This is a genomic window from Pseudomonas peli, from assembly GCF_050563605.1.
GTDB lineage: Bacteria > Pseudomonadota > Gammaproteobacteria > Pseudomonadales > Pseudomonadaceae > Aquipseudomonas > Aquipseudomonas peli_A.
The window spans coordinates 120-113,406 of the sequence record NZ_JBNXUH010000006.1 but is presented as its reverse complement, the minus strand read 5'-3'; the positions used below and the strand labels follow the sequence as shown (position 1 = coordinate 113,406).

Annotated in this window: 103 protein-coding genes (1 of these 103 running past the window's edge); 59 read left to right on the top strand and 44 right to left on the bottom strand. The window is 60.6% G+C overall.

The window, feature by feature from the left end; translation table 11 throughout:
- Positions 1–721, top strand: the final stretch of a protein-coding gene (gene metE, locus ACQ4LH_RS09040; RefSeq protein WP_430696863.1) for a 5-methyltetrahydropteroyltriglutamate--homocysteine S-methyltransferase. 1,583 nt of this gene lie to the left of the window's left edge; only the last 721 of its 2,304 coding nucleotides appear in the window; its start codon lies beyond the left edge, outside the window; its stop codon occupies positions 719–721.
- 136 nt (positions 722–857) lie between these two features.
- The gene (locus ACQ4LH_RS09035) at positions 858–1,877 is read left to right on the top strand and encodes an alpha/beta fold hydrolase (RefSeq protein WP_430696862.1); all 1,020 of its coding nucleotides are present in this window, start codon (positions 858–860) and stop codon (positions 1,875–1,877) included.
- An 821-nt stretch (positions 1,878–2,698) separates the two neighbouring features.
- On the opposite strand, the gene ACQ4LH_RS09030 is transcribed toward ACQ4LH_RS09035, so the two are convergent.
- The 5 genes from ACQ4LH_RS09030 to ACQ4LH_RS09010 all read right to left on the bottom strand — a co-directional run bounded on the left by ACQ4LH_RS09030 (position 2,699) and on the right by ACQ4LH_RS09010 (position 8,629).
- Positions 2,699–5,449, bottom strand: a complete 2,751-nt coding sequence (locus ACQ4LH_RS09030) for an autotransporter outer membrane beta-barrel domain-containing protein (RefSeq protein ID WP_430696860.1) — start codon at positions 5,447–5,449, stop codon at positions 2,699–2,701.
- Positions 5,450–5,736: 287 nt separating this feature from the next.
- Positions 5,737–6,243, bottom strand: a complete 507-nt coding sequence (locus ACQ4LH_RS09025; RefSeq protein ID WP_430696859.1) for a DUF1993 domain-containing protein — start codon at positions 6,241–6,243, stop codon at positions 5,737–5,739.
- A 155-nt stretch (positions 6,244–6,398) separates the two neighbouring features.
- The gene (locus ACQ4LH_RS09020) at positions 6,399–6,869 is read right to left on the bottom strand and encodes a MaoC family dehydratase (RefSeq protein ID WP_430696858.1); all 471 of its coding nucleotides are present in this window, start codon (positions 6,867–6,869) and stop codon (positions 6,399–6,401) included.
- Positions 6,866–7,828, bottom strand: coding sequence for a lysophospholipase (locus ACQ4LH_RS09015; protein WP_430696857.1), 963 nt, complete (start codon positions 7,826–7,828; stop codon positions 6,866–6,868). The genes ACQ4LH_RS09020 and ACQ4LH_RS09015 overlap by 4 nt, the downstream gene beginning before the upstream one ends.
- A 72-nt stretch (positions 7,829–7,900) precedes the next feature.
- Complete coding sequence (locus ACQ4LH_RS09010) at positions 7,901–8,629, bottom strand: substrate-binding periplasmic protein (protein WP_430696856.1); 729 nt, start codon at positions 8,627–8,629, stop codon at positions 7,901–7,903.
- 329 nt (positions 8,630–8,958) lie between these two features.
- On the opposite strand from ACQ4LH_RS09010, the gene fadD2 reads away from it, so the two are divergent.
- Positions 8,959–10,647 carry a long-chain-fatty-acid--CoA ligase FadD2 gene (fadD2, locus tag ACQ4LH_RS09005; RefSeq protein WP_430696854.1) on the top strand — a complete coding sequence of 563 codons (1,689 nt, stop codon included), beginning with the start codon at positions 8,959–8,961 and terminating at the stop codon, positions 10,645–10,647.
- A gap of 422 nt (positions 10,648–11,069) precedes the next feature.
- The gene (gene fadD1, locus ACQ4LH_RS09000) at positions 11,070–12,758 is read left to right on the top strand and encodes a long-chain-fatty-acid--CoA ligase FadD1 (RefSeq protein WP_430696853.1); all 1,689 of its coding nucleotides are present in this window, start codon (positions 11,070–11,072) and stop codon (positions 12,756–12,758) included.
- A 101-nt stretch (positions 12,759–12,859) separates the two neighbouring features.
- On the opposite strand, the gene ACQ4LH_RS08995 is transcribed toward fadD1, so the two are convergent.
- The 4 genes from ACQ4LH_RS08995 to ACQ4LH_RS08980 all read right to left on the bottom strand — a co-directional run bounded on the left by ACQ4LH_RS08995 (position 12,860) and on the right by ACQ4LH_RS08980 (position 17,879).
- Entirely contained in the window at positions 12,860–13,231 is a 372-nt protein-coding gene (locus tag ACQ4LH_RS08995; protein ID WP_430697030.1) for a hypothetical protein, read from the bottom strand.
- A gap of 2 nt (positions 13,232–13,233) precedes the next feature.
- Positions 13,234–14,040, bottom strand: coding sequence for a putative RNA methyltransferase (locus ACQ4LH_RS08990; protein WP_430696852.1), 807 nt, complete (start codon positions 14,038–14,040; stop codon positions 13,234–13,236).
- The gene (gene dapE / locus ACQ4LH_RS08985) at positions 14,037–15,191 is read right to left on the bottom strand and encodes a succinyl-diaminopimelate desuccinylase (protein WP_430696851.1); all 1,155 of its coding nucleotides are present in this window, start codon (positions 15,189–15,191) and stop codon (positions 14,037–14,039) included. The genes ACQ4LH_RS08990 and dapE overlap by 4 nt, the downstream gene beginning before the upstream one ends.
- Before the next feature lie 93 nt (positions 15,192–15,284).
- Complete coding sequence (locus ACQ4LH_RS08980; RefSeq protein ID WP_430696850.1) at positions 15,285–17,879, bottom strand: glycosyltransferase; 2,595 nt, start codon at positions 17,877–17,879, stop codon at positions 15,285–15,287.
- A gap of 250 nt (positions 17,880–18,129) precedes the next feature.
- Here ACQ4LH_RS08980 and tcdA point away from each other — a divergent pair, with 250 nt between their 5' ends.
- Positions 18,130–18,945 carry a tRNA cyclic N6-threonylcarbamoyladenosine(37) synthase TcdA gene (tcdA, locus tag ACQ4LH_RS08975; protein WP_430696849.1) on the top strand — a complete coding sequence of 272 codons (816 nt, stop codon included), beginning with the start codon at positions 18,130–18,132 and terminating at the stop codon, positions 18,943–18,945.
- A gap of 88 nt (positions 18,946–19,033) precedes the next feature.
- Complete coding sequence (locus ACQ4LH_RS08970) at positions 19,034–19,840, top strand: substrate-binding periplasmic protein (protein WP_430696848.1); 807 nt, start codon at positions 19,034–19,036, stop codon at positions 19,838–19,840.
- Here the strand turns inward: ACQ4LH_RS08970 and ACQ4LH_RS08965 are convergent.
- The 7 genes from ACQ4LH_RS08965 to map form a co-directional block, all read right to left on the bottom strand.
- Positions 19,819–20,250: a SufE family protein gene (locus ACQ4LH_RS08965; protein ID WP_430696847.1), complete on the bottom strand. Its 432-nt coding sequence runs from the start codon at positions 20,248–20,250 to the stop codon at positions 19,819–19,821. The genes ACQ4LH_RS08970 and ACQ4LH_RS08965 overlap by 22 nt on opposite strands.
- A complete protein-coding gene (locus ACQ4LH_RS08960; RefSeq protein WP_430696846.1) occupies positions 20,247–21,452 on the bottom strand; it encodes an aminotransferase class V-fold PLP-dependent enzyme in 1,206 nt (401 codons plus the stop codon). The genes ACQ4LH_RS08965 and ACQ4LH_RS08960 overlap by 4 nt, the downstream gene beginning before the upstream one ends.
- A 166-nt stretch (positions 21,453–21,618) precedes the next feature.
- Complete coding sequence (gene dapD, locus ACQ4LH_RS08955; RefSeq protein WP_170049652.1) at positions 21,619–22,653, bottom strand: 2,3,4,5-tetrahydropyridine-2,6-dicarboxylate N-succinyltransferase; 1,035 nt, start codon at positions 22,651–22,653, stop codon at positions 21,619–21,621.
- A 39-nt stretch (positions 22,654–22,692) separates the two neighbouring features.
- Positions 22,693–23,040 (bottom strand): ArsC family reductase, encoded by a 348-nt coding sequence (locus ACQ4LH_RS08950; RefSeq protein WP_167141713.1) that lies wholly within the window; start codon positions 23,038–23,040, stop codon positions 22,693–22,695.
- Complete coding sequence (gene dapC / locus ACQ4LH_RS08945) at positions 23,040–24,236, bottom strand: succinyldiaminopimelate transaminase (protein WP_430696845.1); 1,197 nt, start codon at positions 24,234–24,236, stop codon at positions 23,040–23,042. Before dapC ends, ACQ4LH_RS08950 begins: the two co-directional genes overlap by 1 nt.
- 67 nt (positions 24,237–24,303) lie before the next feature.
- Positions 24,304–27,006 carry a [protein-PII] uridylyltransferase gene (locus tag ACQ4LH_RS08940; RefSeq protein ID WP_430696844.1) on the bottom strand — a complete coding sequence of 901 codons (2,703 nt, stop codon included), beginning with the start codon at positions 27,004–27,006 and terminating at the stop codon, positions 24,304–24,306.
- A gap of 42 nt (positions 27,007–27,048) precedes the next feature.
- Positions 27,049–27,831 carry a type I methionyl aminopeptidase gene (gene map / locus ACQ4LH_RS08935; RefSeq protein ID WP_305591944.1) on the bottom strand — a complete coding sequence of 261 codons (783 nt, stop codon included), beginning with the start codon at positions 27,829–27,831 and terminating at the stop codon, positions 27,049–27,051.
- Positions 27,832–28,117: 286 nt separating this feature from the next.
- Here map and rpsB point away from each other — a divergent pair, with 286 nt between their 5' ends.
- The 23 genes from rpsB (at position 28,118) to ispD (ending at position 53,849) form a co-directional block, all read left to right on the top strand.
- Positions 28,118–28,861, top strand: coding sequence for a 30S ribosomal protein S2 (gene rpsB, locus ACQ4LH_RS08930; RefSeq protein WP_275961183.1), 744 nt, complete (start codon positions 28,118–28,120; stop codon positions 28,859–28,861).
- Positions 28,862–29,044: 183 nt separating this feature from the next.
- Positions 29,045–29,911 (top strand): translation elongation factor Ts, encoded by an 867-nt coding sequence (gene tsf, locus ACQ4LH_RS08925; RefSeq protein ID WP_305591946.1) that lies wholly within the window; start codon positions 29,045–29,047, stop codon positions 29,909–29,911.
- Between the two features lie 190 nt (positions 29,912–30,101).
- Complete coding sequence (gene pyrH / locus ACQ4LH_RS08920; RefSeq protein WP_304865977.1) at positions 30,102–30,851, top strand: UMP kinase; 750 nt, start codon at positions 30,102–30,104, stop codon at positions 30,849–30,851.
- On the top strand, positions 30,841–31,398 hold the full coding sequence (gene frr / locus ACQ4LH_RS08915; protein WP_304865980.1) for a ribosome recycling factor: 558 nt from the start codon (positions 30,841–30,843) through the stop codon (positions 31,396–31,398). The genes pyrH and frr overlap by 11 nt, the downstream gene beginning before the upstream one ends.
- Positions 31,399–31,414: 16 nt before the next feature.
- A complete protein-coding gene (gene uppS / locus ACQ4LH_RS08910; RefSeq protein ID WP_430696843.1) occupies positions 31,415–32,170 on the top strand; it encodes a polyprenyl diphosphate synthase in 756 nt (251 codons plus the stop codon).
- On the top strand, positions 32,170–32,985 hold the full coding sequence (locus ACQ4LH_RS08905) for a phosphatidate cytidylyltransferase (protein WP_430696842.1): 816 nt from the start codon (positions 32,170–32,172) through the stop codon (positions 32,983–32,985). Before uppS ends, ACQ4LH_RS08905 begins: the two co-directional genes overlap by 1 nt.
- The gene (gene ispC, locus ACQ4LH_RS08900) at positions 32,982–34,166 is read left to right on the top strand and encodes a 1-deoxy-D-xylulose-5-phosphate reductoisomerase (RefSeq protein ID WP_430696841.1); all 1,185 of its coding nucleotides are present in this window, start codon (positions 32,982–32,984) and stop codon (positions 34,164–34,166) included. Before ACQ4LH_RS08905 ends, ispC begins: the two co-directional genes overlap by 4 nt.
- 21 nt (positions 34,167–34,187) lie before the next feature.
- The gene (gene rseP / locus ACQ4LH_RS08895) at positions 34,188–35,540 is read left to right on the top strand and encodes a sigma E protease regulator RseP (protein WP_430696840.1); all 1,353 of its coding nucleotides are present in this window, start codon (positions 34,188–34,190) and stop codon (positions 35,538–35,540) included.
- A gap of 89 nt (positions 35,541–35,629) precedes the next feature.
- A complete protein-coding gene (gene bamA, locus ACQ4LH_RS08890; RefSeq protein WP_430696839.1) occupies positions 35,630–37,978 on the top strand; it encodes an outer membrane protein assembly factor BamA in 2,349 nt (782 codons plus the stop codon).
- Between the two features lie 43 nt (positions 37,979–38,021).
- Positions 38,022–38,525, top strand: coding sequence for an OmpH family outer membrane protein (locus tag ACQ4LH_RS08885; RefSeq protein WP_090248384.1), 504 nt, complete (start codon positions 38,022–38,024; stop codon positions 38,523–38,525).
- Positions 38,525–39,586, top strand: coding sequence for a UDP-3-O-(3-hydroxymyristoyl)glucosamine N-acyltransferase (lpxD, locus tag ACQ4LH_RS08880; protein ID WP_430697029.1), 1,062 nt, complete (start codon positions 38,525–38,527; stop codon positions 39,584–39,586). The genes ACQ4LH_RS08885 and lpxD overlap by 1 nt, the downstream gene beginning before the upstream one ends.
- Positions 39,587–39,634: 48 nt before the next feature.
- Positions 39,635–40,075 (top strand): 3-hydroxyacyl-ACP dehydratase FabZ, encoded by a 441-nt coding sequence (gene fabZ / locus ACQ4LH_RS08875; RefSeq protein WP_160015687.1) that lies wholly within the window; start codon positions 39,635–39,637, stop codon positions 40,073–40,075.
- Positions 40,072–40,848, top strand: a complete 777-nt coding sequence (lpxA, locus tag ACQ4LH_RS08870) for an acyl-ACP--UDP-N-acetylglucosamine O-acyltransferase (RefSeq protein WP_090383258.1) — start codon at positions 40,072–40,074, stop codon at positions 40,846–40,848. Before fabZ ends, lpxA begins: the two co-directional genes overlap by 4 nt.
- 3 nt (positions 40,849–40,851) lie before the next feature.
- A complete protein-coding gene (lpxB, locus tag ACQ4LH_RS08865; RefSeq protein WP_430696838.1) occupies positions 40,852–41,985 on the top strand; it encodes a lipid-A-disaccharide synthase in 1,134 nt (377 codons plus the stop codon).
- Complete coding sequence (gene rnhB, locus ACQ4LH_RS08860) at positions 41,985–42,581, top strand: ribonuclease HII (protein ID WP_090248376.1); 597 nt, start codon at positions 41,985–41,987, stop codon at positions 42,579–42,581. The genes lpxB and rnhB overlap by 1 nt, the downstream gene beginning before the upstream one ends.
- 111 nt (positions 42,582–42,692) lie before the next feature.
- Positions 42,693–46,214, top strand: a complete 3,522-nt coding sequence (gene dnaE / locus ACQ4LH_RS08855; RefSeq protein WP_430696837.1) for a DNA polymerase III subunit alpha — start codon at positions 42,693–42,695, stop codon at positions 46,212–46,214.
- Positions 46,215–46,382: 168 nt separating this feature from the next.
- Positions 46,383–47,333, top strand: a complete 951-nt coding sequence (locus tag ACQ4LH_RS08850) for an acetyl-CoA carboxylase carboxyltransferase subunit alpha (RefSeq protein WP_282875328.1) — start codon at positions 46,383–46,385, stop codon at positions 47,331–47,333.
- A 60-nt stretch (positions 47,334–47,393) separates the two neighbouring features.
- Positions 47,394–48,710, top strand: coding sequence for a tRNA lysidine(34) synthetase TilS (gene tilS / locus ACQ4LH_RS08845; RefSeq protein ID WP_430696836.1), 1,317 nt, complete (start codon positions 47,394–47,396; stop codon positions 48,708–48,710).
- 168 nt (positions 48,711–48,878) lie between these two features.
- A complete protein-coding gene (locus ACQ4LH_RS08840) occupies positions 48,879–50,510 on the top strand; it encodes a CTP synthase (protein WP_430696834.1) in 1,632 nt (543 codons plus the stop codon).
- A 4-nt stretch (positions 50,511–50,514) separates the two neighbouring features.
- The gene (kdsA, locus tag ACQ4LH_RS08835; protein ID WP_430696833.1) at positions 50,515–51,360 is read left to right on the top strand and encodes a 3-deoxy-8-phosphooctulonate synthase; all 846 of its coding nucleotides are present in this window, start codon (positions 50,515–50,517) and stop codon (positions 51,358–51,360) included.
- A gap of 145 nt (positions 51,361–51,505) precedes the next feature.
- Positions 51,506–52,795, top strand: coding sequence for a phosphopyruvate hydratase (gene eno / locus ACQ4LH_RS08830; protein WP_430696832.1), 1,290 nt, complete (start codon positions 51,506–51,508; stop codon positions 52,793–52,795).
- Between the two features lie 65 nt (positions 52,796–52,860).
- On the top strand, positions 52,861–53,142 hold the full coding sequence (ftsB, locus tag ACQ4LH_RS08825; RefSeq protein ID WP_430696831.1) for a cell division protein FtsB: 282 nt from the start codon (positions 52,861–52,863) through the stop codon (positions 53,140–53,142).
- Positions 53,139–53,849, top strand: a complete 711-nt coding sequence (ispD, locus tag ACQ4LH_RS08820) for a 2-C-methyl-D-erythritol 4-phosphate cytidylyltransferase (RefSeq protein ID WP_430696830.1) — start codon at positions 53,139–53,141, stop codon at positions 53,847–53,849. The genes ftsB and ispD overlap by 4 nt, the downstream gene beginning before the upstream one ends.
- Here the strand turns inward: ispD and ACQ4LH_RS08815 are convergent.
- Entirely contained in the window at positions 53,846–54,733 is an 888-nt protein-coding gene (locus ACQ4LH_RS08815; protein ID WP_430696828.1) for a LysR family transcriptional regulator, read from the bottom strand. The genes ispD and ACQ4LH_RS08815 overlap by 4 nt on opposite strands.
- Positions 54,734–54,858: 125 nt before the next feature.
- On the opposite strand from ACQ4LH_RS08815, the gene ACQ4LH_RS08810 reads away from it, so the two are divergent.
- From ACQ4LH_RS08810 to rpoS, 9 genes are all read left to right on the top strand, one after another.
- Positions 54,859–55,971 (top strand): S-(hydroxymethyl)glutathione dehydrogenase/class III alcohol dehydrogenase, encoded by a 1,113-nt coding sequence (locus tag ACQ4LH_RS08810; protein ID WP_430696827.1) that lies wholly within the window; start codon positions 54,859–54,861, stop codon positions 55,969–55,971.
- 40 nt (positions 55,972–56,011) lie between these two features.
- A complete protein-coding gene (gene fghA / locus ACQ4LH_RS08805; RefSeq protein WP_430696826.1) occupies positions 56,012–56,857 on the top strand; it encodes an S-formylglutathione hydrolase in 846 nt (281 codons plus the stop codon).
- 100 nt (positions 56,858–56,957) lie between these two features.
- Positions 56,958–57,431, top strand: a complete 474-nt coding sequence (ispF, locus tag ACQ4LH_RS08800) for a 2-C-methyl-D-erythritol 2,4-cyclodiphosphate synthase (RefSeq protein ID WP_430696825.1) — start codon at positions 56,958–56,960, stop codon at positions 57,429–57,431.
- Positions 57,428–58,486, top strand: a complete 1,059-nt coding sequence (gene truD, locus ACQ4LH_RS08795; RefSeq protein ID WP_430696824.1) for a tRNA pseudouridine(13) synthase TruD — start codon at positions 57,428–57,430, stop codon at positions 58,484–58,486. Before ispF ends, truD begins: the two co-directional genes overlap by 4 nt.
- Complete coding sequence (surE, locus tag ACQ4LH_RS08790) at positions 58,474–59,223, top strand: 5'/3'-nucleotidase SurE (RefSeq protein ID WP_430696823.1); 750 nt, start codon at positions 58,474–58,476, stop codon at positions 59,221–59,223. Before truD ends, surE begins: the two co-directional genes overlap by 13 nt.
- A 41-nt stretch (positions 59,224–59,264) precedes the next feature.
- Positions 59,265–59,900 carry a protein-L-isoaspartate(D-aspartate) O-methyltransferase gene (locus ACQ4LH_RS08785; RefSeq protein WP_275961604.1) on the top strand — a complete coding sequence of 212 codons (636 nt, stop codon included), beginning with the start codon at positions 59,265–59,267 and terminating at the stop codon, positions 59,898–59,900.
- Positions 59,901–59,923: 23 nt separating this feature from the next.
- A complete protein-coding gene (locus ACQ4LH_RS08780) occupies positions 59,924–60,862 on the top strand; it encodes a DUF368 domain-containing protein (protein ID WP_430696822.1) in 939 nt (312 codons plus the stop codon).
- 50 nt (positions 60,863–60,912) lie between these two features.
- On the top strand, positions 60,913–61,773 hold the full coding sequence (locus tag ACQ4LH_RS08775) for a peptidoglycan DD-metalloendopeptidase family protein (RefSeq protein WP_430696821.1): 861 nt from the start codon (positions 60,913–60,915) through the stop codon (positions 61,771–61,773).
- 105 nt (positions 61,774–61,878) lie between these two features.
- On the top strand, positions 61,879–62,889 hold the full coding sequence (gene rpoS, locus ACQ4LH_RS08770) for an RNA polymerase sigma factor RpoS (protein ID WP_090248349.1): 1,011 nt from the start codon (positions 61,879–61,881) through the stop codon (positions 62,887–62,889).
- A 566-nt stretch (positions 62,890–63,455) separates the two neighbouring features.
- On the opposite strand, the gene fdxA is transcribed toward rpoS, so the two are convergent.
- Positions 63,456–63,779, bottom strand: coding sequence for a ferredoxin FdxA (fdxA, locus tag ACQ4LH_RS08765; RefSeq protein WP_090248347.1), 324 nt, complete (start codon positions 63,777–63,779; stop codon positions 63,456–63,458).
- A 138-nt stretch (positions 63,780–63,917) separates the two neighbouring features.
- Entirely contained in the window at positions 63,918–66,491 is a 2,574-nt protein-coding gene (mutS, locus tag ACQ4LH_RS08760; RefSeq protein ID WP_430696820.1) for a DNA mismatch repair protein MutS, read from the bottom strand.
- Between the two features lie 78 nt (positions 66,492–66,569).
- Between mutS and ACQ4LH_RS08755 the strand changes: the two genes are divergently transcribed.
- The 3 genes from ACQ4LH_RS08755 to recX all read left to right on the top strand — a co-directional run bounded on the left by ACQ4LH_RS08755 (position 66,570) and on the right by recX (position 68,692).
- Positions 66,570–67,082, top strand: a complete 513-nt coding sequence (locus tag ACQ4LH_RS08755) for a CinA family protein (protein ID WP_430696819.1) — start codon at positions 66,570–66,572, stop codon at positions 67,080–67,082.
- A gap of 90 nt (positions 67,083–67,172) precedes the next feature.
- Positions 67,173–68,216, top strand: coding sequence for a recombinase RecA (gene recA, locus ACQ4LH_RS08750; RefSeq protein ID WP_090248343.1), 1,044 nt, complete (start codon positions 67,173–67,175; stop codon positions 68,214–68,216).
- A gap of 11 nt (positions 68,217–68,227) precedes the next feature.
- The gene (recX, locus tag ACQ4LH_RS08745; protein WP_430696818.1) at positions 68,228–68,692 is read left to right on the top strand and encodes a recombination regulator RecX; all 465 of its coding nucleotides are present in this window, start codon (positions 68,228–68,230) and stop codon (positions 68,690–68,692) included.
- A gap of 198 nt (positions 68,693–68,890) precedes the next feature.
- Here the strand turns inward: recX and ACQ4LH_RS08740 are convergent, their stop codons facing one another.
- Together ACQ4LH_RS08740 and ACQ4LH_RS08735 are read right to left on the bottom strand one after the other, a co-directional pair.
- On the bottom strand, positions 68,891–69,970 hold the full coding sequence (locus tag ACQ4LH_RS08740) for an LOG family protein (protein ID WP_430696817.1): 1,080 nt from the start codon (positions 69,968–69,970) through the stop codon (positions 68,891–68,893).
- Positions 69,971–70,102: 132 nt separating this feature from the next.
- Positions 70,103–71,506, bottom strand: a complete 1,404-nt coding sequence (locus ACQ4LH_RS08735) for an MBL fold metallo-hydrolase RNA specificity domain-containing protein (protein WP_430696816.1) — start codon at positions 71,504–71,506, stop codon at positions 70,103–70,105.
- A 129-nt stretch (positions 71,507–71,635) separates the two neighbouring features.
- Between ACQ4LH_RS08735 and ACQ4LH_RS08730 the strand changes: the two genes are divergently transcribed.
- Complete coding sequence (locus tag ACQ4LH_RS08730) at positions 71,636–74,038, top strand: xylulose 5-phosphate 3-epimerase (RefSeq protein ID WP_430696815.1); 2,403 nt, start codon at positions 71,636–71,638, stop codon at positions 74,036–74,038.
- A gap of 36 nt (positions 74,039–74,074) precedes the next feature.
- Positions 74,075–74,275, top strand: a complete 201-nt coding sequence (locus tag ACQ4LH_RS08725) for a hypothetical protein (RefSeq protein ID WP_430696814.1) — start codon at positions 74,075–74,077, stop codon at positions 74,273–74,275.
- A 3-nt stretch (positions 74,276–74,278) separates the two neighbouring features.
- Here the strand turns inward: ACQ4LH_RS08725 and ACQ4LH_RS08720 are convergent, their stop codons facing one another.
- The gene (locus ACQ4LH_RS08720) at positions 74,279–74,677 is read right to left on the bottom strand and encodes a quorum-sensing-regulated virulence factor family protein (protein WP_305589590.1); all 399 of its coding nucleotides are present in this window, start codon (positions 74,675–74,677) and stop codon (positions 74,279–74,281) included.
- Positions 74,678–74,895: 218 nt separating this feature from the next.
- On the opposite strand from ACQ4LH_RS08720, the gene ACQ4LH_RS08715 reads away from it, so the two are divergent.
- Complete coding sequence (locus ACQ4LH_RS08715; protein ID WP_430696813.1) at positions 74,896–75,606, top strand: tRNA-uridine aminocarboxypropyltransferase; 711 nt, start codon at positions 74,896–74,898, stop codon at positions 75,604–75,606.
- A 3-nt stretch (positions 75,607–75,609) separates the two neighbouring features.
- Here ACQ4LH_RS08715 and ACQ4LH_RS08710 read toward each other — a convergent pair whose 3' ends face one another.
- On the bottom strand, positions 75,610–76,497 hold the full coding sequence (locus ACQ4LH_RS08710; RefSeq protein ID WP_430696812.1) for a DMT family transporter: 888 nt from the start codon (positions 76,495–76,497) through the stop codon (positions 75,610–75,612).
- A 199-nt stretch (positions 76,498–76,696) separates the two neighbouring features.
- On the opposite strand from ACQ4LH_RS08710, the gene erdR reads away from it, so the two are divergent.
- Positions 76,697–77,347 (top strand): response regulator transcription factor ErdR, encoded by a 651-nt coding sequence (gene erdR / locus ACQ4LH_RS08705; RefSeq protein WP_430696811.1) that lies wholly within the window; start codon positions 76,697–76,699, stop codon positions 77,345–77,347.
- Positions 77,348–77,399: 52 nt separating this feature from the next.
- On the top strand, positions 77,400–77,771 hold the full coding sequence (locus ACQ4LH_RS08700) for a diacylglycerol kinase (RefSeq protein WP_430697028.1): 372 nt from the start codon (positions 77,400–77,402) through the stop codon (positions 77,769–77,771).
- Between the two features lie 10 nt (positions 77,772–77,781).
- Here the strand turns inward: ACQ4LH_RS08700 and ACQ4LH_RS08695 are convergent, their stop codons facing one another.
- Positions 77,782–78,708: a LysR family transcriptional regulator gene (locus ACQ4LH_RS08695; RefSeq protein ID WP_275961221.1), complete on the bottom strand. Its 927-nt coding sequence runs from the start codon at positions 78,706–78,708 to the stop codon at positions 77,782–77,784.
- Between the two features lie 124 nt (positions 78,709–78,832).
- On the opposite strand from ACQ4LH_RS08695, the gene fpr reads away from it, so the two are divergent.
- The gene (fpr, locus tag ACQ4LH_RS08690) at positions 78,833–79,612 is read left to right on the top strand and encodes a ferredoxin-NADP reductase (RefSeq protein ID WP_304866098.1); all 780 of its coding nucleotides are present in this window, start codon (positions 78,833–78,835) and stop codon (positions 79,610–79,612) included.
- A 49-nt stretch (positions 79,613–79,661) separates the two neighbouring features.
- Here the strand turns inward: fpr and ACQ4LH_RS08685 are convergent, their stop codons facing one another.
- From ACQ4LH_RS08685 to ACQ4LH_RS08635, 11 genes are all read right to left on the bottom strand, one after another.
- Positions 79,662–80,996, bottom strand: a complete 1,335-nt coding sequence (locus ACQ4LH_RS08685; protein ID WP_430696810.1) for a diguanylate cyclase domain-containing protein — start codon at positions 80,994–80,996, stop codon at positions 79,662–79,664.
- Between the two features lie 207 nt (positions 80,997–81,203).
- Positions 81,204–81,617 (bottom strand): VOC family protein, encoded by a 414-nt coding sequence (locus tag ACQ4LH_RS08680; protein ID WP_430696809.1) that lies wholly within the window; start codon positions 81,615–81,617, stop codon positions 81,204–81,206.
- Positions 81,618–81,710: 93 nt separating this feature from the next.
- Positions 81,711–82,406: a tRNA (N6-threonylcarbamoyladenosine(37)-N6)-methyltransferase TrmO gene (gene tsaA / locus ACQ4LH_RS08675; protein ID WP_430696808.1), complete on the bottom strand. Its 696-nt coding sequence runs from the start codon at positions 82,404–82,406 to the stop codon at positions 81,711–81,713.
- Between the two features lie 39 nt (positions 82,407–82,445).
- On the bottom strand, positions 82,446–83,216 hold the full coding sequence (locus ACQ4LH_RS08670; RefSeq protein ID WP_430696807.1) for an SDR family oxidoreductase: 771 nt from the start codon (positions 83,214–83,216) through the stop codon (positions 82,446–82,448).
- A gap of 360 nt (positions 83,217–83,576) precedes the next feature.
- Positions 83,577–84,038, bottom strand: a complete 462-nt coding sequence (locus ACQ4LH_RS08665) for a DUF1456 family protein (RefSeq protein ID WP_430696806.1) — start codon at positions 84,036–84,038, stop codon at positions 83,577–83,579.
- A gap of 47 nt (positions 84,039–84,085) precedes the next feature.
- Positions 84,086–84,796 (bottom strand): rRNA pseudouridine synthase, encoded by a 711-nt coding sequence (locus tag ACQ4LH_RS08660; protein WP_430696805.1) that lies wholly within the window; start codon positions 84,794–84,796, stop codon positions 84,086–84,088.
- 189 nt (positions 84,797–84,985) lie between these two features.
- Entirely contained in the window at positions 84,986–85,687 is a 702-nt protein-coding gene (locus ACQ4LH_RS08655; protein WP_090248318.1) for an ABC transporter ATP-binding protein, read from the bottom strand.
- Positions 85,687–86,454, bottom strand: coding sequence for a high-affinity branched-chain amino acid ABC transporter ATP-binding protein LivG (livG, locus tag ACQ4LH_RS08650; RefSeq protein ID WP_275961228.1), 768 nt, complete (start codon positions 86,452–86,454; stop codon positions 85,687–85,689). The genes ACQ4LH_RS08655 and livG overlap by 1 nt, the downstream gene beginning before the upstream one ends.
- Complete coding sequence (locus ACQ4LH_RS08645; RefSeq protein ID WP_430696804.1) at positions 86,451–87,719, bottom strand: high-affinity branched-chain amino acid ABC transporter permease LivM; 1,269 nt, start codon at positions 87,717–87,719, stop codon at positions 86,451–86,453. The genes livG and ACQ4LH_RS08645 overlap by 4 nt, the downstream gene beginning before the upstream one ends.
- A complete protein-coding gene (livH, locus tag ACQ4LH_RS08640) occupies positions 87,716–88,639 on the bottom strand; it encodes a high-affinity branched-chain amino acid ABC transporter permease LivH (RefSeq protein ID WP_422580138.1) in 924 nt (307 codons plus the stop codon). Before livH ends, ACQ4LH_RS08645 begins: the two co-directional genes overlap by 4 nt.
- Before the next feature lie 117 nt (positions 88,640–88,756).
- On the bottom strand, positions 88,757–89,878 hold the full coding sequence (locus tag ACQ4LH_RS08635; protein ID WP_430696803.1) for a branched-chain amino acid ABC transporter substrate-binding protein: 1,122 nt from the start codon (positions 89,876–89,878) through the stop codon (positions 88,757–88,759).
- A gap of 309 nt (positions 89,879–90,187) precedes the next feature.
- On the opposite strand from ACQ4LH_RS08635, the gene ACQ4LH_RS08630 reads away from it, so the two are divergent.
- The 4 genes from ACQ4LH_RS08630 to ACQ4LH_RS08615 all read left to right on the top strand — a co-directional run bounded on the left by ACQ4LH_RS08630 (position 90,188) and on the right by ACQ4LH_RS08615 (position 92,718).
- Positions 90,188–90,505: a DUF2288 domain-containing protein gene (locus tag ACQ4LH_RS08630; RefSeq protein ID WP_430696802.1), complete on the top strand. Its 318-nt coding sequence runs from the start codon at positions 90,188–90,190 to the stop codon at positions 90,503–90,505.
- 75 nt (positions 90,506–90,580) lie between these two features.
- The gene (locus ACQ4LH_RS08625; protein WP_430696801.1) at positions 90,581–90,949 is read left to right on the top strand and encodes a DUF5064 family protein; all 369 of its coding nucleotides are present in this window, start codon (positions 90,581–90,583) and stop codon (positions 90,947–90,949) included.
- Positions 90,950–91,033: 84 nt separating this feature from the next.
- Entirely contained in the window at positions 91,034–91,939 is a 906-nt protein-coding gene (locus ACQ4LH_RS08620) for an NAD(P)-dependent oxidoreductase (RefSeq protein ID WP_430696800.1), read from the top strand.
- The gene (locus ACQ4LH_RS08615) at positions 91,936–92,718 is read left to right on the top strand and encodes a hydroxypyruvate isomerase family protein (RefSeq protein WP_430696799.1); all 783 of its coding nucleotides are present in this window, start codon (positions 91,936–91,938) and stop codon (positions 92,716–92,718) included. The genes ACQ4LH_RS08620 and ACQ4LH_RS08615 overlap by 4 nt, the downstream gene beginning before the upstream one ends.
- 48 nt (positions 92,719–92,766) lie before the next feature.
- Here the strand turns inward: ACQ4LH_RS08615 and ACQ4LH_RS08610 are convergent, their stop codons facing one another.
- Positions 92,767–94,965, bottom strand: coding sequence for a hypothetical protein (locus ACQ4LH_RS08610; protein WP_430696798.1), 2,199 nt, complete (start codon positions 94,963–94,965; stop codon positions 92,767–92,769).
- 310 nt (positions 94,966–95,275) lie between these two features.
- On the opposite strand from ACQ4LH_RS08610, the gene ACQ4LH_RS08605 reads away from it, so the two are divergent.
- The gene (locus tag ACQ4LH_RS08605) at positions 95,276–96,607 is read left to right on the top strand and encodes a spinster family MFS transporter (RefSeq protein WP_430696797.1); all 1,332 of its coding nucleotides are present in this window, start codon (positions 95,276–95,278) and stop codon (positions 96,605–96,607) included.
- Positions 96,608–96,716: 109 nt separating this feature from the next.
- Positions 96,717–98,675 carry an HD domain-containing phosphohydrolase gene (locus tag ACQ4LH_RS08600; protein WP_430696796.1) on the top strand — a complete coding sequence of 653 codons (1,959 nt, stop codon included), beginning with the start codon at positions 96,717–96,719 and terminating at the stop codon, positions 98,673–98,675.
- A gap of 20 nt (positions 98,676–98,695) precedes the next feature.
- Here the strand turns inward: ACQ4LH_RS08600 and ACQ4LH_RS08595 are convergent, their stop codons facing one another.
- The 4 genes from ACQ4LH_RS08595 to rapA form a co-directional block, all read right to left on the bottom strand.
- Positions 98,696–99,580 carry a M48 family metalloprotease gene (locus ACQ4LH_RS08595; RefSeq protein ID WP_430696795.1) on the bottom strand — a complete coding sequence of 295 codons (885 nt, stop codon included), beginning with the start codon at positions 99,578–99,580 and terminating at the stop codon, positions 98,696–98,698.
- 20 nt (positions 99,581–99,600) lie between these two features.
- Positions 99,601–100,104, bottom strand: a complete 504-nt coding sequence (locus ACQ4LH_RS08590; RefSeq protein ID WP_430696794.1) for an SH3 domain-containing protein — start codon at positions 100,102–100,104, stop codon at positions 99,601–99,603.
- Positions 100,097–101,944, bottom strand: coding sequence for a CHASE2 domain-containing protein (locus tag ACQ4LH_RS08585; RefSeq protein ID WP_430696793.1), 1,848 nt, complete (start codon positions 101,942–101,944; stop codon positions 100,097–100,099). The genes ACQ4LH_RS08590 and ACQ4LH_RS08585 overlap by 8 nt, the downstream gene beginning before the upstream one ends.
- 197 nt (positions 101,945–102,141) lie before the next feature.
- Positions 102,142–104,985 carry an RNA polymerase-associated protein RapA gene (rapA, locus tag ACQ4LH_RS08580; RefSeq protein WP_430696792.1) on the bottom strand — a complete coding sequence of 948 codons (2,844 nt, stop codon included), beginning with the start codon at positions 104,983–104,985 and terminating at the stop codon, positions 102,142–102,144.
- Between the two features lie 174 nt (positions 104,986–105,159).
- Between rapA and ACQ4LH_RS08575 the strand changes: the two genes are divergently transcribed.
- The 4 genes from ACQ4LH_RS08575 (at position 105,160) to ccoM (ending at position 106,504) form a co-directional block, all read left to right on the top strand.
- Positions 105,160–105,459: an aspartate-semialdehyde dehydrogenase gene (locus ACQ4LH_RS08575; protein ID WP_430696791.1), complete on the top strand. Its 300-nt coding sequence runs from the start codon at positions 105,160–105,162 to the stop codon at positions 105,457–105,459.
- An 11-nt stretch (positions 105,460–105,470) separates the two neighbouring features.
- Positions 105,471–106,073, top strand: a complete 603-nt coding sequence (locus ACQ4LH_RS08570) for an alpha-ketoglutarate-dependent dioxygenase AlkB family protein (RefSeq protein ID WP_430697027.1) — start codon at positions 105,471–105,473, stop codon at positions 106,071–106,073.
- Complete coding sequence (locus ACQ4LH_RS08565; protein ID WP_090248299.1) at positions 106,070–106,231, top strand: hypothetical protein; 162 nt, start codon at positions 106,070–106,072, stop codon at positions 106,229–106,231. The genes ACQ4LH_RS08570 and ACQ4LH_RS08565 overlap by 4 nt, the downstream gene beginning before the upstream one ends.
- 156 nt (positions 106,232–106,387) lie before the next feature.
- Entirely contained in the window at positions 106,388–106,504 is a 117-nt protein-coding gene (ccoM, locus tag ACQ4LH_RS08560) for a cytochrome c oxidase subunit CcoM (protein ID WP_325175658.1), read from the top strand.
- A gap of 153 nt (positions 106,505–106,657) precedes the next feature.
- Here ccoM and glpD read toward each other — a convergent pair whose 3' ends face one another.
- On the bottom strand, positions 106,658–108,199 hold the full coding sequence (glpD, locus tag ACQ4LH_RS08555; RefSeq protein WP_430696790.1) for a glycerol-3-phosphate dehydrogenase: 1,542 nt from the start codon (positions 108,197–108,199) through the stop codon (positions 106,658–106,660).
- 378 nt (positions 108,200–108,577) lie between these two features.
- Entirely contained in the window at positions 108,578–109,336 is a 759-nt protein-coding gene (locus ACQ4LH_RS08550; RefSeq protein ID WP_430696788.1) for a DeoR family transcriptional regulator, read from the bottom strand.
- 96 nt (positions 109,337–109,432) lie between these two features.
- Here ACQ4LH_RS08550 and ybaK point away from each other — a divergent pair, with 96 nt between their 5' ends.
- Positions 109,433–109,903: a Cys-tRNA(Pro) deacylase gene (gene ybaK / locus ACQ4LH_RS08545; RefSeq protein WP_430696787.1), complete on the top strand. Its 471-nt coding sequence runs from the start codon at positions 109,433–109,435 to the stop codon at positions 109,901–109,903.
- Positions 109,904–109,940: 37 nt separating this feature from the next.
- The gene (gene glpK, locus ACQ4LH_RS08540; protein ID WP_430696786.1) at positions 109,941–111,428 is read left to right on the top strand and encodes a glycerol kinase GlpK; all 1,488 of its coding nucleotides are present in this window, start codon (positions 109,941–109,943) and stop codon (positions 111,426–111,428) included.
- Between the two features lie 52 nt (positions 111,429–111,480).
- Here glpK and ACQ4LH_RS08535 read toward each other — a convergent pair whose 3' ends face one another.
- Both ACQ4LH_RS08535 and ACQ4LH_RS08530 read right to left on the bottom strand, forming a co-directional pair.
- The gene (locus ACQ4LH_RS08535; protein ID WP_430696785.1) at positions 111,481–112,263 is read right to left on the bottom strand and encodes a type IV pili methyl-accepting chemotaxis transducer N-terminal domain-containing protein; all 783 of its coding nucleotides are present in this window, start codon (positions 112,261–112,263) and stop codon (positions 111,481–111,483) included.
- Between the two features lie 73 nt (positions 112,264–112,336).
- Positions 112,337–113,287, bottom strand: a 951-nt coding sequence (locus ACQ4LH_RS08530) for an alginate export family protein (RefSeq protein ID WP_430696784.1), incomplete at its 5' end; no start/stop codon positions are given.

Genomic DNA, 113,287 nt, shown 5'->3' with positions numbered 1-113,287 from the left:
CGTCAAACCGGCAGTGATCTACGGCGACCTGAGTCGGCCCAAGGCCATGACCGTGGCCTGGATTGGTTATGCGCAAACCCTAACCAAGAAGGTGATGAAGGGCATGCTGACGGGACCTGTGACCATGCTGATGTGGTCCTTCCCGCGCGACGATATCTCCCGCGAGCAGCAGGCGCGCCAGCTGGCTCTGGCGATTCGTGACGAGGTGGTGGACCTGGAAGCAGCCGGTATCAAGATCATCCAGATCGACGAAGCGGCGTTTCGTGAAGGTCTGCCGCTGCGTCAGGCGCAGTGGCAGGGGTACCTCAATTGGGCCACCGAAGCCTTCCGCCTGTGCGCATCGGGCGTGCGCGACGAGACGCAGATCCACACCCATATGTGCTACAGCGAGTTCAATGATGTGATCGAGTCCATCGCCGCCATGGATGCCGACGTGATCACCATCGAGACCTCGCGTTCGGACATGCAATTGTTGCAGGCGTTCGAGGCCTTCGATTACCCCAACGATATCGGTCCAGGGGTCTACGACATCCACTCGCCACGGGTGCCGGACAGCGCCGAGATGCTCAAGCTGCTGCGCAATGCGGCGCAGCGCATCCCCGCCGCGCGCCTGTGGGTCAACCCGGACTGCGGCCTGAAAACCCGCGCCTGGCCGGAGACCGAAGCGGCGTTGATCAATATGGTGTCGGCCGCCCGTCAGCTGCGCAGCGAACTGGCCTGAAACCCAGCCGGCAGACAACCGCTCGGCAGGTTTCATCAAACTGTCACGGTTGTGTGGCAGCGCGCTCGCACAAACATCACCACACTCGCGTCTTAATGGGGTGCTGCGTTCTGCTGTCCCGGGTCTGGGTGATGTTATGCGTGGGTTGATTCTTCTCGCTGCACTGTTGTGCGGCCTGCCGGTTTTTGCGGCGCAGCGTTGTGATGTAGATGTGCCGACGCATACAGCGGCTGTGGGCGAGGTGCGTCTGGCGTACCAGAGCATTGGCCGCGACAGTGATCCGGCGCTGCTACTGGTAATGGGCCTGGGTGGGCAGTTGATCCACTGGCCGGATGAAGTGGTGGCGCGCCTGTGTCAGCAGGGCTTTCGGGTAATCCGCTTCGATAACCGCGATGTCGGCCTGAGCACTTGGGCCAGCACGGCGCCGGCAATCAATCTGACCTACGAAGCGCTGCGTTACCGGCTCGGCCTGTCGGTGGCTGCGCCCTATGGCCTGCGTGATATGGCCAAGGATGCCCTGGGCTTGTTGGATGCATTGGCCGTGCGTGAGGTTCACGTGCTTGGCGCGAGCATGGGCGGGATGATCGCCCAGCATATGGCGGACCTTGCACCTGAACGGGTGCAGAGCCTGACCCTGGTGATGACCAGCTCCAGCGCTCAGGGCTTGCCGGCGCCAAGCAGCGCGCTGCTGACGTTGCTGGCCAAGCGCGAAGCCCCCAATCGCGCGGTGGCGCTGGAACAGCAGGCCGATCTGCTGGCGGCCTTGGGCAGCCCAACGGTAAGCGATGACCGTGAGCTACTGCTGCAGCAGGCGCAACTTGCCTACGACCGGGCGTTTAATCCGGAAGGAGTGCAGCGTCAGTTGTTGGCGATTCTGGCTGAACCGAGTCGGGTCGAACTGCTCAACCGCCTGCAGGTGCCGACTCTGGTGGTGCACGGCACCGCCGATCCCTTGCTACCGGCCATGCACGGTGTGCATGTGGCGGCGCATATCAAGGGCAGTGAGCTAAAGCTGATACCGGGCCTGGCCCATCGCTTTCAGGAAGCGTTTAAGGAGCCGCTGTTGGCTGCAGTGTTGCCGTACCTGCGGGCCCATCAATTGGCCGGTTCTCAACTGGCTCATTTACCTGGTGCTGAGCGCTCTTACAGGCAATAGGCTGGTCACGCCAATGTTGCCATTGTTCGAGCCAGCCGACTGAGTGGTGAACACCTTCAAGGCGTTGCAATTCCAGGCAGGTGGCTGAATTCAATTGTTCCGCGTACTCGTATAGCAGGTTAGATGGCATCACTTTGTCCTCGTTTCCGCCTAGGTGACGCTGGGGTAATTTCCGTAGGCGATCAGCAAAGTCCAGCGGCTCCAGTGAGCCGTTTAGAGGGGCCAATCCGAGCAGTTCTGCCCAGCGCCGAGGGCTTAGGTTGCCAGCTAGCGTCTGCACCTGGGCGATGTCGTTTCGCCGGGCAGCCAGTAGTAGGGCTAGGGTGCCACCGCCCGAGTAACCGATAAGCTCGAAGTCGCGGTTTTCATAGTGCTGTCTGAGTTGGTCAAGGGCTTGCTCCAGGCTGTCGAGCACTTCGCTGGAGAAGCGTGCGTCAGTCCAATAGCGCGGCGCGCAGGCAGGTGAGGCCAGGTACTGGCAGGGGCGGGCGAGGTAGATGCTGGGTTGTGGATCTGCCATGGCCAGCCGTGCAAGCAATGGATCGTGTGGCGTTGGGTCTAGGCTGGGTTGGATTGACGTAATCCAGGCTCGGCCGTCGCCTTCCAGATAGACCCGAAGTCGAGTGGATGGCTGCGACGCATTCGGCAGGGCAGCCAGCAAATCGAACCGGCTTGTATGCAGGGTAACCAGTTGGTGGTTTTGCTGACGAGCCAGCTCTTCCAAACGAGCACTGGGAGAGGCGCAGCCAGCCAGGACTGCGGCTGAGCTAAGCAGGAAAAGAAAGGCCCGCATAAGCGGGCCTGGCGGTGGGCAGGTCATATTAGAAATCGTAGCGAACCTTGGCTTGCACCGTATCAGCGGAGTAGTCGGCCTTGGTCAGGTAGTCGTAGCTGACGCCCAGGTTGACTGCGCCGAGACGATAGGTCAGACCCAGGCTGGCTTCGTAACTGTCGCGCGCAGGTTTCGCGCCGTGGGTGACGAAGGGCGTACCGCCGACCACGAAGGCGCTGGTGCTGCTGGCTTGATCGGCGATGAAGTCGTGGTAGGCCATCAGCTTGGCTTCCGGTTCCAGGTTGCCCTGGCCGACTGCGAAGTTCCCAGCCAGGCGTACGCCGGCACCCAATTCGGCGATTTCGGCGCGTTGTGTGTCAACGGTGAGGGCGGCGGATGAGCCCTTTTCGCGGTAGCTGTCGATCTGCACATTGCTGTAACGAGCGGCTACACGTGGCTCAAGTAGCATGCCTTGGCCCAGATCGAAGCCATAACCGCCGAGCAGATTGAGGCCCCACAGCGAACTGTCGTAGTCGCCCTTGGCGCGAGTGCCAGCGATATAACGCTTGCTCTGGTTGTCGCTCAAGCCGTAGCTCAGGCTGGCGTCGGCGAACCAGGCATCCTGTTCGTAGCCGCTATAGAGGGTCAGCGTGTGCCCGTCGATATCGGTCTTGTTGCCGCTCTGGCTACGTACGTCGCTGCTCAGATAGCTATACGCCAGGCCCAGGGTGGTTTGCGCATTCAACTTGCCGTCGGCACCCACGGCGATGCCCTGGCTGTCGGCGTCGTAGCCGGGAATGCCATTGCGGCTGCCCTGATCGGCATCGCTGTCCAGCACCTGCAGCCAAACACCTGTCTGGCTCAGCCCATCGCCGGACGACAGCCCTCTGCGTAGGGTTGCGCTACGGTTTTGCAGTGTGTTGCCGAGCAGATTGTGATGGCTGGCGACGACTTGGCTCGTAGCGCCGTTGACCTCGGGGGCAAGCTGCTGGGCCAGGCGCACCAACTCAGCATCATTGCTACTGATTACGCTCTGAAACAGCGGGTCGGCGTCGCTCAAATTGCCCAGGGTCTCGCCATAGAAACTGGTAAAAGCGGGCAGCAGATAAGACGGGGCACCATGTTTGCGCAGGTAATCGCTGACTTGTGTCTCCGACAGGCTTTTAACTACGGCAGTGACATGGGTGTCGGTTACTTCGAAGCTTTCAATCTGTAGCAGATCAGACAGGCTGGTGACTTGAAGGCTGATACCGAAAGGACTTCCCTGATCTGCGATGCTGCTGGCTGAGATCAGCACATATTCACGCAGAGGCAAACCACGGAAGTCTTCCGTGGCTGGCTTCAGACGAATTTGGCTTTGGCCGAACAAGCCAAACACTGCATCGCCACTGACATCCAAAATCGCCCTGTTTGGATTTGTCTGGTTATGCAGGTTGAGGTCAAGGTTGCTGTCGCCGAGATTCAAATTACCATCAAGACGTGTATGGGGCTGTCCTAGTTCAAGTGATGATACCCATAGGTCTTGGCTCTGGATCAGTTGGCCATTGAACAGCGACGAGCCTGAGGTATATATAGTCTGGAGACCCAGTAAATCACCTCGGATTTCTCCGCCAGAGAAGTTCAGCAAAATATTGTCAGCGCCTTTGATGGCGGCTTCGCCACCCGAAATCAATCCTGCCCACATATCAACCTGAAGCCAGGCAGCGGAGCCTTCAAAGTTGGTCGGGCTGGATGTTGTTTCGATAGCAATGCCGTCGGCTTGGAGTATGCCGGTATTAATCAGCCAGAGACTTTCAGTTGAGGCAGGGGCTCCTGGATAGTCATTGTTGAGAGCGATGGCTCGGCTACCGATACCTCGTGAGGTTATTTGTCCCTCGTTGATCAAGGTGGATAAGTTTCTCGGGTGATCGATGTATACGCCGACACTTTCGCGGCCATCGGTCTGGATAAATCCACGATTAACTAGCGATGTGGGTGGAAAAATTAGGGTGTTCGGCGTGACCGATATTGCACGACTGTAATCCCCTGTGGCACTTATCCATCCAGTCTCCGTATTGTCTATCGCTAAAACGGAACTGCTATTTTCAAGTGAGATGGCGATACCCGAGTCGCCATTGACTTCGATCTTGCCGCTATTTTGCAGATACTCCTGAACCCAGGTTTCAGACAGCTCTATCCCCTTGGCTGCTGTACCATTTACCCGAATGTTCCCGCTATTATTTAGGTTCCCCGTCAAAACGCTGTTTGACTCAAGACTGATTCCGGATGATCCAGCGCCATTGACGTTAATATTTCCAACGTTGTTCATATCGCCACTGGCAATAGTAGCTAGGTTGCTAAGCCGAATGCCGGCGGAGTTGGTGCCGTCGCTGGTGATATTTCCTGAGTTATTCAAGTCGCCGAAAAATATGGCTGCCGCGTTGCCGAGAAAAATCCCGCTGGAGCTGTCTCCGTTTGCATTGATCTGCCCTTCATTATTCAGATCGCCTGCTATTACATCCATCCCCAAGAAGGGGTTGGGGGTGTCTGAGCCGCTCAGGGATAAAGTTTTCGTTTCTTCGCCGAAGGAATTTAGATTGGCTTGGTTGGTGATGCTAGGAAAGAAATAAGTAAGCCATGAGTTCACATCTAACGCGTATCCCTCTCCAGATGCCTGACCGGTAATAGTCAGAGGGGTCAGGTAATCGCTGGAGTAGAGTGTGACCTGCGACCCAGTCAGATCGAGGGTGTTTGCCAGCAGCTGCTGGGGGCTGGCAATCGCCAGAGCAAGAAAGGTCTTACGCAAATATGGGCGGGCCATGGTCTACTCCTTGTCGGCCTTTAAAGGGGCATAAGACGCTTTCAGGCGACCCAGAAGATGGTCGCCAGCTTCCTTGCTGAGCGCATCTTAATGGCTAATAGGCATCATGCAACTGTTAAGTTGCCTGACAAGATAGCGTTGTGGATAACAATCGCAGGATTGCCTGCAAGAAGGGGCGAAGCCCCCTATTCTGCTTAGTCGCGCAGCCGCCCTGAGGCGGTTAGCCTCTTTGTGGCCGGGGGGGCGCACTACCGTGGTTAACCCTGGATTGGCGCAAGCTAGGGTGCTCAGCGGGTGCCGAGGAAATCGCGTTTACCAATGGCCACGCCGTTGTGGCGAAGGATGGCGTAGGCGGTGGTGAGGTGGAAGTAGAAGTTCGGCAGCACGTGATCGAGCAGGAAGGCTTGGCCCTGGAAGTGGGTTTCCTTGTCGCGGCGCTTGAGGGTTACGGTGCGTGTTTCGCTGCCGTCGATCTGCGCAGCGCTCAGGCCTTGCAGAAAACTCAGGGTTTTGGCGATGCGCGCTTGCAGTTCGGCGAAGCTGGTTTCGTCGTCGGCATGGCTCGGTGCTTCTACTTCAGCCAGCAGTGCAGCGCCTGCCTTGGCGCCGTCGCAGGCGATCTGCACCTGGCGGCTCAGCGGGAACATATCGGGTGCCAGGCGCGCGTTGAGAAATACGCTCTGCTCGATCTTCTTCTCTTCGGCGTGGGCGGCAGCGATGCCGAGGATGGTCGACAGGTTGTTCAGCTGACGGGTAAAGACCGGGATGGACGCTTGGTACATGGACAGGGACATGAATATCTCCAGAAGCGCCGAAGCGGATTGCCCGAGCGCGATTGTGTAGAAGGGTGGTGCACCGCCGCAGTCGGCGGCGGTGACTTGGGCTATCAAGCTTAGAAGCTGTTGACGATCTTGCCGCAGAGCAACGCGCAGACAATCGTGAGCAGTTTTTAGCCGACTGTGATTGGCGGCAGCTTAGTCAGTTCAACGGTCTGTGCTTTGCGCGGGGCGAGGATTTCCGCTTCGCCATCGACTACCAGCTCATCGTTCTGGTTGAACACGCGGGTAGCCACGCGCACGCGGAACTTCGGCAGCTTTTCCAGGATTTCCAGACGCACGGTGAGGGTGTCACCGAGTTTTACCGGTGCGGTAAAGCGCATGCTCTGGCCGAGGTAGATGGTGCCCGGGCCAGGCAGCTCGCAGGCCACGGCGGCGCTGATCAACGCACCGCTGAACATGCCATGGGCGATACGCTCCTTGAACATGGTGGTGGCAGCGTATTCGGCATCCAGGTGCACCGGGTTGTGGTCGCCGGAGACTTCGGCAAACAGCTGGATATCGCGTTCGCTGACGGTTTTGCTGTAGCTGGCGGTTTGGCCGACTTCAAGAACGTCGTAGGGCGTGTTGCTGCTCTGGGTCATGGATGACTCTCTTGGCTCTGTAGGTGGCGCTGGCGCGGTTGGCTGAGGGCCTGTTGCAACCAGTCGATGATGTAGGCGGTCACTTCGTCGCGGTTGCTTTCGTTGAGCAACTCGTGACGGGCGTCCGGATAGATTTTTATCTGCACATGTGGGTTGCCGGCGGCTTGCAGGGCATTGCCCAGGTCTTGCTGACGATGGCCGTCGCTGACTGGGTCACAGGCGCCGCCAATCACCAGCAGCGGCAGGCTGTTGTCGATCTGCGCGAGGTTCTGCAATGGGGTGATCTGTTGCAGGCCGCCGAGCAAGTCGACCCACAGCTGGTTGCTGCAGCGGAAACCGCACAGCGGGTCGTTGACGTACTTGTCGACTTCCAGCGGGTCGCGGCTCAGCCAGTCGAAGGCAGTACGGTTGGGCTTGAAGGCTTTATTGAATGAGCCGAATGAGGCGAATTCGAGCAGGGCGCTGTAAGCCTGCGGGCCTTGCCGCCAGCGCTCGAAGCGTGCCAGCAACTGGCCGACGCGGTACAGCGCCACGGGCTGGTAGTTGGAGCCGGATAGAATCGCGCCCTGCAGGCTGCAACTGTGCTGCATCAGGTAGGCCTGGCCGATGTAGCTGCCCATGCTGTGGCCGAGCAGGAAAATCGGCGTTTGCGGGTGGGTTTGGCGTATATGGTGGTTGAGCTGGGCCAGGTCATTGACCACCAGTTCCCAACCTTTGCTGTCGGCATAGTGGCCGAGCAGGCCGTGTTCGGCGGTTTTGCCATGCCCGCGCTGGTCATGCGCATACACCTCGAAGCCTTGCGCCACCAGCGCTTCAGCCAGGCGTGCATAGCGCCCGCTGTGTTCGGCCATGCCGTGGGCCACCATCAGCAACGCCTTGGGCGGCTGTTCGGCATACCAACGGTTTACGTAGAGGGGCGCTGCATCGGTGCTGTTGAGCCAGAACGCTTGGTGGAGCATGGCGAATCCCTTAAGCCTGCAGAAGCTGCGCATTGTGCACCCCGCGCGGCGCGGCGCAAAGTCCGTGCAGGTTCAAGGGTTATGGTTGCGCAATATCTGCATATATTCGCCGCTGCTGTGCAGGTCGCGCAGGCCCTGTTCAAACACGGCGCTCCAGTCCGGCTCGCCGGGCTTGGCGGGAACAAAGCCGACCAGCAGGGGGATGCGCTCCAGCACATTGCCGTGCCAGCTGAGCTTGCCGCGCAGCTGCTCATCGTTGGCGATCAGGTAATTACCGACGGTGCGCTCCAGCAGCACCATGTCGAAGCGTCGGGCATTGAGCTTGCGCAGGTTGCTGATGTCGTCCACGGCGTCTTCAAGTGTCAGCCCGGCATCGAGAATATGCTGCGGGTAGCCGTAGCCGCGCACGATGCCCAGGGTGTGCCCGCGCAGTTCCTGCAGGCTGCTGAACTGCAGCGGGTAGCCATGACGGATAAACAGGCCCAGTTCGCTGTAAAACAAGGGGCGCGAGGGCTGCAGTCCTTCCTCTTTGACCTCCTTGGGCCATAGCGCCAGCGCGCCCTGGTAATTGCCGTTGCCCAGCTCCATGCGTACCCGCGCCCAGGGCAGAAAATCAATCTGCACCGGGTAGCCGCGCACGGCAAAGGCGCGGCGGGTCAGGGCGACGATGCTGCCGCCATCCGGCAGGTGTTCAGAGCTGTAGGGCGGGTATTCCAGGGTGGCCATACGCAGCTGTGGTTCGGCCTGCGCCGATTGCGCGAGGAGAAACAGCAGTGTTGCAGCGAATAGAACGATAGGCATGGTGAGCCGCAAGTGCAGGGTGCAGATTGGTTATAGGTGGCGCGGCAGGATAGTTCCACACGGAGCGGCAAGATTCAGTGCGTCAATGACGCTGCCCGGCTATTTGCCTGTTTGGCGTTAGCTGTTAACTTCCAGCCAACTCCGCTAGAGGGTGCTTACAAAATACTGCGCTCGCCCATGCTGCGTTGAGCCCAGCCTCAAAATGCTCATGTACAACTCGTACACTCCGCTTTTTCGGCTGATCTCGCCTTGCCTGGCCATCGCTCGCTACTTTTGTAAGCACCCTCTTTCGCGGATTAGGATCATTTCAGGGCAAGAGGATAAAAATAATGCAGCCTGATTTCTGGAGCGACAAACGTCCGGCCGGCGTACCCAATGACATCGACCTGGGGGCTTACAAGTCGGTGATTGAGGTATTTGAGCGTTCGTGCAAGAAGTTCGCTGACCGGCCTGCCTTCAGCAACCTGGGCGTGACCCTGACTTATGCCGAGCTTGATCGGCTCTCGGCGGCCTTTGCCGCCTACCTGCAAAAACACACCGATCTGCAGCCGGGCGAGCGCATCGCCGTGCAGATGCCCAACGTGCTGCAGTACCCGATTGCCGTGTTCGGCGCCATGCGCGCCGGGCTGATTGTGGTCAACACCAACCCGCTGTACACCGCCCGCGAGATGCGCCATCAGTTCAAGGATGCCGGCGTGCGCGCGCTGGTGTACCTGAACATGTTCGGCAAGCTGGTGCAGGACGTGCTGCCGGATACCGAGATCGACTACCTGATCGAAGCCAAGATGGGTGACATGCTGCCGAGCCTGAAAGGCTGGCTGGTCAACACCGTGGTGAAGAAGGTCAAGAAGATGGTCCCTGATTACCACCTGCCGCAGGCGGTGGCTTTCAAGGATGCGCTCAAGCAGGGCCATGGCCACGCGCTGAAGCCGGTCAAGGTCGGCCAGGAAGACATCGCGGTGCTGCAATACACTGGCGGCACCACCGGTGTGGCCAAGGGCGCGATGCTCACTCACGGCAACCTGGTGGCCAATATGCTGCAGGTCGATGCCTGCCTGTCGCAGCTGGGCAACGATGGCACCCCGCTGATGAAGCAGGGCCAGGAAATCATGATCGCGCCGCTGCCGCTCTACCATATCTATGCCTTCACCGCGAACTGCATGTGCATGATGGTCAACGGCAACCACAACGTGCTGATCACCAACCCGCGCGACATCCCAGGCTTCGTCAAGGAGCTGGGCAAGTGGCAGTTCTCCGCACTGCTGGGCCTCAACACGCTGTTTGTCGCGCTGATGGATAACCCCGAATTCCAGAAACTAGATTTCTCCAAGCTCAAAGTCACCAATTCCGGCGGCACGGCCCTGGTCAAGGCCACGGCCGAGCGCTGGCAGGCGATGACCGGCTGCACCGTGGTCGAAGGCTATGGCCTGACCGAAACCTCGCCAGTGGCCAGCACCAATCCCTACGGCGACAAGGCGCGGCTAGGCACTGTGGGCATTCCGGTGCCGGGCACGGCGTTCAAGGTCATCGATGATGATGGCGTCGAGCAGCCGCTGGGCGAGCGTGGAGAGCTGTGCATCAAGGGTCCGCAGGTGATGAAGGGCTACTGGAACCGCGAGGAAGCCACCGCCGAGGTGCTGGACGCCGAGGGCTGGTTCAAGAGCGGTGACGTGGCGGTGATCGACCCGGATGGCTTCGTGCGCATCGTCGACCGCAAGAAGGACATGATCATCGTCTCGGGCTTCAACGTGTACCCCAACGAGATCGAGGATGTGGTTATGGCCCACCCGAAAGTCGCCAGCTGCGCGGCCATCGGTGTGCCGGACGAAAGGTCCGGGGAAGCGGTCAAGCTATTCGTTGTGGCCCGCGACAGCAGCCTCAACGCCGATGAGCTAAAGGCCTACTGCAAGGAAAACTTCACCGGTTACAAGGTGCCCAAGCAGATCGTCTTCCGTGACTCGCTGCCGATGACCCCAGTCGGCAAGATACTTCGTCGCGAGCTGCGCGATATCGCCTGAGAACCTCCTTACGATCTGCTGCGCGTCGGCCCTGCGGCGTTAAAAACAGGCTCGGAATGCTCATGTACAAAAGTACACTCCGCTTCCTCGCCTGTTTTTGCCTTGCAGGGCTCTAGCTCGCACGATCGTAAACAGGTTCTTGGCAAGTAACAGGAGTGACCAAATGGCGTCCGCTGGTCGATTTTATGACCGCTGCGGCGCTTATTGGTGCTAGTCGCTGTTTGGCAAAGCTGCTACTCTCGGGCGGCTTTTTTGTGATCCGCCATCCATGGCGACCACCCTTTCTGGGCCGTTGCTGTGCGACGTCAAAAATTGCTCCCGGCAATTTTTTTGCCGTTCAAATCGCAGAAAACACGCAAATCTACAATAAACAACCGTCTATGCACGGTGAAGATCAAGCTGTTGCTGAGGAGTGGGCTTCCATGACCGAAAACTTTTGGAAGGATAAGTATCCCGTTGGGATTGCTGCCGAAATCAATCCTGACCAGTACCCGAACATCCAGGCGGTACTGAAAGAGTCCTGCCAACGCTTCGCCGACAAGCCAGCTTTCAGCAATATGGGTAAAACCATTACCTATGGTGAGCTGTACGAGTTGTCCGGCATCTTTGCCGCCTACCTACAGCAGAACACCGACCTGCAGCCCGGCGACCGTATCGCCGTGCAACTGCCCAACGTGCTGCAGTACCCGGTTGTAGTCTTCGGTGCCCTGCGTGCCGGTCTGGTGGTGGTCAACACCAACCCGCTGTACACCGCGCGCGAACTGGAACACCAATTCAACGATTCCGGCGCTAAGGCCCTGGTCAGCCTGGCCAACATGGCCCATTTGGTTGAGCAAGTACTGCCGAAAACCGGGATCAAGACGGTCATCATCACCGAAGTCGGTGACATGCTCTCGCCGCTCAAGCGCCTGCTGGTCAATACAGTCGTCAAGCACGTGAAGAAGATGGTGCCGGCCTATAACCTGCCGCAAGCCGTCAAATTCACCGCTGCCATGGCCAAAGGCCGTGGCCAGTCGGTCAAGGAAGCCGCGCCGAGCAATGGCGATATCGCCGTGCTGCAATACACCGGCGGCACCACTGGCGTGGCCAAGGGCGCGATGCTGACTCACCGCAACCTGATCGCCAACATGCTGCAGGTCAAGGCGCTGATGGGCTCGGAAATGAGCGAAGGCAACGAAGTGCTGATCGCGCCGTTGCCGCTGTACCACATCTACGCCTTCACCTTTCATTGCATGGCAATGATGCTGATTGGTGGGCACAACGTGCTGATCACCAACCCGCGTGATCTGCCGGCGATGACCAAGGACCTGGCCAAGTACAAGTTCACCGGTTTTGTCGGCCTCAATACGCTGTTCGTTGCCCTGTGCAACAACGAGGACTTCCGCAAGCTGGACTTCTCCACCCTGAAGGCCACCTTCTCCGGCGGTATGGCGCTGCAACTGGCGACCGCCGAGCGTTGGAAGCAGGTCACCGGCTGCTCGATCTGCGAAGGCTTCGGCATGACCGAAACCAGCCCGGTGGCCTCGGTCAACCCGTTCAGCAATATCCAGATCGGCACCATCGGTATTCCGGTTCCATCGACAGTGTGCAAGGTGATCGACGATGAAGGCGTCGAGCAGCCGCTGGGTTCGATTGGCGAGCTGTGCGTCAAAGGTCCGCAGGTGATGAAAGGCTACTGGCAGCGCCAGGAAGCCACCGACGAAATCCTCGACGCCGAAGGCTGGTTGAAGACCGGTGACATCGCGGTGATCCAGGAAGACGGTTACATGCGCATCGTCGACCGCAAGAAGGACATGATTCTGGTGTCCGGCTTCAACGTCTACCCGAACGAACTGGAAGACGTGCTCGCCACTCTGCCAGGTGTGCTGCAGTGCGCGGCCATCGGTGTGCCGGATGAGAAATCGGGCGAAGCGATCAAGATCTTCGTGGTGGTCAAGCCGGGTGAAACCCTGACCAAAGAGCAGGTCATGGAGCACATGCGCGCCAACGTCACCGGCTACAAGGTGCCGAAAGCCGTCGAGTTCCGCGACGTACTGCCGACCACCAACGTCGGCAAGATCCTACGCCGCGAACTGCGTGACGAAGAGCTGAAGAAACTGGGCAAGAAGTAACCGCCCGGTTAAACAAAACCCCGCCTAGGCGGGGTTTTTTGTATCTGCTTTAACAGCGGTCGTTGAAAACGTAGCCGAGCGCAGTAGTTTTCAGCGAGCGGTCAGCCGGTGCGCCAAGTGATTTCTTCTACCCCATCGGCGCTGATGCGCATCCAGCGGTCGGCTTGCTCGTCGCTTTCTTCTTCCTGCCAGCCGCCGGGGGCGCAGCGTACTTCGACATTCAGTGCGGCGAAGGCGGCCTGGGCGCAGGCCAGGTCGTCAGCCCAGGGTGTGGCGTCGCTTTCCAGGAACAGGCTGTTCCATTTGCCGACGGCCTTGGGCAGCCAGGTGACGGGTACTTCACCGGCCACGCATTTGTAGGTCTGGCCTTTCTGCTGCCAGGGCGTGCAGCTGCCCAGTGCGCTGTTAAGCCACTCGCCGATGGCGGTGTGGTCGGCGTCTTTCAGGTATATCTCGATATCCGGTTGGCGCATGGTCATAGTCTCTCGATCCAGTCGTAGCGGATGGCAACAGTCACGTCGCAGGGTTCGGCAATCACTGCCGCGCGCTTCTCGGCGCTGGCGCGCCAGCCGTGCGGGGTCATTGCCAGCAGGTCAGCGCGGGCTTCGCTGCTTTGCAGGTGCAGATTAAAGGTCAGAGTTTCGCTGTGGGCCAGGCGCATGCCCTCGGGGATCAGCTCCAGGTGTTTCTGATCATCGTAGTCGCGCACTTCGTCATACAGCCTCTGCCGCAGTTCCATCAGATGTTCACTGGTAGGACCCATACGCAGCAGGCCGCCACCGGGGGCGAGCAGGCGTTTGGCCTCCTGCCAGTCGAGCGGGCTGAAGACGCTGGCGAGCAGTTGGCAGCTGGCGTCACTCAGCGGTACGCGGGCCATGCTTGCCACCAGCCAATTGAGCTGGGGCGCGCGCTTGCAGCCACGTTTGATCGCTTCGCGGGAGATGTCCAGAGCATAGCCGTCGGCTTGCGGCAGCGCGTCGGCGATCTGCGCGGTGTAGTAACCCTCGCCGCAACCGATATCCAGCCAGCGCGCCGGGTTATAACCGGCCGCCAGTTCGGCCAGGCGCTTGGCCAGCGGTGCGTAATGACCGCCGTCGAGAAAGCGTCGCCGCGCTTCGACCATGGCGGCGTTGTCGCCTGGGTCGCGGCTGTTCTTGTGCTGCACCGGCAACAGGTTCAGGTAACCCTGGCGCGCACGGTCAAAGCGGTGGTTGGCCGGGCAGGTGACGCCGTTATCGAGCGTTTGCAGCGGCGCCTGGCAGATGGGGCAGATCAGACTCATGCGAGCAGATTGACCAGGGTCTGGTAGTAAATTTCGGTCAGCACATCCAGATCACTGGCCAGTACGCGCTCGTCGACCTGGTGGATGGTGGCGTTGACCGGGCCGAGTTCGACCACCTGGGTGCCGAGGGTGGCGATAAAGCGCCCGTCGGAGGTGCCGCCGCTGGTCGAGGGTTTTGTGTCGCGACCGGTGACCGCCTTGATGCTGGCGGCCACGGCGTCGAGCAGTGCGCCCGGCTCGGTGAGGAAGGGCAGGCCGGAGAGCGCCCAGTCCAGGTGATAGTCCAGGCCGTGCTTGGCGAGGATCGCCTCGACGCGCTGCTGCAGGCCTTCAACCGTCGATTCGGTAGAGAAGCGGAAGTTGAAGATCGCCGTCAGTTCGCCAGGGATCACGTTGGTCGCGCCGGTGCCGGCGTTGAGGTTAGAAATCTGGAAACTGGTGGGCGGGAAGAAGGCGTTGCCGTCATCCCAGTGCTCGGCAGCCAGTTCGGCCAGGGCCGGCGCGGCCAGGTGAATCGGGTTGCGCGCCAGGTGCGGGTAGGCCACGTGGCCCTGCTTGCCGCGTACGCTGAGGGTGCAGCCGAGCGAGCCGCGGCGGCCGTTCTTGACCACGTCGCCGACCAGGGTGGTGCTCGACGGTTCGCCGACGATGCACCAGTCCAGGCGTTCGTTGCGTGCGCGCAGGCGTTCAACCACGGCCTTGGTGCCGTTGTGCGCTGGGCCTTCTTCGTCGCTGGTGATCAGAAAGGCGATCCGCCCTTTGTGGTCCGGGTATTCGGCGACAAAGCGCTCAACGGCGATGATCATCGACGCCAGGCTGCCTTTCATGTCCGCCGCGCCACGGCCGCAGAGCATGCCGTCTTCGTCGATCAGGGCATTGAACGGCTGATGCTGCCAGTTCTGTACCGGACCGGTCGGCACCACATCGGTGTGCCCGGCAAAGCACAGCACGGGACCGTTGTCGCTGCCGTGGCTGGCCCAGAAGTTATCCACTTCCTCGATCCGCATCGGTTCGATGGTGAAACCGCAGGCGGCAAGGCGGCGCGTCATCTGTTCCTGGCAGCCTTCATCAAGCGGCGTGACGGACGGACGACGAATCAGCTCGCAGGCAAGCTCCAGCGTCGGGGAGAGGGGCGTGGCGTTGGCGGTCATTGCGGCTCCAAGGCGGCATCAAGCGGAAAGGCCGCCATCTTAAAGCAAAACGGCGGCCATTGGCCGCCGTCTGGCATTCAAGCCCACCTGTAATCAGCTGGCCGCGGCGGTTTCCTGCGCGCTTGCCTGAGGCGCCGGCAGTGACGACAGCAAAGCCATGATCAGCGCCGCCAGGTAGGGCAGCGACTGCACCAGCAGCATGGCCACCCAGAACTTCACATCGGCGCTGGGCAAGCCCTGGACGATGCTGATGCCGATGGCCGAACCCCACAGCAGCAGCATGATAAAGACTTCTTCGCGCGCCTCTGCCAGGGCCACCAGAATGCCGTGGTTGCTGGCCATTTTCGGTGTACGGAAGAACGGGATAGTCTTGGTGAAAGTCCCGTAGAGCACCGCCTTGGCAATCGTGTGCGACAGCGCCAGGCCTGCCAGCGCAGCCTGGAATGAGCGCACCAGATCGACGCCCATGGCCTTGCGGTAGAGGAACAGGATCTTGCCCAGCTTGAAGAAGAACAGCGCCAACGGCGGGATGGCGAAGATCATCAGCGGTGGGTCGACCCGCTGCGGCACGATGATCATCGCTGCCGACCAGAGCAGCGCACCGACGGTGAAGAAGATATTCAGGCCATCGGCGATCCACGGCAGCCAACCGGCGACGAAGTGGTAGCGCTGTCCGGTTTTCAGTTCAGAGTCCTTGCCGAGGAACAGGCTGCGTGCATGGCCCTTCATGATCTGAATGGCGCCGTAGGCCCAGCGGAAACGCTGCTTCTTGTAGTCGATAAAGGTGTCCGGCATCAGCCCTTTGCCGAAGCTTTCGTGGGCGTAGGCGGCGCTATAGCCTTTCTCGAACACGCGCAGGCCGAGTTCGGCGTCTTCGCAGATGGTCCAGTCGGCCCACTTCAGTTCGTCCATTACCGTGCGGCGGATCATGGTCATGGTGCCGTGCTGGATGATCGCGTCGCGGTCGTTGCGCGTGACCATGCCGATATGGAAGAAGCCCTTGTATTCGGCGTAGCAGAGCTTCTTGAAGATGTTTTCGTTGCCGTCGCGGTAATCCTGTGGCGATTGCACCACGGCGATCTGCGGATCACTGAAGTGCGGCACCATGTACTTCAGCCAGTTCTTGTCGACGCAGTAGTCGGCGTCGATCACCGCTACTACTTCGGCGTCCGGCGCGGTATGCGGCAGGATGTAGTTCAGCGCGCCGCCCTTGAAACCGGCAATTGGCGCTACGTGGAAGAAGCGAAAGCGCGGGCCCAGGACTTTGCAGTAGGCCTCTACCGGCTCCCACACCGCTGGGTCCTTGGTGTTGTTGTCGATGATGATGACTTCGTAATCCGGGTAATCCAGTGCGGCCAGGGCGTCGAGGGTCTGTTTGACCATCTCCGGTGGCTCGTTGTAGCAGGGCACGTGGACCGACACCTTGGGGCGGTAGGCACTGTCAGCCAAGACCGGCTGGAACGGCCGGCGGCGTGCGCGGGTCCAGGCTGTTTCGGCCAGCTCGTGGGCTTCGGTTAACAGCACGATAAACACACCAAAGGCGCCAATACCCAGCAACAGGCCGACCAGGGTGCTGAACCAGGTGCTGTATTGCTGGCTGTAGTCGTAGCCGATCCACACAAGAGCAGAGCCGCCGGCGAAGGCGACAATGGTCAGGAAGGTGCGCCCGCGCTGGCGCAGGGCGCTGCCGTCGATCAGCATCAGGGCCAGGCTGAGCAGTGCCAGCACCACCGAGGCGATGGCCAGCAGGCGCCATTGCGGAATCGCCACCACCGGACCTTCGAAGGCGAACTTGGCCTGGCGCTCCAGGTTGTATACGCCCCAATACGCACCTACCGAGCCTTCATCGCTGGCTTTCCACGGCTGGTCGAAGGCTTCGATGACGAAGTAGTTGTAGCCCTTGGCGTTCAGCGCATTGACCAGGGTGCGCAGGTAAATGGCCTGGTCCGCCTGGGAGGCGTCGGCACCGCCGCGCATGCGGCCGTTGCTCGGCCAGCCGACTTCGGAAAGCAGCAGGGGTTTTTTCGGGAAGAGCTTTTTCAGGTCCTTGGCGCGCTCGAGGACGAACTCGGTGGAGTCCTCCATCGGCACGAATTCCCAGTAGGGCAGTACGTGGGCGGCGATCAGGTCAACGTGCTGAGCCAGTTCTGGATGATCCTGCCAGATGTGCCACTGCTCGGACGTGGTCACCGGCACTTTGACCGCCGCGCGCACGCGGTCGATGTAGGCAATCAGGTTTTCCGGGGTCACTTCGCTGCGGAACAAGGCTTCGTTACCGACCACCACGCGCACTACGCTGCGTGAGTTGTTGGCAATCTCGATAGCTTTGACGATTTCCCGCTCGTTACGCTCCAGGTCCGGGCTGATCCAGATGCCCAGGGTCACGCGCAGGCCAAACTCTTCGGCTAATACAGGAATATTGCCCAGTGGGCCGTCTACCGAGTAGGTGCGGATGTTGTCAGTCTGCGTGCTTAGCAGCTCCAGGTCGGCACGCATTTGCGCATCGCTAGGGTAGGTGTCCTGCTGCGGGTTCTGCCCAGCGCGGAAAGGCGAGAATGAATACCCAGAGATCTGCTCCGGCCAGTCAGGGGCTGTTACCGGGCGGTTGTATAGCGCCCAGATACCGGTAAACACGGCGGCAATTGCCAGGAACATGACCAGGTTCAGTCCAAACTTACGCGAAGGCATAGTGTGCAGGTCCAGCGAAGGGGCAATAAAAAGCGACGAGCGTCGGGTGGCGCATGCTACGCCGCCGCCATTGGGCTGTATAGCCCGGCCTGTGGGCATGTTGATGGGACGATAGCAGGGGTTGAAGGTTCCTCTGATGGCTATGTGCTACTGCTGTTCATCAGTTAAGCCGTGATGGCGCAACACAGCGCTTGGGTGCAGGCCGTGGGCTACCTATAATGCGCGCCGCTGTAGCTTGCGAGAGAGAAGAATGCCCGTGGATGAACAACGCTTTGCCGGAATCGCCCGTCTGTATGGTCGCCAAGGGGCCGAACGGCTGGCGGCTGCGCATGTTGCGGTGGTCGGGATTGGCGGCGTGGGCTCCTGGGCTGCGGAAGCCTTGGCGCGTTCCGGGGTGGGCGAGATTTCCCTGTTCGATCTGGATGATGTCTGTGTCAGCAACAGCAACCGCCAGCTGCATGCCCTCGACAGCACGGTCGGCCAGCCCAAGGTCGAGGTGATGGCCGCGCGCATTCGTGGCATCAATCCAGCGTGCGTGGTGCATGCCGTGACGGATTTTGTCACCCGCGAGACCATGGCTGAGTACATCACCGAGCAACTGGATGCGGTGATCGACTGCATCGACAGCGTCAACGCCAAGGCCGCGCTGATTTCCTGGTGCAAACGGCGCAAGATCCAGGTGATCACCACCGGCGGTGCGGGCGGGCAGATCGACCCGACGCAGATTCAGGTCGGCGACCTGAACAAGACCTGGAACGATCCGCTGGCGTCCAAGGTGCGTTCCACCCTGCGCCGCGACTACGGTTTTTCACGTACGCCGGGGCGCAATTACAGCGTGCCGTGCGTGTATTCCAGCGAGCAGCTGCGCTACCCCAAGCCCGATGGCACGGTGTGTCAGTACAAGGGTTTTGTCGGCGAAGGGGCCAAGCTCGACTGCGCCGGCGGTTTTGGCGCGGTGATGATGGTGACCGCCACTTTTGGCATGGTGGCTGCCGCACGTATCGTCGATAAATTGGTTGCCGGTACACGGCGGCCGGCGGAGCGACCGCGCTCGCCTGATGCATAGCGGTGAGCGTTGACTAGTCTGTAAATATGACCTGACCAGGTCGCTGTTCAGCAGGGATGTGCTGTTTTCCGCTTTATTGAGGTGTGTTGTGTTGTCCCTGCTGCGTCATCTGTTAGGCCATACCCCGCGTTACGTGCTGCTGCTTGCAGCGCTTTCTGCTTGCCTGAGTGCCCATGCCCACCCGGTTGTGCGAGTTGGCACCGGTGACTGGGTGCCCTATGTCGATCAGCAACGCGAAGATGGCGGCGCCCTGTCGCGGCTGGTGCGCGACATCTTTAAAGCGGCGGGGTATCAGGTCGAATTCGTCTACTACCCCTGGGACCGCAACCTGCTGATGCTTGAGCAAGGTGGCCTGGATGCGGTGATGCCGTACATCTGTAACAGCGCCCGCCAGCGTGTCAGTACCTGCAGCGATGCGGTGGTCAAGGGCGAAGTGGTGCTGTTCCAGCGTAAGGACCGAGCACTCGACTGGCAGCATGTGGAAGACCTCAAGGCTTTTAGCATCGCCACCACCCTGGGCTATTCCTATGGTCCGCAGTTCGATGCGGCTGTGCAGGGCGGGCAGTTGCAGGTGCAGCAAAGCGGCAAGGAAGACACTGGCTTTCGTCTGCTGGAGCTGGGGCGTGTGGATTTTCATCCGCAGGACCGCGCTGTGGGCTATGCCATGCTGCGGCGGATGTTTACCCCCGAAGCGCGCGCGGCAATCACTCATCACCCACGTCTGTTGAATACCGAGCCGCTGCACCTGCTGTTTCGCAAAGGCGATACCAAGGCCGATCAGCTGCGCAAGGTATTCAATGACGGTTTGCGTCGTTTGGCGCAGAGCGGTGAGTTGGAGCGTTTGCAGCAGGCCTTGTATTCCGGCAATGCCGATCAGTGGCGCGCCGCGCCCTGATCATCGGCATCGAGTAATTGCTGCATCCGCGTCAGCACGGCCTGCAGGCCGTTGCTGCGTGATGGCGACAGGTGGCGGGCCAGGCCGAGCTGGGTAAACCAGTCCGGCAGATCCAGCTGTTGCAGCTCGGCCCTTGGCAAGCCATTGACCCGCGCCAGCAGCAGCGCCAGCAGGCCACGTAATAGCCGCGCATCACTGCTGGCGCGAAACCGCCAGTGCACGCCGTCGCGTTCGGCCAGCAACCACACCTGACTTTCACAGCCCTGCACTCGGTTGGCTTCGCTGCGTTCTGCGTCACTCAGTGGCGCGAGCTTGTCGCCCCATTGCATTAGCAAGCGTGCGCGCTGTTCCCAGCCGGGGCAGGCGCTAAAGGCCTGCAGCGCAGTCTGGGCGCTGGCGGGCAGGCTCATTGCAGCAACTCCAGTGCCTGATCCAGAGCGCTAAAGAAGCGCAGCAGATCGGCCGAGTCGTTATACAACCCCAGGGATACGCGAATCGCTCCGCTCAGGCCGAGGCCCTGCAGCAGCGGCATGGCGCAGTGATGGCCGGCGCGCACGGCAATTCCCTGTTCGGTCAGCAAGTGAGCGAGGTCGGCGTTGTGCACGCCGTCGACCACAAAGCTGGCCAGGGCGACAGTGGGCGTGCCGAGCAGGCGCACGCCTTGGCGCTGCTGCAGTCCGGTAAGCAGCTCAGTATGCAGGGCGGCTTCGTGGGCGATGACGGCACTGGCGTCGAGGCTGCTCAGGTAATCCAGGCTAGCGCCAAGGGCGATCACCGAGGCAATTGGCGGCGTGCCGGCCTCAAAACCCAATGGCGCGGGGCGAAAGGTGGCGTTGCTGTAGTCGGTGTGCAACAGCATCTCGCCGCCAAACTGCCAGTGCGTCAGCTGCTCCAAGGCGTGCGTGCGGCCATAAAGCAGGCCGACGCCGTCCGGGCCATAGAGCTTGTGGCTGGAGCAGATATAGAAGTCGCAGCCCAGGGCCTGCATATCCTGGCGACCGTGCACCACGCCCTGTGTGCCATCGACCAGAGTCAGCGCGCCTTGCGCCTGTGCCAGGGCGAGCAGTTGCTCAAGCGGTTGCCAGCAACCGAGTACATTGGACAGCTGACTGACCGCCAGCAGGCGGGTGCGCGGGCCGATCAGCTGCACGGCGTGTGTTAGGTCAATCAGGCCGTGGCTATCCAGCGGCAGCACCACCAGCTTGAGCTGCCGACGTAGGGCCAGTTGCTGCCAGGGCAGCAGGTTGGCGTGGTGTTCCAGGGCGCTGATAACGATTTCGTCGCCAGGTTGTAGATGCTGCTCGAGGCCGTAGGCCAGCAGGTTGAAGGCTTCGGTGGCGCTGCGGGTAAAGATGATCTGCTGCGCGTCGGGCGCATTTAGCCAGCGTGCGGCCTTTTCCCGGGTAGCTTCAAACGCTCGAGTCGCCCGCTCGCCCGGCAGGTGCTGGGCGCGATGCACATTGGCTGCGCCGCCGGCGTAATAGCCGAGCAGGGCATCGAGCATGACCTGGGGTTTTTGCGCGGTGGCAGCGCTGTCCAGATAGATCTGGCATTCGGCCGCAAGGGCCAAAATGCCAGGGAAGTCAGCGCGCCAGGGGGAGATCAGTGGCATGGTTTTTCAGCGTTTATCTGGCGGCTAAAAGTTGGGTTTAACGCGTTGCGAGCGAAGCCCAGACAAGGCGCAATAAGGCGAGGACGCGGAGTTTACTGGTGTAAATGAGCGTCCGAGCCTTAGTGCAACGCAGTATGGGCGAGCGTAGCCGCGTTAAACCAACTTTTTAGTTGTGTGCGTGCAGGGCTTCGTTCAGTTCAATAGCCGACTTGTGGGTTTTGCACTCCACGGCGCCGGTTTGCGAGTTACGGCGGAACAGCAGGTCTGGCTGGCCCGCCAGATCACGGGCCTTGAGCACCTTGACCAGCTTGTTGTCAGCATCCAGCAGCGCCACCTTGGTGCCAGCGGTGATGTAAAGGCCGGATTCCACAGTGTTGCGGTCGCCCAACGGAATGCCGATGCCGGCATTGGCGCCGATCAGGCAGCCTTCGCCCACCGAAATCACGATATTGCCGCCACCGGACAGGGTGCCCATGGTCGAGCAGCCGCCGCCCAGGTCCGAGCCCTTGCCGACGAACACGCCCGCCGACACGCGGCCTTCGATCATGCCGGGGCCCGCGGTACCGGCGTTGAAGTTGACGAAGCCCTCGTGCATCACGGTGGTGCCTTCGCCCACATAGGCGCCTAGGCGGATACGCGCGCTGTCAGCGATACGCACGCCAGCCGGTACCACGTAGTCGGTCATTTTCGGGAACTTGTCCACCGAGAAGACTTCCAGCAGATCGCCCTTCAGGCGCGCTTCCAGTTGACGCTCAGCCAGTTCACCGAGGTCGACGGCGCCCTGGCTGGTCCAGGCCACGTTTGGCAGCAGCGGGAAAATACCGGTGAGGTTCAGGCCGTGCGGCTTAACCAGGCGGTGCGACAGCAGGTGCAGCTTGAGGTAGGCCTCAGGCGTGCTGGTCAGCGCGGCGTCTTCGGCGAGCAGGGTGACCACCAACGGCTTCTGGCTTTCGGCCAGGCGGGTGAGCAGGGCGGACTGCTGGCTGTCGACGTTTTTCAGCGCTTCGGCCAAGTCGCCTGCCTGGCTATTGGTCAGGCTGAGAGCCTGGTTGCCGCCTTGGTAAGCGATTTTTTCCAGCACTTTGGCGACCAGTTCGCTGCTCGGGTTGAGCAGTGGCTGAGCGTAGAAGACTTCCAGCCAAGTGCCCTGACGGTTCTGGGTGCCAACGCCGAAAGCCAGGCTGAAGAGGGTTGTGCTCATGTTGTTTTCCTTACCGCAAATTCGTGTGGGCCGGCTGGTTCAAACCAGTTCGGCGGCATAACGGTCAGCCTTGAAGCCAACCAGGGTCTTGTTGCCGAGATCCAGCACCGGGCGTTTGATCATCGACGGTTGGGCGAGCATCAGTTCGATCGCCTTGTGCTGATCGAGGCCGCTTTTCTGCGCCTCGTCCAGCTTGCGGAAGGTGGTGCCTGCACGGTTCAGGATGGTTTCCCAACCATGCTCATTGCACCACTTTTCCAGGTTGCCACGGTCTATGCCGCAGGCTTTGTAATCATGAAAGGCGTAGCTTACCCCGTGCTCGTCGAGCCACGTGCGGGCTTTTTTCATGGTGTCGCAGGCTTTTATGCCAAACAGGGTCTTGCTCATCAGAGGCTCTTCACAAAATCACGGATACGTTCGGCTGCCGCCACGCACTCGGCCAACGGCGCGACCAGGGCCATGCGCACACGGCCGGCGCCCGGGTTGCTGCCGTCCACAGCGCGCGACAGGTACGAGCCGGGCACTACGGTGACATGCTCGCGGGCAAACAGCTCGCGGGTAAATGTTTCATCGTCTATCGGGGTTTTCGCCCACAGGTAGAAGCCGCCATCCGGGCGCTGCACATCCAGCACGCCTTGCAGAATCGCCAGCACCGCGTCGAATTTCTCGCGGTACAAATCGCGGTTGGCTTTGACGTGGGCTTCGTCGTTCCAGGCGGCGACGCTGGCCAGCTGGGTTTGTACCGGCATGGCGCAGCCGTGGTAGGTACGGTACAGCAGGAAAGATTTCAAAATGTCGGCGTCGCCGGCGACGAAGCCGGAACGCAGACCTGGCAGGTTGGAGCGCTTGGACAGGCTGTGGAACACCACGCAGCGTTTGAAATCATGGCGGCCCAGTTCAGCGCAGGCGGTCAGCAGGCCGGCCGGCGGGTGGCCTTCATCGAAGTACAGCTCGCTGTAGCACTCGTCCGCCGCGATCACGAAGTCGAATTTGTCGGCCAGGGCGATCAGCTTCTTCAGTGTCGGTAGCGGAATCAGCGCGCCAGTGGGGTTGCCGGGCGAGCAGAGGAAGAGGATCTGGCAACGCTGCCAGACCTCGTCGCTGACGGCGTCGAAGTCCGGGTTGAAGCCGTGCTCTTCCAGGCAGGGCAGGTAATGCGGCTGCGCGCCTGCAAGAAAAGCTGCGCCTTCATAGATTTGGTAGAAGGGGTTGGGGCTGACTACCAGGCCATCGACATCGCGGTTGACCACAGCCTGGGTAAAAGCAAACAGCGCCTCGCGGGTGCCGTTGACCGGCAGCACATGGCGCGCTGGGTCAAGCACGCCGGCCGGCAGCCCAAAGCGGCGACCGCACCAGTTGGCGATGGCTTCACGCAGCGCCGGGATGCCCAGGGTGGTCGGGTAGACCGCAAGCTGGTCGAGGTTGGCGCGCAGCGCCTCAGCGACAAACTCCGGCGAGCGGTGTTTCGGCTCGCCGATCGACAGGGCAATCGGGCTTTTGCCTGCGGCTACCTGCACGCTGCCCAGCAGGGCGCGGAGCTTTTCGAACGGGTAGGGCTGCAGCTGGTTTAACGCGTCGTTCATTGTTGCTTCCTGAGTTGTGCCAGCGCCCGCATCGGGATGCAGGCGGCTCAAGGTAAGGGCAAGTGATTTAAATAATGATTCGGTTCTGTTCGACCTGCGGGCCTGGCGCGTCGGAGAGCTGCGCGACCATGGTTTCCTGCAGGCGCGTGCACAGCTCGGGGTCAGACAGCGGCTGGTTGTGCGCATCGGTGACGAAGAACACGTCCTCGACCCGCTCGCCCAGGGTGGCGATCTTGGCGTTCTGCAGCGACAGGTCGAAGTCGAGGAAAATCCGCCCGATCCGCGCCAGGAGGCCCGGACGGTCGGGGGCGGTGACTTCGAGGATGGTCACCGGCCGATGTGCATCGTTGTGAATGCTCACCTGCGGCGGGAAGGCAAAGTGCTTGAGCTGGCGCGGTACGCGGCGCTGGATGATGTTCGGGTAATCGTCCGGGTTCTTCAGCGCGTCGATCAGGCCCTGGCGAATCTCCTTGATCCGTGCCGGGTTCTCACCAATCGAGCCACCTTCGCCTTCGAGCACGATATAGGTGTCGAGGGTGAACTGGCTGGTGGAAGTGAGAATCCGCGCGTCATGGATGTTCAGGTTGAGCTGGGCCATGGCCGCCACGGTCACGGCAAAGAAGTCGTGCTGATCCTGGGCGTAAATAAAGATCTGCGTGCCGCCTTCGAACTCGCGCTGTGTGGTTTCCTTGATCAGCACCAGCGGGTCGCTGTTGTTGGCGTGCTGCAGGATCGCCTCGCTGTGCCAAGCCACGTCGCTAGCAGTGTGGCGCAGGAAGTAGTCGTCACCGAGTTGCGACCAGAGCTGCTCGGCATCGTCCGGGTCGGTGCCACCGCGTACCAAAATGTCTAGCGCGGCGATCTGCGTCAGGCGAATCTGCTCTTCGCGGTCCAGCGGGTTTTCCAGGCCACGGCGCAGCGCGCGTTTGGTTTCGGTGTAGAGCTGGCGCAGCAGGCTGGCACGCCAGGAGTTCCACAGGCTGGGGTTTGTGGCGTTGATGTCAGCCACGGTCAGCACATAGAGGTAATCCAGGCGGGTTTGATCGCCTACCAGGCGGGCGAAGTCGAAGATCACCTGTGGGTCGGACAAATCCTTGCGCTGCGCCGTGGTGGACATCACCAGGTGGTGTTGCACCAGCCAGACGATCAGCTTGGAGTCCCAGTTTGGCAGCTGGTGGCGTACACAGAAGGCCTCGGCATCCACTGCGCCTAGCTCCGAATGGTCGCCGCCACGGCCTTTACCGATGTCGTGGTAAAGCCCGGCCATATAGATCAGCTCGGGTTTGGGCAGCTTGTCGATCAGCTTGCTGGCCAGGGGGAATTTTTCCGCCAGCTCAGTCCACTTGAACTTACGCAAATGCTTGATCAGATTCAGGGTGTGCGCATCGACCGTGTAGATGTGGAACAGGTCGTGCTGCATCTGCCCGACGATATGGCCGAATTCCGGCAGGTACAGGCCGAGGATGCCGTAACGGTTCATCCGGCGCAGGTTGCGGTGAATGCCCTGCGGGCTTTTGAACAGTTCGACAAACAGGCTGGTGTTGCGGATGTCGCGGCGGAAATCGTCGTCGATCAGGTGGCGGTGTTCGCGTAGCAGGCGAATGCTGTTGGCGCACACGCCTTTGATATCCGGGTGCTGAGCCATCAGCACGAAGATTTCCATGATGGCGAACGGCGTGCGCTTGAACACATTGGGGTGCGCGACTTCGATATAGCCATCACGCAGCAGAAAGCGACTGTTAAGCGGCGTGGCCTGGCCGATTTCACCAGCGTTGAGGATCTGCTCCTCGAAGTGCTGAACGATCAGGTCGCTGAGTTCGGCAATCGCCATCACCACGCGGTAGTACTTCTGCATAAAACGTTCGATGGCGCGCTTGCTGTCGCTGTCTTCATAGCCGAGCAGGGCGGCAACCCGGCTCTGGTGGTCAAACAGCAGGCGGTCCTCAGCGCGGCCGGCGAGCATGTGCAGGGCGTAGCGTACCTTCCAGAGGAATTCCTGGCTGGAGGCGAGCAGGGCGTATTCGCTTTCCAGCAAAAAGCCCTGACCGACCATGGCGTGCAGGTTCAGCGTGCCGAAATGCCGGCGCGCGACCCAGAGAATGGTCTGGATATCGCGCAGGCCGCCGGGCGAGCCTTTGACGTTGGGCTCCAGGTTGTATTCGGTATCGTTGTATTTGCCGTGACGGGCGCGCTGTTCTTTGTGCTTGGCCAGGAAGAACTGCTTGCTTGGCCACATCTGCTCGGTGCTGGTGACCGACTGCATACGCTGACGCAGGCGTTCGGGGCCGGCGATGGTACGGCTTTCCATCAGGTTGGTGATCACCGTCAGGTCGGCGCGGGCTTCCTCGGCGCATTCATCCACGCTGCGCACGCTTTGCCCGACTTCCAGGCCGATGTCCCACAGCAGTGTGAGGAAGCGTTCGATGGGCTCGCGGAAGGTCTCGTGGTCGGCGTTGTCGAGCAGAATCAGCAGGTCGATATCGGAGAAGGGGTGCAACTCGCCACGGCCATAACCGCCGACGGCGAGCAGGGCGATATCGGCGTCTTCGCTCCAGGACAGACGGTCCCAGGCTTCGCGCAGGATCTGGTCGACAAACCAGGCTCGGTCCTCAACCAGTCGGCGTACATCGCGGCCGCTGGTGAAACGCCCGTCGAGTACTTCACGGGCGTGGCGGATGGCCTTCTTGAACGCCGCAATGGGGCTGGCCTTGAGGGCCAGTTCCGCCTGGAACTGGCCGCGGTCGAACAGCTCGGGATCTACCTGCGGCATTGCGGCCTTCCTTCTATCTATAAAGCAAACTCAGCGAGAGGCTCAGGCCGATGTGCGGGCGATGGTGTCGTCACTGCGCAGGGTGAAGATCTCGTAGCCGTCTGCCGTCACCAGAATGGTGTGCTCCCATTGGGCGGAGAGCTTGCGGTCCTTGGTGATCGCGGTCCAGCCGTCACCCAGGGTGCGGGTTTCCGGGCGGCCCTGGTTGATCATCGGCTCGATGGTGAAGGTCATGCCTTCCTTCAGTTCCATGCCGGTGCCGGCACGGCCGTAGTGCAGCACTTGCGGCTCTTCATGGAACACTGCGCCAATGCCATGGCCGCAGTATTCGCGCACCACGGAGAAACCGTTCTTCTCGGCGTGCTTCTGGATCACTTCGCCGATATCGCCCAGGCGTGTGCCGGGTTTGACCAGCTCGATCCCTTTATACATGCACTCTTGGGTGATCTTGGCCAGGCGCTCGGCCCACTCAGGCACTTTGCCAACCATAAACATCTTGCTGGTATCGCCGTGGTAGCCATCTTTAATCACGGTGATGTCGATGTTGATCACGTCGCCTTCTTTCAGCGGCTTGTCATTCGGGATGCCGTGGCAGACCACGTGGTTGACCGAAGTGCAGATCGACTTGGGGAAACCTTTGTAATTGAGCGGCGCGGGGATGGCCTGCTGCACGTTGACAATATAGTCATGGCAAATACGGTCGAGCGCTTCGGTGGTGACGCCGGGCTTGACGTGCTCGCCAATCATTTCCAGAACTTCGGCAGCCAGGCGACCGGCTACGCGCATTTTCTCGATTTCGTCGGGCGTTTTGATGGTGACGGTCATGTGCGGCTCTCGAACGCGAACAGAAAGGGCGTCATCTTAACAGCTACAAGCCGCCAGCTATAAGCACCACGTGAAAACCTGCCACTGAGTAGGCTGTATATGTTGCGGTCTGCGAGTAGCTTGCCCCTGACTTTTATGATATAAAACGCGCCGCTTTACGGGCTGTGTGCCCGAAAGCTTAAACCCACACACGTATCGACACGGTTTCCTGGGTGCCTTGCGACAAGTTCGCCGGGTTGGAGATCGGGATACGTGGAGGCCTAACCCGACTTATCAAGGAACTATCATGTCCCAAGTCAACATGCGCGATATGCTGAAGGCCGGTGTGCACTTCGGCCACCAGACCCGTTACTGGAACCCGAAAATGGGCAAGTACATTTTCGGCGCGCGCAACAAAATCCACATCATCAACCTTGAAAAAACCCTGCCAATGTTCAACGAAGCACTGTCCTTCGTTGAGAAACTGGCTTCGGGCAAAAACAAGATTCTGTTCGTGGGCACCAAGCGTTCCGCTGGCAAGATCGTTGCTGAAGAAGCAGCACGTTGCGGTTCGCCGTACGTCGATCATCGCTGGTTGGGCGGCATGCTGACCAACTACAAAACCATCCGCGCCTCGATCAAGCGTCTGCGTGATCTGGAAGTTCAGTCCCAGGACGGCACTTTCACCAAGCTGACCAAGAAAGAAGCCCTGATGCGCACCCGTGATCTGGAAAAACTGGATCGCAGCCTGGGTGGTATCAAGGACATGGGCGGTCTGCCAGACGCTCTGTTCGTGATCGACGTTGACCACGAGCGCATTGCTATCACCGAAGCCAACAAGCTGGGTATCCCAGTTATCGGCATCGTCGATACCAACAGCAGCCCGGAAGGCGTTGACTACATCATCCCAGGTAACGATGACGCCATCCGCGCCATCCAGCTGTACATGGGTGCAATGGCTGACTCGGTAATCCGTGGTCGCACCAACGCTAACGGCGGCACCGACGAATTCGTCGAGCAAGCCCCGGCTGCAGAAGCTGCTGAAGGCTAAGTAAAACGCGTATAGCGTTTGCTTAGTTCGCAAAAAGGGGGCTTGGCCCCCTTTTTGCCACCTTGAAAACCATCGCTGACGTGCAGTTGCAATTGTTTCTAGTCATTGTCGGCAATGCGTTACGAATTGAGCGCCCGTTTTTGGCGGGTGGAATGGTTAACAACCTATCCAGAGGATTTTGAAATGGCAGAAATTACTGCAGCGTTGGTTAAAGAACTGCGTGAGCGTACTGGCGAAGGCATGATGGATTGCAAGAAGGCCTTGACCAAGGCTGGCGGCGACATCGAAAAAGCCATCGACGACATGCGTGCTTCCGGCGCGATCAAAGCTGCCAAGAAAGCTGGCAACGTGGCTGCCGAAGGCGCCATCAGCATCAAGGAAGACGGCAAGACTGCCGTCATTCTCGAAGTCAACTCGCAGACCGACTTCCTGGCTCTGCAGGACGATTTCAAGAGCTTCGTTGCTGCCAGCGTCGAGAAAGCCTTCGCTGACAAGCTGTCTGAAGTTGAGCCGCTGATCGCTGCTCAAGAAGAAGCCCGTCTGGCCCTGGTTGCCAAGTGCGGCGAGAACGTCAATATCCGTCGTCTGGCGCGTATTGAAGGTGACGTTCTGGGTTCTTACCTGCACGGCAACAAGATCGGTGTTGTGGTTGTGCTCAAGGGCGGCACCGTCGACCTGGCCAAAGACATCGCCATGCACGTAGCTGCAAGCAACCCTGAATTCCTGCTGCCTTCGGAAGTTTCCGCTGAAGCCATCGAGCGCGAGAAAGCCGTGTTCGTCAGCCTCAACGAAGACAAGATCAAGGGCAAGCCGGCCGAAATCGTCGAGAAGATGGTTGCTGGTCGTATCCAGAAGTTCCTTGCTGAAGCCAGCCTGGTTGAGCAAGCCTTCGTTAAGGATCCGGAAATCAAGGTCGGTGCTCTGGCCAAGAAAGCCGGTGCTGAAATCGTTTCCTTCACCTACTTCAAGGTTGGCGAAGGCATCGAGAAGCCGGTCGATAACTTTGCTGAAGAAGTTGCTGCGCAAGTAGCTGCTGCCAGCAAGCAGTAAGACGGCTTACCGCTGTTGCCCCGAAGAGGCTGCCCGCTAACGCGCGCGGCCTCTTTGTCAAATTGAGGGCACAGCTAAGCTGTGGAGTGGTTGTGGCTTTGGCACCAATGACTCGGGGCGCTGTCGAAGCGCTCGATAAAAGCGAACCGAAGGTTTGCACAGAATTCAAACGCCGCAGGAGAGACTCGCAATGGCTCAGCAGATGAGTGGTCGTCAACCGCGCTACAAGCGCATTCTGCTCAAACTTAGCGGCGAGGCCCTGATGGGGTCGGAAGATTTCGGCATCGATCCCAAGGTGCTTGACCGCATGGCGCTGGAAGTCGGCCAACTGGTCGGTATCGGTGTGCAGGTCGGCTTGGTGATCGGTGGTGGCAACCTGTTCCGTGGTGCGGCCTTGAGTGCGGCGGGTATGGATCGGGTGACTGGCGACCATATGGGCATGCTGGCGACCGTGATGAACGCCTTGGCCATGCGCGATGCGCTGGAACGTTCGAATATCCCAGCCATCGTCATGTCGGCCATCTCCATGGTTGGGGTGACCGATCACTACGACCGCCGTAAGGCGCTGCGTCATCTGAAAACCGGTGAGGTGGTGATTTTCGCCGCTGGCACTGGTAATCCGTTCTTCACCACCGACTCGGCCGCTTGTCTGCGCGCTATCGAAATCGATGCTGACGTGGTGCTCAAAGCGACCAAGGTGGATGGTGTGTACACTGCCGATCCATTCAAAGACCCGCATGCCGAGAAGTTCGAGCGCCTGACCTACGATGAGGTGCTCGACCGCAAGCTGGGCGTAATGGACCTGACGGCCATCTGTCTGTGCCGCGACCATAATATGCCGCTGCGCGTTTTCAACATGAACAAGCCCGGTGCCCTGCTGAACGTTGTAGTCGGCGGCGCTGAAGGCACTCTGATTGAGGAAGATAAACATGATCAATGAGATCAAGAAAGACGCCCAGGTACGCATGCAGAAGAGCCTGGAGTCGCTGCTCCATGCCTTCAGCCGTATCCGTACCGGTCAAGCGCACCCGAGCATCCTCGGCGGCGTGATGGTGCCTTACTACGGCTCGGACACCCCGCTGAACCAGGTGGCCAACGTCACTGTGAAGGACTCGCGCACCCTGCAGGTTGTAGCCTTCGAGCGCAATATGCTGGCGGCTGTCGATAAAGCGATCCAGAGCTCCGGTCTGGGCTTCAATCCGACCAATCTGGGTGAGCTGCTGCTGATCTCCATGCCAGCGCTGACTGAAGAAACCCGCAAGGGCTTCACCAAGCAGGCGCGTGACGCTGCTGAAGATGGTCGTGTAGCCGTGCGCAATATTCGTCGTGATGCCTTGAGCCAGTTGAAAGACCTGGTCAAGGAGAAGGAAATCAGCGAAGACGAAGAGCGCCGTGCTGCCGACGAAATCCAGAAGCTGACCGACAAGTTCGTGGCGGAAATCGAAGTGGCCGTGAAGCAGAAAGAAGCGGATCTGATGGCCGTTTAACGGCCAGGATATCGTCATGGAAAAGACCAAAGACGGTAGTCCGTTCGCCGTGCCACGGCATGTGGCGATCATCATGGACGGTAACAATCGCTGGGCGAAGAAGCGTCTGCTGCCCGGCGTGGCCGGCCATAAGGCCGGTGTCGATGCGGTGCGCGCGGTGATCGAGGTGTGTGCTGAGGCGGGCGTCGAGGTGCTGACGCTGTTCGCCTTCTCCAGTGAAAACTGGCAGCGTCCGGCCGAGGAGGTCAGTGCACTGATGGAGCTGTTCCTCAGTGCATTGCGCCGCGAGGCGAAGAAGCTTGATGCCAATGACATCAGCCTGCGCATTATCGGTGATCGCTCACGCTTTCACCCTGAGCTGCAGGCCGCGATGCGTGAGGCCGAAGCGCAGACTGCCGGCGACAAGCGCTTTGTTCTGCAGGTGGCAGCCAACTACGGCGGCCAGTGGGACATCGCCCAGGCTGCTCAGCGCTTGGCCCGTGAAGTTCAAGGTGGCCATTTGCGTGCCGAGGACATCACCCCCGAATTACTGCAGAGCTGCCTGGTAACCGGCGATTTGCCGCTGCCGGATCTGTGCATCCGCACCGGTGGTGAGCACCGCATCAGTAACTTCCTGCTCTGGCAGCTGGCCTACACCGAGCTGTATTTCTCCGACCTGTTTTGGCCGGATTTTAAACACGACGCCATGCGCAAAGCCTTGGCCGATTTTGCTAGTCGCCAGCGTCGCTTTGGGAAAACCAGCGATCAGGTGACTGCTGAGGCCCGCAGCTGATGCTCAAACAACGAATTATCACGGCGCTGGTGCTGTTGCCATTCGCCCTGGGTGGCTTCTTTCTGCTCGATGGCGCGCTGTTTGCGCTGTTTATCGGCGCAGTGGTCAGCCTGGGTGCCTGGGAATGGGCGCGCCTGGCAGGTTTTACTGCCCAGGTGCAGCGCGTTGCCTACGCCGCGCTGGTGGCTGCATTGTTGTTCGGCTTGTATCTGCTGCCGGCCTTGGCGCCTTGGGTGTTGTTGCTCGGGGTTGTCTGGTGGGTGGTGGCGACCTTTCTGGTGTTGGGTTATCCAGCCAGCAGCCGTTACTGGACGCAGGCTCCGGTCAGGTTGCTGATCGGCTTGCTGATTCTGCTGCCGGCCTGGCAGGGCCTGGTGCTGTTTAAGCAGTGGCCTGAAGCAAACTGGCTGATTCTCGCGGTGATGGTGCTGGTGTGGGGCGCGGATATCGGCGCCTATTTCGCCGGCCGTCGCTTCGGCAAGCGCAAGCTGGCCCCGCAGGTCAGTCCCGGTAAAAGTTGGGAAGGGGTGTTCGGCGGCCTGCTGGCGACCCTGCTGATCTGCGTAGGCGTGGCGATTTACCGTGACTGGTCGTTTGCCAGTCTGCTGCTGGGCTTGGTCGGCACTGCCGTGGTGGTGCTGATCTCGGTGGTTGGTGATCTGACCGAAAGTATGTTCAAGCGCCAATCCGGGGTTAAGGACAGCAGCAATCTGCTGCCTGGCCATGGTGGTGTGCTCGACCGTATCGACAGCCTGACGGCGGCGATTCCGGTGTTCGCCGCGTTGCTGTGGCTGGCGGGCTGGGGCGCGCTGTGAGTCACCTGCAGCAGATTACGGTGCTAGGGGCGACCGGTTCGATCGGCCTGAGCACCCTCGATGTAATCGCGCGTCATCCTGAACGCTATCAAGTATTCGCGTTGTCCGGCTTCAGTCGCCTGACTGAGCTGGAAGCGCTGTGCATGATCTACCGCCCGCGCTTTGCTGTGGTGCCGCAGGCTCTGCAAGCTCGCCATCTGCAGGAAAGTTTGCGTGCTGCCGGCCTGGCCACTCAAGTGCTGCATGGCCCCGAGGGGTTGTGTGAAGTGGCAGCGCATCCTGACGTGGATGCGGTGATGGCCGCCATCGTTGGTGCGGCAGGCTTGCCGCCGACCCTGGCGGCGGTCGAGGTCGGCAAAAAGGTGCTGCTGGCCAACAAAGAGGCACTGGTGATGTCGGGCGCGCTGTTTATGCAGGCTGTGCGTAAAAGCGGCGCTGTGCTGTTGCCAATCGACAGTGAACACAATGCGATTTTCCAGTGCCTGCCGGGTGACTACGCTCGCGGCCTGCAGCAAGTCGGTGTGCGGCGTATTCTGTTGACCGCCTCGGGTGGGCCATTTCGCGAAATGCCGCTGGAGCAGTTGCACGCGGTCACTCCCGAGCAGGCGTGCGCGCACCCGAACTGGTCGATGGGGCGCAAGATCTCGGTCGACTCGGCGAGCATGATGAACAAAGGTCTGGAGCTGATCGAGGCCTGCTGGTTGTTTGATGCCACCCCGGCGCAGATTGAAGTGGTGGTGCATCCGCAGAGCGTGATCCATTCGCTGGTCGATTATGTCGACGGCTCGGTGTTGGCCCAGTTGGGCAATCCGGATATGCGTACGCCGATCAGTCATGCCCTGGCCTGGCCGGAGCGAATCGACTCGGGTGTCGCGCCGCTGGATCTGTTCGCCATCGCTCGGCTGGATTTCCAGGCGCCGGACGAACAGCGCTTTCCTTGCCTGCGCCTGGCCCGTGAGGCGGCTCAGGCCGGCGGTACCGCGCCGGCCATGCTCAATGCGGCCAATGAAGTGGCGGTTGCCGCGTTTCTTGAGCGGCGCATCCGCTTTCCCGAGATCGCGAGTATCATCGAAGACGTTCTGCACGCTGAACCCGCCCTGGCGGTTGAGAGCCTGGATACGGTGCTGGCCGCTGATGGCCGGGCCCGTCATCTGGCCGAACAATGGCTGAGTCGGCGCTGATCGCCGACGCGGAGAAGTTTGATGAGTGCGCTTTATATGCTGGTCGGCACCTTGGTTGCACTGGGGGTGCTAGTAACCATCCACGAATATGGGCACTTCTGGGTCGCCCGTCGGTGTGGCGTCAAGGTGCTGCGGTTTTCCGTCGGCTTTGGCAGTCCGCTGTTGCGTTGGCATGATCGCCAGGGAACCGAATTTGTAGTGGCCGCCATCCCGCTGGGCGGTTACGTGAAGATGCTCGATGAGCGCGAAGGTGATGTGCCGCCGGAGTTGCTCGACCAGTCGTTCAATCGCAAGTCGGTCCAGCAGCGCATTGCCATTGTGGCAGCTGGCCCGGTGGCGAATTTCCTCCTGGCGCTGCTGTTCTTCTGGGTTGTGGCGATGCTGGGCAGTCAGCAGGTGCGCCCGGTTATCGGCGCGGTCGAAGCTGGCAGCCTGGCTGATGTCGCCGGCTTGCAGGTTGGTCAGGAAATTGTCGCGGTTGATGGCGAGCCCACCACCGGCTGGGCTGCAGTGAATCTGCAGCTGGTTAGTCGGCTGGGTGAAAGTGGTCGGCTGGATCTCGCGGTACGCGAGCCAGGTTCCTCGGTCGACAGTCCTCGGCAGATCGTCCTGGATAACTGGCTGCGCGGCGTCGATGAGCCAGACCCCATTTCCTCGTTGGGTATTCGCCCTTGGCGCCCGACGCTGCAGCCGGTGCTGGCGCAGCTTGATTCTGAAGGTCCGGCATTTGCTGCGGGCTTGCAGGTTGGCGATCGCCTGCTTGCGCTCGATGGCCAGTCTCTGGCCGATTGGCAGCAGCTGGTGGATCAGGTGCGTGGCTTGCCGGGTAAAAAGATTAGCTTGCTGGTAGAGCGTCAAGGTCAGCAGCTGGATGTGCCGTTGACTCTGGCCGCCCGCGGTGAAGGTGAGGCCCTCAGTGGTTACCTGGGTGCAGGTGTCGCAGGTGGCGAATGGCCGCCTGAAATGTTGCGCGAAGTCAGCTATGGCCCCTTGGAGGCAATAGCCGAAGGTGCCAAAAACACCTGGACAATGAGCGTTCTGACCCTTAACTCACTGAAGAAAATGCTGTTTGGCGAGCTCTCGGTAAAAAACTTGAGCGGGCCGATAACCATTGCTAAAGTGGCGGGCGCTTCTGCTGAGTCAGGTTTGAGTGATTTTCTTAAATTTCTCGCCTACTTGAGCATTAGTCTGGGGGTTCTTAATTTGTTGCCTATCCCCGTGTTGGATGGGGGGCATCTGCTTTTTTATCTGGTCGAGTGGGTGCGTGGTCGCCCGCTGTCGGAACGGATACAGGGTTGGGGGATGCAGATCGGCATCAGTTTGGTCATCGGGGTGATGTTGCTGGCCCTGGTAAACGACTTGGGCCGCCTGTAGCCGCTGCTGAATTACGCTCTCGGTACGTACAAGACGTGTCGCACTAAGCGGCAGATTTTTTATTGTCAGTTGGAATAAGAAAGGACTTCATGAAACGTCTGCTGCTACCTGCGGTGCTTGCCGCACTGATGATCACCGAAGTTCACGCCGAGTCCTTCACCATCTCCGATATCCGGGTCACCGGTCTGCAGCGCGTTTCCGCTGGCAGCGTATTCGGTGCCTTGCCCCTAAATGTGGGCGCGCAAGCTGATGACCGGTCGCTGGTTGAGGCTACTCGCGAACTGTTCAAAACCGGCTTCTTCCAGGACATCCAGCTCGGTCGCGATGGCGATGTGTTGGTTGTTACTGTGGTTGAGCGTCCGTCGATTTCCAGTATCGAAATTGATGGTAACAAGGCCATCAGCAGCGAAGACCTGCTCAAGGGCCTGAATCAGTCTGGTCTGGCCGAAGGCGAGATCTTCCAACGGGCAACCCTTGAAGGCGTACGCAACGAATTGCAGCGTCAGTACGTTGCTCAGGGTCGTTACTCCGCCGAAATCGAAGCCGAAGTGATTCCGCAGCCGCGCAACCGTGTGGCGCTGAAAATCAATATCAATGAAGGCTCGGTTGCTGCCATTCAGCACATTAACGTGGTGGGTAACTCGGTCTTTTCCGATGAAGACCTGATCGACCTGTTCGAGCTGAAGACCACCAACTGGCTGTCCTTCTTCAAGAATGATGACAAGTACGCCCGTGAAAAACTCTCCGGCGACTTGGAGCGTCTGCGCTCCTATTACCTGGACCGTGGCTATATCAATATGGATATCAGCTCGACTCAGGTATCCATTACCCCAGACAAGAAGCACGTCTATGTCACAGTCAACGTCGACGAAGGCGAGAAGTACACCGTACGTGAGGTCAAGCTCAGCGGTGAACTGAAGGTGCCGGAAGAAGAAGTCCGCGCCTTGCTGCTGGTTCAGGAAGGCCAGGTGTTCTCGCGCAAAGTGATGACCACCACGTCCGAGCTGATCACCCGCCGCCTGGGTAACGAAGGCTATACCTTCGCCAACGTCAACGGCGTGCCAGAAGCACATGATGACGGTAGTGTATCGATTACCTTTGTGGTCGATCCGGGCAAGCGCGCTTACGTTAACCGCATCAACTTCCGTGGCAACACCAAGTCGGAAGACGAAGTGCTGCGCCGTGAAATGCGTCAGATGGAAGGTGGCTGGGCTTCGACTTACCTGATCGATCAGTCCAAGACCCGTCTGGAGCGTCTGGGCTACTTTAAGGAAGTCAACGTCGAAACCCCGCAGGTGCCGGGCACTGACGATCAGGTCGACGTCAACTACAGCGTTGAAGAGCAGGCTTCCGGCTCTATCACTGCAAGCGTCGGTTTCGCCCAGAACGCCGGTCTGATTCTCGGCGGCTCGATTACCCAAAATAACTTCCTGGGTACCGGTAACAAGGTCAGCGTCGGCCTGACCCGAAGCGAATACCAGAGCAACTACAACTTCGGTTTTGTTGACCCCTACTGGACGCCAGATGGCGTCAGCTTGGGCTACAACGCCTTCTTCCGTGAAACCGATTACGACGAGCTTAATACCGATGTGTCCAGCTACTCGGTGGATAGCTATGGCGCGGGCGCCAGCATTGGTTATCCAATCAGCGATACTTCGCGCCTGACCTATGGCTTGACCATCCAGAACGACAGCATCGGCACCGGTGTGTATACGGTTGACGAGATTTTTGACTTTATCGAGGAAGAGGGTGACAGCTACCTGAACCTCAAAGCGTCGATTGGCTGGTCTGAATCCACTCTGAACCGTGGCGTACTGGCTAATCGCGGTCACTCGCAAAGTCTGGTATTCGAAACCACAGTGCCGGGCAGTGACCTGTCGTTCTTTAAAGTGGATTACCGCGGTCAGGTCTTCAAGCCGCTGAGCGACACCTATACCCTGCGTCTGCATAGCCAGCTGGGTTATGGCGAGAGCTATGGCTCTACTTCCGATCTGCCGTTCTACGAGCACTATTACGCGGGTGGTTTCAACTCGGTACGTGGTTTCAAAGACAGCAGCCTGGGCCCGCGCAGCACACCGAGCAAAGGTACTAATCCAGGTACTGCGCGTGATCCGGATCAAGATCCGCTGCCATTTGGCGGTAACGTACTGATTCAAGGTGGCGCTGAACTGCTGTTCCCCATGCCGTTCGTCAAGGATCAGCGTTCCCTGCGTACTGCGCTGTTCTGGGATGTGGGTAACGTCTTCGACACCAATTGCGGCAAGTCGCAGGAAGAGTGCGGCAGTATCGATCCAGGCAACCTGGCAAGCTCCGTGGGTGTTGGCCTGACCTGGATCACCGCCCTTGGTCCGTTGAGCTTTAGCTTGGCCATGCCAATCATCAAGCCGGATGATGCTGATACGCAGATTTTCCAGTTCTCTCTCGGTCAGACGTTCTAAGCGTCGGATTTTTGAATACCAACAGTTTTGCAGGAGTTGCACCGTGCGTAAGTTGACTCAACTGGTTTTGTTAAGCGTTGCTCTGCTGGCAACCCCGGCTTTTGCCGAGATGAAAGTAGCGGTATTGAACTATCAAATGGCCTTGCTGGAATCTGACGCTGCCAAGCGTTATGCCGTGGATGCCGAAAAGAAATTCGGTCCGCAGCTGAACAAGCTGAAAACCCTGGAAAGCGACGCCAAGCGCATTCAGGACCGTCTGGTCAAAGACGGCGAGAAAATGCAGACCGCTGAGCGCGAGCGCCTCGAGCTTGAATTCAAGCAAAAAGCTCGTGATTTCCAGTTCCAGTCCAAGGAGCTGAATGAGTCCAAGGCTGTGGCGGATCGTGAAATGCTGAAAAAGCTCAAGCCGAACCTGGACAAGGCCGTGGAAGAAGTGATCAAGACTGGTAACTTCGACCTGGTGCTCGAGCGCGGTGCGGTGATTGATGTCAAACCTCAGTTCGACATCACCCGCCAGGTTATTGAGCGCATGAATCAGCTGCGCTGATCATGAGTGCAACGGTTTATACCCTTGGCCAGCTGGCCGAGCGTCTGGGCGCCACCTTGCGTGGCGACACAGGCAAGCCGATCAGCGGCTTGGCTACCTTGCAGGAAGCCGGCGCTGATCAGCTGAGCTTTCTCGCCAATGCGCAATACCGCAAGTTTCTCTCGGGCTGCCAGGCGGGCGCGGTGCTGTTGACCGCAGCTGATGCCGAAGGCTATGCCGGCAATGCCTTGGTCGTTGCTAATCCCTATCTGGCCTACGCCGGACTCTCCCATCTGTTTGACCGCAAGCCCCAGGCATTGCCTGGCGTTCACCCCACTGCTGTGGTGGCTGCGGATGCACAGATCGATGCGACTGCCAGTATCGGCGCCTATTCGGTGATCGAGAGTGGCGCGCAGATTGCGGCTGGCGTAACTGTCGGCGCGCAGTGTGTTGTTGGCGCGCGTTCGGTGATTGGTGAGGGCGGCTGGTTGGCCCCGCGAGTGACGCTGTATCACGACGTACGCATTGGTAAGCGCGTGGTGATTCAGTCCGGCGCAGTGATCGGCGGCGAGGGCTTCGGCTTTGCCAACGAGAAGGGCGTCTGGCAAAAAATTGCGCAGATCGGTGGGGTGACTATCGGTGACGATGTCGAGATCGGCGCCAATACCACCGTCGACCGTGGCGCGCTGTCGGACACGCTGATTGGCAACGGCGTAAAGCTGGATAACCAGATCATGATCGCGCACAACGTGCAGATCGGCGACAACACGGCCATGGCCGGTTGCGCGGGTATTTCCGGTAGCACCAAGATCGGCAAGAACTGCATGATCGCCGGCGGCGTGGGCATGGTTGGACACATCGAGGTGTGCGACAACGTGTTCGTCACCGGTATGACCATGGTCACTCGTTCGATCACCGAGCCGGGCTCCTATTCGTCGGGCACCGCCATGCAGCCAGCGGCTGAATGGCGCAAGAGCGCGGCACGGATTCGTCAGTTGGATGACATGGCGCGACGCCTGCAACAGTTGGAAAAGCAGCTGGCCGCCGTGACCCCAGCCGCCGACACTTCATCTGATGCCTGAGCCGGTGTTTGCCGGCTTCTCTTTTTTCTCTTACAGGCTTCTCTGCACATGATGGACATCAACCAGATTCGCGAATACTTGCCGCACCGCTATCCGTTCCTTTTGGTGGACCGGGTGGCTGAGCTGGATATTGAAGGCAAGCGAATTCGCGCCTACAAGAATGTCAGCATCAATGAGCCGTTCTTCAACGGGCATTTTCCCGAGCACCCGATCATGCCAGGCGTGTTGATCATCGAAGCCATGGCCCAAGCGGCCGGCATTCTTGGCTTCAAGATGATGGATCTGAAGCCATCCGATGGCACCCTGTATTACTTTGTCGGCTCCGACAAGCTACGCTTTCGCCAGCCAGTGGTGCCGGGTGATCAACTGATCCTCGAAGCCCGCTACCTGAGCAGCAAGCGCAGCATCTGGAAGTTCGAGTGCAAAGCCAGCGTCGACGGCAAGGAAGTCTGCTCGGCAGAAATCATCTGTGCGGAACGCAAACTATGAGTTTGATTGACCCTCGCGCCATCATCGATCCCAGCGCCAAGTTGGCTGACGACGTCGTCGTCGGCCCTTGGTCGATAGTTGGGGCCGATGTAGAAATTGGCGAGGGTACAGTGATCGGCCCCCATGTAATCCTCAAGGGGCCGACGCGGATCGGTAAACACAACCGCATCTATCAGTTCTCCTCGGTGGGTGAAGACACCCCCGATCTCAAGTACCAGGGTGAGGCGACTCGGCTGGTAATTGGCGACCACAACGTGATCCGCGAGGGTGTCACCATCCACCGCGGCACCGTGCAGGATCGCAGCGAAACCACCCTTGGCGACCACAACCTGATCATGGCCTATGCCCACATCGGCCATGACAGCGTAATCGGTAACCATTGCATCCTGGTCAACAACACCGCGTTGGCCGGGCATGTGTGGGTCGATGACTGGGCGATTCTCTCTGGTTACACCCTGGTCCATCAGTTCTGCCGTATCGGCGCGCACAGCTTCTCCGGTATGGGCACGGCGATTGGCAAGGATGTGCCGGCGTTTGTCACCGTGTTCGGCAACCCGGCTGAAGCGCGCAGCATGAACTTCGAAGGCATGCGCCGTCGTGGTTTCAGCGCCGAGGCGATCGCCGCCTTGCGTCGTGCCTACAAGATTGTCTATCGCCAGGGGCTTACAGTTGAACAGGCGATGGGCGAGCTGGCCGAGTCATCCGCAGAGTTTCCCGAAGTCGCGATCTTCCGCGATTCTATTCAGGCTTCAAGCCGCGGCATTACCCGATAATTTATGACTGACCTGATGCGTGTCGCGCTGGTCGCCGGCGAGGCGTCTGGCGATATTCTCGGTGCGGGCCTGATGCAGGCCCTCAAAGCCCAGTACCCACAGATCGAATTTATCGGTGTCGGCGGCCCGCTCATGCAGGCTCAGGGGCTGAATTCCTATTTTCCGATGGAGCGCTTGTCGGTGATGGGCTTGGTCGAGGTACTTGGCCGCCTTCCCGAACTGCTGTCACGGCGCAAGCGGCTGATCAACACCTTGATCGAGGCCAAGCCGGACGTCTTTATCGGCATCGATGCGCCGGATTTCAACCTGACCCTAGAACTCAAGCTGCGTCAGGCTGGCATCAAGACCGTGCATTACGTCAGCCCGTCCGTATGGGCCTGGCGGCAGAAGCGCGTGTTGAAAATTCGCGAGGCCTGCGACCTGATGCTGACCCTGTTCCCGTTCGAGGCGCAGTTCTATCAGGATCATCAGGTGCCGGTGCGTTTTGTCGGCCACCCGCTGGCCGATACCATCCCGCAGCAGGCTGACCGCGCCGCTGCCCGTGAGGCGCTGAATTTGGCGCAAGATCAACCGGTGGTTGCCTTGCTACCGGGTAGCCGTGGCGGCGAAGTGTCGCGTCTGGGCAGCCTGTTTCTCGATGCCGCCGTGCGGTTGCGTACCTTGCGCCCCGGTATCCAGTTTGTTCTGCCCTGTTCCAGCCCGGAGCGTCGTGCGCAGCTTGAGCAGATGCTGGTGGGTCGTGATCTGCCACTGACCCTGCTCAATGGCCGCTCCCATGAAACGCTGGCTGCCTGTGATGCAGTGCTGATCGCCTCCGGTACGGCGACCCTTGAGGCCTTGCTCTACAAACGGCCGATGGTGGTGGCTTACAAGGTTGCGCCGTTGACCTATCGCATCCTCAAGCGCCTGGTCACCAGTGCTTATATTTCCCTGCCGAATCTGCTGGCTGAGCGTTTGCTTGTACCGGAAATGATTCAGGATGCCGCCACGCCTGAGGCGTTGGCCCAGTTGCTGGCACCATTGCTGGATGGCGGCGAGGTGCAGACCGAAGGCTTTGATGTGATTCACCGCGCGCTGCGGCGTGACGCTTCGGTGCAGGCTGCCAAAGCCGTGTTGCAGCTGACAGGGCGCGGCTGATGCAGCTTGGGCTGGATTTCACCCTGGTGCAGGAACTGGTGGCTGGCGTCGATGAAGTCGGCCGTGGCCCGCTCTGCGGCGCGGTGGTGACGGCTGCGGTGATTCTCGATCCGGCACGGCCGATTCTCGGTCTGAACGATTCGAAAAAGCTGACCGAGGCTCGTCGGGAAAAACTCTTCGACGAGATCCGCGAAAAAGCCCTGGCCTGGTGCATCGCCCGTGCCGAGGTGGAAGAAATCGATCAGCTGAATATTCTCCAGGCCACCATGCTGGCCATGCAACGCGCGGTCGAGGGCCTGAGTGTCACGCCCAAGCTGGCGCTGATTGATGGTAATCGCTGCCCGAAACTGCAGGTACCCAGCGCAGCTGTGGTCAAGGGCGATAGCCAGGTGCCGGCGATTGCCGCGGCGTCGATCCTGGCCAAGGTCAGTCGTGATCGCGAGATGCAGCTGCTTGATCAGCAATACCCCGGTTACGGTATCGCCGGGCACAAAGGCTATCCCACCCCGGTACACCTGGAAGCGCTGCGCCGCCTGGGGCCGACACCGATTCACCGGCGCTCTTTTGGCCCGGTACGTGCGTTGTTGGACGACTGACACAACGCTGGCGAAATTCCCTCGTTATCCTGTGCCCAGTAGCGCTTGTCGCGCGCTGCTGCGGTTGTACAATCCCTGCCTTGTCGTTTTTGCGTTTTGTATAGGACTGCCATGACCGCTTCGTTTGTCCACCTGCGTTTGCACACCGAGTTTTCCCTGGTCGACGGGCTGGTGCGGGTCAAGCCACTGATCAAGTCGGTGGCGGCAGCCGGAATGCCGGCGGTAGCGGTTACCGATATGAGCAATATGTGCTCGTTGGTGAAGTTCTATAAGGCGGCCATGGGTGGCGGTATCAAGCCGATCTGCGGCGCCGATATCTGGCTGGCCAGTGCCGATGAAGATGGTCCGCTCAGTCGCATGACACTGCTGGCGATGAATGCCAAGGGTTATCGCAATCTCACCGAACTGGTTTCGCGCGGCTGGAGCGAAGGGCAGAGCAATGATCTGGTGATCATCCAGCGTGATTGGGTCAAGGAAGCGGCCGAAGGCCTGATTGCCCTGTCGGGTGCGAAGGAGGGTGAAGTTGGCCATGCCTTGCTCGATGGCGAGCCGGCGGCGGCCGAAGCCATACTGCGCGAGTGGATGGCGGTGTTCCCCGAGCGTTTCTACCTGGAAGTGCAGCGCACCAACCGGGTCAATGACGAAGAGCATCTGCACGCCGCGGTGGCCCTGGCCGATAAGGTCGGCGCGCCACTGGTGGCGACCAACGATGTGCGCTTTATCAAGCAGGACGACTTCGCCGCCCACGAAACCCGTGTGTGCATCGGCGAAGGTCGTAGCCTGGATGACCCGCGCCGCCTGCGTACCTATTCCGATCAGCAGTACCTGAAGACGCCGGAGGAAATGGCCGAGCTGTTCAGTGATCTGCCGGAAGCGCTGGAAAACACCATCGAGATTGCCAAGCGCTGCAATATCGAAGTGCAGCTGGGCAAATACTTCCTGCCGGATTTCCCCGTGCCAGCCGGCATGACCATGGATGAATATTTCCGCCAGGTCTCGTTTGAGGGCTTGGAAGAGCGCCTGGCGGTGCTCTGGCCGAAGGACACCACGCCGAATTACGAAGAGAAGCGCCAGGTCTATATCGATCGGCTGAATTTCGAGCTGGATATCATCATCCAGATGGGCTTCCCCGGTTACTTCCTGATCGTAATGGACTTTATCAAGTGGGCGAAGAACAACGGCGTGCCAGTGGGCCCAGGCCGTGGGTCGGGTGCTGGTTCGCTAGTGGCCTACGTGCAGAAGATCACCGACCTCGATCCGCTGGCCTATGACCTGCTGTTCGAACGTTTCCTCAACCCGGAACGGGTCTCCATGCCCGACTTCGACGTCGACTTCTGCATGGACGGCCGCGACCGGGTAATCGATTACGTGGCCGAGAAATACGGCCGCAACGCGGTGAGCCAGATCATCACATTCGGCACCATGGCGGCCAAGGCGGTGGTGCGCGACGTGGCGCGGGCCCAGGGCAAGTCCTACGGTCTGGCCGACCGCCTGTCGAAGATGATTCCCTTCGAAGTCGGCATGACCTTGGAAAAAGCCTATGAGATGGAAGAGCCGCTGCGCGACTTCCTCAAGATCGACGAAGACGCCCGGGAAATCTGGGAAATGTCGCTCAAGCTCGAAGGCATCTGTCGCGGTACCGGCAAGCACGCGGGTGGCGTGGTTATCGCGCCGACCAAGCTTACCGACTTCTCGCCGATTGCCTGTGATGACGAGGGCGGCGGCCTGGTAACCCAGTTCGATAAGGACGATGTGGAATCCGCCGGCCTGGTGAAGTTCGACTTCCTCGGCCTGCGCACCCTGACCATCATCAAGTGGGCGATGGAGACCATCAACCGCGAGCAGGCCAAGAAGGGCTTGCCGGATCTGAACATCGACTTTATCCCGCTGGACGACAAGCCGACGTTTAGCATGCTGCAGAAAGCCGAGACCACCGCGGTGTTCCAGCTTGAATCACGCGGCATGAAGGAGCTGATCAAGAAGCTCAAGCCAGACTGCCTGGAAGACATGATCGCTTTGGTGGCCCTGTTCCGTCCGGGGCCGCTGCAGTCGGGCATGGTGGACGACTTTATCAACCGTAAGCACGGTCGCGAGCCGATTTCCTACCCGCATCAGGACTATCAGTACGCGGGTCTTGAGCCGGTACTCAAACCGACCTACGGCATCATTCTGTACCAGGAACAGGTGATGCAGATCGCCCAGGTCATGGCCGGCTACACCCTCGGCGGTGCGGACATGCTGCGCCGCGCCATGGGTAAGAAGAAGCCCGAGGAGATGGCCAAGCAGCGCGGCGGCTTTATTGAAGGCTGCGCGAGCAACGGCATCGATGCGAACCTGGCGGGCAACATCTTCGATCTTGTGGAGAAGTTCGCCGGTTACGGCTTCAACAAATCCCACTCCGCTGCGTATGGTTTGCTTTCCTATCAGACGGCCTGGCTCAAGGCTCACCACTCGGCGGCCTTTATGGCGGCGGTGTTGTCGGCGGATATGCACAACACCGACAAGGTGGTCACCCTGATCGAGGAGTGCCGCAGCATGAAGCTGCGCCTCGATGCGCCGGACGTGAATATCTCTGAATTCAAGTTCACGGTTAACAACGAAGGCTGGATCGTCTATGGCCTGGGCGCGATCAAGGGTGTGGGCGAGGGGCCGGTGGAGGCCATCGTCGAGGCGCGTCAGGACGGGCCGTTCAAGGACCTGTTCGACTTCTGTTCGCGGGTCGACCTCAAACGCATCAACAAGCGCACCCTCGAAGCGCTGATTCGCAGCGGTGCGCTGGATCGCCTAGGGCCGCACTTCCATGAAGAGCTGAAAGCCTACAAGGCCAATATCGACCGTAACCGCGCGGTATTGCTAGGTGCGATGGAGGAGGCTGTGCAGGCCGCCGAACAGACCGCACGCAGTGCCGAGAGCGGGCATATGGACCTGTTCGGCGGGGTATTCGCCGATGCCGAGGCGGATGTCTATCTCAACCACCTGCGCGCTCGCGAGCTGACGCTGAAAGAGCGCCTCAAAGGTGAGAAAGACACCCTGGGCCTGTACCTGACCGGTCACCCGATTGATGAGTACGAAGGTGAGGTACGGCGGTTTGCTCGCCAGCGCATCGTCGACCTGAAAGCCGCGCGCGGCGATCAGACGATTGCTGGCCTGGTGGTTAACCTGCGGGTGATGAAGAACAAGAAGGGCGACAAGATGGGCTTTATCACCCTCGATGACCGTTCCGGACGGATCGAGGCTTCCCTGTTTGCCGAAGCCTTCAATAGCGCACAAGCCTTACTGCAGACCGATGCTTTGGTAGTGGTCGAGGGTGAGGTGAGTAATGACGATTTCTCTGGCGGTCTGCGCCTGCGTGCTAAACGGGTGATGAGCCTGGAAGAGGCGCGCACTGGTCTGGCCGACAGCCTGCGCCTGAAGGTCGCCAGCAGCGCCTTGCAGGGCGATCGTCTGCGTTGGTTAGCCGACTTGTGCGGCCGTCATCGCGGCGCGTGCCCGATCACCGTCGACTACAGCGGCAACGATGCCAAGGCGCAATTGCAGTTTGGCGAAGGTTGGCGCATTGAGCCGGCTGACAGTCTGATTCAGGCATTGCGTGACCAGTTCGGCCGCGACAACGTCTTTTTGCACTACCGCTGATTTGCGAGGCTCAGGCTTCGCCGGTCGGTCGTGATACCCAGCGGGTTCTGTATTGAAGGCTTTCGTGCAGAACCGGGTGTCGACCTGAATGCGCCTGCTGCTATAAGGTAGGGCGCGATAACGGATACAGCTCCCGGCCACTTGGCCGTCGACGCAAGACGGATGACTATGAACCCGAATTTTCTCGATTTCGAACAGCCGATCGCCGACCTGCAAGCCAAGATCGAAGAGCTTCGCCTGGTCGGTAACGACAACTCGTTAAACATAAACGATGAAATCGCCCGCCTGCAGGACAAGAGCAGCTCGCTGACCGAAACTATTTTCGGCAACCTGAGCAGCTGGCAAATCGCCCAGCTGGCGCGCCACCCACGCCGTCCTTACACCCTGGATTACCTGCAGCACATCTTTACCGAGTTCGATGAGCTGCATGGCGACCGTCACTTCTCCGACGACGCGGCCCTGGTGGGCGGCGTTGCGCGTCTGGACGGTGAGCCGGTGATGGTTATCGGTCACCAGAAAGGCCGTGAGATTCGCGAGAAGGTGCGCCGCAACTTCGGCATGCCGCGTCCGGAGGGCTACCGCAAGGCGTGCCGCCTGATGGAAATGGCCGAACGCTTCAAGATGCCGATCCTGACTTTTATCGACACCCCGGGTGCCTACCCAGGTATCGACGCCGAAGAGCGTAACCAGAGCGAAGCCATCGCCTGGAACCTGCGTGTTATGGCACGCCTGAAAACCCCGATCATCGCCACCGTAATCGGTGAGGGTGGTTCCGGCGGTGCCCTGGCGATTGGCGTGTGCGATCAGCTGAACATGCTGCAGTACTCGACCTATTCGGTGATCTCGCCGGAAGGTTGCGCCTCGATTCTGTGGAAAACCGCGGAAAAGGCTCCGGATGCTGCCGAAGCGATGGGCATCACTGCCGAGCGCCTGAAAGGCCTGGGCATTGTTGATCAGGTGATCGGTGAGCCACTTGGCGGCGCACACAGCGACCCAGCTGCTGCCGCCGAATCGGTGCGTCAGGCTTTGCTGACGCAGCTGGCAATGCTCAAGACCTTCGATACCGACGCGCTGCTCAAGCGTCGTTATGAGCGTCTGATGAGCTACGGGATTGCCTGATTGCTTGGCAGTTGCGCATACAACGGGCCTTCGGGCCCGTTGTTGTTTTAATCTTGGCCGATGACTCCTGTGCATATTCGTCTGCGTGATGCCTTGCAGCCCTGGCGTAGTGCCTCGGGCTGGTGTGTTGCCTTGTCCGGCGGGCTGGATTCCACGGTGTTGCTGCACCTGTTGGCCAGCCTCGCGCAACGCGAGGCATTACCGCCTCTTTCCGCTATCCATATCCATCACGGCTTGCAGGCTGCGGCCGATGCTTGGCCGGCCCATTGCTGTGAGCTGTGCGCGGCTTTGTCCGTACCGTTACAGGTTGAATATGTTCAGGTCCTGCCTGGGGCGAGTCTGGAGCGTGCGGCGCGCGAGGCCCGTTACGCGGCTTTTGCTGCGCGTCTGGGCGGCGGTGAGGTACTGCTTACTGCCCAGCATCGTGATGATCAGGCTGAAACCCTGTTGTTTCGCCTGTTGCGAGGTGCCGGCGTGCAGGGTCTGTCGGCCATGCCGGTGAGTCGTGCGATGGGAGCAGGGCAGCTGGTTCGGCCGCTACTCAACTGCTCGCGCGATGAGCTGCTGGCTTATGCCCATGAGCACAAGCTGACCTGGGTCGACGATCCGTCAAATGCCGATGAGCGCTTCTCGCGCAATTACCTGCGCCGTCAGGTGATGCCTGCGCTGCTTGGTCGCTGGCCGCAGGCCTCAGCCAATATGGCCCGTAGCGCCGCGCACTTGAGTGAGGCTGCGCAGTTGCTCGATGAGTTGGCGCAGCAGGATATGGCTGCCGCTCAGGTGTCAGCCGAGTTTGCCTGGCTGCCGTTACCAAATCTGGCATTACCTGCGCTGCGCGATCTGAGTGAGCCTCGTCAGCGCAATGCACTGCGCTACTGGCTGCGCCCGCTGACGGCGATGCCGGATAGTGAGCATTGGGCTGGCTGGCAGGCGCTGTGCGATGCCGCGCCGGATGCCGCGCCAGTCTGGAAGCTGGCAGCGGGGGAGCTGCGCCGCAGTGATGAGCGGCTGTGGTGGTTGGCGGGTGATTGGCTGCGCTCTCCAGTACCGGTAAATGTGACGGTGCAAGGTAATCAGCAGGTGGCATTGCCCGCTAACGGCAGTGTGCGAATTGAAGGTCAGTTACCTGCGGGTAACTGGCAGTTGGGTTACCGCCAGGGCGGCGATCAGCTTCTTTTACCGGGGCGTGGGCATCGCGATCTTAAGCGCTTGTTTAATGAGCTGCGCGTACCGGCTTTTGTCCGTGATCGCCTGCCGTTGCTGCGTCTGGATAACCAGGTGGTGGCAATCGCCAACCTGCCAGGTATGCAGGGCGCCGCCGATGGCAGCTGGCAATTGCATTGGCAGCCACCGACGAATGATCAAGGTTTGAGCTGATAAGCCCTTTCCGGTAGACTACGCTCCCGTCTTACTACAGCTTTTGTTGACTCCCCTTGGGGATCGGCAGGGCTAGCTCATTGCAGTGCATCGCAGAGAGCCGCTTCGGTATTCCTTCGCTTTCCCCGGCGGCATTGACCGCTTAAACGCAGACTTCTAGGGTTTTTCATGACGCGCTACATATTCGTCACGGGTGGTGTTGTTTCTTCATTGGGGAAAGGCATCGCCTCGGCTTCATTGGCGGCTATCCTGGAGGCGCGGGGCCTGAAGGTCACCATGCTCAAGCTGGATCCCTATATCAACGTCGATCCGGGCACCATGAGCCCGTTCCAGCACGGTGAGGTGTTCGTCACCCACGACGGCGCTGAGACCGACCTTGACCTGGGCCACTATGAGCGGTTTATCCGCACCACCATGACCCAGAACAACAACTTCACCACTGGCCGCGTCTACGAAGACGTGCTGCGCCGCGAGCGCCGTGGTGATTACCTGGGCGCGACCATTCAGGTCATCCCGCACATCACCGACGAAATCAAACGCCGCATCATCAAGGGTGCTGGCGACGCTGACGTGGCCATGGTTGAAATCGGCGGCACGGTCGGCGACATCGAGTCGCAGCCGTTCCTTGAGGCGATTCGCCAGCTGCGTGTGGAAGTAGGTGCCAAGCGCGCCATGCTGATGCACCTGACTCTGGTGCCGTATATCGCCACCGCTGGCGAAACCAAGACCAAGCCGACTCAGCACTCGGTGAAAGAGCTGCGCTCCATCGGCCTGCAGCCAGACGTGCTGATCTGCCGTTCCGACCACCCGATCGATATTTCCTCGCGTCGTAAGATCGCGCTGTTCACCAACGTCGAAGAGCGTGCGGTGATTTCCCTGGAAGACGTCGACACCATCTACAAAATCCCAGGCGTGTTGCATGCCCAGGGCCTGGATGACTTCGTCGTCGAGCGTTTCGGCCTGGAATGCAACGGTGCCGACCTGTCCGAGTGGGACCGTGTCGTCGATGCCAAGCTAAATCCGGAGCACGAAGTCACCATCGCCATGGTCGGCAAGTACATGGAGCTGCTGGACGCCTACAAATCGCTGATCGAAGCGATGAGCCATGCCGGTATCCAGAACCGTACCAAGGTCAATCTGCGTTATATCGACTCCGAAGACATCGAGAACAAAGGCACCGCGCTGCTCGAGGGCGTTGATGCCATTCTGGTGCCGGGCGGCTTCGGTTTGCGCGGCGTGGAAGGCAAGATCAAGACCGTGCAGTACGCCCGTGAGAACAAAATTCCCTACCTGGGTATCTGCCTCGGCATGCAGGTGGCGGTTATCGAATTCGCCCGCAATGTGCTGGGCTGGAGCGATGCCAACTCCACCGAGTTCGACACCGCAAGCCAGCATCCAGTGGTCGGTCTGATCACCGAATGGCAGGACGCCACCGGCGTTACCGAGCAGCGTACCGACGCTTCTGATCTGGGCGGCACCATGCGTCTGGGGGCTCAGGACTGCCAGCTGCTGTCCGGCTCGCAAGTGCACGCTTGCTACGGCAAAGATGTAATCGTTGAGCGTCATCGTCACCGTTATGAAGTGAACAACAACCTGTTGCCGCAGCTGATCGAAGCCGGCCTCAAGGTCACCGGTCGCTCGGGCGACGGCGCGCTGGTTGAAGTGGTAGAAGCACCGGATCATCCATGGTTCGTCGCCTGCCAGTTCCACCCTGAGTTCACTTCGACTCCGCGCGATGGCCATCCGCTGTTCAGTGGTTTCGTGACTGCAGCGCTGACGCAGAAAGCTAAGAAGGCATAGGGATATGACGCAGAAAATCATCAAGGTTGGCAGCATTGAAATCGCCAACGACAAGCCTTTCGTGCTGTTCGGCGGGATCAACGTAATCGAGTCCCGCGATCTGGCCATGCGCGCCTGCGAAGAGTACGTACGGGTTACCGACAAGCTCGGCATCCCCTACGTGTTCAAGGCCAGCTTCGACAAGGCCAACCGCTCGTCCGTGACCTCATTCCGTGGCCCAGGCCTGGAAGAGGGCATGAAGGTCTTCGAGGAAATCAAAAAGACCTTCGGCGTGCCGGTGATCACCGACGTGCATGAGCCGCATCAGGCGCAGCCTGTGGCCGATGTCTGCGACATTATCCAGTTGCCTGCGTTTCTTTCGCGGCAGACCGATCTGGTAGTGGCCATGGCCAAGACCGGTGCGGTGATCAATATCAAGAAAGCCCAGTTCCTTGCGCCCCAGGAGATGAAACACATCCTGGCCAAGTGCGCAGAGGCGGGTAATGACCAGCTGATTCTCTGTGAGCGCGGTTCTAGCTTCGGCTATAACAACCTGGTAGTGGACATGCTCGGCTTCGGCATCATGAAGCAGATGAACTACCCGGTGTTCTTCGACGTGACCCACGCCCTGCAAATGCCGGGTGGCCGCGCCGATTCCGCTGGCGGTCGTCGTGCTCAGGTCACCGATCTGGCCAAGGCGGGCATGAGCCAGGGTCTGGCCGGTCTGTTCCTCGAAGCCCATCCGGACCCGGACAATGCCAAATGCGACGGCCCTTGCGCCCTGCGTCTGGACAAGCTGGAGCCGTTCCTCACCCAGCTCAAGCAGCTGGATGATTTGATCAAGAGTTTTGCGCCGATTGAGACTGCCTGAAACGGCAAATCTCCGGTAAAGTGCCATTTGTATACAATATGACTGATTAGTCAGTACATATTTCGCGCTGAACTAACCAGCCGCGCGCAATGAGTGTGCAACTTGGTACTACCCTTTTCGTCAATTTTTTGGAGTGCTACACGCAATGGCAAAGATCGTCGACATCAAAGGCCGTGAGGTTCTCGATTCCCGTGGTAACCCAACTGTGGAAGCCGATGTAATTCTCGACGGCGGCATCATGGGCAGCGCCTGCGCGCCGTCCGGTGCCTCCACCGGTTCGCGTGAAGCGCTGGAATTGCGTGATGGCGACAAGAGCCGTTACTTGGGCAAGGGCGTGCTGAAAGCCGTTGCCAACATCAATGGCCCGATCCGCGACCTGCTGCTGGGCAAAGATGCCACTGACCAGAAAGCCCTCGACCTGGCGATGATCGCCCTCGACGGTACCGAGAACAAAGCCACCCTGGGCGCCAACGCCATCCTCGCTGTGTCCCTGGCCGCTGCCAAGGCTGCCGCTCAGGCTAAGGGCGTGCCGTTGTACGCGCACATCGCCGATCTGAATGGCACTCCAGGCGTTTACTCCATGCCGGTGCCAATGATGAACATCATCAACGGCGGCGAGCATGCCGATAACAACGTTGATATCCAGGAGTTCATGGTTCAGCCGGTAGGCGCGAAAACCTTCGCCGACGCGCTGCGCATGGGCACCGAGATTTTCCACCACCTCAAAGCCGTGCTGAAGGCCCGTGGCCTGAGCACTTCCGTCGGTGATGAAGGCGGTTTCGCGCCGAACCTGGCTTCCAACGAAGACGCTCTGGCTGCTATCGCCGAAGCCGTAGCCAATGCCGGCTACACCCTGGGCGACGACGTCACCCTGGCGCTGGACTGCGCTTCCAGCGAGTTCTTCAAGGACGGCAAGTACGACCTGGCTGGCGAAGGCAAGGTGTTTGACGCCGCTGGTTTCGCCGATTACCTGGCTGGTCTGTCCGAGCGTTACCCGATCATCTCCATCGAAGACGGTATGGACGAGTCCGACTGGGCTGGCTGGAAAGTCCTCACCGACAAGATCGGCGAGAAAGTGCAGCTGGTTGGCGACGATCTGTTTGTGACCAACACCAAGATACTCAAGCGCGGCATCGACGAGTCGATCGGTAACTCGATCCTGATCAAGTTCAACCAGATCGGCACCCTGACCGAGACTCTGGAAGCCATCCAGATGGCCAAGGCCGCTGGTTACACTGCCGTGATCTCGCACCGCTCGGGTGAAACCGAAGACAGCACCATCGCCGATCTGGCTGTGGGTACTGCTGCTGGCCAGATTAAGACCGGCTCGCTGTGCCGCTCGGACCGCGTGTCCAAGTATAACCAATTGCTGCGTATCGAAGAGCAGCTGGCGGGTAAAGCACCATACAAAGGCCGCGCCGAGTTCCGTGGTTGAGCTCAGGCATGGTAAAAGAGGGGCGGCGCGAGTCGCCCCTTTTTCATCCGGAATCTTTTGCCGTTATGCGTAGTCGTTCTTACTGGGTGTTTATCGTGCTGATTGCCTTGCTGGCAGGCTTGCAATATCGCCTGTGGGTCGGCGATGGCAGCTTGGCGCAGGTGGCCCAGTTGCAGCAGCAGATCGCCGATCAGCAGGGCGAAAACCAGCAGCTGCAAGAGCGCAACCGGATTCTCGAGGCGGAAGTGCTGGAGCTGAAAAGCGGTATGGAAACCGTCGAAGAGCGTGCGCGGCACGAGCTGGGCATGCTTAAAGAGGGCGAAACCCTCTATCAGTTGGCTGAATGAATACCTCTGATTTACCTCCTTTCTGGGCGTTGATCCCCGCTGCTGGCATTGGCAGCCGGATGCGCGCCGACCGGCCCAAGCAGTACCTGCAGCTGGCCGGCAAAAGCATTATCGAACACACCCTGGCGTGCTTTCTCGATCATCCGCAGTTGCGCGCGGTAGTGGTTAGCCTGGCGGTAGACGATCCTTACTGGCCGGCCCTGAGCTGTGCCAGTGATTCGCGTATCCAGCGCGCCGATGGCGGTGCCGAGCGTGCCGATTCGGTACTCAGCGGTCTTCTGCGCCTCAGCGAACTGGGTGCTCAGGAGCAGGATTGGGTGTTGGTGCATGACGCCGCGCGGCCCAATCTGGCGCGCAGCGATCTGGACCTGTTGCTCAGTGAGCTTGCTGATGACCCTGTCGGTGGCCTGCTCGCCGTGCCGGCCCGCGACACCCTCAAGCGCGCAGGCGCCGACGGCCGGGTGCAGTCAACCATAGATCGCTCGATCATCTGGCAAGCCTTTACTCCGCAAATGTTCCGTTTGGGTGAGTTGCAGCACGCGCTGGCCGACGCGCTGATTGCCGGTCAGGCGATTACCGACGAAGCTTCGGCCATCGAATGGGCCGGGCAAGCGCCGCGTCTGATCGAAGGGCGCTCGGACAACCTCAAGGTCACCCGTCCTGAAGATTTGCGTAGTTTGGCCAGCCTTTGGCACCTGAAAAACTAGCGATACTCGCTGCGCTGCGCCAACCCCTGTTTAAGAAACTCCACTAGCTGCCGCACCTTGGGTGACAGATGCCGCTGCTGTGGATACAACGCCCACACGGCGGTATCCGGCGGTTGTTGGTTGTCCAACAGTGACACCAGCGCGCCGCTGCGCAGATGCTCCAGCACGTAGTAATCCGGTAGCTGACATAGGCCAAGTCCGCGCAGTGCCGCTTCCAGCACCGCCTGGCCACTGTTGCAGCGCCAGTTGCCCTGTACCCGCAGGCTGGAATCGCGGCCGTTGGCCTGGAAACTCCAGAGATCCGAACTGCCGATTAGACAATTGTGCCGCGCCAGTTCCGACAATGAGTGCGGCCTGCCGTAACGCTGCAGATACTTGGGGGCGGCGCACAGGTACATCTGCCGCGGAGCCAGGCGTGTGGCCACTAAGCGGGAGTCCTGTAGGCGGCCCAGGCGGATGGCCAGGTCGAGGCCGTCGTGCAGCAGGTCGAGGGTGCGGTTGCTTAGCTCTATATCCACCCGCAATTGCGAATGCTGCAGCATAAAGTCGGTCACCAGCGGCACGATAAAGCGCTCGCCGTAGGCCACCGCGCAGGTCATACGCAGCAGGCCTTTGGGTTCGCTGCCTAGATCGCCGACTGCGCGCAGGGCTTCTTCGCGGGCATCCTGCAGGCGCTGGCAATGCTGTAAGAACGTCTGCCCGGCCTCGGTGAGTGCCACGCGGCGGGTGCTGCGGTAGAACAGGCGGGTTTGTAGGCGCTCTTCCAGGCGGGCGATCTGCCGGCTGACCTGGGATGACGACAGGCTCAGGCGTTCGGCGGCGGCGGTGAACTGGCCGCATTCGGCAACGGCGACAAATTCATCGAGGCCTTCCCAGCGATTCATGGCGGATGTCCTTGGTATGAATTGATTATCCCTATATAGCAAGAATGTTTTGTTTTTTTGCGGATTATCTATCTGTATCACTGATCTACACTCTGCGCCACCGTTGAATCCGCTGGAGAGCGATCATGATCAAGTCCCGTGCTGCCGTAGCCTTTGCCCCCAATCAGCCGCTGCAAATCGTCGAAGTCGACGTGGCGCCGCCTAAGGCCGGTGAAGTGCTGGTGCGTATTGTCGCCACCGGCGTGTGCCACACCGATGCCTACACCTTGTCCGGTGAGGATTCCGAAGGGGTGTTCCCGGCGATTCTCGGCCATGAAGGCGGCGGCATCGTTGAGGCCATCGGCGAGGGAGTGACCTCGGTGCAGGTCGGCGACCACGTGATTCCGCTGTACACCGCCGAATGCCGCGCCTGCAAATTCTGCAAATCCGGCAAAACCAACCTGTGCAGCTCGGTGCGCGCTACCCAGGGCAAGGGCCTGATGCCGGACGGCACCAGCCGCTTCAGCTATAACGGCGAGCCGATCTACCACTACATGGGTTGCTCGACTTTCTCCGAATACACCGTGTTGCCGGAAGTGTCCCTGGCGGTGATCCCCAAGGAGGCGCCGCTGGAGAAGGTTTGCCTGCTCGGCTGCGGCGTGACCACCGGCATCGGTGCTGTGCTCAACACCGCCAAGGTCGAAGAGGGCGCCACCGTGGCGATCTTCGGTCTCGGTGGTATCGGTCTCGCGGCAATCATCGGCGCGAAGATGGCCAAGGCCTCGCGCATCATCGCCATCGATATCAACCCGACCAAGTTCGACGTGGCCCGTGAGCTGGGCGCGACTGATTTCGTTAACCCGAAAGATTTCGCCAAGCCGATTCAGGAGGTCATCGTCGAGATGACCGACGGCGGCGTGGATTATTCCTTCGAGTGCGTGGGCAATGTGCAGCTAATGCGCGCGGCACTGGAGTGCGCACACAAAGGCTGGGGCGAGTCGGTGATTATCGGCGTGGCCGGTGCCGGTCAGGAAATCAGCACACGTCCGTTCCAGCTGGTGACCGGGCGCGTCTGGCGCGGTTCGGCGTTCGGTGGTGTTAAAGGCCGCACCGAGCTGCCGAGCTATGTGGAAAAGGCGCAGAAAGGCGAAATCCCGCTGGATACCTTTATCACCCACAACATGCCGCTGGAAGACATCAACAAGGCCTTCGACCTGATGCATGAAGGCAAGAGCATCCGCACCGTTATCCACTTCTGATCACGCTGGGCGACTGTAATGGCCGCCCACTGGAGGCCTCATGACCTTGGAAAATATTTCCTGCCAGAAGAGTGCCGGTGGCTGGCACAAGCGTTACCGCCACCGGTCGGCGGTGCTGGGCTGCGACATGGTGTTTGCCGTGTATCTGCCGCCGCAGGCCGAGCAGGGCGGCAAGCTGCCTGTGCTGTATTGGCTGAGCGGCCTGACCTGCACCGATGAGAACTTTATGCAGAAGGCCGGCGCGCACAAGTTGGCGGCCGAGCTGGGGATGATCATCGTTGCGCCGGATACCAGCCCGCGCGGCGCCGATGTGCCGGATGATCCGGATAAGGCTTGGGATTTCGGCCTGGGCGCGGGCTTCTACCTGAACGCCACCCAGGAACCCTGGGCGCGGCATTACCGCATGTACGACTATGTGGTGCAGGAGCTACCGGCGCTGATCGAGGCGAACTTCCCTGTATCCGACAAGCGCGGCATCAGCGGCCACTCCATGGGCGGGCATGGCGCGTTGGTCTGTGCGCTGCGTAATCCGGGACGCTATCAGTCGCTGTCGGCCTTTGCGCCGATCAGCAACCCGAGCAACTGTCCCTGGGGTGAGAAGGCGTTCTCGCGCTATCTCGGCGATGAACGTTCGCGCTGGCGCGAATGGGATGCCTGCGCCTTGCTCAGCGATGCCACGGAAAAGCTGCCGATTCTGGTGGATCAGGGCGATCGTGATGATTTCCTGGAAAACCAGCTTAAGCCCGATGCCCTCAAGGCCGCGGCGCAGGCCGCAGGGCATCCGCTGACCCTGCGTCTGCAGCCGGGCTACGACCACAGCTACTACTTTATCGCCAGCTTTATCGATGACCACCTGCGTCATCACGCCAAGGCGCTGCTGAGCTGAACCGGCGCTGGCGGACGACGTTCGGTTCGCCAGCTAGCCGGCTCCTATAGGCAGCTTTCAGTTAGAATCACGCCCTGACTTTTTCAGGGCGTTGTTTCTTATGCGTATTGGCCACGGCTACGATGTGCACCGCTTTACCGAGGGCTCCTTTATTACCCTGGGCGGCGTGCAGATTTCCCATAAGTTCGGCCTGCTGGCCCATTCCGATGGCGACGTGCTGCTGCATGCCTTGAGCGATGCCTTGCTCGGCGCGGCCGCGCTGGGCGATATCGGCAAACACTTCCCCGATACCGATCCGATCTTCAAAGGCGCCGACAGCCGCGTGTTGCTGCGCCACGTCCTCGGCCTTATTCACGGCAAAGGCTGGCAGGTCGGCAATGTCGACGCCACCATCGTCGCTCAGGCGCCAAAGATGGCGCCGCATATCGAGACCATGCGTGCGCGGATTGCCGAAGACCTGCAGGTGAGCCTGGATCAGGTCAACGTCAAGGCCACCACCACCGAGAAACTCGGCTTTACCGGTCGTGAAGAAGGCATCGCCGTGCATGCCGTCGCACTGTTGGTCGCCCGATGAACGAACTCGAATTGCTGGGCCCGCGCGCCTATGGCGAACCCTGCGGTACGGCGGTGCTCAAGGCCGTGGCGGAAGATTTTCAGGTCGATGAAGTGCTGGATATTCCCCTGGCCGGCGAGGGCGAGCACCTCTGGCTGTGGGTGGAAAAGCGCGAGCTGAACACCGAGGAGGCGGCCAAGCGCATCGCCCGTGCCGCCGGCGTGCCAATACGGTTGATCAGCTATGCCGGCCTCAAGGATCGTCAGGCCCTGACCCGTCAGTGGTTCAGCCTGCATCTGCCGGGCAAAGTCGATCCCGATTTGAGCGCAGCCGAAGATGCCAGCCTGAGCATCCTCAAGCGGGTGCGGCATAGCCGCAAACTGCAGCGCGGCGCCCATGCGGCCAACGGCTTTACCCTGCGCCTGACTCAGTTGGTCGCGGATCGCGCGACGCTGGATCAACGCCTGACGCAAATCGCCGCTCAGGGCATCCCCAACTATTACGGCTTGCAGCGCTTCGGCCATGAGGGCGGCAATGTCGCCCATGCCCGGCATTTTGCGGCGAACAAGAGCCTGCCGGAGAAGCGCAATGTGCGCTCGCGTGTGCTCTCGGCGGCGCGCAGTTACCTGTTCAATCAGGTGCTGGCCGAGCGGGTAGCTGCCGGCACCTGGAATCAGGCGCTGCTCGGTGATCTTCTAGCCTTTACCGACAGCCGCAGCTTCTTCCCTGCTGGCGAGGCGGAGTGCATCGATCCGCGCTTGGCGATTCTCGATCTGCATCCGACGGGCCCGTTGTGGGGTGCAGGCGTCTCTAGCGCCGGCGGCGTGGCGCAGGCGCTGGAGCAGGATCTAGCCGCACGGGAAAGCGTCTTGGTCGACTGGTTGGCAGAAGCGGACATGACGCACGAACGGCGTATCCTGCGCCTCCCCATTGGCGGCCTGTCGTGGCATTATCCCGAGCCTGACATTCTGCAACTGGAATTCGTCCTGCCGGCTGGATGCTTCGCCACCGCCTTGGTGCGTGAGCTCGTCGATCTGTTGCCTGCAGGGCAGACGGACAACCCATGCGTATTCTGATTTCCAATGATGACGGCGTTGCTGCGCCAGGCCTTGCTGCGCTGCATGCGGCGCTGGCCGACTATGCCGAGTGCACGGTGATTGCCCCCGATCAGGACAAGAGCGGCGCGAGCAGCTCGCTGACTCTCGACCGCCCGCTGCACCCGACCACCTTGCCCAATGGCTATATCAGCCTCAATGGCACACCGACCGATTGCGTGCACTTGGGTCTCAATGGCCTGCTGCCGCACGTGGCGGACTTGGTGGTGTCGGGCATCAACCTGGGCGCTAATCTCGGCGATGACGTGCTGTATTCCGGCACCGTCGCAGCGGCCCTGGAAGGGCGCTTTCTGGCCCGTCCGGCGTTTGCCTTTTCTCTGCTTTCGCGCATGCCGGATAACCTGCCGACCGCAGCCTATTTCGCTCGCAAGCTGGTCGAGGCTCACGAGCAGCTCGACCTGCCGCCACGCACCGTACTCAACGTGAATATCCCCAATCTGCCGCTGGAGCATATCCGCGGCATTCAGCTCACTCGCCTGGGCCATCGCGCCCGCGCTGCGGCGCCGGTAAAGGTGGTCAACCCGCGTGGTAAAGAGGGTTACTGGATCTCGGTGGCCGGTGATGCGGAAGACGGCGGCCCGGGCACGGATTTCCATGCAGTGATGCAGGGTTATGTCTCGGTCACCCCGCTGCAGCTGGATCGCACCTTTATGGACGGTTTCAACAGCCTGCAACCCTGGCTGGAGGGTTTGCTGTGATCCGCCGTGAACAGGACGAATTGCACCACCGCGGTATAGGTATGACCTCGCAGCGTACCCGCGAGCGGCTGATTCAGCGTCTTTACGAGGAAGGCCTATCCAACGCCCATGTGCTGGAAGCCATCCGTCGCACGCCGCGTCATCTGTTTGTCGATGAGGCCCTGGCCCATCGCGCCTATGAAGACACGGCGCTGCCGATTGGCAACAACCAGACCATCTCGCAGCCCTATATGGTCGCGCGCATGAGCGAGCTGCTGCTGGCGGCAGGTCCGCTGGACAAGGTGCTGGAAATTGGCACCGGCTCGGGTTATCAGACTGCGATTCTGGCTCAGCTGGTGGAGCGGGTGTTTAGCGTCGAGCGGATCCAGAGCCTGCAGGAAAAAGCCAAGGAGCGTTTGACCCAGCTCAATCTGCGCAATGTGGTATTTCGCTGGGGTGACGGCTGGGAAGGCTGGAATGCTCTGGGCCCATACAACGGCATCATCGTTACCGCAGCAGCGGCCAACGTGCCGCAGGCGTTGCTCGATCAGCTGGCTCCGGGCGGGCGTCTGGTGATTCCGGTCGGGGCGGGTGATGTGCAGGAATTGCTGCTGATCGTCCGTGAAGAAGACGGCTTCTCCCGCCATGTGCTGGATGCGGTGCGCTTTGTGCCCTTGCTTAATGGGCCTCTGGCCTGACTCGATTGTTTACGGATGAACTCATGAAGAAGTATTTCCTGCTCTACGCCAAAGGCATTGCCATGGGCGCTGCCGACGTAGTGCCCGGCGTATCCGGCGGTACTGTGGCTTTTATTACCGGTATCTATGACGAGTTGCTGCGCTCGATTGCTAGCGTGCCGGTTGCGCTAGGCCTATTTCTGCGCGGGCGTATCGTCGAAGCCTGGAAGGCCGCCAATGCGACGTTTCTGCTGGTGCTGCTGCTGGGCATCATGACCAGCGTGCTGAGCCTTGCGCGGCTGATCACCTACCTGCTGGATGAGCAGCCGATCCCTGTCTGGTCGTTCTTCTTCGGTTTGATTCTGGTTTCCACGCACCTGGTGGTACGCGAAGTCCAGCGTTGGAACTGGACGCGGGTTGTCAGCCTGGTGCTGGGGGCGGCATTCGCCTACTGGATTACCGTGGCGTCGCCGCTGCAGTTGGGGCATGACCCGCTGAGTCTGTTCTTTGCCGGCGCTATTGCCATCTGCGCGATGATTCTGCCAGGGATTTCCGGCAGCTTTATTCTGGTGCTGCTGGGCCTGTACAGCTTTGTGCTGACGGCGGTGAAAGGCCTGGATATTGCTGTGCTGCTGATCTTTGCCAGCGGTTGTCTGGTGGGGATTGTCAGCTTTGCTGGGATTCTGCGTTGGCTGCTGGCGCGCTGGCGTGACCTGACGCTGGCGTTTCTCACGGGGCTGATGATCGGCTCGCTGAACAAGATCTGGCCCTGGAAGGAAACCTTGACCTGGCGTACCGATAGCCATGGTGAACAGGTGCCGTTGCTGCAAGCCAATCTCTGGCCTGCGCAGTTTGCCGAGATCAGCGGTCAGGATCCGCAGTTGCTCCTGGCGATTGCCCTGGCGATTGCCGGCATCCTCCTTGTGCTGGGCTTGGAGTGGCTGGCTGGGCGCAATCCGCAAAGCGCTGGTGATAACCCATAATTGCGGCACAATGCACGCCAGCAAGATGTAAGCAGTTTTACCCGAGGGAGATGCAGGTGAGTTTCACAGCCATTCAATTGCCGATTCGCGCCCGCAGTGTTCGTACCCTGTTGAGTGGCCTTGTCCTCGGTGCGCTGCTTAGCGCCTGTGCGAGTCCGCCACCGGGTGGCGTCAAGGTGGTTGACCGTGCCCATGGCGGCGCCAGCCAGACACCGCAGCGTCAGCCGGTCAGCAGTGGCCAGTATCAGGTGCAACGTGGCGATACGCTGTACTCGATTGCTTTCCGTTTCGGCTGGGATTGGAAGGCGCTGGCTGCACGCAATGGCATTGCGCCGCCTTACCTGATTCGGGTTGGCCAGATCATTCGCTTTGATGGGCAACCAGCCAGTCGTCCGCCTGTGGTGGCGACTGCGCCAGTCGTAGTCACGCCGTCCGGTCGGCCGAGTACACCCATTCAGACCAAACCCGTACAAACCCAGCCGCCAGCTCCGGTGAAAACCACCCCAAGCGTCACTGCATTACCGCCCACGCAGCGCTCTGCATCGGGCTGGCTGTGGCCTTCCAATGGGGCGGTTATCGGGCGTTTTTCCTCAAACGGCAGTTTGAATAAAGGCATTGATATCGCCGGAGAATTGGGCCAGCCTGTTTTAGCTGCGTCTGATGGTTCAGTGGTCTACGCCGGGAGTGGTTTACGGGGCTACGGCGAATTAGTGATCATCAAACATAGCGATACCTACGTAAGCGCCTACGGACATAACCGCAGGTTGTTGGTGCAGGAGGGGCAACAGGTCAAAGCCGGGCAAAAAATTGCCGAAATGGGTTCCACAGGAACCGACCGGGTGAAACTTCACTTTGAAGTACGCCGCCAAGGTAAACCTGTCGACCCGCTGCAATACCTGCCGCGACGTTGATCTTGCGCTAGCCTGTCTCCACCACGTGGGAGGGACAGGCTTTGGTGTAACCAGGGATTAGGTCGCACTAGGGCTTGCTGTCGAACTCAGCAAGGAATAACAAAAATGGCTCTCAATAAAAAAGAAGCGCCGGAGTTTGACGTCGATGATGAAGTGCTCCTGATGGAGCCTGCTATCGTCCTTGACGATGATTCAGACGAAGAAGCGCAACCGCCACTTTCCCGCAGCAAAGCAAAAGCTTCCACCGCTAGCAGCAAGCAGCATAAATACATCGATTACACCCGCGCGCTCGACGCCACCCAGCTGTATCTCAACGAAATCGGCTTTTCCCCTCTCCTGACACCTGAAGAAGAAGTGTTCTTTGCGCGCCTGGCGCAGAAGGGCGACCCTGCCGGCCGCAAGCGCATGATCGAAAGCAACCTGCGCCTGGTCGTGAAAATCGCTCGCCGTTACGTCAATCGGGGCTTGTCCCTGCTGGATCTGATTGAAGAGGGCAACCTCGGTCTGATCCGTGCGGTGGAGAAATTCGATCCCGAGCGTGGTTTCCGTTTCTCGACTTATGCCACCTGGTGGATCCGCCAGACCATCGAACGGGCGATCATGAATCAGACCCGTACCATTCGTTTACCTATTCATGTGGTCAAAGAGCTCAACGTCTACCTCCGTGCTGCTCGCGAATTGACCCAGAAGCTCGACCACGAGCCTTCGGCAGAAGAAATTGCCAACCTGCTGGAAAAACCGGTGGGTGAAGTTAAACGCATGCTCGGCCTGAATGAGCGTGTTTCCTCGGTGGACGTTTCACTTGGCCAGGATTCGGACAAAACCCTGCTCGATACCCTGACCGATGATCGTCCGACTGACCCCTGCGAGTTGCTGCAGGATGATGATCTGTCACAGAGCATCGATCAGTGGCTGTCTGAACTGACTGACAAGCAGCGTGAGGTGGTGATTCGCCGCTTCGGCTTGCGCGGCCATGAAAGCTGCACCTTGGAAGAAGTTGGCCAGGAAATCGGCCTGACCCGTGAGCGTGTTCGGCAGATTCAGGTCGAAGCACTCAAGCGTCTGCGGGAAATTTTGGAGAAGAACGGTCTGTCGAGCGACTCACTGTTCCAGTGAGCTTGATGCGTTAACACTCAACCCGGCCTTGGCCGGGTTTTTTGTGCCTGTGTTCCCTGGCCGCCACTCTCTAGTGAGTGTCATGGATGTCGCCAGAAGATATTCCTAGGGAGTTTTGTGAGTGCTTGTGTAAGCCATTGCTTACAGGGTGCGTAAGCCATTGGTGCGCAAGGCGGCCGGCGAAGTGCTCTGTGTTATTTTAAGCTATTGTTTTTAAACAATATTTAATTTTATTGGCGAAGGCTAAAGACCATTTGGATGGAGTTTTAAGCGCTTGTTAGGAAGGCGGAAATCGCTAGTATTACACCTGTGCTCAGGGACAAGCACAGGTTGTCAGGAAGACAATCAGGACATCGCAAGACGCGATTCATCAGGATGATGAGCTGGGAAATACAGGGACTAGGGACAAAAGAGTGGGCGGCGCGAGCCGCCCCTTTTTTTGTCCGCGTTTTGTGTGTCCATCGTTTGCAGATCACTTTCCGGCCTTGCTCCAGGCGATTCTGGGTCTGCAGAAAAGTAAAAACCCGCGCAAGGCGGGTTTTTTGTGTCGCCAGCGGAGCTAAGTACTAGCGCTCCAGATACTGCAGCTTGTCCTTCACGCCATCCCACTCTTCAGCGTCCGGCAGGGACTCTTTCTTCTCGGTGATATTTGGCCAGACTTCGGCCAGATCAGCGTTCAGTTCGATGTACTCCTGCTGATCTTCCGGCACCTCATCTTCGGAGAAGATGGCTTGTGCAGGGCACTCAGGCTCACAGAGTGCGCAGTCGATGCACTCGTCCGGGTGGATCACCAGGAAGTTCGGGCCTTCGTAGAAGCAGTCCACCGGACAGACTTCTACGCAGTCGGTGTATTTGCATTTGACGCAGTTGTCGGTAACGACGAAGGTCATTTCTGATTCTCTCCTCGGGCGCCAGCCTGCCCCGTTCTATGCGGGTTTCAGCAGGCTAGGGGTAATGGCCACGGCTCAGGCTTTAAGTCGGGCAGTCATAAAAATGCGCGCGATTCTAACAGTTCGCACGCAATAACGTTAGAAGCGTGTCTTCCATGTATATAACAGTTCCAGCGCTTTACGCGGAGTCAGATCATCCGGGTTGATCTTGCGTAATTCTTCCTGCAACGGATGCGGCAGGCTGGCGAACATATCGCTTTGCATCGGGGCAGCAGTCTGACCAGGCTGCGCCGGCGGCAGTTCGTGGGGCAGGCTGGTGGTCTCCAGGCGCGCCAGGTGCTCGCGGGCGCGCAGGATAACCTCATTAGGCACGCCCGCCAGTTGCGCTACAGCCAAGCCGTAGCTCTGACTGGCAGGGCCAGGCAGCACATGATGGAGGAACACGATGCGTTCATTGTGCTCCGTGGCATTCAAATGCACGTTGGCCACGATTGGTTGGCTTTCCGGCAGCACGGTCAGCTCGAAGTAATGCGTGGCGAACAGGGTGTAGGCGCGCAGCTTGGCCAGCTGTTCGGCAGCGGCCCAGGCTAGCGACAGACCGTCAAAGGTGCTGGTGCCGCGACCGACTTCATCCATCAGCACCAGGCTGCGCTCGGTGGCGTTGTGCAGGATGTTGGCGGTTTCGCTCATCTCAACCATAAAGGTCGAGCGGCCACCTGCCAGGTCGTCGCTTGAGCCTATGCGGGTAAAGATGCGGTCAACCAGTGACAGCTCACAGCTTTTCGCCGGTACGAAGCTACCGATATGCGCCAGCAGCACGATCAACGCGGTCTGGCGCATATAGGTGGATTTACCACCCATGTTCGGCCCGGTGATGATCAGCATGCGTGTGTCGTCGTCCAGGCTCAGGTCGTTGGCCACAAAGGGTGTGGTCAGTACTTGCTCGACCACCGGATGCCGGCCCTGATCGATGCGCATGCAGGGCTCATCGACAAAGCGCGGGCGATTGAGATCCAGGTTCAGTGCGCGCTCGGCCAGGTTGCTCAATACGTCCAGTTCGGCCAGGGCAGCAGCGCTGTCCTGCAGCGGGCCGAGATGGCCGATCAGGCGTTCGAGCAACTCGTCATAGAGCATTTTCTCGCGGGCCAGGGCGCGGCTCTTGGCTGACAGCGCCTTGTCCTCGAACTCCTTGAGCTCGGGGGTGATAAAGCGCTCTGCACCTTTCAGGGTCTGCCGGCGGATATAGTCGGCTGGTGCCGATTCGGCCTGCTTGCTCGGCAGCTCGATAAAGTAGCCGTGCACACGGTTGTAGCCGACCTTGAGGTTGGCCAGGCCGGTGCGGGCTTTCTCGCGGGTTTCCAGATCCATCAGGTACTGGCCGGCGTTCTCGCTGAGTGATTGCAGTTCATCCAGCTCGGCGTCGTAACCAGTTTTCAGCACGCCGCCGTCGCGAATTACCGCCGGTGGATTGTCATTGATGGCGCGGGCCAGCAGTTCGGCCAGTTCCGGGTAGGTGCTGACTACGCCTGTCAGCTCGGCGAGGTGCGGCGCTTCCAGATTGGTCATGGCCATCTGCAGTGTGGGCAGGGCGGCGAGGGCGTCGCGCAGGCGCGCCAGGTCACGCGGGCGCGCATTGCGCAGACCAATACGGGCGAGGATGCGTTCCAGATCGCCAATTTCCTTGAGCTGCGGCTGCAGGGTTTCGAAGCGGTAGCGCTCCAGCAGGCAGGCAATCGATTCCTGGCGCGCTTCCAGCACGGCGCGATCGCGCAGCGGGCGGTTTAGCCAGCGGCTGAGCAGGCGGCTGCCCATGGCGGTCTGGCAGCGGTCGACCACCGATTGCAGGGTGTTCTCGCGCCCGCCCGCCAGGTTGATGTCCAACTCCAGATTGCGGCGGCTGGCTCCGTCAAGAATCACCGTGTCGTCCAGACGCTCGTGGCGCAGGCTGCGCAGGTGCGGCAGGGCGGTGCGCTGGGTTTCCTTGGCGTAGGCCAGCAGGCAGCCGGCGGCGCCGATGGCCAGGGTCAGGCTCTCGCAGCCGAAGCCTTTCAGGTCCTGGGTAGCAAACTGTTGGCACAGACTCTTATGAGCTGTGTCGCGTTCGAAGTCCCACGGCGCGCGACGGCTTACACCACGGCGCTTTTCCGCCGGCAAGCCTTGCGGCCAATCATCGGGAATAAGCAGTTCAACCGGATTCAGGCGTTCTAGTTCGGCGAGCAGGTTTTCCCAGCCGTTGATCTCCAGCACGCTGAAGCGGCCGCTGGTGATATCCAGCACGGCCAGACCGAACAGGCGCTCATCACCGAGTACCGCTGCCAGCAGGTTATCGCGCCGTTCGTCTAGCAGTGCCTCGTCACTGACGGTGCCGGGGGTAATGATGCGCACTACCTGGCGTTCCACCGGACCTTTGCTGGTAGCCGGGTCGCCGATCTGCTCGCAGATCACCACCGACTCGCCAAGCTTGACCAGCTTGGCCAGGTAGCCCTCCAGCGAGTGATAGGGAATCCCGCACATGGGAATGGCCTGGCCGGCGGATTGGCCGCGCGCAGTCAGGGTGATATCCAGCAGCTTGGCGGCCTTTTTCGCGTCCTCGTAGAAGATCTCGTAGAAGTCGCCCATGCGGTAAAACATCAGCTGTTCCGGGTGCTGATTTTTCAGCTTCCAGTACTGCTGCATCATCGGCGTGTGAGAACTGAGGTCGCTTTGGCTCATCGTTTTAACTGTCCGGCTGAATCGCAAAAGCGCCTAGTGTACGGTATCGGCCTGGCTGGCTTTAACCCCGGAGTGCAGATGACTGCTAATGAATATGCCCTGACCCAACTGGCTGCCGAGCTGGGTGCACAGCTGATTGCTGTCAAGGCCCAGGTGTCGACCGCCGAATCCTGCACCGGTGGTGGTATTGCCGAGGTGATTACCCGGATTCCCGGTAGCTCGGCTTGGTTTGAAGCCGGTTATGTCACCTACTCCAACGCGCAGAAAACCAAGCAGCTGAGTGTGCCCGAGGCGCTGTTCGCTGCGGTTGGCGCCGTGAGTCAGGAAGTGGTCGAGGCCATGGTGAGGGGGGCGCAGGCTAATAGTGAAGCGCGCTTCGCGGTGGCGGTCAGCGGTGTGGCGGGGCCGGATGGTGGTTCGGCGGAGAAACCGGTGGGCACAGTCTGGCTGGCTTGGGGCGATGGTCCGCAGCTATTCAGTGTGCGCCGGCAGTTTGCCGGTGATCGCAGTGAAGTTCGCCGACAAACGGTTGAGGCCGCGCTGGCTGGGCTGTTGCGCCTACTTGCGCAAGAAAATCCAAACGCGGGGTAGGCGGGCGACTTGCCCTGTGGAATAATACTGTCTACTTATACAGTTGTTGGTGGCCGCTAGCTGGCCCTTCTTGATTACGTGAGGACTTAAATGGACGAGAATAAGAAGCGCGCCCTGGCGGCAGCCCTGGGCCAGATTGAAAAGCAATTCGGCAAAGGTGCAGTGATGCGCATGGGCGATCATGATCGTCAGGCGATTCCGGCCATCTCCACCGGCTCGCTGGGCCTGGACATCGCGCTGGGCATTGGCGGTCTGCCGAAAGGCCGAATCGTTGAAATCTACGGCCCTGAGTCTTCCGGTAAAACCACTCTGACCCTGTCGGTGATCGCTGAAGCACAGAAGCTCGGCGCCACCTGCGCCTTCGTCGATGCTGAGCATGCACTCGATCCTGAGTACGCTGGCAAGCTGGGCGTCAACGTTGACGACCTGCTGGTGTCGCAGCCGGATACCGGCGAGCAGGCCCTGGAAATCACCGACATGCTGGTGCGCTCCAACGCCATCGACGTGATCGTTATCGACTCCGTGGCGGCCCTGGTGCCGAAGGCGGAAATCGAAGGCGAAATGGGCGATATGCACGTAGGCCTGCAGGCCCGCCTGATGAGCCAGGCGCTGCGCAAGATCACCGGCAACATCAAGAACGCCAACTGCCTGGTGATCTTCATTAACCAGATCCGCATGAAGATCGGTGTGATGTTCGGCAGCCCAGAAACCACCACCGGTGGTAACGCCCTGAAGTTCTACGCTTCGGTTCGCCTGGACATCCGCCGTACTGGCGCGGTGAAAGAAGGCGACGAAGTGGTTGGTAGTGAAACCCGCGTCAAAGTGGTGAAGAACAAGGTCGCGCCGCCTTTCCGTCAGGCCGAGTTCCAGATTCTTTACGGCAAGGGCATCTACCGTAACGGCGAGATCATCGACCTCGGTGTGCAGCTCGGTCTGCTGGAAAAATCCGGCGCCTGGTACAGCTACCAGGGCAACAAGATCGGTCAGGGCAAGGCCAATTCGGCCAAGTATCTGGAAGACAACCCGGAAGTGGCACGCACCATCGAAGGGCTGATTCGCGAGAAACTGCTGGTGGTCAGCCCGACGGTCAAGGCCAACTCCACGGCTGATGACCTGGCTGACGCCGACGCCTGATTTACCTGCCTATGTCCATTGCTCTGGATAACCCCGTCGCAGTGCGGCGGGCGGCCATGGATCTGCTGGCGCGGCGCGAACATGGCCGAGTCGAGTTGACCCGCAAATTGCGCAGTCGTGGGGCGGCAGATGAGTTGATCGAAGCCGCTCTCGATCGCCTGGCAGAAGAAGGCTTGTTGTCTGAGGCGCGTTATCTGGAAGCCTTTGTCAGCTACCGAGCGCGTGCCGGCTATGGGCCGTTGCGTATTCGCGAAGAGCTGACCCAGCGCGGTCTGGCCCGCAGCGATGTCGAGCAGGCCTTGCGCGATAGTGGTATCGACTGGCGTGAACATCTGCAGGAAACCTGGCAACGCAAGTTTGCCGGTGAGCTGCCCCGTGATGCCCGCGAGCGTGCCCAGCAGGGGCGCTTTCTTAGCTATCGGGGTTATCCGCCTGAGCTGATCGGGCGATTGCTAAGCGGTGCGCTGGACGATTAAGCCGAAGCTGGCTGTTCGCCGACTAGTTTGTATCAACTCCCTCCGTTCCCCCGTTACCTACTCCCACAGGCCGATGATGCAGCAGTACCGGAAGCTAATGCTTTCCGTACTGAAATGCGTGTGGCTGATTTTTTCTTGTTAGCCAGCTGAGCCGCGATTACCGATAGCCCGAAAGCAGGCTATCGGCTGGGCGACAGGTCAGGCGCTTTCCGCCCATTTGTGCGTCTGATTGACCAGGTCCAGAAGTTCGCGCAAACGGCCGTGGTTGCGCCCGTTAAAGACAAAGGCCAGGCGCGTCATATGGCACAGCTCCGGTTCGTCCTGCTCGGAGTCACAGCGCGCTTGCTGCTGGAAGTCGCCGTGCATGCACAGGTCGCGGAACTCATCGTTGAGCTGCTGCATGGCCACTTCGCTCAACGCGTGGTTGAGGCGAATAACGTAGCGTTCCTTGATCCAGCGGCTGGAGTGATAGTTGCGGTAGAACTGGGCTATTTCCTCGGCTGCTTCTTCGGCGCTGTGCACCAGGCGCATCAGGCGCATATCGCTGGGCAGGATATAGCCGTTGTCCTGCAGTTGTTCCTGCAAAAACCTCAGGGCGCTGGCCCAGAAAGTACCGCCAGGCTGGTCGAGTAGCACCACCGGTACCAGTGGGCTTTTCCCGGTCTGGATCAGGGTCAGCACTTCCAGGGCTTCGTCCAGAGTGCCGAAACCACCGGGGCAGAGCACCAGACCGTCGGCTTCCTTGACGAAGAACAGTTTGCGTAGAAAGAAGAAGTGGAACGACAACAGGTTGTTGCTGCCTTGCACGGTGGCATTGGCACCTTGCTCGAAGGGCAGGGTGATATTGAACCCCAGGCTGTTTTCCAGGCCGGCACCTTCATGGGCTGCCGCCATGATGCCTCCGCCGGCGCCGGTAATAACCATCAGGTTGTGCTTGGCCAGGGTCGCGCCAAGGTCGCGGGCCAGGCTGTAAATCGGGTGGTTGGGCGGGGTGCGCGCTGAGCCGAACACGGTCACCTTGCGCCGCCGTTTGAATTGTTCCAACGCGCTGAAGGCATGCTCCATTTCGCGCAGGGTCTGCAGCATGATCTTGGCGTCCCAGCGGTTGCGGTCGGCCTGCGCCATGCGCACAACTGTGCCGAGCATGGCCTGGTAGAGCTTGGTGTTGGGGCTGTCGGGCGGTGTTGCGAGGATGCCCAGTTCTTCCACTCTGGTGGTCAGGTCGACGCCACTGGTCTGAAAATGCCGGGACAGAAAATCGTCCGATTCATAGGGCATACAACTTCTCCTTCTGGTTGCCGGCCGAGCAGCTTATTGCCGCGTAGGCCTTGTCCTGAGTATGGCTGTTGGCTGCCGGTTTGTGTGACGCATGCCCCTGCGTAATAACCGGCAGCCTATGTCAGGACTGCATCAGATGGCGATTTGTTCGCCTGGTTCAGGGATGTTGGCGATCCAGTTCAGACGCTCGCGCAAGGCCAGTTGCAGGGCCTGCATCTTCTCCAACTCGCCATGCACCAGGTACAGCTCGGGGTGGTGCTCGAAGTGGCTGACCCAGTCGAGCAGCTGTGATTGCCCGGCATGCGCGGAGAAGCCGCCGAGGGTGTGCACCTTGGCTTTTACCGCGATGCGCTGATGGAGGATTTTCACGTTCTCGGCGCCGTCGACGATATTGCGGCCCAGCGTGCCCTTGGCCTGGAAACCGGGAAAGATCAGGTGGCAATTCTCGCGCCAGAGGTTGTGCTTGAAGTGGTGGACAATGCGCCCGCCGGTGCACATACCGCTGCCGGCGATGATGATTGCGCCGCTCTGTATCCGGTTTATCGCCATCGATTCTTCCGAGCTCGGCGTGCAGCGCAGGATCGGTAGCCAGTCTTCGATACGTTTGCTGCCGCAGGCCTGAAAGGCGGCGCGGTCTTCGGCGGCAAACTGGTCCTGAAACCGCGAGTAGATGGCGTTGGCGCGGATTGCCATGGGGCTGTCGAGAAACACGGCCTGCTGCGGCAGCCGGCCTTCGTGGTAGAAGCGCCCAAGGTAGTAGATCAGGTCCTGGGTACGGCCGACGGCGAAGGAGGGGATCAGCACGTTGCCGCCATCGCGATGGGCCTGCTGCAGAATCTCCGCCAGCTCCTCCAGAGTGTCCTCGCTGCAGCGGTGATCGCGATCGCCGTAGGTCGATTCCAGCAGCACCACATCGGCTTTGTTTAGCGTGCTGGGGTCTTGCATCAAGGGCGAGCAGGTATTGCCCAGGTCGCCGGAGAACACCAGGCGGCGGGTCAGGTGATGGTCCTGTACTTCGAGTTCGACAATCGCCGAACCGAGGATATGTCCGGCATCGTGAAAGGTCACTTGCACGCCCTTGGCCACTTCGCGGCTTTCGCCATAGATCATTGGCCGGCGTTGGCTCAGCGCCTGTTCGGCGTCGGCGGTGGTGTAGAGCGGGCTTATTGGCGGCTTGCCCATCCGCGCGCGCCATTTGTTTTCCCACTCGGCGTCTTTCTCCTGAAGAAACGCGGCATCGAGCAGCATCAGCTCCATCAGCTCACAGGTCGCGTCGGTGGCGAAGATCGGCCCGCGGTAGCGGGCTGCCGTGAGTTTTGGTAGCAGGCCAGTGTGGTCAATGTGCGCGTGGGAAATCACCACGGCGTCCAGGCTGTGCGGGTCAAAGGCAAACGGCGCGCGGTTGCCGTCTTCCTCTTCGCGGCGGCCCTGGCGCATACCGCAGTCGAGCAATACCCGTGCTCCGTCACGGCTTTCGATCAGGTAACAGGAGCCGGTGACTTGTTGAATTGCGCCGAGGAAGTTGAGCAGGGCCATGGCTAATCCTTGAACACGTTGAATGGGTGGCGTTTAAGGCTGTCCTATCAGGTAACCGGGGGTTTTGATGCAGGTCAGCATCTGCCTGTATCCCGCGCTCTAAGCTGACTAAAACTATCGGAGCCGCACATGACCCAGCTATTTCCCAGCGCCAGCGAGTTGGCCGAGCATGCCCGCCTTGAGCCAACCTTTGCCGCCTGGCAGCGTGGTTATGGTCCTGTGCAGCATAGTCCGCAGACCTGCGCCGCGGTCTACCGTATGGCCCACCAACTGGTGCAGGCCGGCGTGCAGGCAGGTCTGCCGAGCGTCTACCGGCACTTTCACGCGCTGGATCGGCTGACTACAGCGGGGCTGTGGTTGGTGGTGCATATGACCTATGCCCAGCGGGTGCGCCTCGATGGTGTGGCGTTGGCCGCAGAGGATTTCAAGGTATCGCCCGAAGGGCACACCGGCGGCGCGCTGAATATGGTGCCGGCCTACGCCGGTTACCTGGCGCTGAATAACCTGACCGGGGAAACCCGCGGCTGGTTGATGGGGCAGGGCCACTGTGTGGCGGCCATTGAGGCGCTCAATCTGCTGACGGCCAATCAGCACCCGGAACAGGCCGCGCGTTACCCCTGTGACGAAACCGGGATGAGCCAGCTGGTGGCGGACTTCTACAGCTATGTGCAGAACGCGGCCGGTCAGGTCAGCGCGCCGCTGGGCAGCCACGTCAATCCGCACACGGCTGGCGGGATTGCCGAGGGTGGTTATCTGGGCTTTGCCGAGCTGCAATATGCTCATCTGCCGTTACCCGGCGAGAAGCTGGTGGCCTTCCTCTCCGATGGCGCGGCCGAGGAGCAACGCGGCAGTGACTGGATGCCGCGCTGGTGGCGTGCCGAAGACTGCGGTGTGGCCTTGCCGCTGATGATTGCCAATGGCCGGCGCATCGAACAGCGTACAGAGCTGGCGACACCCGCCGGGTTGGATAACTTTCGCGAGCACCTGCGCCATTGCGGCTTTGATCCGGTGAGTTTCGATGGCCGCGATCCGGCCGCCTTTGTCTGCGCGCTATGGGACATGGAGCAGCGCCTGGGCAGGCGTGTGCAGGAGCTGCGTGATGGCGTGTTGAGCTATCCGCTGCCGATGCCCTACGGCATTGCCGAAACGCTCAAGGGCTTCGGCTTCTATGGCGCCGGCAGCAATGCCGCGCACAACCTGCCGTTGCCGGCCAACCCGCATACCGACGGGGCTGCCCGCGAGCTGTTCAATCAGCATGCGGCGCAGCTCTGGGTCGCCCCGGATGAGCTGAGCGCCGCCTGCGAACTATTTGCGGATCGAGGCTCCCGCAAGCTGGAACGCGATAACCCGCTGGCGCAGCGCCATCCAGCGTTGCCGCAACTGCCTGAGTTGCAATACCAAGACAGTGCCTGCTCACCGATGCTGGCCCTGGATCGCTTTTTTGTCGATCTGGTGCAGGCCAACCCACTGCTGCGTCCGCGTATCGGCAACCCCGATGAGCTGGCCAGCAATCGCTTGGGCGGCGTGCTCAAGGCGCTGAAACACCGGGTGACCGCGCCGGAGAGCGAGCTTGAAGCGCTGGATGGCGCCATCATCACCGCGCTCAACGAAGAGGCCGTGGTGTCCGCCTGTCTGGCCAACCAGGGTGGTCTGAATCTGGTGGCGAGCTACGAGGCCTTCTGCGTGAAGATGCTCGGCGCGGTGCGCCAGCGGATCATCTTTGCCCGGCAGCAGAAAGAGGCGGGGCGCCCGGCAGGCTGGCTCGGCTGGCCGCTGGTGGCTACGTCACACACCTGGGAAAACGGCAAGAATCAGCAGTCGCATCAGGACACCACCTTCTGTGAGGCTTTGCTCGGTGAGATGAGTGATATGGTGCGGGTGGTATTCCCGGCCGATCACAACTCGGTATTGGCGCTGCTGCCGGGCATCTACCAGGCGCGCGGCCAGATCGCCTGCATGGTGATTGCCAAGCGCGAGCGGCCTTGCGTATTCACCCGCGAACAGGCCGAGCAGCTGGCGCAGGATGGCGCCGTTGTGCTGGCCGAGCAGCAAGGCGAGCAGCCTTTGCTGCTGATCGCTACCGGCAGTTATCAGTTGGCGGAAATGCAGCGCGCGGCCGTTCGTCTGAGCGCGGCCGGATGTGCCTGGCGTCTGGTTTACTTGCAAGAGCCGGGGCGTTTTCGTGCGGCTCGCGATACCTGGGAGCAGGCGGTGATTGTCGATGCCGAGCGGGTTGAACGGTTATTCCCGGCTGCCAGCGTACAGCGCGTGCTGCTGACCCATATGCGTCCGGAAGTCGCCCGTGGGCATCTGTGGCCGCTGCTGGGTGACGCTCGACACAGTCGTGTGCTGGGCTACCGTAATCGAGGTGGCACCCTGGATGAAGCCGGTATGTTGTTCGCCAATCAGGCGAGCTGGGCGCATGTGCTGGAGGCCGCTGCCGCGTTGCTGGAAAAACCGCTTGGCGAGTTGCTCAGTACCGAGGAGCAAGCAGCCGTGCAAGGGCGGGGAGAACCACACTGTCTGCGTTAGCGCAGGCCAGTGGGTGCGGGAAAAGGAGGGGCAGGTATGCCTAAGTTGACCTTGGATCTTGATATGGATTTATACCGCCTGTTGCAGCAGGCCGCGCGCAATAACCAGATAAGTCTGGAAGAAGAGTGTTTGCAGCGGCTTGAGGGTGCAATGCGGCGTTCGCGTTATATGCACGCGTTGCTCGCGGATTTGCGCGCCGATGATGAGCAACGGCGCGCGCAGCAGGGTGGCGGTTGAGGCTTACAGGCCGCAATCTGCTTTGCTGAAACGCTCGGTGGTCACCGGGCGGTTGCTTTTGTATTCGCTGAATTCATAGCGCAGCGCAGCGCCGCGCACCAGCAGCTGGCGATAACCGGCATTGCGGCACACGCTGTTGGCCAGTTGCGCGCGCACTACATCCGGGTTGCCGCGCATCTGCGCCGCATGTTCGCTGCGTACGCTTAGGTGGTTGACCAGCTCACTGCCGTCAACGGTGTAGCCTTGATCGAGAATGTCTTCGTTGATTGCCCGTGGCGTGCCCACGCTGCTTTCGCGCGCGACTTTTTCCAGGGCCTTGCTCAGTTCAAAGTCTTTCAGGGTGGCGGCATGGGCAAACAGGGGCAGGCTCAAGGCCAGGGTCAGGCTGGTCAAACGCAGCATGGGGTTCTCCAAAGTCGATTTGCACCTTCTGACCGGCAGTGCCGGGCAGAGGTTCAGTGGCGCCTATCTTACTCGTCTGGTGGCACTTACGCAGTTGCCACGGCAGGCGGCGTAAGACGCACGGTTGAATAAGCTGCTGTGGGCTTTGTTAGACTGCCGCGCTTGCTGACCCCTGGATGACCCATGCCGTTCCTTCTCTTCTGTCAGGTGCATGCCTGATGAGCCACGCCGTCGCGCGTTTGCGGGCTGCGCGGATTGCCCGCAGTGCCAAACCTTTTCTTGCTCGTGGTAGCCGCTCGGTGCGTTGTGATGACTGCCGCCTGGTGATGACCCACTGCCTGTGCGCCTGGCGCCCGCGTATTGCGGCAACTTCAGCGGTATGTCTGCTGATGCATGATGTTGAGGCGCTCAAGCCAAGCAATACCGGTTGGCTGATTGCCGATGTGTTGGCCGATACCTCGGCGTTTGGCTGGTCGCGGGTTGAGGTGGATGCCGAGTTGCCGGCATTGCTCCGCGACCCGCAATGGCAGCCTTATCTGGTATTTCCGGGCGAATATGTCGCCGCCGAACGGGTGGTCAGCGAGGTGCAGCCTGCACCAGGCAAGCGGCCGTTGTTTGTGCTGCTGGATGCCACTTGGAGCGAGGCGCGCAAGATGTTTCGCAAAAGCCCTTACCTCGACAGCCTGCCGGTGCTCAGCCTGCAGGCTGAGCAGCTGTCGCGTTACAAACTGCGCCGCTCGAAACGCGACGACCATTTTTGCACGGCCGAGGTCGCGGCTCTGTGCTTAGAGTTGGCCGGCGACCAGCGCGCGGCCGATGGTTTGAATGCCTATCTGGATGTCTTCAGTCAGCACTACCTGGCAGCCAAGGCGCCGCGCACGGTGCCGCTGGATGATCCAATGCACGACCGCCTGCGCGAGTTTCTCTAACGGCTAGTGGGCCAGTTTCTTGGGCCACAACTGCGCCAACAACATGCCGGCAAACATCAGCGCACAGCCGAAGTAGCCGCGTAGCTCCAGCGATTCACCCAGCAGCCAGGCCCCGGCGATGGCGGCGAATACTGCCTCCAGTGAGAGGATGATGGCGGCGTGGGAGGCGATGGCGTCTTTCTGCGCCACCACCTGCAAGGTAAAGCCGATGGCTACGCCGAAGATGCCGCCGTAGAGAATCGCCGGCCCGGCGGCGATGATCGCTTGCAGCTGTATCTCCTCGAAGATCACCGCCAGCACCAGGCTGATCACCGCGCAGGTGATGAACTGCACCAGAGCCAGGCGCAGTGGGTCATGGCGACCGGCAAAGAAGCCCACCAACAGCACATGTACACCCCAGACGAAGGCCCCGGCCAGTTGCAGCCAATCACCGGAGGCGACGGTAAAGCCTTCACCGACGCTGAGCAGGAACATGCCGACCACCGCCAGGCACGCGCCCAGCCAGATGCCCAGGCCGGTCTTATGGCCGATAAACAGCCCCAGCAGCGGCACGATGATCACGTACAGCCCGGTGATAAAGCCGGAGTTGGTTACGCTGGTAAACAGCAGGCCCACCTGCTGCAGGTTGATCCCCAGGGCCAGTGCCAGGCCCATCAGCACACCGCCACGCAGCAGCTGGCGGTTCAGCGGAGCGACTGTCGCGCTGCTGCTGCGACCTTCCAGCAGACGCAGCACTGGTAGCAGAATCAGCGCCGCTAGGGCAAAGCGCAGACCGCTATAGAGGAAGGGGCCGATGGAGTCCATGCCCAGGCGCTGCGCGACAAACGCCGAGCCCCAGATCATTGCGGTCAGCAGCATCAACAGGTCGGCGCGCAGGGCGTGGCTTCGCATTTCAGGCTCTCGTCGGCAAAGCTGCGAACTGTGCCGCAAAGCGTCGTGCTTGACCACCCCGTCAGTGCTGGGCATGCTTGGTCGCTTTTCTGCGTTTTCAGGCCTGGTTGCGCGGCAACCCTGCGGCCTGCACGCACTGTTCACCGTGCCCTGGACAGTACCCCCGGCGGGTATCCACATAACAAAAACAGGATTCACCATGGCCGCTTTTGAAATCCTTATTGCTGATGATCACCCCTTGTTTCGCAGTGCCTTGCAACAGGCGCTGACACTGGGTCTAGGGCCGGATGTACGGCTGGTTGAAGCGGCCAGTATTGCCGAGCTGGAAGCCTGTCTGGCGCAGAAGACCGATTGGGATCTGGTGCTGCTCGACTTGAATATGCCCGGTGCCTATGGCTTCTCTGGCCTGGTGCTGCTGCGTGGACAGTACCCACATATCCCGGTGGTGATGATCTCCGCCCAGGAAGAGCCGTCCATCGTCGCGCGTTCGCGGGAGTTCGGTGCCAGCGGCTTTATCCCCAAATCCAGCCCGCTGGAAACCATTCAGCAGGCAGTGCGCCTGGTGCTCGATGGCGAGGTCTGGTGGCCGCAGCAGACTCAGGAAGCGATTGCCCTGTCGGCTGAAGCCAAGGCCGCCAGCGCCGGCCTGGCCAGCCTGACGCCGCAGCAATTTCGTGTGTTGACCATGGTTTGCGACGGTTTGCTGAACAAGCAGATTGCCTATGAGCTGAGCGTCTCCGAAGCCACGGTAAAGGCTCATGTCACGGCGATTTTCCGCAAGCTCGGGGTGCGCACTCGCACGCAGGCGGCGTTGCTGTTGCAGCAGCTGGAATCTATTCCCGCGAGCTGAGGTGCTTTTCTCCCGGGCTTGGCGTAGCCTGCCGGGCTTTCTCGAGATGGTTGTGATGATGTCGCCATTCAAAGGCCAGACCGGCCTTAAACGTGTTCTCAATGCCACCGGTTATTCCCTGGCCGGCTTGCGCGCCGCCTTTACCGGTGAAGCCGCCTTTCGTCAGCTGCTGCTGATCAATCTGGTGCTGGTGCCTTTGGCGTTTTACCTGGATGTCAGCCGCGTCGAGCGCGCGCTGATGGTCGCGGTGTGTCTGCTCGCCTTGATCATCGAGCTGCTCAACTCGGCAGTGGAGGCGGCCATCGACCGCATCTCGCTGGAGCTGCATCCGCTGTCGAAAAATGCCAAGGACATGGGCAGCGCCGCCCAGTTCACCGCCCTCAGCCTGATTGCCCTGGTGTGGGCGATTATCCTGCTCGGTTGATCCGCTGTTCTCAGGCAATAGTCGGCAGGACAATCTGATCGCTGCGCGTCACGCCGGCGGTCAGGGCGCGGCACAGTTCGATAAATTCACGCATGGCGGCGGTCTGGTACTTCTGTTTGTGCCAGATAAAGTAGAACTGCCGCCGCAGATCCAACTCGGGAGTTTCCACCGCCACCAGGCTGCCGCGGCGAAACGCATCGCGCAGCGCCAGACGGGAAATGCAGCCAATCCCCAGGCCTGACTCTACCGCCCGTTTGATCGCTTCGGTGTGTTCCAGCTCCAGACGGATATTCAGGCTGCTGGGGTGGTGACGCATGGCCTGGTCGAAGGTCAGACGCGTGCCAGAGCCTTGTTCACGCAGAATCCACGCCTCACGCGTTAGCTCCTCCAGGCTCGCCTCACCGCGCTGCGCCAGCGCATGCTGCGGCGCGCAGAACACCACCAGCTCATCTTCAACCCAGGGCTGTACCTCGATATCCGGGTGCTGACAGTCACCTTCGATCATGCCCATGTCCAGCTCATAGTGGGCAATCTGCTGCACCACGTAGGCGGTGTTATGCACCTGCAGCTTGACCCGACATTCCGGGTGGCGCTGCATAAAACTGCCGATCAGCAGGGTGGCCAGGTAGTTGCCGACGGTGAGGGTGGCGCCGACATTCAGTGAGCCGTAACCACTCTTGCCGCCCAGCAGGCGTTCGATTTCCTTGGCCTGGTCGAGCAGTGCCACCGCTTGTGGCAACAACTGCAGGCCAAGGGCGTTAAGGCACAGGCGTTTACCGGCGCGGTCGAAAAGCTGGCAGTCGGACTGCCGCTCCAGTTCGCTGAGCGAGGTGCTGGTGGCCGATTGCGACAGGGCCAGGGAATCGGCGGCGCGCGACACGCTTTCATGCTGGGCCACGGCGACGAAGACTTGCAGTTGTCTGAGAGTAAATCGCATATCTATATAACCGATAACCTATATCTTGATAATCAAGTTAACAGATATTCTGCCGCTCATTACAATGCCGTGCAAACGCGCAAAGGCGCGCAGCTGATATTCCATTCTTCGGAGCCCCCGGCACATGAGTAACCTTAACTCCGAGCGCATTCTCAGCGTTCATCACTGGAACGACACGCTGTTCAGCTTCAAGTGCACCCGTGATCCAGGCCTGCGCTTCGAGAATGGCCAGTTTGTGATGATCGGCCTGCAGCAGGACAACGGCCGCCCGCTGATGCGCGCCTACTCGATCGCCAGCCCGAACTGGGAAGAGCATCTGGAGTTCTTCAGCATCAAGGTGCCGGATGGCCCGCTGACCTCGCAGCTGCAGCACCTCAAGGAAGGCGACGAGGTGATCATCAGCAAGAAGCCCACCGGCACCCTGGTGCTGGATGACCTCAAACCTGGCAAGCACCTGTACCTGCTCAGCACCGGTACTGGCCTGGCGCCGTTTATGAGCGTGATCCAGGACCCGGAAACTTACGAGCGTTTCGAGAAGGTGATTCTGGTTCACGGCGTGCGCTATGTGAACGAAGTGGCCTACCGCGAATTCATCACCGAGCACCTGCCGCAGAATGAGTTCTTCGGCGATGCGCTGAAGGACAAGCTGATCTACTACCCGACAGTGACCCGCGAGCCGTTCGAGAACCAGGGCCGTCTGACCGATCTGATGCGCAGCGGCAAGCTGTTCGAGGATATCGGCCTGCCACCGATCAATCCGCAGGACGACCGCGCGATGATCTGCGGCAGCCCGAGCATGCTCGATGAAACCAGCGAAGTGCTCAACGAGTTCGGCCTGCAGATCTCCCCGCGCATGCGCGAGCCAGGTGATTACCTGATCGAGCGCGCCTTCGTCGAGAAATAAGCCTGCCGTAATAAAAAGCCCGCTGATTGGCGGGCTTTTTTATGCGCGCTTATTCCAGCTCAAGTGCGCTGTGCGCGCGGTTGCCGCCTTTTTGCTTGGCCCGATACATGGCGTTGTCGGCATGCTGCAGCAGTTGCTGTTCATCCTGGGCGTGCTGCGGATACAGCGCGATGCCGATGCTCGGCAGAATGGTCTGGCTCTTCCCGCAAAGCTCAAAGGGCTGGTTGAGGCTCTGGCGGATTTTCTCGGCCACCACGTTGGCATGATCGGCCGAGTGAAAGTCCTCCAGCAGCACGACGAATTCATCCCCGGCAAAGCGCGCCACCGTATCGGCCTCACGCAGGCACAGCTGGATACGCTGAGCGACGCCTTGCAGCAGCTGGTCGCCAGCAGCATGGCCGAGGCTGTCGTTGACCTGCTTGAACTTGTCCAGATCGAGAAACAGCAGCGCTACTTGCGACTGCTCGCGGCGCGCGCGCGCCAGGGCCGTGTGTAAACGGTCGCGTAGCAGTTCGCGGTTGGGCAGCTGGGTGAGCTGGTCGTACTGCGCCATAAACTGCAGATGGCTAAGCATCTGCTGGCGCTCGATGGCCGTGGCCACCTGGGTCGAGACAAATTGCAGCAGCTCCTGATCACGTTCGCTGTAGCGGGTGGAGGCGCTGCTTTGCACCAGCAGTGCGCCGATAATCCCGCGGTGTGAGCGCAGCGGTACGCCGAGCCAGCTGTGTGGGGCTGCTGGCTGTGTCTGGCTGCTGTCGGAAAGCAGCAAGGTGTTGCCGCTGCGAATCACCTGCGCACTCAGCGTGGCAGCATTCAGCGGCGTATCGGCGGCCGTTGCCGGTGGTTGTTCGGCGGGGTAGGGGAAGCTCAGCTCGTCGTTCTGTTCATCGTACAGCGCGACCGAAAAACTGATGGTCGGCAGCAGCTCGCCAACGATCTGGTGCACCTGCTGAAACAGTCCGAGCAAGTCCTTGGCCGAGTGGGCGGCTTCGGATATGCCGTACAGCGCGGTCTGCAGGGCTTCACTGCGTTTGCGCTCGGTGATGTCATGGGCGACGGCGATACGTACCTGATCGTCTTCTGACCAGCGCGCGGACCAGAGGATATGCACGGTGCTGCCATCCTTGCGCAGGTAGCGATTCTCGAAGTTCGGTTTATGCGCGCCGGCCATTATTTCCTTGGCGGCCAGCAGGGTTTTTGCACGGTCTTCGGGATGCACCATCTCGATCATCACCTGGCCGATCATCTCGTCTGCGCTGTAGCCAAAAATGCGCTGGCAGGCGGCGCTGACAAAAACGAAGCGTCCGCGTCTGTCGACCACGCAGATGGCGTCGAGCAGCAGATCGACAAGGTTCTCGGTCGGCGCGTAGGTGCTGGCTTTCATACACTCACAGTACGTCGGTGCGTGGTGGTAGATGGGGCGGTTACTGGCGATTTGGCAGTATGGCCCTTGCGATCACCATACCTGCAAGGCGCCGAACAGTGAACGCCTGTTTGCCGCCTGCGGGTTTTGCCAAGTGCTGATGCGGTTGTCTCTGCGCCCGGCATCTACTCAGTGTAGATGCCCAGCGTCGACGGGGCGCTGCGCAGGCTATTGCGCGTGGCTGAAGCGCTGCCCGGAGACGGCAGGATGGTAGATCGGCTGTACCTTGTTACCGGCGGGGTCGAGCAAGTGGAAGCTGTGCGCGCCGTCGCCATGGGCGAAGGGGCGGTCAAGCAGGGTCACGCCTTGTGCCTTGAAGTAGGCGTACCAGGCGTGCAGCTCGTCGATGCTGTCGACGATAAAGCCGTAGTGATCCACCGCCTGCTCGCCGCTGCTGGGCACAGAAGCGCGACCCAGGGACAGGTTGTCGTTACCGCAGGTCAGGTAGACCAGGTCTGGATTGGCGCGGTGCAGCACCTGCATGCCGAGAATATCCACATAGAAGCGTTCGCAGGCTTCTAAGTCAGGGACTAGCAGGGCGATATGGCGCAAGCCATTGAGGCGACCGGGGCGTTCGAGCATGGTGAGTATCCTATTTTGTATACATTTATCTGGTAAATATAAGACAAAATAACTGGTCGGCCTATCTGCGTGTGTGGGATGGCGCGAACTAGGTCAGCCGGCGGGCACGACGTCCAGCACGCAAATGCTGCCAGGCTGCGGGTAGTGCCAGTGCACATCGACATCCCAGAAGCACGCGCCATAGCGGCGCTCCGGGCTGGGCTGCTGGTAGGCGGGGCGCGGGTCCTGAGCCAGGCATTGCTCGATCAATTCGACCAGCGGTTCACTCAGGCGCTGCCCATGTTCGGTTGCCTGGATCAGTGCGCTGTCCTGCCAGCTGACTTCGATCAGCGCCGGCGCGCTGTCGGCGATGCGGTTATAGGCTCCGGCGACGCTGTCGGCATAAGGCACGTAGGGTTTGATATCCAGCACCGGGGTACCGTCGAGCAGGTCGATACCGGACAGCCACAGTTTGCCGGCTTCGACCTTGTCCAGTTTGACCACCGACTGGCCGATGCCATTGGGCCGGTGGGTGGCGCGGGTGCTGAACACGCCGACCGACTGATTGCCGCCCAGACGTGGCGGGCGCACCTTGAGCCGCGGCTTGTCTTCCAGCGCCTGGTGAAACAGAAACAGCAGCCAGACATGGCTGACCTGCTCCAATCCCTGCACTGCATCGCCGTTATCGAAGGGCGCGACCAGCTCCAGTATGCCACGGGCCGCCGGGGCCAATTGCGGCTGACGGGGAATGGCGAACTTCTCCTTGAAGCAGGAGCGGACAAAACCTATGGGCGAAACGGAGTAGGGCATGGCGGCGTGATCAAGGGAAAACGCCGCCATAGTACCTGACTAGAGGTGAAAGCCGCCGTCGATGGGGATGATCGCGCCTGTCATATAGGCCCCGGCGGTGCTGGCCAGGCTGATCGCCAGGGCGGCCATTTCCTCTTCGCGGCCCCAGCGTTGCATCGGGATCAGGGCGGTATCTTCGGCCATGGCGGCCTCGTCGGTGGCGATATGCTGAGTCATCTTGCTCGGGAAGCGCCCCGGCGCGATTACGTTGACGTTGATATGTTGGCCGACCAGTTCGCGGGCGAGCATACGCGACAACTGATGCAGCGCCGCCTTGCTCGGGCCATAGGCATAAGCGTCTTCGCCGTGGGAGGTGATGCCGGCGACCGAGCCGATGTTGATTATCCGTGCCGGATTAGCCGCGCTGCCGGCCTTGCGCAGTAGCGGCAGCAATTGCTGGATGCAGCTGAACACCGAGGTTACATTGAGCTGCATGACCTTTTCCCAGCCCTTGGCCGGGTAACTCTCCAGCGGTGCGCCCCAGGTGGTGCCGGCGTTATTGATCAGAATATCCAGGCTGTCGATCTTGCCGGCCAACTGCTCGGCCAACACGTGCACGCCTTCTTCGCTGGCCAGGTTGGCGGCGATGCCGTGGCAGGTGCCAAAGGCCGATAGCTCGGCAGCGGTTTGTGCGCAAGCTTCGCCGTCACGGGCACAGACGTAGACCGTGGCGCCAGCTTCGACAAAGGCTTTGGCGATCATCTTGCCGATGCCGCGGGTGCCACCGGTAACCAGGGCAGTGCGGCCTTGCAGGCTGAAGTAGGGGGGCATGGCGAATCCTTTTAACGGATGAGTGCCACTACCCTAATCATCTGACCACTCCATGGCAGTCATCATTGCCCGTGGAAATACGCTGCCATGCGGGCAGGCATGGCAGCGCGGACTTAGAATCTGTTTACGATCTCGCGAGCTAGAGCCAGACAAGGCAAAAACAGCCGAGAAGCGCAGTAACAGCCGCAGGCTGACCCGAAGGGTGAGCGCAGCGAATCAAGCGGAGTTTACGAGCTGTAAATGAGCATTACTCGTTTCACTCGCCCTTCGGGTCGCGCCAAAGCGCGTTAGCCACAAGTGGCTTGCCGAGGTTGTTTTTAACGCCGGATGGCCGACGCGCAGCAGATCGTAAATAGGTTCTTAGCCGCGAACGCGCAGGGTCAGACCCTTGAGAAAGTTGCGCAGAAACTGATCGCCGCAGGTGCGGTAGTTGCTGTGGCCGAACTTGCGGAACAGTGCGCTCATCTCCGGCTTGGAAACCGGGCAGTCGACGCTATTCATGATCGTGTGCATGTCGTCTTCCTTCAGCTCGAAGGCCACGCGCAGTTTCTTCAGCACTGTGTTGTTGGTGATCGGCAGCTCAAGCGCCTGGGCCGGACGGCTGTCGTCTTTGCCGCGCTTGAAGTACACCAGGCCATCGAGGAAGTGCGCCATCAGCTCGTCGTCGCAAGGCGTGAAGCCTTCTTCGTCATCCTTCTTGAGCATCGCCGCGAGGTCGTTGAGGGCGACCTGCTTGCCGCTCAACTTGATGATGTCGACCATCTGCGCGTCGCTGATGTCGAGGGTGTAGCGCAGGCTGCGCAGTACGTCGTTATTAAGCATGGGGTGGTCCTGAAAAGGGCTGATGCACAGACGCATCAGCTGAAAAATTAGAAGCGTTCTTTGCCTGCCAGGTAGCGCCACTGGCCTGCGGGGACCTTGGCCATGGGCACGCCGCCGATGCGGATGCGCTTCATGCCCAGCACCTTGAGGTCGACGCTGTTGCACATAAACACGATCTGCCCAGGCAGTGGGTTCTTCAAGGCGAAGCGCAGGCGGGTTTCGTTCTGCCAGCTGACCTTGCATGGGGGCAGGGCCACACCGTTGAAGGTCAGGCCGTGAGCCAGGCGCTTGAGTTGGCTGGCGCTCAAGGTGCCGACGACTTCGACCACATATTCCTGCTCCAGTTTGCTCAGGTCTTCCTTGAGTTTGCGCTCGATACGCCAGTCCTGGGTCAGTACATGTAGGCCATCGGCGCCGGCTTGCAACGGTGCGCAGTTGATCAGACGGGCGAAATGGCCTTTTAGCGGGCGAATTCCCGAGCTGTCTTCCGGCCAGTGGCTGGCTGGGCTGATGCTTTCCGCTGCGCGTTCTGCGTTGTGGCCGTTGGGTACATTCAGCAGCAGGGTGACCGGCTCGACCGGGGCCAGCAGGGCGTTGGGCAGCAGTTCCACGCGCTGTTCGGCGACCTTGAACTGCGGCTCTTCCACTACCACACCATCCACCGTGACCCAGCCGCCTTCGATATACAGTTCGGCCTCGCGGCGCGAACAGCCAATCACTTCGATCAGGCGTTTGGATAGGCGAATGGGGTCGGTCATAAAAACGGTCATCGGCAAAAAAAGGGCTGCCATTGTAACCGGCCGGGGCCCCTGTGCGCTGAACATCGGGCGAACGGCGGCGATAAAAGCGTTTGTCAGCATCGGCGCGCAGATAGGCGGGCGGCGTGAGCCTTTGTCTTCGCTAATAAAAAACCGCTCCGAAGAGCGGTTTTTTCAGCGAGGTAGCGCTTAGCCGCCGAGGTAGGCGTCGCGTACCTTTGGATCGTTCAGCAGTTGTTCACCGCTGCCTTGCATAACGATCCGGCCGTTTTCCAGTACATAGCCGCGGTCGGCCAGCTTGAGCGCCTGGTTGGCGTTCTGCTCGACCAGGAACACCGTTACACCGTCCTTGCGCAGCTGTTCGATGATGTCGAAGATCTGCTGGATGATGATCGGTGCCAGGCCCAGAGACGGCTCATCGAGCAGCAGCAGCTTGGGCTTGCTCATCAGCGCACGGCCGATGGCGAGCATCTGCTGCTCACCGCCAGACATGGTGCCGGCGCGCTGGGCAAAGCGTTCCTTCAGGCGCGGGAACAGGTGCAGCACCTTGTCCAGCTGTTCCTGATTGTCGGCCTTGCTGCCGAAGAAGCCGCCCATCACCAGGTTTTCTTCCACGGTCAGGCGGGAGAACACCCGACGACCTTCCGGCACCACGGCAATGCTCTTGCGCATGATGCTCGGAGTGTCCTGGCCGATCAGCTCTTCACCCTGGTAGCGGATGCTGCCACTGCTCGCTTGGGGCGAGCCGCAGAGGGTCATCAGCAGGGTCGACTTGCCGGCACCGTTGGCACCGATCAGGGTGACGATCTCACCCTGACGGACTTCGACGTTGACGTCATGCAGCGCCTGGATCTTGCCGTAGAAGGTGGAAACGTTCTCGAAATACAGCATCACGCTTCCCCCAGGTAGGCTTTGATCACGTCCGGGTTGGCGCGGATCTGTTCCGGCGTGCCGTCCGCCAGGGGCGTGCCCTGGTTGATCACATAGATGTGGTCGGAAATGCTCATGACCAGCTTCATGTCGTGCTCGATCAGCAGCACGGTGACGTTGTGCTGGTCGCTGAGTACGCGGATCAGCGCCTTGAGGTCATCGGTTTCGCGCGGGTTGAGGCCAGCGGCTGGCTCGTCGAGCATCAGGATGCTCGGGCGGGTCATCATGCAGCGGGCGATTTCCAGGCGGCGTTGCTGACCGTAGGCCAGGGTGCCTGCCGTGCGGTTGGCGAACTCGGTCAGGTTGACCTGATCCAGCCAATGCGCGGCGAACTCCATGGCTTCGCGTTCGCTCTTGCGAAACGCCGGGGTCTTCAGCAGGCCCGCCAGGTAGTTGGTGTTGAGGTGGCGATGCTGGGCCACCAGCAGGTTTTCCACCGCGGTCATGTCCTTAAACAGACGCACGTTCTGGAACGTGCGCACCACGCCTTTGCGAGCGATCTTGTGGCCAGGCAGGCCTTCGATCTGCTCGCCATTGAGGCGGATGCTGCCGCTGGTGGGCTGGTAGAAGCCGGTCAGGCAGTTGAATACGGTGGTCTTGCCGGCGCCGTTCGGGCCGATCATCGACACAACCTGTTTTTCCGCGACCTGCAGGTTCACCCCGTTGACGGCCAGCAGGCCGCCGAAGCGCATGGACAGGCCGCTTACTTCTAGAATCGGGCGGCTCATTGCTTCAGCTCCAGGTGCGGACGTTGCATGGGCAGCAGGCCCTGCGGACGCCAGATCATCATCAATACCATCAGAGCGCCGAACATCAGCATGCGGTACTCGTTGAATTCACGCGCCAGCTCCGGCAGCAGAATCATCACGATGGCCGCCAGAATGATGCCCAACTGCGAGCCCATACCGCCCAGTACGACGATGGCGAGGATGATCGCCGATTCGATAAAGGTGAACGACTGCGGGCTAACCAGGCCTTGGCGCGCGGCGAAGAAGCTGCCGGCGAAACCGGCGAAGCAGGCACCGATGGTGAAGGCCGAGAGCTTGATCGCGGTGGGGTTCATACCCAGGGCACGGCAGGCGATTTCGTCTTCACGCAGGGCTTCCCACGCGCGACCGATCGGCATGCGCAGCAGGCGGTTGATCACGAACAGGGTCAACAGCACCAGCAGCAGGGCGATCAGGTAGAGGAAGATCACCTTGTTGATCGAGTTGTAGGCAACCCCGAAGTACTCGTGGAAGGTCTGCATGCCTTCGGCGGCCTTGCGGTCGAACGACAGGCCGAACAGCGTTGGCTTGGGGATCGAGCCGATGCCGTTGGGGCCACCGGTCAGCCAGGTCATGTTGTTCAGCAGGATGCGGATGATCTCGCCAAAACCCAGGGTGACGATGGCCAGGTAATCGCCGCGCAAGCGCAGCACCGGGAAGCCCAGGATAAAGCCGAAGAACGCCGCCATCAGGCCGGCAATCGGCAGACAGATCCAGAAGCTCAGGCCGAAGTAGAACGACAGCAGCGCGTAGCTGTAGGCGCCCACGGCGTAGAAGGCCACGTAGCCGAGATCGAGCAGACCCGCCAGACCGACCACGATGTTCAGGCCGAGTCCGAGCATCACGTAGATCAGGATCAGCGTGGCGATATCCACCGCACCGCGCGAGCCGAAGAACGGCCAGGCCAGCGCGACGACTATCAGGCCAAGAACGATCCAGCGCTGGGTCGAGGGCAGGGTGAGGAACTCGCTGGCTTTGCCCGGCATGCTTGGCAGCTTGGGGGCGTTGCTCCAGACCGAGCTCAGCTGGTTGCGGAACAGTTGCCAGAAGAACATGGCAATGGAGCAACCGAAAATGGTCCACAGAACTGCCGGGCTGGCGCCTTGCACTTCGAGCTTGATGCCGACCGTGGAGAGCTTCAGGCCGATAACCGGGTAGGCCACGGCCAGCACCAGCAGGGCGCTGAAGATCGCGGTCTTGAGGTTTTTGGTGATGGAGGTATTCATACTTTTTCAACCTCCGGACGGCCGAGGATACCGGTCGGGCGGAACAGCAGCACCAGTACTAGCAAGCTGAATGCCACCACGTCCTTGTACTGGTCGCCGAAGATATCGGCGCCAAAGGCTTCGGCCACGCCCAGCAGCAGGCCACCGAGCACCGCTCCGGGGATGCTGCCGATACCGCCGAGTACCGCTGCGGTGAAGGCCTTGATCCCGGCGAGGAAGCCCAGGTGTGGGTTGATCACGCCGTATTGCATGCCCAGCAGCACGGCGGCGATGGCCGCCAGTGCTGCGCCGATGACGAAGGTCAGGGCAATGATGTTATTGGTGTTGATGCCCAGCAGGTTGGCCATCTTGATGTCTTCGGCGCAGGCGCGGCAGGCGCGGCCCAGGCGTGAACGGGAGATAAACAGTGTCAGCCCGACCATGACAAAGAAGGTGACGACGAAAATCAGCACCTGCATATAGGAAATCACCACGCCATTCATGGTGCTTTCACCGAACACAAAGTTGCCCGGTAGCAGGTTGGGAATCGATTTGTCCTTGGAGTCCTGGGCCAGGAGTACCTGGTTTTGCAGGAAGATCGACATGCCGATGGCGGAAATCAGCGGAATCAGACGATTGCCGCCGCGCAGAGGGCGGTAGGCGACCCGTTCGATGCTGTAGCCATAGGCACTGGCGACAATGATGCTGGCGGCGAAGGCCGCAATCATCACGATGGGTAAACTGTCCAGGCCATACATGGCCAAGCCGGCGACCACAATGAAGGCTACGTACGAGCCGATCATGTAAACCTCGCCATGGGCGAAGTTGATCATGCCGATAATGCCGTAAACCATGGTGTAGCCGATGGCGATCAAGGCATAGGTGCTGCCAACGGTCAGACCGTTAACCAGCTGTTGCAGGTAGTGATAAAGATCAGGCATTGCCTAACTCCTGGGTTTTCACGCAATGCAGCGCTTATGGCGCAGCGTGCAACCGGAATTCTTCTAATAAACAAAACCCACTGCCGAAGCAGTGGGTTTTGGGTTCAGGCGGGAAGCTTACTTGGCTTCAGTCTTGGTACCGTCCTGGTGCCATTCGTAAACGACGAAGCTGAAGTCTTTCAGGTCGCCCTTCTCGTCGAAGGCCAGGTTGCCAGTCGGGGTGTCGAAGCTGTTGGCACGCAGGGCTGCGGCCACTTTAGCGGTGTCGGTATCGCCAGCCTTGGTGATGCCTTCGGCGATCACTTGTACCGCGGCGTAAGCCGGGAACACGAACGGACCGCTGGAGTCTTCGTTTTTGGCTTTGAACGCATCAACCAGAGCCTTGTTGCGTGGATCCTGGTCGAACGACTTCGGCAGGGTAACCAGCAGGCCTTCGGAAGCTGGGCCAGCAATGGCCGAGATTTCCTTGTTGCCTACGCCTTCTGGGCCCATGAACTTGGCGCTCAGACCTTTCTCAGCCGACTGACGCAGCAGCAGGCCCAGCTCTGGGTGGTAGCCACCGTAGTAGATGAAGTCCACGCCGGCTTGCTTGAGCTTGGCGATCATCGCGGAGAAGTCTTTGTCGCCGGCGTTGATGCCTTCGAACATAACGACTTTGGTGCCTTTGCTTTCCAGGGTCTGCTTGACCGCGGTAGCAATGCCTTCACCGTACTGCTGCTTGTCGTGGATTACCGCAACAGCTTTCGGCTTGACGTGGTCAGCGATGAAGTTACCGGCGGTTGGGCCTTGCAGGCTGTCCAGACCGATGGTGCGGAACAGCAGTTGGTAACCGCGAGCGGTGATGTCCGGGCTGGTGGAAGCCGCGGTGACCATCAGGATGCCTTCGTCTTCGTAGATGTCGGACGCTGGCTGAGTGGAGCTGGAGCAGAGGTGGCCAACCACGAATTTAACTTCGTCGTTGACGATCTTGTTGGCTACGGCAACGGCTTGTTTCGGATCGCAGGCGTCGTCATACACCACGCCTTCGAGCATTGCGCCGTTCACCCCGCCGGCCTTGTTGATCTGCTCGATAGCCATTTTGGCACCGATGAACTGCATTTCACCGTATTGCGCGACTGCGCCGGTGACTGGGCCTGCCAGGCCAATTTTGATGGTGTCAGCCGCTACCGAGTAGCTGGCAACGCCAGCCATGGCCATGGCGGCAAACAGTTTGGAAATCTGCTTAGTAGCCTTGTTCATAGTGCTCCACTCTTATTGGTTTTGATTGTTGTAGTTCTGGCGGCCAAAGCTGCAGAACCGGGTTGTTTCCCCGGTCATCCCCCCGGCAACTGTACCGCTGCAGTGTAGAGCGCGGCTTTGCGGCTTGAAAAGCGGCTTACTGGGGGCAAAACCCTGGGGTGTCGCTTTAACGCAATAAATGTATAGAAAAACGGCGTGTCTTGATCGCCGTTGGCAACGTCGCGAGCAGCGTTGCGAATTTGCCAGCGGGCTGGTCGACGCTATCATGGCGGCCGATTTAAAAAGCGGCCATCCATGACAGGGCAAACCATGACAGAACAACCTAGCACCCTCTATGCCAAGCTGCTTGGTGAAACTGCAGCTATTACCTGGCAGGAGCTGCAACCTTTCTTCGCCCGCGGCGCCTTGCTGCTGGTCGATGGCACTCAGGATTTGATCGAAGTGGCGCAGGCAGTGGCTGAGAACGAGCACGCCAAAGTTGCCGCCTGGCTCGCAGCAGGTACATTGAGCAAGGTTGATGACAGCCGCGCCGAAGACCTGCTAACCCGCGATCCAGAGCTGTGGGCAGTGGTTGTGGCGCCCTGGGTGCTGGCGCAGGAACGCACTCCGCGCGCGCCGCTGCACTGATCTGGCGCGTGTACCACGCTTTATCCTGAGCAACTATGCTGGCAGCACCACGGACTGATTGCAGGAGCTGCCAGTATGTTTGAACCCGGACATTTGCATCGCGCCAATACCTTGGCCACGGCCGAGACGCCGCTGTTTAGCGTTGACCTCCATTACGAAGTACGCCAGGACCCAACCGAAGGCCCGATGTTGCATATGAGCATGCAGGGGCAGGTGGACGGCAAGGCGTTTGAAGAGGTCTTCGAGCTGCACCGTGATACCGCCTACAATTTCGCCAGCGTGGCCACGCGCCTGGCGCACAAGCATGGCTTGCCGACCAACAGCAGCCTGATCATGCGCAGCCACGCGGAGTACGACCTGATGTTCGAGGATATTCGCGCCAAGCTCGGCGCGCAGAGCGGCGAGCCGGTCAATCTCGATCATCTGGAAAAAGACGGTTTGTAGGTCGTTGCCCGGGCGTTGACTGGCGGGACAGGTTCCGGTGCCGCTAGGTTAAGATGGCGGCCATCAATGAGTCGGAGTCTGCCTATGTCCACCTCCCTTCCTGCTTTAGCATTTGCTGGTATTGGCCTGATGGGGCTGCCCATGACCCAGCGCCTGCTGGCCGCCGGTTATCCGCTGAGCGTGTGGAATCGTTCCCCTGATAAGTGCGCGCCACTGCAAGCGTTGGGTGCGCAGGTTATTGCCAGCCCGGCGCAGCTCTGTGCTCAGGCCGATATCGTCATGCTTTGCCTGGCCAACACCGAGGTGGTGCGCGAGGTGGTGTTTGGCCCGGGTGGCATTGTTGAAACGGCCAAATCTGGCCAGCTACTGGTGGATTTCTCCAGCCTGGAACCGGCGGCCACCCGCGAGATGGCCGCCGAGTTGCACGCCCGTTGCGGTATGCACTGGGTCGATGCACCGGTCTCCGGCGGCACACCGGGTGCGGCCAACGGCACGCTGGCGATCATGGCTGGTGGCCGGGTTGAGGATATCGAACGGGTGCGGCCGATTCTCGCGCATCTGGGGCAACGCCTGACGCGCATGGGCGACGTTGGCGCAGGCCAGGTGACCAAGGTGTGCAACCAGATGATCGTCGCTTGTAATGCGCTGGTGATCGCCGAAGTGGTCGCCCTGGCCGAGCAGGCCGGGGTCGATGCCAGCCTGATCGCGCCAGCGCTGGCCGGCGGTTTCGCCGATTCCAAGCCGCTGCAGATTCTCGCGCCGCAGATGGCCGAGAGCCAGTTTGAACCGGTCAAATGGCATGTGCGCACCTTGCTCAAGGATCTGGATACGGCGGTCAAACTGTCGCAGCAAGTCGGCTCGGTCACGCCGCTCAGTGGTCTGGCGGCGCAGCTGATGCGCCAGCACGGCAGCCAGGGCAATCTGGAGCGTGACCCTTCGACTCTGGTGCAGCTCTACCGGGGGCCACAGCATCAAGAGTCACAGCCATGAAGATCGCCGCCAACCTGTCGCTGCTGTTTACCGAGTTGCCGTTGATCGACCGAGTAGTGGCCGCCGCCGCTGCGGGCTTCGATGGCGTGGAAATCCAGTTTCCTTATGAGCTGCCGGCCGTTCGCCTGAAAGAGGCATTACAGGCTGCCGACATGCCGCTGCGCCTGATCAACCTGCCAGCCGGTGACCTGATGAGCGGCGGGCCCGGCTTGGCCGCTGTGCCTGCGCGACAGACCGAGTTTGATGCCGCGCTGCAGCAGGCCTTGAGCTACGCCGCGATGGTGCGCCCTGCGCTGGTCAATGTGCTGCCGGGGTGTCTGGCTGACGGCGTTGAGCCTGAGCAGGCGCTGGCCTGTCTGATTAGCAATCTACGCAAGACCGCCGAGGCCTTTGAGTTATTGGGCATTGGCGTGGTGGTGGAGGCGATCAATCCGCTGGATATGCCGGATTTTCTGATCAACACCCCTGCGCAACTGGATGCGCTGCTCAAAGCCGTGGCCCATCCCAATCTGGCTGCGCAGTACGACCTCTACCATATGGCGCGTCAGGGGCTGGACGTGCAGGCCGGTATCACCTTGCTGGCAGAGCGTATCGGTCACGTGCAGTTTGCCGATTACCCGGGGCGTGGTGCGCCGGGCACTGGCGAGCTGCAGTTCGCGCCGCTGCTGACGGCTCTGCGTGACAGCGGTTATCAGGGCTGGCTGGCGGCCGAGTATCGACCAGGAGAGGCGGGCACCCAGGCCAGCCTGGACTGGCTTGAGGAATGGCGAGCGAACTGAGGCTGCAACCTGCAACCCGATTGACCTCGGGTTGCAGGTTGCAGTGGCTTACTCGGGCTTGTCTTCGGCGTACTTGTTAAGCGAGATAACCCGGGTTTTGCCGATGCGGTGGCGGTAGATCTCGCGCAAGTACTTGATGGCTTTTTTCACGCTGTCGCGTGACAGGCGGATGTCGTTGATCGAGACGAACTTGTCCTGATCGTGGATCAGCTCGCGGTACTTCTTCTCGTACATCGGCTTGATCGCGTACCAGTTGGTGTCGAGGATCTTCGCCGGGTTTTCGTACTCGTTAAGCATCGCGTCGACACGCACCTCGTCGAACTCATCGCTCATGATGAAATCGAGAATGGCGTTGTCCAGGCTCTCGTCGAAGCGGTGTGGGTCGCGGGCGAAGCAGCGCTTGATAAAGGCCACGATCAGCGTCAGGAAGTCGTCCGACAGGCACGGGCTCTTGGCGATCAGGGTGGTCAGCGACAGGTTGGCCGAGGCGCCGATCACCAGCGCATAGCGCTTCAGCGTGGTGTTGGGGAACAGGCTGTTGAGGTGGGTCTTGAGCCGGTTCAGGTCCATATAGGACAGCTTGTAGTCTTTCGGCAGCGAGACAATCGACACCACCGAGGAGCAGTTCTTGAAGAAGTGCAGGTCGCTGAGTTTGGCGGCGTTGTAGTCAGACTTCTTGTACTCATCCAGCGCTTCGCGGTAACGCTTGGACTCGATTGGCAGCAGGCTGATGCCCTCGATGGCCTGGGTCACCTTGTTGAAGTGCGGCAGGTCGATGGAGCGGAAAAACAGGTCGTCGATATTCAGCCGCGACGGCTCTTTGTCCAGCACGCGGAATTTCTCCAGCGTCGCCGCGCTTTGCTCGGGCACCACCGACTCGGCATACGCGACGGCCACCGGGCCGGCCAGACTCATAAACAGGTCGTTGGCGTCCAGGCGGATGGTTTCACCAATGTCGATGCCGGCGCGGCGGAAGTAGTTCTGGTCGTAGTCGGTAGTCACCGCCTGGGCGGTGAGGATGTTGAAGATCTGCTGCGAGATGTACTGGTTGGCGTGACGCTCCATGGCGTTGACGTCGATGTTCTGGATGTTGCCGTCGTCGCTCTCTTCGGCATAACGCATGATGTCGTTGGAGATCAGCATCATTGCGTTCCATGGGCGGATGCGGCGCATCACGCTTTCTTCGCTGTTCTCTTCATTGTCGAAGTTGTAGGAGAAGTCCCACTCCTCGGCGAGGTACTTGCACAGCAGGCGGCCGGCGTTGATGTGCAGGGCTTCGGACATCTCGCTGCGCTGGTCGGAGATATTCGGCAGGATGCAGATGCCGCTGGTGAAGATCGGCTCGAAGACGAAGCTGTGGTCGCGGTTCTCCGGGCTTTCGTCGAAATTCTTGGTGTCGAAGGTCTTGCTCATGTAAGCGAACTGCTGCGCCAGGCCGAACTCCGAAGCCATGCCCGAGCCTGTGCCGCCGCCGGCGCTGAAGATGTAGAAGTACAGGCGCGACTGGTTGGCCTTGATGCCGCAGGAGTCGATCAGGTAGCTGTGAATAAACTTCCAGTCTTCGTTGGTGAAGCGCTGGGTGTCCTTGTTGAGGATGATCTTGGCCAGGTACTGACCGAGGATCGGCGCGTTACCGGCGCCGCCCGCATGCACCTCGGAGAGGTCCATGATTTTCATCTTGCTGTAGTCGCTGAGGAAGCCGCTGGTTTCGCCCTTGCGTGAGAAGCGGATGCGCCCCTCGATGTCCTTGTCCAAGTCACCGAGCATGACCAGCGGCTCGATCAGGAATACCGGCTTGCTGTCCTTGTTCGGTGCGCGCAGCAGGTTGCTGCGAATCCAGCGCGTGGGGCGGAAATCCTGCTCGGCCACGGCCTTTTCTTCGTTGTTGAACTCGCTCAGGTAGAACTGCCGGGCGTTGTAGACCAGGGAGGCGACATCCAGGGCGATGTTCGAGCCGCAGCGGCCGAGGCCGATCAAACAGACCGAGGGGAAGTGCTGCACCCGCCGTTCGCTGTCGTCATCCTGCGGCGCCGGAGGGAACACCAGGCTGCGCAGGCCGTCTAGGTTATCGAGGATGCGATCAATGTCGCGCTCAGTGAAGTACATGTACTGCTCGCCGCTGCTGTCCAGTCGCATGGGGGGCTTGAGCGGGGAGGGGCGCTCAAGCGGCGCGAGCAAGGTATCAGCCAGGTCAGCCAGTGTGGCTTCGGTCGCGGGGGAGGTCACAGCGTCTTTTTTTGTTTTCATTTAGAGACATTCCGGCGGCTAACGAGGGTGGAGCGGCAAATGGCCATGTTTCGCTCAACAGGCTTGTTTGTAGCATGAAAAATAGAAAATCTCGCTGTTTCACACGGTTTTACTGAGGCATATCCGGAGTTTTTCCGATGCGCTTTGTGACCTGTGTGCTTGCCTGAGCGCCCATTACCCGGCATACACGCAACAAATAGTCACAGACAGCATAGACGCAAGGCTCTAGATTGCGCCTGCACATGCTGGATACGGCGGTTGGCCATGCGCCACCGACCTGCTTCGATAACAACAAATAGAGATGGATCCCATGCAGCAGCAGTCCCTACAAGCGGCGAATGCCTGGCGCATTCTGTTCCTGCTTTTTCTCGCCAACCTGTTCAACTTTTTCGACCGCACCATTCCGGCGATCATCATCGAGCCGATCCGCATGGAATGGGATCTCAGTGACCTGCAGCTGGGCTTGATCGGTACCGCCTTTACCATCGTCTATGCGATTGCCGGCATTCCGCTGGGGCGCATGGCCGACACCGGCGCGCGGCGCAAGATCATGGGCTGGGGCCTGGCAGTCTGGAGCGGGCTGACCGCAGTTAACGGCCTGGCCTGGAACTTCTGGAGCTTCCTGCTGATTCGCATGGGCGTCGGCATTGGCGAGGCCAGCTACGCGCCGGCGGCCAACTCGCTGATCGGCGATCTGTTCCCGGCGCACAAGCGCGCGCGTGCCATGGGCATCTTTATGCTCGGCCTACCGATTGGCTTGCTGCTGGCGTTCTTCACCATTGGTGCAATGGTCAAGGCGTTCGACAGCTGGCGTGCGCCATTCTTTATTGCCGCCGTGCCGGGGCTGATCCTGGCGCTGTTTATGTTCTTCATCAAGGAACCCAAGCGCGGCGCGGCCGAGCTGGTGCAGTCGCGCACCACGCCGGTGGAAAAACCTCTGCGCAAGGTCATGGCAATCCGCACCTTCTGGTGGCTGGTGATGGCCGGCCTGGCCTTCAACTTCGCCACCTATGCCTGTAACTCGTTCATGGTGCCGATGCTGCAACGCTACTTCCTGATGCCGCTGGAGCAGGCGGCGATGGCCACCGGGGTAATCGTCGGCTTGACCGGTCTGGTCGGCCTGACCCTGGGCGGCTGGCTGGCGGACAAGATCCACCAGCGCTGGCAGACCGGGCGTCTGCTGTTTGCCGCGCTGAGCATGTTGATTGCTTCCATGGCCACGGGTTACGCCCTGCTGGCCGAGCGGGTGGAAATTGCGGTGTTCGTGGCGCTGTTCAGCATCGGCTGGCTGTTTGCCTACAACTTCTACACATGCGTCTATACCGCGATTCAGGATGTGATCGAGCCGCGCCTGCGGGCCACCGCCATGGCGCTGTTCTTCGCTGGTCTGTACCTGCTCGGTGGCGGCCTTGGCCCATTGGCGGTGGGCATGCTGTCGGATCACTATTCCCACGCGGCGATGCTCGCGGCCGGGGCCAGTGAAATGAACGAGACCTTCAAGGCTGTCGGCCTGCACAACGCCATGTACCTGATTCCGGTGGCCTTGCTACTGACTATGCTGGCGCTGCTGCAGGCCTCGCGCTGCTTCGTCGCCGATGCCGCGAAAATGCAGCAAGGCATGCAGCTGCAGCCTGCCACCTAAGCTGTTTTACCCGGCCGTTCGGCATGCGCCGGACGGCCGGGCAACGGCTAAATCCTGTGCAATACTCAGTCGCACTGCTGTCACGCAACTGCGACTGAGGACAACCACCATGGGCACTTCCCGCCTTGTGCTGGGCCACAGCAATGCGCTTGGCGAACACCCCCTGCACAACCTCCTGGCTCAGTGCCCACTGAGCTTGCAGCCGATTGATGCCCCTGACTCTTTGCCGGATGAACTGGCGCTGGTGCTGCTCGATGAGCGGCTGCTGGCGCTCCGGCCGTTGGCCGACTGGCTGGGTTGCGGCGCGATTCTGGTGGGCTGCATGGATCAGCCTGGCGTCCTGCCGTTGCCGCCACACGCCAGTGTCGAGGAGCTGTCGGCGTTGCTGCGTTTTGCCGGCGAGCAGTACAGCCTGCGGCATCAAACCGAGCAACTGGCCGCCGCCCTGGCGGGCAAGCATGATGATCTGAGCAAACTGGTGGACGTGGGTCTGGCGTTATCGGCTGAGCGTGACCTGGACCGTTTGCTGGAAAAAATCCTTATCGAAGGGCGGCGCTTGTCCAACAGTGACGCCGCCTCGCTGTTTCTGGTCAGCCGCCGCCCGGATGCGCCGGCGCAGCTGATCTTCAAGCTGACGCAGAACGGCACGCTCAGCCAGAACAGCTTTCAGGACCAGCGCATGCCGCTGAGCAAGGCCTCGATTGCCGGCTACGTGGCACTAACCAGCACCGAGCTGAATATCGAGGACGTGTATGCGATTGCTGCCGATGCGCCGTACCGCTTTAACCGCTCTTTCGACCTGCAGATGGGCTACCGCACCATGTCGATCCTGGCGATCCCCATGCGCAACCATCGCCATGAAGTGGTTGGCGTGCTGGAATTTATCAACCGCCAGCGCAAGGGTAGCGAGCAGCTTGAGCCTGAGCTGATTGCCTTTGATGAAGAAACCGCCGTGTCTTTGCGTGCATTGGCCAGTCAGGCGGCAGTGGCGATCGAGAATCGCCAGTTGCTGGATGACATCAGCCGGCTGTTCGACGGCTTCGTGCAGGCCTCGGTGTTTGCCATTGAACAGCGTGACCCGACCACCAGCGGCCACTCCTTCCGGGTTGCTGAACTGTGCCTGACTCTGGCCAACCAGTTGCCCCACGCCTCAGATTCGCGCTTGCGCGAACAGGCTCTGAGCGTCGATGGCTTGCGCGAGTTGCGCTACGCCGCTTTGCTGCATGATTTCGGCAAGGTCGGGGTGCGCGAGCATGTGCTGGTAAAAGCCAAGAAGCTCGCCGAGCCGGTGCTGGAAAACCTGCGTTATCGCGTTGCCTTGGCTCAGGAAAACCTGCGTAACCAGACCCTGCGCAAGATGCTGCATGCCTACCGTCATCAGGGTGGTCTGAGTGATGAGCGGCGCCTGCAAATGGAAGCCGAGCTGGCCTATGAATGCGAGCGCCTGGAGCGTTACCTGAACAACATCATCCAGGCGAACGAGCCAAGCATGCTCAGTGAAGGGGATTTCCAGCACCTGCAGGAAGTGCAGGGCGAACTGGTCAAAGCCCCCGGCAATTGCCTGGTCAGCCTGCTCAGCGAGGGTGAATTCAGCGCCCTGGCGGTGCGCAAAGGCAGTTTGACCACGGCCGAGCGCGAAGAGATCGAGCGGCATGTGGTGCACACCCAGCAGTTTCTCAGCCTGATTCCCTGGACTCCGGACCTGCAGGGCGTGCCGCATATCGCAGGCGCACACCACGAGAAACTTGATGGCAGCGGTTACCCGAAAGGCTTGATTGGCGATGCGATTCCCTGCGCCTCACGGATCATGACCATCTGCGATATCTACGATGCTTTGACTGCGGCGGATCGCCCCTACAAACCGGCAATGCCGCTGGAGCGGGCGCTGGATATTCTCAAGAGTGAGGCGCAGAGCGGTTTGCTCGACGCCGAGCTGGTGCAGTTGTTTATCGCCAGCCGCTGCTTCCAGGTGACGGGTGCGCCGGGCTCGCACACCACCTCACCGTTTAGCCATCACGTGTGTGATTACGAGCCGTCCTGTACCCGTGAACATCCCCACACTCATTGAGGTGGGGCTATTGGCCTCTATCACTTGCTTCTAAGCGCCTGCTGATAGCGGGCATCCAGGCTTTGGGTCTGGCCGCTGGCGTTCTTATCGATATACAGATAGACCGGCTGCAGGCGCTGCAGGCGGTCGTCGATACCTGGGTGCACCTTGAGAAAACTGGTGAGCGCCGCGTCGTTCTGCCGGGTGGTGCCGAGGGTCTGCAGCACGCCGGCCAGGCCGTAGGCGTCATAGCCGGCGCGGGTGGCGATTACCGCGCCCATGGCATCGGCTTCGTATTCATCACCACGATCCAGGCCGCGGCTGTAAAGATCGCTGACGCTGCGGGTAAAGCGGTCGGTCAGCTCGCCGGCCTGACTGCCTCCCTTGTCGGCGGCGCCGGCTTGCACGGCGAGGGTGGCGAGGTCAGTCAGCAAGCCAGTTTGCGCCTGCTGCTGAATGGCCTTGAGGTGATGCTGCTGCACCACGTGGGCGACTTCATGGGCCAGTACGCCGGCCAGTTCGGCCTCACTGTTCATCCGAGTGAGCATGCCGCTGGTAATAAACACGTAACCGCCGGGTGCCGCATAGGCAGCCACTTGCGGGCTGTCGAGCACGACGAAACGCCAGGGCAGGTCGGGGCGCTCGCTGTGTTGGGCGACCCACAGGCCGACGCGGTTGACGTAGGCCTGCAGCGGCGGATTGTTCAGCACCGCAGCTTTGCTCAGCAGGATAGAGGCGGTGTTCTGTCCGATCACCCGCTCTTCATCGACGCTTTTCTGGCCCATGTTGGTCAGGTGCTGGCCGGCGCTGGCCAGTTTGCCCAGATCGACGCCCTGAATCTGCATACCTTCCATGCCCTGGCAGGCGCTGAGGCTGACAACCAGGCCGAGCAGGCTGGCGCATTTGAGTAATACGGCTGTTTGCATGTCGCTCTCCTCTCGGCGTATTAGCGGGCGTAGGGCAGGTTCTGACTGCGTAGGCCGCCTTGCTGGGCGAAGCTGCGCGCCTCACTCGGGCTGGCGGCGAAGGCATCCAGGCTCTGCACGCTGGCCGAGGTGTTGGCACTACCGCTGCGCAATTCTTCGTCGCTGATACCGCGAATCCCGGTGGCTACGCCGCTGGCAGGGGAGGCCTGGTTGCCGAGCTTGAGCAGGCTGCCCAGGTCATTGCTGCGGCTGGCTTGCGCATCCTTGGCAAAGCGCAGGCTGAGCAGTGGCAGCCAGCCGCGCTGGCCGCTTGAAGTCTCTACCTGATACCAGCCGCCCTGGCGTTCCAGCACCAGTACCTGCGTCTGTTTGCCGACCTGGCCGACACTGGCGGCCGAGGCGCTGGGGTCTGCGCGCAGGGCGCTGTCCTGCAGGGTCTGCGCCTGGCGTACTTCGGCCAGTGCCGAGAAGCCGTAGAAGCTGAATATCAGCGCCACAAGGGCACTGCAGAGGCCTTTATTCATCATGTCTCCTTCGCGGTTCGTAGAGCATTACGGCTTCGGCGCGACCTTTTACCTGGTGTTCGCCCTGGGGCACGAAGTCCAGATCGAGCGTGCAGCCCTCACGGGTGGCGGCAGAAATCAGCAGATGGGCGCGGCCCTTGGTCAGCCCTTCGATGCGGCTGGCGAGGTTCACCGTGTCGCCTATTGCAGTGTAGTCATAGCGCTGCTTTGCGCCGACCAGGCCGACGACCGCTGGTCCCGTGTGCAGGCCGATGCCGATGTCGAAATCCGGGCAGTTGTAGTCGCGGCGAAAAGCGTCGAGGTTTTCCAGCATTTCCATGGCCGCCAGGATGGCTTGGTCGGCTTGCTGCGGGTTGTCCAGCGGCGCGCCCCAGAAGGCCATGATGGCGTCGCCGATAAACTTGTCGAGGGTCGCCTGGTGCTTGAACAGCACCTCGACCTGACTGCTGAAATAGCCTTCGAGCAGGTGCACAATTTCTGTTGGGGTGTGTTGCTCGGAGAGGGTGGTAAAGCTGCGGATATCGGAAAACAGCACGGTGAGCTGGCACTCCTTGCTTGCCAGCAAGGCTTCCGGATCGTCGCGCGACACCAGCTGGTTGACCACCACGGGGTCCATAAAACGGCTGAACAGACGAATGGTGTCCTGCAATTGCTGGCGCCGGCGCAGGTAGAACAGCGCCAGCGCCGCGGCCAGTAGCAGCCACAGGCAGATCAGCCCGGGCAACACGCCAAGCAGCAGGCCCTGCAAGGCCAGCCAGTAGCTGCCGGCGAACAATGCCAGGCTGCCGAGCAGGCACAGGGCAAAGGCCGCCGGCAGCTGTTCGCGCAGCAGCAATCCACTCAAACCGAGTAATAACAGCAGCGGGCCGAGCAGCTCCAGCCAACTCTCGGCTTCCTGCAACTGGTTGTTGTTGAGCAGGTTGTCGATGGCTGTCATCAGGATAAACGGTGCCGGATAGAGGGTATCCAGCGGGGTCGGACGCAGGTCGTGCAGGCCGGCGGCGGTGGTGCCAATCACGATGATGCGGTCCTTGAACAGTTCGGCTGCCAGCGGTTCGCCCTGATTGCGCGCTGCCGCCAGCACGGCGGCATAGGGCAGGCGTGGGTAGGGCAGGCGACTGGTGCCGGGCCAGTCCAGCAGCAGGTTCTGTTGTTGCGGCAAGCTGCCGGTAAGGTCATGCACGATGCGCGCAGGCATGCTGGGCAGGCGCCAGTCGGCAAAGCTGCGGTACAGCTCGTAGCGCCGGCCGATGCCGTCGGCATCCGGGCGAAAGTTGATGCTGCCCAGGCGCCACAGTTCGCTGGGGAAGGCGTTGGGCAGCAGGAGTAGGCCGCGTTGATCGTCCGTGCCGCGTTGTCCTGGGGCTTGCCAGGTGGATGCGGGATAGTCGCGCAGCAGTGGCGGCTGGCTGCCTTTATCGGCTTGCTGAACCAGGGCGGCTAGGTAGGTTTTGGAGCTGCGCTGCAGCACTTCGGCAAAGTAGCTGTCGGCGTCCGGGTTGAACTGATCAGGCTCGCTGAATAGGATGTCGAAGGCCACGGCCTTGGGCTGTTGGCTGAGCAGGTATTCCAGTAGTTCGCCGTGCAGCGAGCGCGGCCACGGCCATTTTCCGGCTTCACCGGCCAGCACTTGCAGGCTTAGGTCGTCGATATCAATCAGTAACAGGCGCGGGTCGGGCGTCTGTTCGGCGGCGCGCTGGCGGATCAGCCAGTCGAGGTGGGCATTGTTCAACCCGTTTAGCGCGGGCCACAGATGCAGCAGGGGAAGCAGGAGCAGCGCCAGCAGGCAAAGCCCGCCGAGGCTATGACGAAACCGGCGCGAGGCGGCGCGTGCAGGCACTGTGAGCTCCTGTGGGCTGTGATGACAGAAGTATTGCTTCTGACTCTAGCAGCCCGTTGAAACTACCTGCGTTGCCGATACTGCGTTGAAAACAGGCTCGGAATGCTCATTTACAGCAGTAAACTCCGCTTCCTCGCCTGTTTTCGCCTTGTCTCGGCGGCCTCGCCTACGTTTCAACGGTCAGTAGCCAATGCTGCTTAACCCGCGACCAGTACGCGAATGGCCTCCAGACGCAACGCCGCCTTGTCGAGCATGGCCAGGCCTTGCTCGCGCAGCTGGCGCAGGGCGTCGAGTTCGCTGTCGCGCACGCTTGGGTTGACCGCTTGCAAGGCGATCAGGCGCGCCAGTTCCTCGTCAGTTTCGGCCGCCAGGCGGCGCTTGGCTTCGTCGACGCGCGCAGCGTGGCGTTCGGCGACCTTGCCTTCGCCAGCGTTGATCAGCGGGTTGAGGCTGTCACGCTGGGCCTGGACGAACTTGTTGGCGCTGGCACGCGGCACGGTTTCCAGCTGTTCGTTGAGCTTTTCGAACGAGACCTTGGCCGCCAGGTCGTTGCCGTTGGCATCGAGCAGGCAGCGCAACGCGATAGGCGGCAGGTAGCGGCCCAGTTGCAGCGCGCGCGGGGCGACCACTTCGCTGACATACAGCAGTTCCAGCAACACGGTACCGGGTTTCAGCGCCTTGTTCTTGATCAGCGCAACGCCGGTGTTGCCCATCGAGCCGGAGCGCACGAGGTCCATGCCGCCTTGCACCATGGGGTGTTCCCAAGTGAGGAACTGCATGTCCTCGCGGGCCAGGGCCAGGTCGCGGTCGTAGGTGATGGTCACGCCTTCGTCATCACCCAGCGGGAAGCTGGCATCCAGCATTTTTTCGCTGGGGCGCAGGATCAGCGCGTTATCGGAATGGTCTTCGCTGTCGATGCCGAAGGCGTCGAACAGTTGCTCCATATAGATCGGCAGGGCGAACTGGTCATCCTGCTCGAGAATCGCCTCGACCAGCGCTTCGCCTTCGCCGGCGCCGCCGGAGTTGAGCTCCAGCAGGCGGTCGCGGCCGGCGTGCAGCTCACCTTCCAAGCGCAGACGCTCAGTCTTGGCTTCATCGACCAAGGCCTGCCATTCGCCGTCATCGCCGCTTTCTAGCAGCGGCAGCAGGCGGCTGCCGAACTGGTGCTGCAGGGCGTTGCCGGTTGGGCAGGTGGCGAGGAAGGCGTTCAGCGCCTGGTGGTACCACTGGAACAGGCGTTCCTGCGGGCTGTTTTCCAGGTAGGGCACGTGCAGCTGGATACGGTGCTTCTGGCCGATACGGTCGAGACGGCCGATACGCTGCTCAAGCAGGTCCGGGTGGGCCGGCAGATCGAACAGCACCAGATGGTGGGCAAACTGGAAGTTACGACCTTCCGAGCCGATTTCTGAGCAGATCAGCACCTGGGCGCCAAACTCTTCGTCGGCGAAGTAGGCCGCCGCGCGGTCGCGCTCAAGGATGCTCATGCCTTCATGGAACACCGTAGCCGGGATGCCTTTGCGCACACGCAGGGCGTCTTCCAAATCCATGGCGGTTTCGGCGTGGGCGCAGATCACCAGCACCTTGAATTTCCTGAGCATCTTCAGGGTGTCGATCAGCCACTCGACGCGCGGGTCGAATTTCCACCAGCGTTGTTCTTCATCGACATCCGGCTGCGCCTGGTAGCTGACTTCCGGGTACAGGTCGGCATGCTCGCCCAGCGGCAGCTCCATATATTCGTCGGGGCTTGCCAGCGGGTAGGGGTGCAGCTCGCGATCCGGGAAACCCTGCACGGCGGCGCGGGTGTTACGGAACAGCAGGCGGCCGGTGCCGTGGCGGTCGAGCAGTTCGCGCACCAGACGTGCGGAGGCTTCGCTGTCACCGGCATTGACTGCTGCCAGCAGCTCTTCACCGCCGGCGCCGAGGAAGTCGTGAATGGTCTTGTGCGCAGCATCCGACAGGCGACCCTGGTCGAGCAGTTCCTGCACGGCTTCGGCAATCGGCTTGTAGTGCTCGCTTTCGGCGCGGAAGGCGGCCAGATCATGGAAGCGGTTCGGGTCGAGCAGGCGCAGACGGGCGAAGTGGCTGTCCTGGCCAAGCTGTTCCGGGGTGGCGGTGAGCAGCAGCACACCGGGGATGACCTGGGCCAACTGTTCAACCAGGGCGTACTCAGGGCTGGCGTGCTCGGGGTGCCAGACCAGGTGGTGCGCTTCGTCGACCACCATCAGGTCCCAGCCGGCGGCAAACAGCGCGTCCTGGGCCTTTTCGTCGTCGCATAGCCATTCCAGGGCAACCAGGGCCAACTGGCAGTCTTCAAACGGGTTGCTGGCATCGCTTTCGATAAAGCGCTCTTCATCGAACAGCGCGACATCCAGGTTGAAGCGTCGGCGCATTTCCACCAGCCACTGGTGCTGGAGGTTTTCCGGTACCAGGATCAGCACCCGGCTGGCGCGCCCTGAGAGCAGTTGACGGTGGATCACCAGGCCGGCTTCGATGGTTTTACCCAGGCCCACTTCATCGGCCAGCAATACGCGCGGAGCGATGCGGTCGGCGACTTCGCGAGCGATATGCAGCTGGTGCGCAATCGGTTGCGCACGCACGCCGCCCAGGCCCCAGAGGCTGGATTGCAACTGGCGGCTGGTGTAATCGAGGGTGTGGTAGCGCAGGGCGAACCAAGGCAGCGGGTCGATCTGCCCGGCGAACAGGCGATCACTGGCCAGGCGGAACTGGATAAAGTTCGACAGCTGGGTTTCCGGCAGGGTGACGCTTTCATGCTGCGCATTGAGACCGTGATAGACCAGCAGACCGTCGACGTCGTCGACTTCCTGCACGGTCAGCTTCCAGCCTTCGAAATGGGTGATTTCATCACCCGGCGAGAAGCGCACGCGGGTCAGGGGCGCATTGCGCAGGGCGTACTGGCGAGTTTCGCCGGTGGCCGGGTAGAGCACGGTGAGCATGCGGCCGTCCTGCATCAGAACGGTTCCCAAACCCAGCTCCGCTTCGCTGTCACTGATCCAGCGTTGCCCCGGTTCATACTGCGCCATGCTTGTCTCCCGCGTGAAAAAGCCGACTATGTTAACGCAGCGTCGGGCCCTGGCCCAAGGCGCATTACTACGCATCGGGCACTTTGTGTGTTTAGGTAGATCGAAAGTGTAGCGAGGCAAGGCTCAAGTCGCGGCTTGACTGGCCGACAGTCTGACCAAAGGAGGGCTAAATAGATGCTGCCGCCAATCCCCCACAGTCTGGTTCCCGTAACCGTCCAGCACGACGTGGTCAAACCGCGCCCGGAAATCCCGCCGGTCACAGCGTCCGCCGAAAGCTCCAAGGAAAGTGGCGTAAGCCTGGACAAGCGCCATCCGCAGGAAGCCGAAGCGCTGCTGCGTGAAGAGCAGCGCCGCCGTCAGCGCCGCCACGGTTACACCCCTGAAGAGCTTGCCGAAGGCGAAGTGGCCGAGGCCGATGAAGCCGTGGTGGGCGAGTTGCCGCGCCAGGGCCTGTGGGTGGATGTGGAAGTTTGAGTGATTTAGCCGTGGATCTATTTGCCGACAGCCCCTTGCAGCTGCCCAACGCCGATTTGCAGCTGCTGGCGCAGTGGCTGGATGCGGCGACTGCCGATCACTGGCTGGCCGAATTGAGCGCGCAGACGCCCTGGCAGCAGCCGCAGGTGCAGATTTACGGGCGGCAATTGCCGGTGCCGCGTCTGGTGGCCTGGTATGGCGACGTCGAGGCCAGTTACCGCTATTCAGGTTTAACCCATCAACCATTGCCCTGGACGCCGCTGCTGGCGCTGATTCGCGGGCAGGTGGAACAGGCGGTGGGGCAGCCACTCAATGGTGTGCTGCTCAACTATTACCGTGATGGCCAGGACTCCATGGGCTGGCACAGCGATGATGAAGCCGAGTTGGGTGCTAATCCGCTGATCGCCTCGCTAAACCTGGGCGGCACCCGGCGCTTCGACTTGCGCCGCAAGGGGCAGAGCCGCATTGAGCATTCGTTGCCGCTGCAGCATGGTTCGTTGCTGGTCATGCGTGGGCCAACCCAGCATTATTGGCAGCATCAAGTGGCGAAGACGCGCAGCCTCTGCGCACCACGTCTGAACCTGACCTTTCGTTTGATCAAGCCGAGCCCATGAGCAAAGACGACAAGCTGATTGATTTCGCCGCCGAGCGCGACAAGCGCATCCATGACCTGCGCGATAAGAAACTCAATGAAATGCGTGATGCCTTCGAGCAGGCCCTGCCGCTGCCCAAGGGCAAGAAAAAGCCCAAGGGCAAACCGAAAAAGCCTTGAGGCGGCTCCGTCATAGGCTGATTTGTTGATCTGGATCAGCTAAGCCCTGCCTCATCTGGCCCGCGCCCGCCGCTTGTTGATCTGGATCAATAGCGCCCCTGCAGCCCCTGTTAATTTGAAGCCATACCCACACAGGCTTCATAGCAGGAGGCAACCATGTTTATCGATGTCGTAGTTCTCGCCGGTATCGGCACCGTCGGTCTGATGGTCGCCTTCTTCGCCGGTGTCGGTTATTTCATCTGGCAGGATTCGCACAAGCGCAAGCAGAGCTGATTTTGCTGTAAGGGGCACGCAAGGCAATTTGGGCGACTTCGGTCGCCCTTTTTTATGGCCTGCCATCCATGGCGGTCACCCTGCGGGCCGTCGCTACGCGACGTTAAAAATGATTCCCGACCATTTTTTATGGCCTGGATTTATGCGGGGGATTTACGCTGCGTGAGCATCTTCCGGGCTGCGCGGCGATTCGATGCGCAGGTAGCTGTCGAGTTTGGCTTGTTGCGCCGGGGTGGTGAACAGACCGAGTTTGCTGCGCCGCCAGAGAATGTCGTCAGCCTGCATAGCCCATTCTTCCTGGCACAGGTAGTCGACTTCACGGGTGTACAGGCCGCCACCCAGGTGTTCGCCAAGGTCGCTGAGGTTGCTGACACCTTTGAGCATTACCCAGCTGCGGCTGCCGTAGCTGCTGGCCCAGCGCCGCGCCAGTGAGGTGGGCAGCCAGCCAAAGCGGGCGCACAGCGCTTCCACCAAGGCGCTCTGGCTGTCCAGCTGCTCTGCGCCGGGTAGCAGGCTGCTGGCGGTCCAGCTTGGGCCCATCTTGGGAAAGAACGGCGCCAGTTGCGCCAGCGCCGATTCGGCGAGCTTGCGGTAGGTGGTTAGCTTGCCGCCGAACACCGAGAGCAGCGGCGCTTCGCCGGGGTGGCCAGACAATGAAAGGGTGTAGTCGCGGGTGACCGCCGAGGGATCGTCCGACTCGTCATCACACAACGGTCGCACGCCAGCGTAGGTGTGCAGGATATCGCTGCGCTGCAGCTGCTTTTTGAAGTGGGCGTTGACCACATTCAACAGGTAGTCGGTTTCTTCCTCGCTGATCGCCACCTTAGCCGGATCACCTTGGTATTCACGGTCCGTGGTGCCGATCAGGGTGAAGCGCTCCTGGTAGGGGATGGCGAAGACGATGCGGCGGTCTTCGTTCTGCAGAATGTAAGCCTGCTCGCCGTCGAACAGGCGCGGCACGACGATATGGCTGCCTTGGATCAGGCGAATGCCGTAAGGCGATTCCTGTTTCAAATCTTCGCGAATAAACCGCGCCACCCAAGGGCCGGCGGCATTTATCAGGGCGCGGGCGCGAATCGAGAACAGGCTGCCGTCGCTGCGCTCCAAATGGATATGCCACAGGCCCTTGCTGCGCCGCGCGCTGACGCAACGGGTGCGGCTGTGCACGTGGGCGCCTTGCTCGCGGGCAGCCATGGCGTTGAGTACCACCAGGCGGGCGTCATCGACCCAGCAATCGGAATATTCGAAACCGCGGGTGATCTCGGCTTGCAGTGGGCTACCGGCGCCGAAACGCAGGCTGCGCGAGCCTGCCAGCTTCTCGCGCTTGCCTAGGTGGTCATAGAGAAACAGCCCAGCACGAATCATCCAGGCCGGCCGCAGGTGCGGGCGGTGCGGCAGGATAAAGCGCATGGGTTTGACGATATGTGGGGCTTTGCTAAGCAGCACTTCGCGCTCGGCCAGTGCTTCACGCACCAGGCGGAATTCGTAGTGCTCCAGGTAGCGCAGGCCGCCGTGGATCAGCTTGCTGCTGGCCGATGAGGTGTGCTGCGCCAGATCGTCCTTTTCGCAAAGGAACACGGACAGGCCGCGTCCGGCTGCATCGGCGGCAATCCCGACACCATTGATGCCGCCGCCGATCACGGCAAGGTCATAGACTTCAGCGAGGGGAGTGTTGCTGGCGGGACGAGTAGGCATGGCGGCACCGAAAGTCAGTATTGAACTTTGAATGTTCACTTTCGAAAATATGCTAGTCGAATAATCACGGCTTCGCCACCCCGTAATGCGCTTTCGCGCCCAGTGGTCGTCCTGTGAAGAGGGAAGAACCTGCCTCGGGTCTCGCGAGCTAGAGCGGGACAAGGCAGAAATGGCCGAGGGCGCGGACGACTGCATGGATGCAGGAGGTAGAACGAAGCAGGATGCCCGAGTCGAGTTTACTGGCTGTAAATGAGCAGTACTCGTTTCACTTGCCCTTCGGGCCGCGCTAAAGCGCGTTAGCCGCAAGCGGCTTTCCGAGGCCATTTCTAACGCAGTATCGCCGACGCGCAGCAGATACGAGGCTGGTTCGACGGGGGCTTACACCAGGTCGAGATGAACCTTGTGCTCAGTGAGTAAGCGATTGATCGCAGCTGAGGGCGCTGCATCGGTAAACACTCGGTCGACCAGCGCGACCGAGCCTAGGCGCACCACAGCGTTGCGGCCGAACTTGCTGGAGTCGACGGCCAAAAAGACCTGGCGCGCATTGCTGATAATCGCCTGGGAGACCCGTACTTCCTGGTAGTCGAAGTCGAGCAGGCTGCCGTCTTCATCGATACCGCTGATGCCGACCAGGGCGAAATCGACCTTGAACTGCTGGATAAAATCCACCGCCGCCTGGCCCACTATGCCGCCGTCGCTGCGTACTGTGCCGCCGGCCAGCAGCACTTCGAAGTCGGCCTTGGCGCTGAGCTGGGCGGCCACGTGCAGGTTGTTGGTGATGATCTTCAGGCCCTTGTGGCCGAGCAGTTCACGGGCGATGGCTTCGGTGGTCGTGCCGATGTTGATAAACAGCGAGGCGTGGTTGGGAATCTGCACGGCGATGGCGGCGGCGATGCGTTGCTTTTCATCGCGCATCTGCCCGGCGCGCATGCTGTAGGCGGTGTTCTGCGTACTTGAGCTTTCACTGGCGGCACCGCCGTGGGTGCGGCGCAGCAGGCCCTGTTCGGCGAGCTGGTTGATGTCGCGGCGGATGGTTTGCGGAGTGACGGCAAACGCCTGGGCCAACTCGTCGATGCTGACATAGCCGCGTTCGCGGGCGAGTTCGAGAATGTCGTGTTGGCGGGGCGGCAGGGTCATGAAAACTCCTTGAAAGTGCGCGCCATTATAGGCTGTCGTCGCAGCCAATTTGGGCTAAGGTACGCCAACTTTGTCAGATTGTTTTCACATTCGAACATGACTCCTGCCATTGATCTGCTGAAAAAAGCCAAGGCTGTGCACCAGGTGCACAGTTATCACCACGATCCCAAAGCAGCTTCCTATGGCCTGGAAGCTGCGGAAAAGCTCAATCTTGAGCCTGCTCAGGTGTTCAAGACCCTGCTGGCGGCCAGTGAGAAGGGCGAGCTGCTGGTAGCAGTAGTGCCGGTGGCCGGTACGTTGGATTTGAAAGCCCTGGCTCATGCCGCCGGAGTGAAGAAAGCCGATATGGCTGACCCTGCTGCAGCACAGCGCGCTACCGGTTATCTGTTAGGCGGCATCAGCCCGCTGGGGCAGAAGAAGCGCCTGCGTACTTTTATCGATGAGTCGGCGCAGCAGTTTCCCAGCATTTACGTCAGCGCCGGACGGCGCGGGCTCGAAGTGCAGCTGGACGCCGCTGTGCTGGCGCAGCTGACGCAGGCTTTGTTTGCACCTATTGGTCGCGGCTAGCAGCCGCTCTACAACTTATAAAAACAAGGAAATCTGCATGTCTCATTACCTGCTTGCCATCGACCAGGGCACCACCAGCAGCCGGGCGATTGTCTTCAGTGCTCAGGGGCTGCCCGTGGCGCGTGCACAGCAGGAGTTCAAGCAGTATTTCCCGCAGGACGGCTGGGTTGAGCATGACGGCGAAGAGCTGTGGCTGAGCACTCTCAAGGTATGCCGTGAGGCGCTCAAACAGAGCGGCCTGAGTGCCAGTGATGTGGCCGCGATTGGCATCACCAACCAGCGCGAAACCACCCTGGTGTGGGATGCGCAGACCGGTATGCCGATCCATCCGGCGATTGTCTGGCAGGATCGGCGCACCGCCGATTACTGCGCCGAGCTGAAAGCCGCCGGACATGAGGCGGCGGTGGCAGCCAAGACCGGGCTGTTGATCGACCCGTATTTCTCCGCGACCAAATTGCGTTGGATTCTGGAAAAAGTCCCCGGCGCCCGTGAGCGTGCCGAGCGCGGTGAGCTACGTTTTGGCACCGTGGACTCGTTTCTGTTGTGGCGCCTGACCGGTGGCAAGTCGCACAAAACCGATGCCAGCAACGCCTCGCGCACTTTGCTATTCAATATCCACAGCCAGCAGTGGGACGAAGAGCTGCTCAAGCTGTTCGAGATTCCCGCCAGCCTGCTGCCCGAAGTGCTCGATTGCGCTGCCGACTTTGGCAGCACCGAGCCTGGGCTGCTAGGCGCGGCGATTCCGGTATTGGGCATGGCCGGTGATCAGCAAGCCGCGCTGATCGGTCAGGCCTGCTTTGCCCCAGGCATGGTGAAAAGCACCTACGGCACCGGCTGCTTTATGATCCAGAACACCGGCAGTACGCCGGTCACCTCGAAAAACCGCCTGCTTACCACTGTGGGCTATCGCCTTAACGGCAAGGTTACCTATGCGGTCGAGGGCAGCATCTTTGTCGCCGGCGCCGCCGTGCAGTGGCTGCGCGATGGCATCAAGCTGATCAGCCATGCCCGTGATTCCGAGGCGATGGCCGAGCAGACCGGTGACGCCTGCGGCGTGTACCTAGTGCCGGCCTTTACCGGCCTGGGTGCGCCGTACTGGGACCCGAAAGCCCGTGGCGCAATCTTCGGCCTGACCCGCGATACCGGGATCAAGGAAATCGTCACCGCCGGCCTGCAGTCGGTGTGTTATCAGACCCGTGATCTGCTCGAAGCCATGCGTCAGGACGGCGCCGCCGAGCCCAGCGCGCTGCGGGTGGATGGCGGCATGGTGGAAAACAACTGGGTTATGCAGTTTCTCGCCGACATCCTCGGAGTGCCGGTGGAGCGCCCGGAAGTCACGGAAACCACGGCGCTCGGTGTGGCTTATCTGGCGGGGCTGCAAGCTGGGCTTTATAAAGACCTGGAGAGCATCGCCCGGCATTGGCATCGGCAGCAGCGGTTCGACCCGCGCATGGCCGACAGTCATCGCAGCAAGCTGTATGACGGCTGGTTGGATGCAGTGAAAAGGGTGCGCAGCGAAGGCTGATATGTAGGAGCCAGGGGGACGCCTAGTCCTTGCTGGCTCCTACAGGGTGGCTTCAGGAGCCTGTCAGCATTACTCCTTCATATTGATTGGTCAGCTCGTTCATCTGCCACAGCAGGGTTTCCGTGGTGGTGGTAATTACCGTCGGCACGTAGCGCGAGTCGCTGGCCAGGTTGAACCCGGCGCGGGTAAAGCGCCACTGCGCTTCGGCCTGGGTCAGGCCCTTGCTGATCTGCGCGGTGTTCTGGTCGGCCTGCTGCAGCTCCTGCAGCGCCACTTCAAATTCGCCGACGGCCTGCTCGAAGCTCGGCTGCAGGCCCTCGACCGGTAAGCGCCAACTAATGGCCAGGTACAGCTTGGCGATGCGCTGGCTGAGCATGCGCTGGCGACCGCTACGGTTGACCAGCACCGCACTGCGGCCACCGCTGTGGCGTTCAAGCAGTTGCACCACCTGCTCGCTCTGCGTCAGCAACTGATCGCTGAGCTCCAGTACCAGCAGTGCCTGTTGTTTATCGGGGCGCGACAGTGCCAGTTCGCGGTATCGCTGCCAGGTTGTGCCGGCCTCTTGCAGGGCGCTGCGGATTTCTGCGGTGGGTGCGTATTCGCTTAGGGCCAGGTAGTTGCTTTCGAATTTGGCGATGCTCTGGTCGAGTTGCTGTTCGGCCAGGTCAGGGCGGATCTCGGCACCCAGCATCAGGTAGCTCTTGGCAATGCGCTGGCTGAGCATGCGCTGCATGCCCGACAGGTTCATTGCTTCGGCCGCGTTGATGGTGGCCCAGGCCGTTGGGCTGAGCAGGCTGCAGAGCAGGATTAGGGGGATGATAAGTCGACTGGTCATAGGACTCTCCGCAGACGCGCGGCGTCCTCGCCGCGCGCCATCAGTAGATGGCCCCGTTGCGGGGCCGGGGCTATCAGTAGCTGTATTGCAGCTGTACCCAGAGCTTGTCGGTATCCACGGCAAAGTCATCGGCATCGTAGCTGGCGTATTTGACCAGCCCAACCAGGCCTTTCACGCCCGGAATCGGGTGGGCGTAGGACAGATTGATCTCCTCGCCATACTGGCTGCTGCCTTCTTCGGCGCGAAAGTCGTGATACCAGGCCTGCAGACTGCCGCCAAACAACGGCGCGGTGACGCCGGCGTAGGCATCCTTGACGCCGCCCGCGGGCGTCATCAGGAAGATATCGGCCCAGCCCTGGAAGGCATGCTTGGTCGCCAGTGGGGTCTGGAAGGCGCGGTTGCCCGGCCCGCTGTCGCCGCCGAGCACTTCATAGCCGGCTTTCAGTGCCACGCCTTGGACGGTGTAACCGAGTTCGGCCAGGTAGTAGTCGCTATCCAGATCCAGCGGGTTGTCGGCGTATTCACTCTGCTGCGCATATTCCAGTACGTAGCTGACGCCTTGGATGGCACCGTTGAGGCGCAGGCCGGTGGTCTTGCTCGACTGGCTGCCGGCCGTCAGGTTGTCCAGGCCCAAGCGGTATTGGTAGGCGGTGGCGGTCAGCTCCGGCATCAGGATGTACTGGGCGTTGAGCAAGTGGCTGTGGCCTTCGATATTGGCCGGGTTGGCGGCAGTGTCGTACTGACCGTTACCGGGGCCGAAGATGCTGTTGATGTTGTCGATATAGGCGTAGGTCAGGGTCAACCCGGCCAGCGGTTTGAGCTGAGCCAGGGCGCCGTCGTAGGTCTGCTCGTTCTGCCGCCAGGCCACGCCGCCAACGAAGCGCTGGTTGTCCAGGTTGATCCGTTGGCGGCCGAGCACGGCCGCGCCGTACTTGTGGTCATAGCGCAGCAGGGCCTGATTGATTTCGCTGCCATCCGGGTCGGCGANGCGTAGGTCAGGGTCAACCCGGCCAGCGGTTTGAGC

Bases quoted from the DNA above. Each gene is read 5' to 3' on its own strand.
- lpxA (WP_090383258.1), top strand. From the start codon at position 40,072: ATGAGTTTGATTGACCCTCGCGCCATCATCGATCCCAGCGCCAAGTTG.
- truD (WP_430696824.1), top strand. From the start codon at position 57,428: ATGAACGAACTCGAATTGCTGGGCCCGCGCGCCTATGGCGAACCCTGC.
- ACQ4LH_RS08635 (WP_430696803.1), bottom strand. From the start codon at position 89,878: ATGAACAAGGCTACTAAGCAGATTTCCAAACTGTTTGCCGCCATGGCC.
- ispD (WP_430696830.1), top strand. From the start codon at position 53,139: ATGAATACCTCTGATTTACCTCCTTTCTGGGCGTTGATCCCCGCTGCT.
- rnhB (WP_090248376.1), top strand. From the start codon at position 41,985: ATGCAGCTTGGGCTGGATTTCACCCTGGTGCAGGAACTGGTGGCTGGC.
- ACQ4LH_RS09035 (WP_430696862.1), top strand. From the start codon at position 858: ATGCGTGGGTTGATTCTTCTCGCTGCACTGTTGTGCGGCCTGCCGGTT.
- surE (WP_430696823.1), top strand. From the start codon at position 58,474: ATGCGTATTCTGATTTCCAATGATGACGGCGTTGCTGCGCCAGGCCTT.
- dnaE (WP_430696837.1), top strand. From the start codon at position 42,693: ATGACCGCTTCGTTTGTCCACCTGCGTTTGCACACCGAGTTTTCCCTG.
- tcdA (WP_430696849.1), top strand. From the start codon at position 18,130: ATGCCCGTGGATGAACAACGCTTTGCCGGAATCGCCCGTCTGTATGGT.
- recX (WP_430696818.1), top strand. From the start codon at position 68,228: ATGTCCATTGCTCTGGATAACCCCGTCGCAGTGCGGCGGGCGGCCATG.
- ACQ4LH_RS08575 (WP_430696791.1), top strand. From the start codon at position 105,160: ATGCTGCCGCCAATCCCCCACAGTCTGGTTCCCGTAACCGTCCAGCAC.
- rapA (WP_430696792.1), bottom strand. From the start codon at position 104,985: ATGGCGCAGTATGAACCGGGGCAACGCTGGATCAGTGACAGCGAAGCG.
- eno (WP_430696832.1), top strand. From the start codon at position 51,506: ATGGCAAAGATCGTCGACATCAAAGGCCGTGAGGTTCTCGATTCCCGT.
- ACQ4LH_RS09025 (WP_430696859.1), bottom strand. From the start codon at position 6,243: ATGTCCCTGTCCATGTACCAAGCGTCCATCCCGGTCTTTACCCGTCAG.
- glpK (WP_430696786.1), top strand. From the start codon at position 109,941: ATGTCTCATTACCTGCTTGCCATCGACCAGGGCACCACCAGCAGCCGG.
- kdsA (WP_430696833.1), top strand. From the start codon at position 50,515: ATGACGCAGAAAATCATCAAGGTTGGCAGCATTGAAATCGCCAACGAC.
- tsaA (WP_430696808.1), bottom strand. From the start codon at position 82,406: ATGCCCTACTCCGTTTCGCCCATAGGTTTTGTCCGCTCCTGCTTCAAG.
- ftsB (WP_430696831.1), top strand. From the start codon at position 52,861: ATGCGTAGTCGTTCTTACTGGGTGTTTATCGTGCTGATTGCCTTGCTG.
- fghA (WP_430696826.1), top strand. From the start codon at position 56,012: ATGACCTTGGAAAATATTTCCTGCCAGAAGAGTGCCGGTGGCTGGCAC.
- ACQ4LH_RS08720 (WP_305589590.1), bottom strand. From the start codon at position 74,677: ATGCTGCGTTTGACCAGCCTGACCCTGGCCTTGAGCCTGCCCCTGTTT.
- rpsB (WP_275961183.1), top strand. From the start codon at position 28,118: ATGTCCCAAGTCAACATGCGCGATATGCTGAAGGCCGGTGTGCACTTC.
- fadD1 (WP_430696853.1), top strand. From the start codon at position 11,070: ATGACCGAAAACTTTTGGAAGGATAAGTATCCCGTTGGGATTGCTGCC.
- ACQ4LH_RS08685 (WP_430696810.1), bottom strand. From the start codon at position 80,996: ATGAAAGCCAGCACCTACGCGCCGACCGAGAACCTTGTCGATCTGCTG.
- ACQ4LH_RS08905 (WP_430696842.1), top strand. From the start codon at position 32,170: ATGCTCAAACAACGAATTATCACGGCGCTGGTGCTGTTGCCATTCGCC.
- ACQ4LH_RS08980 (WP_430696850.1), bottom strand. From the start codon at position 17,879: ATGCCTTCGCGTAAGTTTGGACTGAACCTGGTCATGTTCCTGGCAATT.
- rpoS (WP_090248349.1), top strand. From the start codon at position 61,879: ATGGCTCTCAATAAAAAAGAAGCGCCGGAGTTTGACGTCGATGATGAA.
- ACQ4LH_RS08785 (WP_275961604.1), top strand. From the start codon at position 59,265: ATGACCTCGCAGCGTACCCGCGAGCGGCTGATTCAGCGTCTTTACGAG.
- ACQ4LH_RS08735 (WP_430696816.1), bottom strand. From the start codon at position 71,506: ATGGCCCTGCTCAACTTCCTCGGCGCAATTCAACAAGTCACCGGCTCC.
- ACQ4LH_RS09010 (WP_430696856.1), bottom strand. From the start codon at position 8,629: ATGCCTATCGTTCTATTCGCTGCAACACTGCTGTTTCTCCTCGCGCAA.
- ACQ4LH_RS08755 (WP_430696819.1), top strand. From the start codon at position 66,570: ATGACTGCTAATGAATATGCCCTGACCCAACTGGCTGCCGAGCTGGGT.
- ACQ4LH_RS08725 (WP_430696814.1), top strand. From the start codon at position 74,075: ATGCCTAAGTTGACCTTGGATCTTGATATGGATTTATACCGCCTGTTG.
- ACQ4LH_RS08960 (WP_430696846.1), bottom strand. From the start codon at position 21,452: ATGCCACTGATCTCCCCCTGGCGCGCTGACTTCCCTGGCATTTTGGCC.
- tilS (WP_430696836.1), top strand. From the start codon at position 47,394: ATGACTCCTGTGCATATTCGTCTGCGTGATGCCTTGCAGCCCTGGCGT.
- ACQ4LH_RS08810 (WP_430696827.1), top strand. From the start codon at position 54,859: ATGATCAAGTCCCGTGCTGCCGTAGCCTTTGCCCCCAATCAGCCGCTG.
- ACQ4LH_RS08695 (WP_275961221.1), bottom strand. From the start codon at position 78,708: ATGCGATTTACTCTCAGACAACTGCAAGTCTTCGTCGCCGTGGCCCAG.
- ACQ4LH_RS08615 (WP_430696799.1), top strand. From the start codon at position 91,936: ATGAAGATCGCCGCCAACCTGTCGCTGCTGTTTACCGAGTTGCCGTTG.
- ACQ4LH_RS08535 (WP_430696785.1), bottom strand. From the start codon at position 112,263: ATGACCAGTCGACTTATCATCCCCCTAATCCTGCTCTGCAGCCTGCTC.
- ispF (WP_430696825.1), top strand. From the start codon at position 56,958: ATGCGTATTGGCCACGGCTACGATGTGCACCGCTTTACCGAGGGCTCC.
- ACQ4LH_RS08775 (WP_430696821.1), top strand. From the start codon at position 60,913: ATGCAGGTGAGTTTCACAGCCATTCAATTGCCGATTCGCGCCCGCAGT.
- ACQ4LH_RS08815 (WP_430696828.1), bottom strand. From the start codon at position 54,733: ATGAATCGCTGGGAAGGCCTCGATGAATTTGTCGCCGTTGCCGAATGC.
- ACQ4LH_RS08665 (WP_430696806.1), bottom strand. From the start codon at position 84,038: ATGCTTAATAACGACGTACTGCGCAGCCTGCGCTACACCCTCGACATC.
- ACQ4LH_RS08850 (WP_282875328.1), top strand. From the start codon at position 46,383: ATGAACCCGAATTTTCTCGATTTCGAACAGCCGATCGCCGACCTGCAA.
- mutS (WP_430696820.1), bottom strand. From the start codon at position 66,491: ATGAGCCAAAGCGACCTCAGTTCTCACACGCCGATGATGCAGCAGTAC.
- fpr (WP_304866098.1), top strand. From the start codon at position 78,833: ATGAGTAACCTTAACTCCGAGCGCATTCTCAGCGTTCATCACTGGAAC.
- dapE (WP_430696851.1), bottom strand. From the start codon at position 15,191: ATGACCGCCAACGCCACGCCCCTCTCCCCGACGCTGGAGCTTGCCTGC.
- ACQ4LH_RS08625 (WP_430696801.1), top strand. From the start codon at position 90,581: ATGTTTGAACCCGGACATTTGCATCGCGCCAATACCTTGGCCACGGCC.
- ybaK (WP_430696787.1), top strand. From the start codon at position 109,433: ATGACTCCTGCCATTGATCTGCTGAAAAAAGCCAAGGCTGTGCACCAG.
- pyrH (WP_304865977.1), top strand. From the start codon at position 30,102: ATGGCTCAGCAGATGAGTGGTCGTCAACCGCGCTACAAGCGCATTCTG.
- ACQ4LH_RS08965 (WP_430696847.1), bottom strand. From the start codon at position 20,250: ATGAGCCTGCCCGCCAGCGCCCAGACTGCGCTGCAGGCCTTTAGCGCC.
- lpxB (WP_430696838.1), top strand. From the start codon at position 40,852: ATGACTGACCTGATGCGTGTCGCGCTGGTCGCCGGCGAGGCGTCTGGC.
- bamA (WP_430696839.1), top strand. From the start codon at position 35,630: ATGAAACGTCTGCTGCTACCTGCGGTGCTTGCCGCACTGATGATCACC.
- fadD2 (WP_430696854.1), top strand. From the start codon at position 8,959: ATGCAGCCTGATTTCTGGAGCGACAAACGTCCGGCCGGCGTACCCAAT.
- ACQ4LH_RS08715 (WP_430696813.1), top strand. From the start codon at position 74,896: ATGAGCCACGCCGTCGCGCGTTTGCGGGCTGCGCGGATTGCCCGCAGT.
- ACQ4LH_RS08660 (WP_430696805.1), bottom strand. From the start codon at position 84,796: ATGACCGACCCCATTCGCCTATCCAAACGCCTGATCGAAGTGATTGGC.
- ACQ4LH_RS09030 (WP_430696860.1), bottom strand. From the start codon at position 5,449: ATGGCCCGCCCATATTTGCGTAAGACCTTTCTTGCTCTGGCGATTGCC.
- ACQ4LH_RS08780 (WP_430696822.1), top strand. From the start codon at position 59,924: ATGAAGAAGTATTTCCTGCTCTACGCCAAAGGCATTGCCATGGGCGCT.
- fabZ (WP_160015687.1), top strand. From the start codon at position 39,635: ATGATGGACATCAACCAGATTCGCGAATACTTGCCGCACCGCTATCCG.
- ACQ4LH_RS08680 (WP_430696809.1), bottom strand. From the start codon at position 81,617: ATGCTCGAACGCCCCGGTCGCCTCAATGGCTTGCGCCATATCGCCCTG.
- ACQ4LH_RS08620 (WP_430696800.1), top strand. From the start codon at position 91,034: ATGTCCACCTCCCTTCCTGCTTTAGCATTTGCTGGTATTGGCCTGATG.
- uppS (WP_430696843.1), top strand. From the start codon at position 31,415: ATGGAAAAGACCAAAGACGGTAGTCCGTTCGCCGTGCCACGGCATGTG.
- ACQ4LH_RS09015 (WP_430696857.1), bottom strand. From the start codon at position 7,828: ATGCTCCACCAAGCGTTCTGGCTCAACAGCACCGATGCAGCGCCCCTC.
- ACQ4LH_RS08605 (WP_430696797.1), top strand. From the start codon at position 95,276: ATGCAGCAGCAGTCCCTACAAGCGGCGAATGCCTGGCGCATTCTGTTC.
- ACQ4LH_RS08600 (WP_430696796.1), top strand. From the start codon at position 96,717: ATGGGCACTTCCCGCCTTGTGCTGGGCCACAGCAATGCGCTTGGCGAA.
- dapC (WP_430696845.1), bottom strand. From the start codon at position 24,236: ATGAACGACGCGTTAAACCAGCTGCAGCCCTACCCGTTCGAAAAGCTC.
- ACQ4LH_RS08610 (WP_430696798.1), bottom strand. From the start codon at position 94,965: ATGAAAACAAAAAAAGACGCTGTGACCTCCCCCGCGACCGAAGCCACA.
- frr (WP_304865980.1), top strand. From the start codon at position 30,841: ATGATCAATGAGATCAAGAAAGACGCCCAGGTACGCATGCAGAAGAGC.
- erdR (WP_430696811.1), top strand. From the start codon at position 76,697: ATGGCCGCTTTTGAAATCCTTATTGCTGATGATCACCCCTTGTTTCGC.
- ccoM (WP_325175658.1), top strand. From the start codon at position 106,388: ATGTTTATCGATGTCGTAGTTCTCGCCGGTATCGGCACCGTCGGTCTG.
- ACQ4LH_RS08740 (WP_430696817.1), bottom strand. From the start codon at position 69,970: ATGCCCTATGAATCGGACGATTTTCTGTCCCGGCATTTTCAGACCAGT.
- recA (WP_090248343.1), top strand. From the start codon at position 67,173: ATGGACGAGAATAAGAAGCGCGCCCTGGCGGCAGCCCTGGGCCAGATT.
- glpD (WP_430696790.1), bottom strand. From the start codon at position 108,199: ATGCCTACTCGTCCCGCCAGCAACACTCCCCTCGCTGAAGTCTATGAC.
- fdxA (WP_090248347.1), bottom strand. From the start codon at position 63,779: ATGACCTTCGTCGTTACCGACAACTGCGTCAAATGCAAATACACCGAC.
- ACQ4LH_RS08630 (WP_430696802.1), top strand. From the start codon at position 90,188: ATGACAGAACAACCTAGCACCCTCTATGCCAAGCTGCTTGGTGAAACT.
- ACQ4LH_RS08990 (WP_430696852.1), bottom strand. From the start codon at position 14,040: ATGAGTCTGATCTGCCCCATCTGCCAGGCGCCGCTGCAAACGCTCGAT.
- ACQ4LH_RS08550 (WP_430696788.1), bottom strand. From the start codon at position 109,336: ATGACCCTGCCGCCCCGCCAACACGACATTCTCGAACTCGCCCGCGAA.
- ACQ4LH_RS08590 (WP_430696794.1), bottom strand. From the start codon at position 100,104: ATGAATAAAGGCCTCTGCAGTGCCCTTGTGGCGCTGATATTCAGCTTC.
- livG (WP_275961228.1), bottom strand. From the start codon at position 86,454: ATGAGCCGCCCGATTCTAGAAGTAAGCGGCCTGTCCATGCGCTTCGGC.
- ACQ4LH_RS08670 (WP_430696807.1), bottom strand. From the start codon at position 83,216: ATGCCCCCCTACTTCAGCCTGCAAGGCCGCACTGCCCTGGTTACCGGT.
- ACQ4LH_RS08645 (WP_430696804.1), bottom strand. From the start codon at position 87,719: ATGAATACCTCCATCACCAAAAACCTCAAGACCGCGATCTTCAGCGCC.
- ACQ4LH_RS08840 (WP_430696834.1), top strand. From the start codon at position 48,879: ATGACGCGCTACATATTCGTCACGGGTGGTGTTGTTTCTTCATTGGGG.
- rseP (WP_430696840.1), top strand. From the start codon at position 34,188: ATGAGTGCGCTTTATATGCTGGTCGGCACCTTGGTTGCACTGGGGGTG.
- dapD (WP_170049652.1), bottom strand. From the start codon at position 22,653: ATGAGCACAACCCTCTTCAGCCTGGCTTTCGGCGTTGGCACCCAGAAC.
- ACQ4LH_RS08710 (WP_430696812.1), bottom strand. From the start codon at position 76,497: ATGCGAAGCCACGCCCTGCGCGCCGACCTGTTGATGCTGCTGACCGCA.
- ACQ4LH_RS08940 (WP_430696844.1), bottom strand. From the start codon at position 27,006: ATGCCGCAGGTAGATCCCGAGCTGTTCGACCGCGGCCAGTTCCAGGCG.
- tsf (WP_305591946.1), top strand. From the start codon at position 29,045: ATGGCAGAAATTACTGCAGCGTTGGTTAAAGAACTGCGTGAGCGTACT.
- ACQ4LH_RS08655 (WP_090248318.1), bottom strand. From the start codon at position 85,687: ATGCTGTATTTCGAGAACGTTTCCACCTTCTACGGCAAGATCCAGGCG.
- map (WP_305591944.1), bottom strand. From the start codon at position 27,831: ATGACCGTCACCATCAAAACGCCCGACGAAATCGAGAAAATGCGCGTA.
- ACQ4LH_RS08730 (WP_430696815.1), top strand. From the start codon at position 71,636: ATGACCCAGCTATTTCCCAGCGCCAGCGAGTTGGCCGAGCATGCCCGC.
- ACQ4LH_RS08995 (WP_430697030.1), bottom strand. From the start codon at position 13,231: ATGCGCCAACCGGATATCGAGATATACCTGAAAGACGCCGACCACACC.
- ACQ4LH_RS09020 (WP_430696858.1), bottom strand. From the start codon at position 6,869: ATGACCCAGAGCAGCAACACGCCCTACGACGTTCTTGAAGTCGGCCAA.
- livH (WP_422580138.1), bottom strand. From the start codon at position 88,639: ATGCCTGATCTTTATCACTACCTGCAACAGCTGGTTAACGGTCTGACC.
- ACQ4LH_RS08595 (WP_430696795.1), bottom strand. From the start codon at position 99,580: ATGCAAACAGCCGTATTACTCAAATGCGCCAGCCTGCTCGGCCTGGTT.
- ACQ4LH_RS08950 (WP_167141713.1), bottom strand. From the start codon at position 23,040: ATGAGCAAGACCCTGTTTGGCATAAAAGCCTGCGACACCATGAAAAAA.
- ACQ4LH_RS08565 (WP_090248299.1), top strand. From the start codon at position 106,070: ATGAGCAAAGACGACAAGCTGATTGATTTCGCCGCCGAGCGCGACAAG.